Annotated in this window: 82 protein-coding genes, 4 tRNA genes, 1 pseudogene and 1 CRISPR repeat array (2 of these 88 cut by a window edge); of the genes and pseudogenes, 58 read left to right on the forward strand and 29 right to left on the reverse strand. The window is 46.0% G+C overall.

Annotated elements, in window-relative coordinates; all coding sequences use genetic code 11:
- The 9 genes from DQN70_RS03285 to DQN70_RS03325 form a co-directional block, all read left to right on the forward strand.
- On the forward strand, positions 1–824 hold the 3' portion of the coding sequence (locus DQN70_RS03285; RefSeq protein ID WP_036887340.1) for a cobyric acid synthase. Its footprint begins 658 nt before the window's first position; only the last 824 of its 1482 coding nucleotides appear in the window; the start codon falls outside the window, past its left edge; its stop codon occupies positions 822–824.
- The gene (locus DQN70_RS03290; RefSeq protein ID WP_023939314.1) at positions 821–1885 is read left to right on the forward strand and encodes an aminotransferase class I/II-fold pyridoxal phosphate-dependent enzyme; all 1065 of its coding nucleotides are present in this window, start codon (positions 821–823) and stop codon (positions 1883–1885) included. The genes DQN70_RS03285 and DQN70_RS03290 overlap by 4 nt, the downstream gene beginning before the upstream one ends.
- A gap of 53 nt (positions 1886–1938) precedes the next feature.
- A complete protein-coding gene (gene cbiB / locus DQN70_RS03295; RefSeq protein ID WP_042225603.1) occupies positions 1939–2958 on the forward strand; it encodes an adenosylcobinamide-phosphate synthase CbiB in 1020 nt (339 codons plus the stop codon).
- A 140-nt stretch (positions 2959–3098) separates the two neighbouring features.
- Positions 3099–4766, forward strand: coding sequence for an AMP-binding protein (locus tag DQN70_RS03300; protein WP_023939317.1), 1668 nt, complete (start codon positions 3099–3101; stop codon positions 4764–4766).
- Positions 4767–4987: 221 nt separating this feature from the next.
- Entirely contained in the window at positions 4988–5476 is a 489-nt protein-coding gene (locus DQN70_RS03305; RefSeq protein ID WP_023937969.1) for a TlpA family protein disulfide reductase, read from the forward strand.
- A 46-nt stretch (positions 5477–5522) separates the two neighbouring features.
- Entirely contained in the window at positions 5523–7346 is a 1824-nt protein-coding gene (locus tag DQN70_RS03310) for a DUF6029 family protein (RefSeq protein WP_052512529.1), read from the forward strand.
- Positions 7347–7365: 19 nt separating this feature from the next.
- A complete protein-coding gene (locus DQN70_RS03315; RefSeq protein ID WP_023937971.1) occupies positions 7366–8211 on the forward strand; it encodes an Omp28 family outer membrane lipoprotein in 846 nt (281 codons plus the stop codon).
- Positions 8212–8235: 24 nt separating this feature from the next.
- Positions 8236–9009: a hypothetical protein gene (locus tag DQN70_RS03320; RefSeq protein ID WP_023939318.1), complete on the forward strand. Its 774-nt coding sequence runs from the start codon at positions 8236–8238 to the stop codon at positions 9007–9009.
- A gap of 390 nt (positions 9010–9399) precedes the next feature.
- A complete protein-coding gene (locus tag DQN70_RS03325; protein ID WP_023939542.1) occupies positions 9400–10329 on the forward strand; it encodes a magnesium transporter CorA family protein in 930 nt (309 codons plus the stop codon).
- 82 nt (positions 10330–10411) lie between these two features.
- Here DQN70_RS03325 and DQN70_RS03330 read toward each other — a convergent pair whose 3' ends face one another.
- Positions 10412–11758: an MATE family efflux transporter gene (locus DQN70_RS03330; protein WP_023939038.1), complete on the reverse strand. Its 1347-nt coding sequence runs from the start codon at positions 11756–11758 to the stop codon at positions 10412–10414.
- Between the two features lie 304 nt (positions 11759–12062).
- Between DQN70_RS03330 and DQN70_RS03335 the strand changes: the two genes are divergently transcribed.
- The 5 genes from DQN70_RS03335 to DQN70_RS03360 all read left to right on the forward strand — a co-directional run bounded on the left by DQN70_RS03335 (position 12063) and on the right by DQN70_RS03360 (position 19421).
- Positions 12063–13259, forward strand: coding sequence for a T9SS type A sorting domain-containing protein (locus DQN70_RS03335; protein ID WP_023939037.1), 1197 nt, complete (start codon positions 12063–12065; stop codon positions 13257–13259).
- Positions 13260–14154: 895 nt separating this feature from the next.
- The gene (locus DQN70_RS03345) at positions 14155–14496 is read left to right on the forward strand and encodes a leucine-rich repeat domain-containing protein (RefSeq protein ID WP_143742785.1); all 342 of its coding nucleotides are present in this window, start codon (positions 14155–14157) and stop codon (positions 14494–14496) included.
- Positions 14471–14908: a T9SS type A sorting domain-containing protein gene (locus tag DQN70_RS03350; protein ID WP_023938432.1), complete on the forward strand. Its 438-nt coding sequence runs from the start codon at positions 14471–14473 to the stop codon at positions 14906–14908. The genes DQN70_RS03345 and DQN70_RS03350 overlap by 26 nt, the downstream gene beginning before the upstream one ends.
- Before the next feature lie 584 nt (positions 14909–15492).
- Complete coding sequence (locus DQN70_RS03355; RefSeq protein WP_036887352.1) at positions 15493–16083, forward strand: hypothetical protein; 591 nt, start codon at positions 15493–15495, stop codon at positions 16081–16083.
- Positions 16084–16142: 59 nt separating this feature from the next.
- A complete protein-coding gene (locus DQN70_RS03360; protein ID WP_023939537.1) occupies positions 16143–19421 on the forward strand; it encodes an esterase/lipase family protein in 3279 nt (1092 codons plus the stop codon).
- Between the two features lie 108 nt (positions 19422–19529).
- Here DQN70_RS03360 and DQN70_RS03365 read toward each other — a convergent pair whose 3' ends face one another.
- Positions 19530–20174: a CoA transferase subunit A gene (locus DQN70_RS03365; RefSeq protein ID WP_023938437.1), complete on the reverse strand. Its 645-nt coding sequence runs from the start codon at positions 20172–20174 to the stop codon at positions 19530–19532.
- Between the two features lie 101 nt (positions 20175–20275).
- Positions 20276–21022 (reverse strand): 2,3-diphosphoglycerate-dependent phosphoglycerate mutase, encoded by a 747-nt coding sequence (gene gpmA / locus DQN70_RS03370; RefSeq protein ID WP_036887356.1) that lies wholly within the window; start codon positions 21020–21022, stop codon positions 20276–20278.
- A gap of 396 nt (positions 21023–21418) precedes the next feature.
- On the opposite strand from gpmA, the gene DQN70_RS03380 reads away from it, so the two are divergent.
- The 13 genes and pseudogenes from DQN70_RS03380 (at position 21419) to DQN70_RS03445 (ending at position 34142) form a co-directional block, all read left to right on the forward strand.
- A complete protein-coding gene (locus DQN70_RS03380; RefSeq protein ID WP_036887670.1) occupies positions 21419–22009 on the forward strand; it encodes an ATP synthase subunit E in 591 nt (196 codons plus the stop codon).
- Between the two features lie 23 nt (positions 22010–22032).
- A complete protein-coding gene (locus DQN70_RS03385) occupies positions 22033–22932 on the forward strand; it encodes a DUF2764 family protein (RefSeq protein ID WP_023938443.1) in 900 nt (299 codons plus the stop codon).
- 6 nt (positions 22933–22938) lie between these two features.
- Complete coding sequence (locus tag DQN70_RS03390) at positions 22939–24696, forward strand: V-type ATP synthase subunit A (RefSeq protein ID WP_023938444.1); 1758 nt, start codon at positions 22939–22941, stop codon at positions 24694–24696.
- A gap of 31 nt (positions 24697–24727) precedes the next feature.
- Positions 24728–26053 carry a V-type ATP synthase subunit B gene (locus DQN70_RS03395; RefSeq protein ID WP_023938446.1) on the forward strand — a complete coding sequence of 442 codons (1326 nt, stop codon included), beginning with the start codon at positions 24728–24730 and terminating at the stop codon, positions 26051–26053.
- Between the two features lie 18 nt (positions 26054–26071).
- A complete protein-coding gene (locus tag DQN70_RS03400) occupies positions 26072–26692 on the forward strand; it encodes a V-type ATP synthase subunit D (RefSeq protein ID WP_023938448.1) in 621 nt (206 codons plus the stop codon).
- Positions 26693–26700: 8 nt separating this feature from the next.
- A complete protein-coding gene (locus DQN70_RS03405; RefSeq protein ID WP_394341828.1) occupies positions 26701–28512 on the forward strand; it encodes a V-type ATP synthase subunit I in 1812 nt (603 codons plus the stop codon).
- Between the two features lie 50 nt (positions 28513–28562).
- Positions 28563–29051: a V-type ATP synthase subunit K gene (locus DQN70_RS03410; protein ID WP_023938451.1), complete on the forward strand. Its 489-nt coding sequence runs from the start codon at positions 28563–28565 to the stop codon at positions 29049–29051.
- 141 nt (positions 29052–29192) lie between these two features.
- Positions 29193–30197 carry a glycosyltransferase family 2 protein gene (locus DQN70_RS03415; RefSeq protein WP_023938455.1) on the forward strand — a complete coding sequence of 335 codons (1005 nt, stop codon included), beginning with the start codon at positions 29193–29195 and terminating at the stop codon, positions 30195–30197.
- Between the two features lie 283 nt (positions 30198–30480).
- Entirely contained in the window at positions 30481–31059 is a 579-nt protein-coding gene (locus DQN70_RS03420) for a 30S ribosomal protein S16 (RefSeq protein WP_023938459.1), read from the forward strand.
- Positions 31060–31158: 99 nt separating this feature from the next.
- Positions 31159–31305: a hypothetical protein gene (locus DQN70_RS09490; protein ID WP_023939534.1), complete on the forward strand. Its 147-nt coding sequence runs from the start codon at positions 31159–31161 to the stop codon at positions 31303–31305.
- A 1023-nt stretch (positions 31306–32328) separates the two neighbouring features.
- Positions 32329–32402, forward strand: a tRNA-Arg gene (locus DQN70_RS03435).
- Between the two features lie 43 nt (positions 32403–32445).
- Positions 32446–32519: transfer RNA gene (locus tag DQN70_RS03440), tRNA-Arg, on the forward strand.
- 551 nt (positions 32520–33070) lie between these two features.
- Positions 33071–34142, forward strand: a pseudogene (locus DQN70_RS03445) (IS5 family transposase).
- Positions 34143–34445: 303 nt separating this feature from the next.
- Here the strand turns inward: DQN70_RS03445 and DQN70_RS03450 are convergent.
- The 4 genes from DQN70_RS03450 to DQN70_RS03470 form a co-directional block, all read right to left on the reverse strand.
- Positions 34446–35444 carry a hypothetical protein gene (locus DQN70_RS03450; protein ID WP_023939527.1) on the reverse strand — a complete coding sequence of 333 codons (999 nt, stop codon included), beginning with the start codon at positions 35442–35444 and terminating at the stop codon, positions 34446–34448.
- Positions 35445–35460: 16 nt separating this feature from the next.
- On the reverse strand, positions 35461–36165 hold the full coding sequence (locus tag DQN70_RS03460; protein WP_023938477.1) for a hypothetical protein: 705 nt from the start codon (positions 36163–36165) through the stop codon (positions 35461–35463).
- A 40-nt stretch (positions 36166–36205) separates the two neighbouring features.
- Entirely contained in the window at positions 36206–38632 is a 2427-nt protein-coding gene (locus DQN70_RS03465; protein ID WP_023938478.1) for a TonB-dependent receptor, read from the reverse strand.
- Between the two features lie 379 nt (positions 38633–39011).
- Complete coding sequence (locus DQN70_RS03470) at positions 39012–41903, reverse strand: T9SS type A sorting domain-containing protein (RefSeq protein ID WP_036887369.1); 2892 nt, start codon at positions 41901–41903, stop codon at positions 39012–39014.
- Between the two features lie 475 nt (positions 41904–42378).
- On the opposite strand from DQN70_RS03470, the gene mce reads away from it, so the two are divergent.
- From mce to DQN70_RS03505, 7 genes are all read left to right on the forward strand, one after another.
- Positions 42379–42792 carry a methylmalonyl-CoA epimerase gene (gene mce, locus DQN70_RS03475; protein WP_023939525.1) on the forward strand — a complete coding sequence of 138 codons (414 nt, stop codon included), beginning with the start codon at positions 42379–42381 and terminating at the stop codon, positions 42790–42792.
- 107 nt (positions 42793–42899) lie between these two features.
- A complete protein-coding gene (locus DQN70_RS03480) occupies positions 42900–44453 on the forward strand; it encodes an acyl-CoA carboxylase subunit beta (protein ID WP_023938484.1) in 1554 nt (517 codons plus the stop codon).
- Between the two features lie 39 nt (positions 44454–44492).
- The gene (locus tag DQN70_RS03485; RefSeq protein WP_036887371.1) at positions 44493–45422 is read left to right on the forward strand and encodes a lamin tail domain-containing protein; all 930 of its coding nucleotides are present in this window, start codon (positions 44493–44495) and stop codon (positions 45420–45422) included.
- A gap of 12 nt (positions 45423–45434) precedes the next feature.
- Positions 45435–45656 carry a hypothetical protein gene (locus tag DQN70_RS03490; RefSeq protein ID WP_023938487.1) on the forward strand — a complete coding sequence of 74 codons (222 nt, stop codon included), beginning with the start codon at positions 45435–45437 and terminating at the stop codon, positions 45654–45656.
- A 41-nt stretch (positions 45657–45697) separates the two neighbouring features.
- On the forward strand, positions 45698–46132 hold the full coding sequence (locus DQN70_RS03495) for a biotin/lipoyl-containing protein (RefSeq protein WP_023938489.1): 435 nt from the start codon (positions 45698–45700) through the stop codon (positions 46130–46132).
- Between the two features lie 4 nt (positions 46133–46136).
- On the forward strand, positions 46137–47297 hold the full coding sequence (locus DQN70_RS03500) for a sodium ion-translocating decarboxylase subunit beta (RefSeq protein ID WP_023938490.1): 1161 nt from the start codon (positions 46137–46139) through the stop codon (positions 47295–47297).
- Between the two features lie 231 nt (positions 47298–47528).
- Positions 47529–49151, forward strand: a complete 1623-nt coding sequence (locus DQN70_RS03505) for a hypothetical protein (RefSeq protein ID WP_023939524.1) — start codon at positions 47529–47531, stop codon at positions 49149–49151.
- Between the two features lie 25 nt (positions 49152–49176).
- Here the strand turns inward: DQN70_RS03505 and DQN70_RS03510 are convergent, their stop codons facing one another.
- Together DQN70_RS03510 and DQN70_RS03515 are read right to left on the reverse strand one after the other, a co-directional pair.
- Complete coding sequence (locus tag DQN70_RS03510; protein ID WP_023939523.1) at positions 49177–50484, reverse strand: RNA polymerase ECF-type sigma factor; 1308 nt, start codon at positions 50482–50484, stop codon at positions 49177–49179.
- A complete protein-coding gene (locus DQN70_RS03515) occupies positions 50484–51044 on the reverse strand; it encodes an RNA polymerase sigma factor (RefSeq protein ID WP_023938496.1) in 561 nt (186 codons plus the stop codon). Before DQN70_RS03515 ends, DQN70_RS03510 begins: the two co-directional genes overlap by 1 nt.
- 520 nt (positions 51045–51564) lie before the next feature.
- Here DQN70_RS03515 and DQN70_RS03520 point away from each other — a divergent pair.
- The 13 genes from DQN70_RS03520 (at position 51565) to tamL (ending at position 70838) form a co-directional block, all read left to right on the forward strand.
- On the forward strand, positions 51565–52191 hold the full coding sequence (locus tag DQN70_RS03520) for a hypothetical protein (protein ID WP_023938499.1): 627 nt from the start codon (positions 51565–51567) through the stop codon (positions 52189–52191).
- A gap of 663 nt (positions 52192–52854) precedes the next feature.
- A complete protein-coding gene (locus DQN70_RS03530; RefSeq protein ID WP_036887382.1) occupies positions 52855–53076 on the forward strand; it encodes a hypothetical protein in 222 nt (73 codons plus the stop codon).
- A 425-nt stretch (positions 53077–53501) separates the two neighbouring features.
- Positions 53502–54767, forward strand: coding sequence for an imidazolonepropionase (gene hutI, locus DQN70_RS03535; RefSeq protein WP_036887384.1), 1266 nt, complete (start codon positions 53502–53504; stop codon positions 54765–54767).
- A 39-nt stretch (positions 54768–54806) separates the two neighbouring features.
- Positions 54807–55430 carry a cyclodeaminase/cyclohydrolase family protein gene (locus DQN70_RS03540; protein WP_023938021.1) on the forward strand — a complete coding sequence of 208 codons (624 nt, stop codon included), beginning with the start codon at positions 54807–54809 and terminating at the stop codon, positions 55428–55430.
- A 5-nt stretch (positions 55431–55435) separates the two neighbouring features.
- Complete coding sequence (gene hutH, locus DQN70_RS03545; RefSeq protein WP_023938020.1) at positions 55436–56929, forward strand: histidine ammonia-lyase; 1494 nt, start codon at positions 55436–55438, stop codon at positions 56927–56929.
- Between the two features lie 450 nt (positions 56930–57379).
- Positions 57380–58348 carry an NAD(P)-dependent oxidoreductase gene (locus DQN70_RS03555; protein WP_023938018.1) on the forward strand — a complete coding sequence of 323 codons (969 nt, stop codon included), beginning with the start codon at positions 57380–57382 and terminating at the stop codon, positions 58346–58348.
- Positions 58345–59292: a GSCFA domain-containing protein gene (locus DQN70_RS03560; RefSeq protein ID WP_023939521.1), complete on the forward strand. Its 948-nt coding sequence runs from the start codon at positions 58345–58347 to the stop codon at positions 59290–59292. The genes DQN70_RS03555 and DQN70_RS03560 overlap by 4 nt, the downstream gene beginning before the upstream one ends.
- A gap of 12 nt (positions 59293–59304) precedes the next feature.
- On the forward strand, positions 59305–61779 hold the full coding sequence (locus DQN70_RS03565) for a bifunctional UDP-N-acetylmuramoyl-tripeptide:D-alanyl-D-alanine ligase/alanine racemase (protein ID WP_023939520.1): 2475 nt from the start codon (positions 59305–59307) through the stop codon (positions 61777–61779).
- 410 nt (positions 61780–62189) lie between these two features.
- Positions 62190–62777: a thymidine kinase gene (locus DQN70_RS03575; protein WP_036887396.1), complete on the forward strand. Its 588-nt coding sequence runs from the start codon at positions 62190–62192 to the stop codon at positions 62775–62777.
- 5 nt (positions 62778–62782) lie between these two features.
- Positions 62783–63607, forward strand: a complete 825-nt coding sequence (locus DQN70_RS03580; RefSeq protein WP_023938002.1) for a 5'-nucleotidase, lipoprotein e(P4) family — start codon at positions 62783–62785, stop codon at positions 63605–63607.
- Positions 63608–63640: 33 nt separating this feature from the next.
- On the forward strand, positions 63641–64831 hold the full coding sequence (locus DQN70_RS03585) for a hypothetical protein (protein ID WP_111759325.1): 1191 nt from the start codon (positions 63641–63643) through the stop codon (positions 64829–64831).
- Positions 64832–64908: 77 nt separating this feature from the next.
- On the forward strand, positions 64909–68499 hold the full coding sequence (locus DQN70_RS03590) for a translocation/assembly module TamB domain-containing protein (protein WP_111759326.1): 3591 nt from the start codon (positions 64909–64911) through the stop codon (positions 68497–68499).
- Positions 68496–70838 (forward strand): translocation and assembly module lipoprotein TamL, encoded by a 2343-nt coding sequence (tamL, locus tag DQN70_RS03595; protein WP_052521762.1) that lies wholly within the window; start codon positions 68496–68498, stop codon positions 70836–70838. Before DQN70_RS03590 ends, tamL begins: the two co-directional genes overlap by 4 nt.
- 142 nt (positions 70839–70980) lie before the next feature.
- On the opposite strand, the gene DQN70_RS03600 is transcribed toward tamL, so the two are convergent.
- The 4 genes from DQN70_RS03600 to DQN70_RS03615 form a co-directional block, all read right to left on the reverse strand.
- Positions 70981–71535 (reverse strand): NADPH-dependent FMN reductase, encoded by a 555-nt coding sequence (locus DQN70_RS03600; RefSeq protein ID WP_023937998.1) that lies wholly within the window; start codon positions 71533–71535, stop codon positions 70981–70983.
- A 21-nt stretch (positions 71536–71556) separates the two neighbouring features.
- Positions 71557–72285 carry a pirin family protein gene (locus DQN70_RS03605; protein ID WP_023937997.1) on the reverse strand — a complete coding sequence of 243 codons (729 nt, stop codon included), beginning with the start codon at positions 72283–72285 and terminating at the stop codon, positions 71557–71559.
- A gap of 112 nt (positions 72286–72397) precedes the next feature.
- Positions 72398–72796: a DoxX family protein gene (locus DQN70_RS03610; RefSeq protein ID WP_023937996.1), complete on the reverse strand. Its 399-nt coding sequence runs from the start codon at positions 72794–72796 to the stop codon at positions 72398–72400.
- A 319-nt stretch (positions 72797–73115) separates the two neighbouring features.
- A tRNA-Asp gene (locus DQN70_RS03615) sits at positions 73116–73189 on the reverse strand.
- Positions 73190–74912: 1723 nt separating this feature from the next.
- Between DQN70_RS03615 and DQN70_RS03625 the strand changes: the two genes are divergently transcribed.
- Positions 74913–77777 (forward strand): M16 family metallopeptidase, encoded by a 2865-nt coding sequence (locus DQN70_RS03625; protein WP_023939513.1) that lies wholly within the window; start codon positions 74913–74915, stop codon positions 77775–77777.
- A 149-nt stretch (positions 77778–77926) separates the two neighbouring features.
- Here the strand turns inward: DQN70_RS03625 and DQN70_RS03630 are convergent, their stop codons facing one another.
- The 6 genes from DQN70_RS03630 to DQN70_RS03655 are packed head-to-tail and all read right to left on the reverse strand — an operon-like array spanning position 77927 to position 87076.
- Positions 77927–78841 carry a ribonuclease Z gene (locus DQN70_RS03630; protein ID WP_036887407.1) on the reverse strand — a complete coding sequence of 305 codons (915 nt, stop codon included), beginning with the start codon at positions 78839–78841 and terminating at the stop codon, positions 77927–77929.
- A gap of 16 nt (positions 78842–78857) precedes the next feature.
- Positions 78858–79535 (reverse strand): DedA family protein, encoded by a 678-nt coding sequence (locus DQN70_RS03635; RefSeq protein ID WP_023936137.1) that lies wholly within the window; start codon positions 79533–79535, stop codon positions 78858–78860.
- Positions 79536–79565: 30 nt separating this feature from the next.
- Positions 79566–81269, reverse strand: coding sequence for a glutamine--tRNA ligase/YqeY domain fusion protein (locus tag DQN70_RS03640; RefSeq protein WP_023939512.1), 1704 nt, complete (start codon positions 81267–81269; stop codon positions 79566–79568).
- A 46-nt stretch (positions 81270–81315) separates the two neighbouring features.
- Entirely contained in the window at positions 81316–82242 is a 927-nt protein-coding gene (locus DQN70_RS03645; RefSeq protein ID WP_023936140.1) for an HAD hydrolase family protein, read from the reverse strand.
- The gene (locus DQN70_RS03650; protein WP_023939511.1) at positions 82242–84050 is read right to left on the reverse strand and encodes a TonB-dependent receptor; all 1809 of its coding nucleotides are present in this window, start codon (positions 84048–84050) and stop codon (positions 82242–82244) included. Before DQN70_RS03650 ends, DQN70_RS03645 begins: the two co-directional genes overlap by 1 nt.
- 14 nt (positions 84051–84064) lie before the next feature.
- On the reverse strand, positions 84065–87076 hold the full coding sequence (locus DQN70_RS03655; protein ID WP_023939510.1) for a tetratricopeptide repeat protein: 3012 nt from the start codon (positions 87074–87076) through the stop codon (positions 84065–84067).
- A 152-nt stretch (positions 87077–87228) separates the two neighbouring features.
- Between DQN70_RS03655 and DQN70_RS03660 the strand changes: the two genes are divergently transcribed.
- From DQN70_RS03660 to DQN70_RS03675, 4 genes are all read left to right on the forward strand, one after another.
- Positions 87229–88773 (forward strand): LysM peptidoglycan-binding domain-containing protein, encoded by a 1545-nt coding sequence (locus tag DQN70_RS03660; RefSeq protein WP_081711880.1) that lies wholly within the window; start codon positions 87229–87231, stop codon positions 88771–88773.
- Positions 88757–89452 (forward strand): porin family protein, encoded by a 696-nt coding sequence (locus DQN70_RS03665; protein WP_023939508.1) that lies wholly within the window; start codon positions 88757–88759, stop codon positions 89450–89452. Before DQN70_RS03660 ends, DQN70_RS03665 begins: the two co-directional genes overlap by 17 nt.
- Before the next feature lie 37 nt (positions 89453–89489).
- On the forward strand, positions 89490–90359 hold the full coding sequence (locus DQN70_RS03670) for a DUF6263 family protein (RefSeq protein ID WP_023936149.1): 870 nt from the start codon (positions 89490–89492) through the stop codon (positions 90357–90359).
- A 523-nt stretch (positions 90360–90882) separates the two neighbouring features.
- A tRNA-Pro gene (locus DQN70_RS03675) sits at positions 90883–90957 on the forward strand.
- Positions 90958–91215: 258 nt separating this feature from the next.
- Here DQN70_RS03675 and DQN70_RS03680 read toward each other — a convergent pair.
- From DQN70_RS03680 to leuS, 5 genes are all read right to left on the reverse strand, one after another.
- Positions 91216–93210, reverse strand: a complete 1995-nt coding sequence (locus DQN70_RS03680; RefSeq protein ID WP_023941245.1) for a urocanate hydratase — start codon at positions 93208–93210, stop codon at positions 91216–91218.
- A gap of 721 nt (positions 93211–93931) precedes the next feature.
- Positions 93932–94378: a ribose 5-phosphate isomerase B gene (gene rpiB / locus DQN70_RS03690; RefSeq protein ID WP_023936160.1), complete on the reverse strand. Its 447-nt coding sequence runs from the start codon at positions 94376–94378 to the stop codon at positions 93932–93934.
- Positions 94379–94391: 13 nt separating this feature from the next.
- Positions 94392–96425, reverse strand: coding sequence for a transketolase family protein (locus tag DQN70_RS03695; RefSeq protein ID WP_023936162.1), 2034 nt, complete (start codon positions 96423–96425; stop codon positions 94392–94394).
- 239 nt (positions 96426–96664) lie between these two features.
- Positions 96665–97660: a YitT family protein gene (locus DQN70_RS03700; RefSeq protein ID WP_023936164.1), complete on the reverse strand. Its 996-nt coding sequence runs from the start codon at positions 97658–97660 to the stop codon at positions 96665–96667.
- A gap of 33 nt (positions 97661–97693) precedes the next feature.
- Positions 97694–100483 (reverse strand): leucine--tRNA ligase, encoded by a 2790-nt coding sequence (leuS, locus tag DQN70_RS03705; RefSeq protein WP_042226273.1) that lies wholly within the window; start codon positions 100481–100483, stop codon positions 97694–97696.
- Positions 100484–100918: 435 nt separating this feature from the next.
- Here leuS and cas12a point away from each other — a divergent pair, with 435 nt between their 5' ends.
- Genes cas12a through cas2 form a run of 4 tightly spaced genes read left to right on the forward strand, consistent with a single transcriptional unit; the run spans position 100919 to position 106508 of the window.
- Positions 100919–104701 carry a type V CRISPR-associated protein Cas12a/Cpf1 gene (cas12a, locus tag DQN70_RS03710; RefSeq protein ID WP_023941260.1) on the forward strand — a complete coding sequence of 1261 codons (3783 nt, stop codon included), beginning with the start codon at positions 100919–100921 and terminating at the stop codon, positions 104699–104701.
- Entirely contained in the window at positions 104659–105267 is a 609-nt protein-coding gene (cas4, locus tag DQN70_RS03715) for a type V CRISPR-associated protein Cas4 (protein ID WP_231968853.1), read from the forward strand. Before cas12a ends, cas4 begins: the two co-directional genes overlap by 43 nt.
- On the forward strand, positions 105254–106234 hold the full coding sequence (gene cas1 / locus DQN70_RS03720; protein WP_023941264.1) for a type V CRISPR-associated endonuclease Cas1: 981 nt from the start codon (positions 105254–105256) through the stop codon (positions 106232–106234). Before cas4 ends, cas1 begins: the two co-directional genes overlap by 14 nt.
- A 1-nt stretch (position 106235) precedes the next feature.
- Positions 106236–106508 carry a CRISPR-associated endonuclease Cas2 gene (cas2, locus tag DQN70_RS03725; protein WP_036890107.1) on the forward strand — a complete coding sequence of 91 codons (273 nt, stop codon included), beginning with the start codon at positions 106236–106238 and terminating at the stop codon, positions 106506–106508.
- Between the two features lie 174 nt (positions 106509–106682).
- Positions 106683–107496: direct repeats of the CRISPR family, unit length 36 nt; unit sequence GTCTAGGTACTCTCTTTAATTTCTACTATTGTAGAT.
- Between the two features lie 135 nt (positions 107497–107631).
- On the opposite strand, the gene DQN70_RS03730 is transcribed toward cas2, so the two are convergent.
- The 5 genes from DQN70_RS03730 to DQN70_RS03750 form a co-directional block, all read right to left on the reverse strand.
- Positions 107632–109788, reverse strand: coding sequence for a S46 family peptidase (locus DQN70_RS03730; RefSeq protein WP_023941265.1), 2157 nt, complete (start codon positions 109786–109788; stop codon positions 107632–107634).
- A 17-nt stretch (positions 109789–109805) separates the two neighbouring features.
- On the reverse strand, positions 109806–110255 hold the full coding sequence (locus DQN70_RS03735) for a CYTH domain-containing protein (RefSeq protein ID WP_023941266.1): 450 nt from the start codon (positions 110253–110255) through the stop codon (positions 109806–109808).
- Between the two features lie 13 nt (positions 110256–110268).
- Positions 110269–111375 (reverse strand): DUF2027 domain-containing protein, encoded by a 1107-nt coding sequence (locus tag DQN70_RS03740; protein ID WP_023941267.1) that lies wholly within the window; start codon positions 111373–111375, stop codon positions 110269–110271.
- 220 nt (positions 111376–111595) lie between these two features.
- Positions 111596–112048 carry a DUF695 domain-containing protein gene (locus tag DQN70_RS03745; protein ID WP_023941268.1) on the reverse strand — a complete coding sequence of 151 codons (453 nt, stop codon included), beginning with the start codon at positions 112046–112048 and terminating at the stop codon, positions 111596–111598.
- A 47-nt stretch (positions 112049–112095) separates the two neighbouring features.
- The gene (locus tag DQN70_RS03750; protein WP_023937539.1) at positions 112096–113067 is read right to left on the reverse strand and encodes a bile acid:sodium symporter family protein; all 972 of its coding nucleotides are present in this window, start codon (positions 113065–113067) and stop codon (positions 112096–112098) included.
- Between the two features lie 343 nt (positions 113068–113410).
- Between DQN70_RS03750 and DQN70_RS03760 the strand changes: the two genes are divergently transcribed.
- Together DQN70_RS03760 and DQN70_RS03765 are read left to right on the forward strand one after the other, a co-directional pair.
- Positions 113411–115027: an ABC-F family ATP-binding cassette domain-containing protein gene (locus DQN70_RS03760; RefSeq protein WP_023937540.1), complete on the forward strand. Its 1617-nt coding sequence runs from the start codon at positions 113411–113413 to the stop codon at positions 115025–115027.
- A gap of 12 nt (positions 115028–115039) precedes the next feature.
- Positions 115040–115343: the 5' end (the start) of a hypothetical protein gene (locus DQN70_RS03765; protein ID WP_023937541.1), read on the forward strand. Its footprint extends 602 nt past the window's final position; only the first 304 of its 906 coding nucleotides appear in the window; its start codon is at positions 115040–115042; the stop codon falls past the right edge of the window.

Below are 115343 nucleotides of genomic sequence, written 5' to 3' on the forward strand. Positions count from 1 at the left end.
CGGTTTTAGGTTTGGTGCCTTATTTTCATGATATACATATTGAGGAAGAGGACTCTGTTTCGCTTGAAAAAAAACACCGACAGGCTGCTGAGGGGAAAATAAATGTAGCTGTCATACACCTCTCCCATATATCCAACTTTACCGATTTCGATTCTCTGGAGCGAGACCCACGAGTACATCTGTTTTATACTAACAACCCATCCGAAATACAACAGGCTGATATTGTGATTTTGCCAGGGAGCAAAAGCACGCTCTCCGACCTCTCCGATATTCGCAACAACGGAGTGGCCGAGGCTATTGTGAGGGCACACAAACGTGGATCCACTGTGTTGGGGATTTGCGGTGGTTATCAGATGATGGGTATGGAAGTAGCCGATCCGCTCTGTATAGAAGGAGGTGCGTCTCAGATCCCAGGTTTGGGATTGTTGCCTATCCGCACCGAAATGGAACAGGAGAAGACTACCCGACAGGTTACTTTTGAGCTGCAGGCTCCGCTCTGTGGCAAGGGTGCTGCCTATGAGATTCATCAGGGACGGAGCTTGCCTGTTGCTTCGGCTGTCCATTCGCCCTTGTGTCGTCTGGCTGATGGAAGCTATGATGGCTATGTGGCAAATCCGCGTTGTATGGGGACCTATCTGCATGGCATATTGGACAATGCCGATTTTGTAGAAATCCTGTTGCAGCCCTTTGCTTCTCGTGAGAAAACCCATGCAGTGGATTACGCGAGCTACAAGAATGAGCAGTACGATAAATTGGCCACTGCTTTGCGCTCATATCTCGATATGGATCTTTTTTACCGAATACTTAATCGGCAAGACCTATGATAGTCGGACACGGAGACGATCTATATCGTTACTGCGGTCGGATAAGAGCGAATTTTAGCAGTAATATCTATGCCCCGACCGATAATACAGCTCTCAAGGCGCATTTGTCTGAGTATATATCGCTCATAGATGCCTATCCGGAGCCACAGCCTTTTTCTCTGGAGTCTAGTTTGGCTCGGAGGCTCGGTGTGGGAGTGACGAATGTGATGGTTTGTGCTGGAGCAACCGATGCCATTTACACCATAGCCCATCATCTCCAACCGCAGTCGGTAGCTATTGTACTGGAGCCTACTTTTAGTGAATATGCGGATGCTCTCTCGGCGGTGGGGCTTGATCCGCTACATGCCTTCGACTTGTCTGCTGCTATCGAAATGGCAGATTGGGTAAGGGGGCAAAGGCAATCGGACTGCTCTATTTGGCTTTGTAACCCGAATAACCCAAACGGAAGGGTTTGGGATTTGAGAGATTTGTCTGCTTGGGTTACTCGTCGGCCCGATATTCTTTTTGTGGTCGATCAGTCTTACGATAGTTTCACGCTTTGTCCAACGCTTATGCCTTCGGCGGTTCTTGAGCGAGACAATTTGTTGATTCTTCGCTCCATGACCAAACAATACAAGTTGCCGGGACTTCGCTTGGGATATGTCTGTGCATCGGAGAATAAGATTGAGCTTCTGCGGCAGGGACGAATGCCTTGGGCTGTCAATGCACTGGCCATTGAGGCGGGACTGTTTTTGAGTGAAAAGCCATCGCAAGAGGACTCCTTTGATTTGGAAAAACTGCTGCAATCGGCCACCTGGTTGCGATCTATGTTGCTCGATTTAGGACTGGAAATCGAACCGACAGACACGCATTTCATGCTCTGCCGTTTGCCGGATCGTTTGAGACTCGATTCGAAGCAGTTCAAGCAACTTTTGGTAGAAGATTATGGCTTATTGGTGCGCGATGCTTCCAATTTTTATGGATTGAGTAACAGGTATATCCGCATAGCTGCCCAATCCGAATCGGACAATGAGAGCCTTGTGCGAGCTATTTCCGAGATTGTTTCATCTTTCAAATCCTGAGCTAAGTGGGGCGTTTTTTTGTTTTCTGGATCTATGTCTCTTTGCCCATTATCATGCCTCTTGTGTTGGGTTGGCGTATGGATCGGATATTGGGGGATCCTCCTTCCATGCCACATCTGATTGTCGGATATGGCAAGCTCATAGCTCGTTATGAAAAACAGTTGAACAAGCCGGATCTCTCTCCCGCCACTTTGAGACGGAGAGGACGTTTGATGGGATTAGGATTGACGCTGGGTAGCTTCTTGGTTGCTTTTGTCCTACTTGGATTCCTCTATTTTCTTTTCCCTTTGCTACCGGTGCTCCTGTCTGTTCCTCTCATTTTTTATTGCTTGGCAGGTACTACCCTGGCAGAGGAGGTAAAGCAGGTCTTCGCGGCAGTGGAGGTTTCATTAGACGCAGGCCGTGTGCAGGTGAGCCGTATTGTGGGTAGAGATACCAGCAAGCTATCGGCGCAAGAGATACGTATTGCAGCCTTGGAAACACAGGCCGAGAATCTCAATGATGGAGTGATAGCCCCGATTTTTTACTACTTCGTCGGAAGTGTATTCGGGATTTTCTTGGGTTGTTTTCTCGATTTGTCTCCATTGGTGGCCGTCGTTCCAGCCACGGCTCTTATGCTATGCTACAAAATGGTCAATACGCTCGACTCGATGGTGGGCTATCGTAGTGAACGCTACCTGCATTTCGGTCGATTCTCAGCTATTCAGGATGATGTATGGGGTTGGATCCCGGCACGTCTCACGGCTTTTCTCTTGCTTTTGGTCGATGGTAAACTGAGCCTTTTGCCCTTTGTACGACGCTATGGCTCGGCTCACCTGAGTCCTAATAGTGGCTATCCGGAGGCTGCTATGGCAGCTCTGCTTAATTGCCGTTTTGGTGGGCCTCATGATTATTTTGGCAAGGAGGTCTATAAACCCTACATAGGAGAGACTGAGCGCAGAGTGAGAATGGCCGATGCTCGTCGAGCGATCCGCCTGAGTTTTCGGGCAGAAAGTTTGCTGATTATTTTGCTTAGTCTGGTAGAGCTGCTGATAGGGCTCTATTGTGTCTTTTGCTATTCTTCTTTTCTCTGAGATAGAGGCTTATAGGGCAATTTGTCCCTTTGCCTCCTTTGCTGTCCTCTATTTCGTCTCTGCTTGTTTTTGGTCTTGTACAGGATAAAAGCTGTACTTTTGCACATATGCAACCATAATGTGCAATATTAGAAGTATATATGATAGAACAAAATCTAATCGCTTTATTTGCTAAGAGTTTTGCCGAGCATTGGGATCTCCCTGCCTTAACCAACTATATCGAAAAGAACACTTATAGCTATGGGGAGTTGGCCGATCGGATTGCCTATTATCACCTATTATTTGAAGAATTGGGATTGGAGCCCCAGGATCATATCGCTCTCATGGGAAAAGACACTGCCGAATGGGGTATTGTCTTTCTGTCTGTGATTACTTACGGAGCAGTCGTTGTTCCTATCTTACAAGATTTCAACCCTACGGATGCAGCTGGTATCATTACGCATTCCGATGCCAAGCTTATATTCGTCAATCGGGCCATTTGGGAAACTCTGCCTGATAGTCAACTTCCCGAGCATTTGATTGCAGCTCTGGAGATTCAGACCGGAGAGGTAGTTGCTGACCGTACACCGGAGGCTCGCTTGCAAGGTTTGGAGGGGCGTTGTGCTGGTCGCAAGGCCTCGCTTTATCCGCAAGGCTATCGTCGAGAAGATATTGCCTATCCGGAGGTGCCGAATGATCGACTTATGGTGCTCAACTATACCTCCGGAACAACCGGCTTTAGTAAAGGTGTAATGTTGAGTGGCAACAATTTGGCCGGTAATGTGACCTATGCCGCAACTCTTGATTTGATGTATTGTGGGGATCGGGAATTGTGTTTCCTTCCCTTGGCACATGCCTATAGTTGTGCATTCAATTTGTTGACCCCCATGGTGGTTGGTGCACATGTATTTCTGTTGGGTAAAATACCTTCCCCGAGGGTGGTAACACAGGCTTTCCAGGATGTTCGTCCGAATTTGATCATTACCGTTCCATTGATATTGGAGAAGATTTATCGAGAGATCATCATTCCTCGACTCAAGCAGCCGGCCTTGAAGGCCTTGCTCAGGTTGCCTTTTGTCAAGGCGATTGTCCGCCGGTCTATTCGTCGCAAGATGACCCATGGCATGGGTGGTAACTTCTGTGAAGTCATTGTGGGAGGGGCAGCTCTCAACCCCGAAGTGGAGTCTTTCCTCAAACGCATCGGCTTCCCTTTCACTGTTGGGTATGGCATGACGGAGTGTGGCCCTTTGATATGCTACGAAAATCATAAGCATTGGGCCTTACACTCTTGTGGAAAACCTCTGAAAAAGATAATGCAAGTACGTATCGATAGAGGTGAAAATCCGGAAGCAGAGGTCGGAGAGATACAGGTGCGTGGAGAAAATGTTTGTCTGGGTTACTACAAACGAGAGGCAGAGACCCAAGCTCTTTTCACCGAGGACGGATGGATGCATACCGGAGATTTGGGTACAATGGACGAGCAGGATAATGTATATATCAAAGGCCGTTCCAAGACGATGATACTCGGTGCCAATGGACAAAATATCTATCCTGAGGAGATAGAGTCGAAGATCAATTTACTGCCCTATGTGTTGGAAAGTCTGGTGGTAGAGCGTAATGGCCGTCTGGTGGCGTTGGTAGTTCCTAATGTGGAGCATATTCGCAGAGACGGGATAAGCAGAGAGGAAGCTACCCGACTGATAGAACAATCACGCAAGCAACTCAACGAAGAAGTAGGTAGCTATGAGAAGATTACCAAATTCGAGTTGCGAGGAGAGACCTTTGTCAAAACTCCCAAACAGAGTATCAAACGATTTATGTACCAGTGAACTGATTCAGAGGTCTGAGACCGGATAATAACCCCGGATTGTAGGTTGCTCAGATGCTCTCTTCTGTGTCACATCGTTCATTACTATGGAAGTATTTTGTACCTTTGAGCGTATATTCGAGCCGAATGGTTTCTGATAGTACTCTTATGAGAGTCTTGGGCTTCAATATGACGGTTGAATAATGAATATGATGTCAAACATATAAATGACAAAGAAGTAACATGAAAAAGATTGTATTCCTGCTCGTAGCTTTGGCTTTCGCTGCAACAGCTTTTGCCCAACTCCCTTCTGTAGAATTGAAGGATATAGATGGCAAGACCGTGAACACCTCTCAGCTTAGCAATGACGGTAAGCCCATGATTATTAGTTTCTTCGCCACTTGGTGTAAGCCTTGCTTGCGCGAATTGAAGGCAATACATGAAGTTTATCCTGATTGGCAGGATGAGACAGGAGTCAAGCTCGTTGCCGTATCTATCGATGATGGGCAGAATGCACAGCGAGTGAAACCTCTTGTGTCCGGTAATGGTTGGGAATACGAAGTACTACTCGATACCAATGGGGACTTCAAGCGTGCCATGAATGTAAATCAAGTGCCTCATGTATTCATTGTAGATGGAGAAGGGAAAGTGATCTACAACCATAGTGGATATACAGATGGCTCCGAACAGCACCTCATTGAAGTAGTACGTGAGCATATCGCCAAAAAATAATAAATAATAAGGAATACAGACGCACAACACCATGCAAGTATCGGTGATGAAAAGATCTTTATTATTGACTCTCGGTCTTTCGGCAGCTACTTTGGCTTATGCAGATTCTACAGAGGGTTTGCAGCCGGCCGGAGATAATGTCTCTGTCGAGAAGAATGCCTCTTCTGCCATTCAGGCACAGGGAACAAAGAAGTTCGGTTGGCAGCCATTGAAAGCGACTTTTAATGTGCAGTCGGATATGTTGCTCTCTACGGAGGAAAAGACAAAAAGACAATGGTTTGGCAATAGCTATGTGACAGCTATTCTGCAAAATAATTTTCTTGAAGCACGTGTTCGCTTCGAGGAGCTTTCTCGCCCTTTGCCCGGCAACGAAGCTAATCAGGGACGTGGAATCCCCTACATAGGACTTACCGGGCGATATGGCTCTCTCGTCGATCTGAGTGTAGGTGACTTCTATGAGCAGTTTGGCAGCGGAATCATGCTCCGCTCGTATGAAGAGCGCAATCTGGGGATAGACAACTCCATTCGTGGTGCAAGGGTAACGACGCGTCCGATAGAAGGCGTATCTATCAAAGCTCTGGCAGGGCAGCAGCGTAATTACTTCGATCGGACGATGAAGTTCTTCAGCAGTGACCGTGGTTATCTCTCTGCCTTCGATCTGGAGTTGGGTTTGGATAAATGGATTAAACCCATGCAGGAGAGTGGTACTTACCTGAGTCTTGCCGGGAGCTTTGTTTCCAAACATGAGAAAAGCGAAGTGATCCCTGTGACAGAGGGTGAGAAGAAAATGCAGCTCAACCTGCCGGAGAATGTTCCGGCTTGGGGTACGCGTCTTTCTCTGCAAAGAGGGGGAATGTCTATTTATGGCGAATATGCTTATAAATACAACGACCCTACAGCTGATAACAAGTTTATCTATCGCGATGGATCGGTGGCTATGCTGTCCGCTTCGTACTCTCGCTCTGGTATGAGTGCTTTGTTGCAGGCCAAGAGGAGTGAGAATTTCAATTATCTCTCCAAACGTACTGTGCTCGGTTTGCCTTTGCATATCAACTACCTCCCCCCTTTCTCTCAACAGCAGACCTATACGCTTGCAGCTCTTTACCCCTATGCCACACAGCCTGGCGGAGAATGGGCTTTTCAGGGAGAGTTGAGATACACTTTCAAGCGTAAGACTTTGCTGGGTGGTAAGTATGGTACCCAAATCCGTCTCAATGCTTCACATATTCGTGGTATCAAGCAGGATTGGCAAGACAGGAACGGCAAGCGGATTAATCTAAAGCCCGGTGATGAAGGCTTTGAAGAAGCTATCATAGGAGGCAATGGTTACTCTACTACTTTCTTCGGCACAGGGGACTTGTATTTCCAGGATATCAATTTTGAGATTTCTAAGAAGTTGAGCCCTTCGTACAGTTTCACTCTTACCTACATCAATCAGAGGTACAACAAAGATGTGATTGTAGGGCATAAGGATGATTACGACAAGGAGAATATTGCCAAAGGTGTTGCTCACCCCGGTATGTATCATACCAATGTGTTTATTTATGATGGCAAGCATAAGCTCAGCAATAAGTTGCAGCTTCGTACCGAGTTGCAGTATCTGACTACTAAGCAAGGTGAAGGGGATTGGATCTTTGCTTTGGCTGAGTTGTCTATCCAGCCGGGCCTGATGTTTACGATCAGTGACCAGTACAATGCAGGACTGACCAAGGAGCATTACTACATGGCTTCGGTAGCCTATGCCAAGGGAGCGCATCGCATACAACTCTCGGGAGGACGTACTAGAGAGGGTATCAACTGTAGTGGTGGTGTGTGCCGTCTGATGCCTGCAACACAGGGTGTGTATATATCTTACAACGGAAGCTTCTAATCACAAGTAAAGATCTCTTATGATGATATTCAATAAATTGACCGCAGCTTTGCTTTTAGCAGGAAGTTTCGCTTTCGTTGCTTGCGATAGGATAGAGGAGGGCAATAGGTTGAAGCCCATGAACGACCCCGAACCGGAGAACCCCACGCAAAGTCAGCATACTGTATTGCTTGAGGATTATACCGGACAGGAATGTTCCAATTGCCCAGTCTTTGCCAGTAGGTTGCATAAGGCTCTTGAAGGTGATCTCAAATCCCATGCTGGCAGGGTTGTGACCGTGGCTATACACAGCCATTTATTGCCTCACAAGGGTTCCGATTTCCCCACTGCAGATGGAGAGGCCTATGCTCGTTGGTTGGGTCTGGATGCAGTGCCTAAGGCTGTTATAGACAGAACAGGTGAGAATGGCCTTGTGTCTGCAACCGGCGACATTACCGAAACGATCGAACGTCTGAAAAAAGCTCTTGCTCAACCGGCCCAAATGGACCTTTTTGCCAAAGCCTCTTTCAATGCCGATAGGACAGCAGTGTCTGTGTCTGTAGTGGCAGTGGGAGCCAAGAAGGAAGATGCAAAGCAGTATAATGTACAGTTGTGGCTTCTGGAGAATGATATCAAGGCTTTCCAGGAATACCCTGGAGGAAAGCACAAGGAGGATCACGAGCATGACCATGTGCTGCGTGCAGCTCTAAATGGGACCTGGGGAGAGCCAATTCAGCTTGGTGGTAAGTATCTTCATACGTCGAATTTACCCCAAACGGTGCTTGAGACAGCGAAGCAAAACCCCGACAATCTTCGTGTGGTAGCTTTTGTCTATGATGCTCAAACCAAGTCGGTAATCGAAACAATAGAAGTAGGAATTAAATAAGAAAACGATAGCAAATAGAGAAAAATGAAGAAATTACTATTTATTGCTGTAGCCCTTTTGGGCACGATCTCTGGCCTTTCTGCTCAGAAAGTTGCCATTATGCACAATGGAGGAAAAGACGAGCTTCCCGAAGGAGGAACCATCACAGCATATTACGAGACGAAAGAGGGCATTACAAGTGCGGATATTCATTTTTATTTGAATCCGGATGCTGCTGCCATAGGTAAGGAATACAAGGTTACTCTTTCCAAGGTAGACCACAAAGGAGATGCCAATTGGGGAATCTCTTTGTTATGTATGGGAGAAAGCTGTCAAAAGGTAAATGCCTATGGAGATGTCCATGCAGACGGCCGTCGGATTAAGTTGGAGAAGTACGAAGAGGGAGAGTTTGGTTATCCCAATGAGGTGCATCCTACTTATGAGTTCAAAGAAGCTTTGGCTGATACGAGGGATGATTTCAAGGTCAAGATTGATGTCACACCAGTAGCGGGAGGTTCTCCAATCACTTTTTATGCGCTCCTCAGACACATTAGTAAACAGAGTACGAATGTGATAGAGTTTGCCAAGGTGGCATTGCTCAATGAAGCTGATGGACTCTGTACTTTGCAGTATACTTCCGAAGGCCGCAATCTGGAGTTGGAGGTCTTCAATATCTTGGGCAACTTGCAGTATAAGGGAATGTTGCCTGCCGGGGTATCGGCTTATCGCTTGCCAGTAAGGCTGTCTCAGGGGATTAGCATTTTCCGTATCTCTCACAACGGAAAACCTGTCTTTACGCAGAAGTTCAGGATAAAATAAGAGGCTTTCTGAGCTTTGATAGATTCTCCCTGGTTTTATGAGGGGAGAAAACAAGGGAGATGCGCTTCGCATTGCGAAGCGCATCTCTTTTTTTGTTTTATGAAGAATAAAGTTGGGCACAAAGAGTTACCTTTGCAACGATAATCGAGATTTCAAACCCAAATAAAACAAACCAGTATGGAAGATCCCTTACCGCCATCCGAGCAGAAAGGCAAGCCCCGATCGTGTAGCTGCGATATGGGGGAGGGGATGCCGAACTGGATCGATCTTGTCAGATCCTTTTGATCAGGTTTCTGATCGACAGTCATCTCCTCTTGCTATCACTCCGATGTCGTAGTCTTGTGAGTGAATGAGAAGAATCTTATGTATTTAAGCTAAGGAGATGATCTAATGAAGAGATATATCTACCCTTTTGAGGGATTTTGTGAAAAGTCTTCCATAGAGTCCGGCTGCTGGGTATCGCTGGAAAGCCCCGGGACGGCCGAACTTAGTTCTTTGGTGACCGACTTGGGTGTGCCAGAGACTTTTATCAGTGACATAGCCGATACAGATGAGCGTCCTCGCACCGAAGAGGAGGATGGTTGGCTACTCACGATCTTGCGTATACCGATAGAGATTATCCACGATGAGGACGTCACCTATTCTACTGTTCCTTTGGGTGTGATCACCTCAGAGACACAGAATATCATTGTATCTATATGCTATTTCGAGACACGCATTTTACCTGATTTTATTGGCTATTCTCGCCGCAAAAATATTTCAGTAGATACGCAGGCTAATTTCTTGCTGAGACTGCTGCATAGCTCGGCTGTGTGGTTTTTGAAATACCTCAAACAGGTAAATGTAGAGGTTACACGATCCGAAAGCGCACTTGAGCAGAGTATCAGTAATGAAGACCTTTTGCAATTGATGAAACTGCAAAAGAGCCTTGTGTACTTTAATACCTCAATTAGGGGAAATGAAGCCCTGATTGGTAAACTGCGTACTATCTATAGGTCCGAGATAGATGATGACCTCAATGAGGATGTTATGATAGAGATGCGGCAAGCCTACAACATGGTGAACATATACAGCGACATTCTTACAGGCACGATGGATGCTTTTGCGAGTATCATATCGAATAATGTGAATACGATCATGAAACGTATGACTAGTATTTCTATGTTGCTCATGATCCCTACTCTTATTGCCAGCTTGTATGGTATGAACGTAGAGTTGCCTGCTGCCGAGAAGTCGTATGCATTTTTGCTTGTCTTAGCCGTTTCTATCTTCTTGTCTGTGGTTGTCTTCTGGGTATTCAGACGACTTAAATGGCTCTGAATTTGGGAGGAGCAGACTTGTTGTGAGGAATAGGATTCCCCCCCCCCTTTTTTTTAGTGAGAGGCTTTCGATAAGGAGGCCTCTATTCTTTTATTTCAGACCATTTTTTCTCTTGCCATTTACCTGAGATAACAAAGAGATAGCTGGATAGGCCTATCAGTACATAGTAGACGATCTCTACTGTGTAGCAGATGTGTACGGGAGCTTGCAGGCCATAGGTCATTGCAGCAGAATAGCCCACATAGAATACAATAGTGGCAGCCTCGATTATAAGAGCCATTTTACTGGCTCCAGTAGCCGATACGGCAGAGAAGTACATGTTGCCGACCGAACAGATACAGAGGGCTATGCAGATTACATAGAGAGCCGGCTTGGCAGCTTCTATGAGAGATGTTTCATCCGTGAATATGTGCAGCACAGCCGAAGGGGCAATAACTGTGATCAGGCAGGCTATGAGCATTGTCCCCAAAGAGAGAAAGGCAACTTGTCTGAGGTATTGTGGTATTTGAGCTGTCAGACCGGCTCCTATCTTGGTGCTGACAGTTGTACTTACTGCTGTACTATATGCACTGATAGATATATATAGGAATATATAGATGCTACGAATAATGGATGCGATAGCCAGAGGTCTTTCTCCCAGCTGTTCTATCATGAAGAAGAACAAAGTCCAGGAAGAGAGGCTAAGCAAAGACTGTAGCATAATATAGACGGATAGGTTGAGAGTCTTTTGCATCAACCTCCAATCGAATTGCTGGAGCAACTTTTTTCTTAAGCCATAGAGCTTAAAGTCTACTACTATGTGAGTATAAATGAGGTAGAAAATCAGAGAGGATACTTCGGCCAAGACTGAGGCTATTGCAGCTCCTTCCAATCCCATTTGTGGTAATCCCAGTTTCCCGAAGATAAGACCGTAATCGAGAACTATGTTGACCACAGCCATTACAACTGCATTGTAGGTAAGCACTTTGGTTTGGGCTATTCCTACAAAAAAGGAGCGAAAAACAATCCCAACAAATGCGAAGAGAAATCCCCATATTCGCCAGTCCCAATAGGCTGTGGCTGCTGTGGCAACTCGCTGTGATGAAAGTACACTGTGGAAGAACGTTTCTCCTCCAATCAATCCTGTGCCAATAGCCAGAGTGGCGGCTATTAACAGCATCAGTAGGCTGTGCCAGAGGATATTGCCTATGGCACTGTAAGAGCCAGCTCCATATCGCCGGGCTACAATGATTTGTGTGCCTATCCCCAGCCCGAAACCTAGAGTGAAGATGCAGAAGTAAGCCATGGTAGCCATCGTAACTCCGCCGAGAGCCACTTCTCCCAAACGCCCGACAAAAGCAGTGTCGGTAATACCTATGATATTCTGTGCCATCAGAGACACGAATACGGGGGCGACAATGTGTAGGATTTGGCGTTTTTCAGATTGCATAAATCTGTAGACTACAAGGCTAAACAAAGGTAATAAATCTTGATCTTGAACAGGAAGAACGATTGTTAGTAGTTTGTTTGTTACTCTTTTGCTGCAGATCTTGTGTTTTTTATCTTAGCGAGCGTCAAGATTTTTCCTGAATAAACTCTAAATGGAAAAATCATCACTCTGTATCTGTGTATATACCTATAAAGGCCTACTTCTGCCCCCTTATTACCCCCTCTTTCAGGTATTTTGCTGAGACCGGCTTACTCTTAGGTTTGCAGGCAGTTTCTAAAACAAAGTCAGTAAAACAAATTACTCTATGAAAAAATTACTTATTACTCTCATTTCCCTTCTTTTGTTTTGTTCTTCTTTTTCTGCTTTGGCTCAGACTATGGCCCACAACGATTTTACATCTGAGGGATATAGGTATAGGTTGAAGTCTTATTCTGTTTTTGGTCAAAAGACTGAATACAGTTACGATCAAGAGGGGCGTCTGATAGAGAAACGTACGACATCGGAATCGGAAGAAGGAGAAACGAGATTGGAAACAATCGTTAAGTTCTTCTATGATGAGAAGGGTTACTTATCCAAGATTGATACTTATGGACGTCCGCGTATCTCTACCGGAGAATTTGATCTTGTGAGTGGAAGAGAACTGTTTATGCGAGATGAGAAAGGCTATTTGACCAAGTATGAGCGATACGGTCTTCTGGGGGAACATATAGATGATGAAGAGCTAACGAAAGTGGCGGGATGTGAAGTTTTCTACAATGAAGATATGCTTCCGGTAATGGGGGATGTCTATTATTTGGATCAAAGGGCAAACCAATGGCTCCTCTATCGTAAGTGTCAAATTTCTTACAATGATGATAAGAAGATTGTTTTAGTTTCTCAGAGAGCCCCAGAAGAAGGAGGTGGAGAAATTTTTCGTGAAGAGTTTGCCTATGATAATCAGAAGAGGCTCATCTCTTTGATTTTTTCTGATGAAGCCAGTGGAGGCGCTAATGGCAGGTTGGAATTTGCTTATGAGTACGATGAGGTCGGGAATTTGGTGAAGGCAGGCCGTGACAATTTTCCTTTTGTGTACGGGTATAACAATGAGTTCCCTCTGGAGGAAACTTTTATACCGACTTGTAAAACTATAGCGAATTCTATATGTGAAGAGTTTCGAAATAGTGTAGCTTTCAGGTCTTTCCCCATGGGGCTTATTGGAAGTGGCTCTAAGTTTGCCCCGATTTCTGAAAATGAAGAACAGATTGTATATGAGGCTACTCCTCCGACTTCTATTTTACAGATAAAAAAAGATGTTCACTTGCGGGCTCATGTAGAAGGAGCAATGCTTATTCTTAATTCGGATTTGGAATTGACTGGAAGCCGAATGAATATATATAGTATGGCTGGCGTTCTCGTGAAAAGTGTGTTGTTGTCGAATGACAATGCTGTCGAAATCGAAAACTTGGAGCCAGGTTGCTATATCTTGTCTTGTCAGGGTGTAAGTTGTAAGTTTTCTTTCTAAATCAAATGGACGAAAAGAGTAGTTGTCAGGTCTTTCTAAAATAGGGCAGAAGCTCTGTTCGGCGTTTTCCCAGATCCATTCTCACTCTTCTTGGAGAGTGGGAGTGGATCTGTTTTTATCTGTGTTGAAACAACGGAACGATATGCTCACGTCACCCTGAAGAAACTCTTCGATGAGTTCGAGCGATTTCTCTCTTTCAGTGAAGAATTGCCGTGCAAAGGTCTCATTAGGTGGAGGGGCGAAATATCACAGCCTTGTCGGAGGGAAGCGATACTACCTCCTTGAGTGAAGGAACTTGGAGATCAGGGGCAAGGTTCGGAGTCTCGATTGTAGTGAGATGTACATTACCTCTCTGGATGTGAGTGGAAACCCCGAATTGGAGAATCTGATTTGCTATGAAAATGCCAATCTCAAGACCATAACGATGGGGGATGTTTTCAAATATTGGTGTCCGATAAAACTTTTCGAAAGCATAAAAAGGTATAGTTAAGCCCATAAATTAGCTCCTTTGGAGTCTTTTTTGTTTCAGTAAGCCCCTTTTTTCTTACACAGAGTCAGCTGTCCGATAAAAAGCCTCTCAAAACTCATTGACGAGAACCTGTTTTGCTATTCTCTTACCTCTTGTGGTGGCAAGAGTATGAGATTGTCACCAAAAAGCTCTCCTAAGAGATTGACTATTCGGCTGTCCGATTAAATAGAATACCAATATACTTTGATGAAAAGGAGAAATTCTCTTAGAAAGAGAATAGTTGGTTATTTCTTAGAATAGTAACCGATAAAAAGAGAATGATAAGTCGCGAAAAACTTTTATCGGACACCAATAGTTTTCAAACTCAAAATCCTGCAGACTACCAACAGTTCGGTTGGTGCTATCAACATATCTCAAGCTGTGAGTTTGGAGAAGTTGTATTGCAACAATAGTAAGGTGTCGGCACTGGATCTGACTAAATACCCCCGCTTGACAGAGCTGAATTGCTCAGGTAATAAATGGTTTCGCTTAGATGTAAGTCAATGCCGTGAACTCACAAAGCTGTTTGCTGCGGGTTGTAACCTGACTAAAGTAGACCTTAGTAAGAACAAAAAACTGAGAGAGGAGGTGCAGCTGCATGTCAATTGTCTCAAAGCTCTGCAATTCTCGGCTACTGATCTTCATACACTCACCCTTTTCGACAATGAGATAGAAGGGAAGGCGATGACGGCTGTAATGCAGCTTGCCCGTATTCACAGTCAAGGATGACCCCTCTATTCCCAATCGAGCTGGATTTATCGTATTTAATACGGAGAATGAGCCGGAGCCCGATAAGAATAAGTGTTTGGATACGGATGTCCGTATTGCCAGAGAAAAGAATTGGACAGTTTTCTCTACTGATGCCGAAGGAGAAGTCCTGATTTACGAGGGTATTTCGACGCTCTCTACACAGGCCGCCTTGTCCCGGAGTTTTTTCGTTTACCCCAATCCTGCTGTGGATGAGATTTTTGTCCGCAATGTAGAAGAAGGGAGGGAGATCCTGATATTCGATACAGTCGGGGCTTGTGTTCTTCGTGCCCAATCGACCGGAGATATCACTCGTATTGCTGTTGAACAACTTGCTCCCGGTTCCTATTTCGTGTGTGTGGATGGGAAAGTGGAAACTCTTTGGATGAAATAAATCGACTATCATGTAGCTCTATTTTCGTCCATTTGAGACCTTTTTTGCCCCTCTCGAAATGTCTATGAATAGGACGTTCTGGAAGAGGCAAAAATATCTCCTGAGGGAATTTTTGCTAACACAGGAGTTAGCGATTGCTCCCTCAGGAGATATTTTTTGTTCTCCCCCCAGAGAATAGTTTTGCATTACATATCAAGACCTTTTTTCTTTACAGAAGGCTCTTCAACTTTTTATTGACCAGAGTTTCCGGAGTCGATCCTTTTTTTTGAATCCTCCCTGTAGAAGTCTTAGCCTTTATGGTGATAATTTGTGTTTTCAGATGGGATGGATTGTTTATTTGCAAATAAAACACAACTTTGCTGCGGATTGATAGTGAGAGTTTTAATTTTATCTCTTTGTTATAGCTTTCTTGAGTACTGATGTGGGGAGGTTTTTGTTCGGAGTGCTCTCTCGCTTTATTGTTCTTTTGTCGTAGTATGAAAAAGCCATTTGTTGTTGCTCTGTTTTGTTTTCTCTTGCTGGGGTTATGCTTGACCAGTTGTGATTTTTTTTAACAACCGGAGGAACCACCGGCTTTGGAAAAGATGCCACCGGTCTCTCAGTCCGGCAAAAATATTGTTGCTTTTGAGATAGAGGGGTTCGATAAGCCTTTTTATGTCAATAAATGGGGGCAATTTTGGGGTTTCCCTATCCCACGAGAAGCTTCTGTGGTGCTGAACTACAGTGAGAAGGATGACAGTTACTTCTTGTACATTTATTCTTCCAAGATGGGAGGAGATGGCCCTGTCCGTAAGTTCTCCCTTTGTTTTGAATTCCACAAGGAGGAGAATTCTTTTGTCATAGATAACGACAAGATAGCAGTGAGTTTTTATGATAGGGCCCTGCCTCGTTATATCGGACGTAATGTTACGCGCAATGGAGGAGAGATTTTTGTTGACAAGTTGGATCTGGATGTTCCAGCTATAGCCGGAAGATTTGAAATATCAGTTGAGCCTGCAACAACTATAGTTATCCCACCAAAGAGACTTGTTGTAGACTCTGTTGTTCCTCCTGGTTCTTTTAGTGTTGATCAAGAGGAACCCAAGCCTCTTGTATTAAAAGGCTTTTTTGACTTCAAAGCCCCCATATTGCAATTTAACAGACATGAGTATAAACCGGAAAATGAACAGAAATGAAACACATTAGTTGACTTAGAATCGTAGCCTTAGTATGCCTATGCTTTTCCCTGACAGATTTGTCCGGTCAAACCTCCGATTTGTCAGAGGTAAGGCGGAGCATTGATCACATTTTTTCCAGGGTAAACAAAGAGGATATTTCAACAGGGATTCTACGGGATTATGCGATAGAAGGTATCCCTTTGGAACAGTATGATGGCTGTCTGAGAGATAGTAATTATTCTGATTTTAGTGCTCAAATACTGATGCTTACCTCCTTGTTTTCGGGAGCTGTTGATGAGAGAGACACAGAAGTTGTAGCCCTTGACTCCTTTATGGAAAAATGTGAGAAAGCAAGAGCCTCTGATTTTTCTATTCTTCTGTACAAATACAATTACATTGCGGAAGATGCACTGCAAAGAGGGTTGGTAAGGGCTGAAAATGGACAGGCTGTCGTCCATGGAGATCCGGAAGATGTGTACAAAGAGGCTCATATCTTCTCTGTGGCACCCAAGACCATTGTCTGGAAGACGAGAGAAGTTGAATTTCGGATGAATCCTGAATTGCTTTTCTCGGACGATTCGGATATTCTAGCAATCTATGTTGCTTTTGAGGATGGAGATTCTTTTTCGAGGATTTATCCCTTCCGGAAGATCAAGCATTGCTACAATGAAGATGGAGTCAAGAGAGTCCGTTTCAAAGTTGTGCTTGACAGTGGAAAAGAGCTGTTGAGTCAAACGAAAATATTGGTTGATAGTTCTTCGGATCTGTTCTTGAAGAGTGGTGCAAGAAGTGTCGATATAATTCCCATCCCCGCTACTGGCGAGCATAGTGGAGGGCAGTTGACAATCCTCTACATCGGTTCTCGTAAGATTCTCAGACGGCCATTAATAATTGCTGAGGGGTATGAATTGACAAGATTATTTCCAAGTGCAAATGTGAATTTGGGTTCTTTTTCGGAGATTTTAACAAACCAGCCAATCAGTCAAAATGAGCTTCTATCTCAATTTGATTTGGTCTATTTGGATTACAATGATGGGGCAGATGATATCTGGAGAAATGCGAACCTAATGAAGGATGCTATACGTTGGGTGAACAGGCACAAAGGCTCAACTCCCAATGTCGTTATGGGGTACAGTATGGGAGGTTTGGTTGCTGCAATAGCTCTTCGGCAAATGGAGATTGCAGGGGAAGATCATCAGGCTTCTAAATACATTTCCATGGATTCTCCCCACCAAGGAGCAAATGTACCATATGGAGCTTTGTGTTTCATTGAAGATCTCTTAAACATGAAGCTGAGAAAAAACTTGGAGAGATTGTTGAAAAACAGTCGTAAAACAAAGAAGTCGGAAAAATTTACAAGCAATATGTCTCTGGATGTAATTAAAGAGATTCTTACAACCGGTGCTACCCCACAGTTGATTGCTCAAAATGTTGATCCTCAGGCACAACGCATACATGAAGAATTTATGCGTAAATACCATGAATTAGGACTCCCTCAGAAAACTGAGAATGTGGCATTCTCGAATGGAGATATGTCTGGGAAAAAGTTGCTTTTCCCCGGAGATGACATGTTTGTGGTAAAAGCCTCATTAAGACCAGGATTCGGATATTTCGTTCAGACTATTTTACGGTTTGTCATTTTTATAAGAGCTGATGACAGTCTGGTTAGTACTCTTTTGAATCTCATTCCGGGAGTTAGCTGGGTTAGTGCTAATTTGAACATCCGGGCAGTGGGAAAAAAGAAAACTTGGCCACGGTACCCTGTGTATTCATTCAAAATCGCATTTCATCGGTTGCATCTTTTTGTCTTTCCCACTGTAAAGTATTTTCACAATACAACTCGCTATTCTCCAGAGTCGTGTTTGGCTCTGGATGGAGCTCCTGGTAGCTTTTTCCCTCTCTCCAAGGACAATTTAGAACAAGAAATATCAGATGGACAGGGTTGTCTATACCATTTCTTCCTGCTTAAGTATGGAATGAAATCTCATTTGAAGCAAGACAAGTTTTCCTTTATTCCTCGAAATAGTGCCTTATATTTAGATGATTGGGGAAGTGATTTGGAAAAAGAATTGAATACCAATGAGCTACTGTGGAAGAAAAGAACACCCTTTGATAGGATATATGGCTCTTCTACCTCTCGAAGTCATATGGAGCTGTCTTCTCATGGTGAGGCTTTGAAGTTGGAATTGGAAGGAAAAACCTCTTATACCCCTACAGTTAATGGCCCTTCAGCTGTTAAAGAATATGTTGGAGATCCTTATACCTATAGCATTTCTTCTCCTTTGCCTGATTTTAATTATCAGTTCTTTGTTTCTCCAGGTTTTGAAGAACTCTCTCGTACAGAGCATTCTATCACACTCAGGTATGTAGGGGCTCGTCCGAGTCCTACTTGTCTCAGGTATTTTCATGTCTATGTGGGAGCTCGAGCCTATATCAATACTCCGAATGGAAAGGAATATGTTGGAAAAACAGGTTTTAAAGGTTCTTATGTGGGAACTCCTGATCCAATGCATATCACAGCAAAGCAACTGAAAATGAATTTTAAGCTTAGTGATAGCAATACGAAAGAATTCTTTTTGCCGGCTATTCTTCTTACTTGGAGAGGAGGGGGTGATGTATGGGATGCTGAATGGAGATGTGATGAAACAAATGAGAATTACAACACTCGGAATTACATCAGAGAATATGCAAAAAAACAGGAATTAGATTCAGATTCTCTTGATAACAGCATGGCTCTAATAGGTGCATACGAAGAGGACGCTGAATCTCATCTTTACAAGGCAAAGCCCGGTGCAGGAGTTTTTGCCACAAATGGTCTTGTTGATGAAGAACTGCCAATTGGTCCTTTCCCACCCAAGCCTTACCCTCCTTTGCCTCCTCCTATCCCTCCCTATACCCCAGAGGAAGGTCCTAAGGAAGAAGAGATGGGGACTTCATATACAGTTCCTGATTCATACTACGTTTTCGTTCCCTCTTTCATTTCAAGACTCAAAGGGAAGGCAACTCTTCAGGTTCGACTCTCAAATGAATTAGGGACTGGGGACTGGTCTTCAAAGTTTGAATATCGTCAGTATGATGGAAACGAGGAAAATACTCAACAAGAATCGGATGTACTCTTGGTTCCCTCCGTTGTCGTAGATGGGAAAGGAACGATCATGTCTAACAATGATTCTCCTTTGGTAGAAGAAGGGGCTAAGTTGTACATGGAGATTTGGACAGACCAGGGAGAAAAGGTTCGCTCTTGGTATGTCAAAACCGGAGAAACTGTAGACTTATCTTTCTTACCTTCCGGAAAATATTTTGCTCGATTTGTTTCCAGAGGAAGAGCTTTTATCCAACATTTTATGAAAGAATAAGTGAGCATTTTGTTTACAACAAAGAGAGGGGGATGTGCCTGAATTGGCATATCCCCCTCTCTTTGTTGACTAAATAGCTCCTTTCTCAGAGAGGAGCTGACGAATATATTATTGCAATATGTAGTCTACGAATATGCCACTGGTATGCACTGCATGTGGCTCTATGTCGCCCTCGGGTACGAGTTTCTCAATTTCAGCCACTACGCAATCCGCAGCCATGGCCATGAGAGGCTGGAAATTCTGAGTCGTGCCTAAGTATACCAAGTTCCCGAACTCGTCGCCTATACTTCCCTTGATGAAAGCAAAATCAGCACGTAAAGGCTTCTCCAGTAGGTATTCAACACCATCTACACTCACTTTTTGCTTACCTTCCTCGATCACAGTACCGATGCCTGTTTGAGTGAGCACCCCACCCAAACCTGCGCCTCCGGCACGTACACGCTCGGCCAAAGTTCCTTGCGGACTGAATTCGACTTCCAGCTCTCCAGCATTCATTTGTTCTCCGGTGAGTTTATTGGTCCCGATGTGGCTGGCTATTACTTTTTTTACCTGCTTAGAGGCCACCAAACGACCAAGCCCTTTGTCGGGGAAGGAAGTGTCATTGGCGATTATGGTAAGATCCTTTACGCCACTTTTAACCAACTCGTCAATGATGCGCTCGGGAGTCCCATTGGCAAGAAAACCGCCGACCATGATAGTCATACCGTCTCTAAACTTTGCCGCTAAGTCTGCGGCGCTGATAGCTTTCTTCATAGGTCTTGTTTATTTGTTTTTTGAAGTTACACTGCACACCCACACAGGCTCGAAGGGTATTCGGGCCGGTTGTGGCACAAAGTTATACCAAATAAACGGTCTCAAACACCTTTGGCTTGATTGGCTACGGCTTCCATCAAGGCTTTTATTTTATCGGGATCTCCGAGAAAGTAATCCCGGCAGAGATTGAGATCATCGTCAAACTCAAAAACGTAAGGGATAGCCGTGGGCAGATTAAGAGAGATAATGTCTTGATCCGAGATGCCTTTCAGCTCCTTGATGATAGCTCTGAGGCTGTTGCCATGTGCTGTAACCAAGATGTCCTTGGAGCGAGCCAGAGAGGGTAAAATGGTATTGGTCCAGTAGGGTAGTATACGTTCTATGGTATCTTTGAGTGATTCGGTAAGGGGGAGTAAAGCTTTGTCTACTGTTGCATAGCGTTTGTCTTGCAGAGGAGAGCGTTCATCGTCCGCTTCCAATGCTTGAGGAGGAACATCGAAGCTCCGTCTCCAAACTAAAACCTGCTCATCTCCATACTTGGCTGCTGTCTCAGCTTTGTTGAGCCCTTGCAACATCCCGTAATGTTTCTCGTTAAGCCGCCAATCTTTCTCCACCGGTATCCAATCCAAATCCATGACATCCAATACATTATTGAGCGTTTTGACAGCTCTTTTAAGGTAAGATGTAAAGGCCTTGTCGAAGAAGAAACCATTTGCCTTGAGTTGGCGACCGGCCTCTAAGGCTTCTTCCACACCTTTTTCGGTAAGATCTACATCCGTCCAACCGGTGAACCGGTTTTGTCTGTTCCATTCACTTTCTCCGTGGCGGAGCAACACGAGTCTTTTCATTTCCTGAATTTGCTTGTTTTTGTTTGTACTATTCTCTGCATTGCGAAGGTACAAAATGAGACGCAGTGTTGCTTATTGTCACAGTATGGAGTTGCTGTTCTTTTGCAGGTGTCTCCGAGGGTTATTGCCGGGCAAAACAGGATCAGGTGTTTTGTTTTGTGAAGAGAGGGTGACAAAATGTCGGTGGCAAGGCTTACAGAATGGCAGTTTTTTGCTTTTGAGCTTGAACTCCTTTCTTCGCTTATCTGTGTGGTTTAAATGTCGAAAAATGAGGGCGATAATTAGCTTCCAAAGGGCTATTCAGGCTTTCAAAAACCTTTGCCATAGACTTATTTTTTTTATCTTTGCGACCATTATAGCAATGCGACTTAAATACTACCAAACAACATATTTATGATGGACTCCAAAATCCAGGAACTGACCGATAAGATTTATCGTGAAGGTGTAGAAAAAGGCAATAGTGAAGCCGCAAAAATTGTTTCTGAGGCAGAAGCCAAGCGCGCTGAACTGATAAAGCAAGCTAAAGCAGAGGCAGAGCAGATCGTGAGCGATGCCAAGAAAAAAGCTGCCGACTTGGAAAAAAATACCCAATCTGAGCTTAAACTGTACGCAGATCAGATGCGCGAATCGCTCAAGAGCGCAATCGCTGACCAGTTGACAGGTAAGATTGTAAGCTCCAATGTAAAGGCGGCTACTGCCGATCCGGATTTTGTACGTCAATTGATCCTCACACTGGCAAAAAACTGGCAGGCAGGAGAGCAGATTGTAATCGGCACCGCTGATGCCGAAGGACTGACCAACTACTTTGCAGCCAACGCCAAAGACTTGTTGGATAAGCAAGTGAAAATAGAAGAAGTAGCAGGTAAACCAGCTGACTTTACCATTTCTCCGGCTAACGGAGCCTACAAGGTGATGTTTGGCGAGGAACAATTCATCAATCTCTTCAAGAGCTTCCTCCGTCCGAAGCTGGTGGAAATGCTATTCTAAATCGGCAAGGTTCCACATAAGCTATGGCTAAGTATTATGCTACTGCGGCCGGCCTGCCTAATATCGCTGTGGAGGATCGCAAGATCCCCTTTAGTACCAGCGAATATATAGCCGAGCTGCGCAGTGTGCTCACTCGAAAAGATGAGCAATTGCTTGATTTACTCCTGTGGGAGCGGGAGAATCGCTATCTGCTCCATTATTTGCAAGCAGGAGAGTCCGAGGCAGAGACCGAATCCGGCCCATCGCTGTTTACGTACGAAGAGATAGGGCGCATTATCGAAGCACATCAGAGCGATGAATGGGGAGTTCGTATTCCTCGATTCAAGCATCTGCCCCCATACTACTACACATTCATAGAGGAGCACCTGCAACAGCAGGAGGGCGAGAAAGAAATCTCTACTACGACCGGTATTGCAGGTGAAGACCGTTTGGCTGCCTTGTATTTTGCCCATGCTTTGGGCTGTGGAAACGATTTTCTGGAAAAATGGTTTGAGTTGAATCTCAATATGCGCAACATTCTGGCTGCTCATACAGCTAGGCGTTTGGGTTGGAATCCTGCTAAGTATGTGGTGGGAGACAATGCCGTGACAGAGAAGCTCCGCACAGAGAAGGCCAGAGATTTTGGCCTGACTGACGAGCTGGAGTATTTGCCAGAGATCATGCGTATAGCTGAGGAGGGAGATATTACCAAGCGTGAGAGAATGATAGATCTTTTCAAATGGAATTGGCTTGAGGAACAGTGTTTCCGTAATGTGTTCGATATAGAACGCCTCCTTTGCTACTATTTGCAGCTATCTATCATAGAGCGATGGGTAAGTCTGGATGAGACCACCGGCGAAGAGACTTTCCGCCGGATTGTCAGCTCTCTGAAAACTCAGAGTTCGGAATCGCTCGAGGAATTCAAACGAAATCAAAAGAAATAAATCATAATGGCTACTAAAGGAGTTGTTAAAGGCATCGTGTCCAACCTTGTGACCGTAGAGGTGGACGGCCCGGTGTCTCAGAATGAAATTTGCTTTATCACCGTGAGTGGTACTCCTCTGATGAGTGAGGTCATCAAAGTGATTGGCAAGAATGCTTATGTACAGGTATTCGAAAGCACTCGTGGCATGAGAGTTGGTGACTCGGCCGAATTCCTCGGATCGATGCTTGAGGTAACCCTCGGACCCGGTATGCTCTCCAAGAATTACGATGGTCTGCAAAACGACTTGGACAAGATGGATGGAGTCTTCCTCAAACGTGGCTCTTACACCTATGCTTTGGATGAAGGCCGGAAATGGGAGTTCAAGCCCTTGGCCAAAGAAGGCGAGACCGTGACAGCCGGTCATTGGTTGGGTGAAGTAGACGAAAACCATCAGGCCCACAAGATTATGGTGCCTTTTGTAATGACTGGGAACTATACCCTTCTTTCTCTTGCAAAGGCCGGTAGCTATACTGTAGATGATACCATTGCCGTACTGAAAGATAAGGAAGGCAATGAGCACAAGGTGACCATGGTGCAGCGTTGGCCGGTAAAGAAAGCTATTACCTGTTACCGCGAAAAACCTAGGCCTTTCAAGCTTCTTGAGACCGGAGTCCGGATCATCGATACCCTTAACCCGATTGTAGAGGGCGGTACGGGTTTTATCCCTGGCCCATTCGGTACCGGCAAGACAGTGCTCCAGCATGCAATCTCCAAGCAGGCAGAGGCTGATATCGTGATTATTGCAGCTTGTGGTGAGCGTGCCAATGAGGTGGTGGAGATCTTTAAGGAATTCCCTGAACTTATCGACTCACATACCGGACGTAAGTTGATGGAGCGCACAATCATTATCGCCAATACTTCTAACATGCCTGTGGCTTCGCGTGAGGCTTCCGTATATACAGCCATGACTATCGCCGAATATTATCGCTCTATGGGGCTTAAGGTTCTGCTCATGGCTGACTCTACTTCTCGTTGGGCACAGGCTTTGCGTGAGATGTCCAACCGCTTGGAAGAACTTCCCGGCCCGGATGCCTTCCCGATGGACCTTTCGGCTATCGTGGCAAACTTCTATGCTCGTGCGGGTTTTGTGTACCTTAATAACGGCTCTTCCGGTTCGGTTACTTTCATTGGTACCGTATCTCCGGCTGGAGGTAACCTCAAGGAGCCAGTGACAGAGAATACCAAGAAAGTGGCTCGTTGCTTCTATGCTTTGGAGCAGGAGCGTGCAGACCGCAAGCGTTATCCGGCTGTAAACCCGATAGACTCTTATTCCAAATACATCGAATATCCAGAATTCGAGGAGTATATCTCCGGTCATATCTCCCATACTTGGACGGAGATGGTACTTAATACCAAGACTCGTCTGCAGAGAGGGAAAGAGATTGCCGAGCAGATCAATATTCTTGGGGACGATGGTGTGCCGGTGGATTACCACGTAACCTTCTGGAAAGCCGAACTCATCGACTTCGTGATTTTGCAGCAGGATGCTTTCGACGATATCGACTGCAATACTCCGCTTGAACGTCAGCAGTTTATGCTCACAGAGGTAGTGAAGCTGTGTGAAGCTGAGTACGACTTTGAGGATTTCTCGCAGGTGAGTGAATACTTCAAGCGAGTTATCAACGTGTTTAAGCAGATGAACTATTCGGAATATAAGAGTGCGGACTTCGACAAGTTCTACTCTCAGCTGCAAAGTGTTGTAGCCGAACGTATCAAGAAATAATGTAGAATCCTCAATATCAGGTATAGATAGTATGGCTACTCAAGCATTCCAAAAGATATACACCAAAATCTCCAACATCACCAAAGCGACCTGTTCGCTCAAAGCCGGTGGCGTAGGCAACGAAGAGCTTGCTACGATCAATGGCCGTTTGGCACAGGTGGTGAAGATCAATGGAGACGAAGTAACGATGCAGGTATTTGCCGGTACGGAAGGTATCCCTACCAATGCAGAAGTGATTTTCATGGGTAAGTCTCCTTCATTGAAAGTGAGCGACCAGCTTGCCGGTCGTTTCTTCAATGCTTATGGCGAACCGATCGACGGTGGGCCTATGCCGGAAGGTAAAGAAATCGAGATTGGAGGCCCGTCTGTGAATCCTGTACGTCGTGAGCAACCCTCCGAGCTTATTGCAACAGGTATTGCTGGTATCGACCTTAACAATACATTGGTAACCGGTCAGAAGATTCCTTTCTTTGCCGACCCTGATCAGCCCTTCAACCAAGTAATGGCTATGGTAGCTCTGCGTGCCCAATCAGACAAGATTATCTTGGGTGGTATGGGTATGACTAATGACGACTACCTCTTCTTTAAAAATACATTTAGCAATGCAGGTGCATTGGACCGCATTATCAGCTTTATCAATACAACTGAAGACCCTTCCGTAGAGCGTATCTTGGTGCCGGACATGGCTTTGGCTGCTGCTGAGTATTTTGCAGTGGAGAAGCATCAGAAAGTGTTGGTGCTGCTCACTGACATGACAAACTATGCCGATGCTCTGGCTATTGTGTCGAACCGTATGGACCAGATCCCTTCGAAAGACTCTATGCCGGGTTCTCTCTACTCAGATTTGGCTAAAATCTACGAGAAAGCTGTGCAGTTCCCCGATGGAGGTTCTATCACCATTATCGCTGTAACGACCCTCTCGGGTGGGGATATTACCCATGCTGTGCCCGACAACACTGGTTATATCACAGAGGGGCAGTTGTATTTGCGTAGAGATACAAATGTGGGTAAGGTTATCGTAGACCCCTTCCGATCATTGTCTCGTCTGAAACAGTTGGTAATTGGCAAGAGAACACGTGAAGACCACCCGCAGGTAATGAATGCTGCTGTGCGTCTGTTCTCCGATGCGGCCAATGCCCAGACTAAGATGGAGAACGGATTTGACCTGACCGACTACGATACTCGTGCATTGGACTTTGCCAAGGACTACTCTGCACAACTCTTGGCGATTGATGTCAATCTGGATAATACCGAGATGCTTGATGTTGCTTGGGGACTCTTCTCCAAACACTTCAAACCGGCTGAGGTAAATATTAAACAGCAGTTGGTGGATAAATATTGGAAGAACGCCCAGTAATCTGCGAATAGAGAAGACATGGCAATTAAGTTTCAATACAATAAAACCTCTCTACAGCAGCAAGAGAAGCAGCTCAAGATGCGAGTGCGCACTTTGCCGACAATCAAAAGCAAAGAGAGTGCTCTGCGTCTGGAAGTTAAGCGTACGCGTGATGAGGTAGAGAGATTGGAACGCCAGCTTGAGGAGGAAATTGGGGGCTACAAATCTATGGTAGCCTTGTGGGATGAGTTTAACCCGGATCTAATCACTGTCAAGGATGTACGCCTCTCGGCTCGCAAGGTTGCAGGTGTGATCGTTCCCCAACTGGATGGTATCGACTACGAGACTCACCCATTCAGCCTCTTTAACTCGCCTTCGTGGTATGCCGAAGGGATAGCTCTTTTGGAGAGCTTGGCCACTACCGGTATTAAGGCTGAGTTTTTTGCTCTCAAGCTGGAGTTTTTGGAGTATGCCCGTAAGAAAACAACTCAAAAGGTGAATCTTTTTGAGAAGGTACAGATACCGGGATATATTGATGCTATTCGCAAGATTAAGCGATACCTCGAAGATGAGGAGAGCTTGTCCAAATCTTCGCAAAAGATCATGCGCTCGAATCTCGAAAAGCATGCTGAATCAGTAGAACAGGAGGATGCCCTATGATATACAAGATGAGTAAGTACTCTTTCTTGGTCTTTCACCAAGAGTATGAGGCCTTCCTTCGTCGCTTGCGTGACTTGGGATTGGTGCATATACAAGAGTCTCAAGATGCCGCATCGGCAGAGGAACTCACCGAGTTGTTATCTCTGCGCAAAGAAGTGGATGCTTTTCGCAGGGTGATCCTTCGCAGGCGCTCTCCGGAAGCCCCCGAATTGAATCGAATAGAGATCGAATCGGAAGAGGTTGGGCGTAAGGCCTACCAAGAAGCTGTGGCTCTCTTGGATCGTGAAAGAGAATTGGAGCAGAGCCTGACACAAAAGAAGCGTGAGGTAGAAGCAATGCAGGTGTGGGGACAGTATGAGCCTCAAGACCTTGAGCGTCTGCGTGAAGCCGGATATAATATCCGTTTCCATGTAGTCCCGACCTCTGCCTACCAAGAAGAATGGGCGGATGAATATGGGGCAGTGCTGATCAATTCGGTTCGTTCCGCCAATTACTTCGTTTCCGTACAGAAGATAGGAGCTCCTGCCATTGCAGACATTGAGGAAGTGCATCCGCAAGAAAAAAGTCTCAAGACTTTGCAGAATGAGCAGTCTGATTTGGAGAGAGAGCTGGAGAAGACGCAAGAAGATATAACTGCTTTTGCAGACAATCGTTTGCCGGAGATTTTGGCTTACGATCGTTTGTTGCAAGATCGTTTCAGTTTCGGAAATGCACTCTTGCAAGCCGATAGACAAGCAGATGAGCGTTTAATGATTCTTCAAGGCTGGATTCCTGCCCAACAGGCTTCCGAGCTGGAGGCTGCTCTCGATAAAGACGGTATTTATTATCAGCAGATGGAGATTACTGATGAGGACCAAGTGCCTATCAAGTTGAAGAATAATTTCTTCTCTCGTCTGTTTGAGCCGATAACGAAGATGTTTTCGCTGCCGAATTATAGCGAGCTCGATCCTACTCCTTTCTTTGCCCCATTTTTCATGCTTTTCTTTGCTCTTTGTTATGGAGATGGAGGCTATGGTGCAATTCTTTTTATTGGGGCTACGATACTCAAATTCAAGGCTAAACCGGATATGAAGCCAGTATGTTCGCTTTTCCAATGGCTTGGTGGAGCGGCTGCGATTGTTGGGGCACTGATGGGAACGGTGTTGGGTTTGGTGATGCCTTGGGCTGGAGATGATTTGCTTGGTGGGGTAAGTGATGACTACTTCCTGAACCAAAACAACATGATGTCCTTGGCTATCGGTATAGGTCTGTTGCAGATTATATTCGGCAAGTTTATTGCCGGGATGAAGCTAAGCAAACAGCGTGGTTTCAAGTATGGCTTGGCTACTTTTGCTTGGGGTGTCATTCTGATAGCCGGCTGCTTGTTGCTCCTTTTGCCAAGACTATTCCCAGCTTTGCCGGAGTTGGTAGAGTATATCCTGCTTGGTGTAATAGGAGTAGCAGTGCTGATTGCATTTTTCTACAACTCACCGGGTAAGAATCCTCTCTTTAACTTCGGAGCTGGACTTTGGAACACCTACAATATGGCTTCTGGCCTATTGGGGGATACACTCTCTTACATTCGTCTTTTTGCGATTGGCCTCACAGGAGGTATTCTTGGAGGGGTGTTCAACAATCTGGCCTGGAATATGACTGAGGGAAGCATCGTGATGCGTATTTTGGTGATGCCTCTGATTCTTATACTCGGGCACAGTATCAATATCGGTCTGGCTACAATCAGTTCACTGGTACACCCATTGCGTTTGACCTTTGTAGAGTTCTACAAAAACGCAGAGTTTGAGGGAGGTGGCAAAGCCTATTCTCCATTCAAGAAATCTTGAACGAACAATAACTAAAACAAATACCAACCAATCAAAAACTTTCAAGTATTATGAATCTTATTTTGGCTTACATCGGCCTTGGGCTGATGGTTGTTCTTACCGGTATCGGTAGTAGTGTTGGCGTGACAATCTGTGGTAACACCGTAGTAGGTGCCATGAAGAAGAATCCCGACGCTATGGGTACCTACATTGCCCTCTCAGCTTTGCCTTCTTCTCAGGGTCTGTATGGCTTCGTTGGTTTCTTCTTGGCAAATAGTCTTATTGGCAAGCTCGTTGCTCAGAATGTGTTCGATGGCCCGATGGGAGCTATTGCTGGCTGGGGTATCTTCGCTGCAGGTTTGGCCTTGGGTGTAGTGGGTTTGTTCTCTGCTATACGTCAGGCTCAGGTATGTGCTAATGGTGTACAAGCCATCGGTGGTGGACACAACGTGTTCGGTGCAACCATGGTGATGGCCGTATTCCCCGAGTTGTATGCTATCTTGGCTCTGCTTGTATCTATTTTGATTTTCAATGCAGTACCGGTGATGGTCGGTATGTAATGCGATTTGGAACTCAATCGTTCTAAATAGTAATAGAGAGGCTACCCGTTGCTTTTGCAAATAGGGTAGTCTCTTTTTTTTCTCCATTTCGGAGGAAATGAGGCGAAACAGCAATAGTATTTTCTTTATCTCTACTTATCGATGACAACCCTCCTCTCCATTATTTTGCCTGTTTATAACGTAACTCCCTATTTGAAGCGTTGCCTGGACAGTCTTGTCCGCATCCCTCTGGAGCGGTCTGAATACGAAATTATAGCTATCAACGATGGTAGTACTGATGATAGCGAAGAGATATTGAAGGCCTATGCACAGTCTCATCCCGAGGTTGAGATCCGTCTTTATAGCCATTCTAACAGAGGATTAGGCCCAACTCGTAACCGTGGTATTGACTTAGCCAAGGGAGAGTATGTTTGGTTTGTGGATTCGGATGACTGGATTGATCCTGAGGTGGTGCCAGGCCTGATTAAGCAGATAGAAGAGGAGCAGTCGGATCTGATTCGATTCCTTTTCGATATAGTTCCGGCTTCCGATTATGATGGACCACAGATTCTAAATACCCGGAATGAGAGACTACAGAAAAAAAGCTACAGTGGGGAGGACTTTTTTCTGCATTTCTTCAATCCTGATGAGTGCTATTCTTGTTGGACCCTGTTTCGCCGAACATTTCTCACTCAAAACAATCTTTGCTTCTACAAAGAGAAGATGTTGTTTGAGGATATTCCCTTTACGGTAGCAGTGCTTAGTTCGGCTGCCAAGGTTTCTTTTGCCCCGACCGTGGGTTATTACTACTACATCCGGAAAAACTCTCTTGTGCGAGAGAGCAGCTTGGAGATGCCACGGTTGCGAAGTAGGCTTCAAGTCTGTGCCCTCTTGCTCAAACAGGCACACGAAGTACAGCGAATATCCTTAAAGCGACGAATTACACAGATTGCCAGTGCCCATTATCGCTTTGTAATGCGCTTTGCAGCAACTCATTGTTCTCGGGATGAGATTGTAGAGCTTCGTAAACTGGCCGAAAACCTTCGGCTTTACCCCGAGGTTAGCCGATATATTTCTTTCCCGACTAAAATCCTTGTGCTTCTCTCTCAACATTCCTTTGCTCTCTACCAGTGTGTTTGCAAACGGCTCCTCCCAAAGCTGGGATAGAGACGAAAGAGAGACAACGGAGCTGAGAGAAAAGAGGCGGTAGAAAGAAAAAATAATAAGAGGAAGCTGTTGCGCAGTTTCCTCTTTTTTATTTTGAGGAGATGGAGAGAGGAAACAGGCTTATCGACAGAGGAGAAGATGTCGTATAGTTTCCTTCCGCTGCACCAGAAAGGGAGAGAGAAAGGAGACATTGTTAGTTTACAAATAATCCCTACCTTTGCGAGGCTTGGCCGAATCGTACGGTAGGCATAAAGACTTAATAAACAAATAGCTAACACGAAGTATGGCAACAAAAATCAGATTGCAGCGTCACGGCCGGAAGGATTATGCCTTCTACAAGGTTGTAGTCGCAGACAGCAGGGCTCCACGAGATGGAAAGTTTATTGAGAGGATAGGTTCTTATAATCCGAACACTAATCCTGCTACAATAGATTTGAAATTCGACCGTGCTCTGTATTGGCTCAATGTGGGTGCGCAGCCTACAGACACAGTTCGTTCAATCCTTTCTCGAGAAGGAGTCCTTATGATGAAGCACCTCCAAGGTGGTGTGAAAAAAGGAGCTTTCGATGAAGCTGAAGCACAGCGTCGTTTCGATGCTTGGTTGAAAGCGAAGAAAGACGAACTGATCAAGGTTAAGGAAGGAGATCAAAAGAAGCAGGGAGAAAAGGTTGCTGCTTTGCTCAAAGCCGAAAAGGAAACTAACGAAGCTAAGGCAAAGCTCTTGAGCGAGAAGCGTGCAGCGATAGCTAAGGCAAAGGCCGAGGCAGAAGCTGCTGCCAAAGCAGAGGCTGAACAAGCAGAGGCACCTGCCCAGGAGGAAGCACCTGCTGCCGAAGCAGAAGGAACTCCCGCTGCTGAATAATCCACACCAACAACTCCAGCGGTGCGCATGGAGAAGAGGCTGTATCGAAACTGTAGTTTTCGATGCAGCCTTTTTTTTGTTCTGCGAGAATGACGATATATGGATAGACAAGAAGTATCCGTTGTGTCTATCGCATTCTTACGCAACAGTGGTATGGATAGAATGATAGGGAAACAAGAGGTCTCCATTGTATCTGCCAACTACACAATAGCAAAGAGGACAGATAAACAAGAAGAAACCACATAATTGTGCTACCATCGACATTTGAGCTTACTCGAGTATTAAGAGGTGTGCATCCTCAAGATTTTGCGATTGCTGAATCCGTAGTTTCTGGGCAAGAGGCTATTCATGCAAACTTTTTGAGCAGCTGTATGACATTCTTAATTGATATATTTTGTAAACTTTTTGCCCCGCCAAAAGGTCAAGAGGAGAGAGGAAAAAAGACTCTACGGACAAGTTAGTATCTCCCTTTTTGTATGCTTTGTACTGACCTCTCCAAATGCCGATGAATAGGAGGTTTTGAGAGGGTCAAAATTCTCTCCTGAGGAAATTTTTGTTCTCTCCTGTGTTAGCAAAAATTCTCTCAGGAGATATTTTTTGCTCTCTCCCGTGTTAGGAAAAAACGATTCCTGTCGACATTAAAAAGAGAGGAAAATACAGCCCCAAAAGTCTTCAATTCGGGCTGAAAAGCAAATCCGAAAGTAAACGGATAGAAGCTGAAATAAATAGAAATATACATGCTGGAGTTGAATATTCAAGGGATGGATTTGGAGATTTCTGCAGATCTCTGTGCGCAACTGTTTCTCTCGGAGAGATGTTTGTATGGGGAGGGAAGCCCTCATAGTTTTGTTTTTGAATACTCGTGTAGAACACTAATAAAAGCCTCTTATAAGTAGCAGTCACGGCGTTGTTTTTCGATATTACTAATGTTTAGATTTAAGCCCTTTCTCTCATACCGTCATCCTCTTAATGCTCTATTCTACACCAAATTGATGCGAAAGGTTTCTGAGGTCGTTTTTTAGAGAGTGCTGTGCAATAGTTTCTCTTTGTGAGTTGTGCCGAGATACTGAAAATGAAGACAAGAACCGGATAACTCGGGTTTGGGTATAGTAATACTTGCTGAGAAGCCTGTTGTGCAGTAGTGACGAATTGGAAAAACTCCTACCACTCCTCTCTTGTCCTGTTCGTAATTAGAAAATATTCCTTGAAGGCTGCTTGCCATTATGCGAAAATGCTTATATTTGCAACCGCATTGGGGCTAGACAAAGCGGCCGCGTAGCTCAACTGAATAGAGCATCTGACTACGGATCAGAAGGTTACAGGTTTGAATCCTGTCGCGGTCACTCTTCTCAAGGCTGCTATGTGGAGCGTTCCGATACTTCTCTTGGCCGCGTAGCTCAACTGAATAGAGCATCTGACTACGGATCAGAAGGTTACAGGTTTGAATCCTGTCGCGGTCACTTTTCTCAGAATGGTTATTCCCTCTTTTCCTCCTCTTTTTTTCTTTTTCTTCTTCCGATATTCCCTCATGGCTTGAAAGACAGAGAGCTTGTTCCTCTTTTGTATAGTCTTTCTTTTTTTGCTTCGTTGCTGAAATATCATCACAAGGTATCATGCTCCTCATAATGAGTTTCGTGTTGCATGACGCGACACTTGCCACACATTATCTTCGACATCGGAGCTTCGTCATAATGACAAGTATACTCCCTTAGTCTCCCCTTCTCAGTGCCTTGCGATTAGTTTATTTTGCACAGCCTCCAAAATAGCACATTTTAATTACCATTTTGGAAGTTGCGAAACATCCCTGTCATAGATGTTTACAAATCGTTTCCCCTTTCCCATCCTCAGTCCTAAAGTTTAGCAATGCCTGCATCCTAAAAAGTCGAGCCACAAGCTTGCAGATACAGCTTTTGAGGAGCCCATTGCATAGCACTCTGTGCCTTTGGGGAGTTGCAACTATTGCATATATCGCTGATACTTAGCATACTTATGTGCGATTAGTAGCATCAATATGGCAACAAAACCAACAGAACAGGCTCCAAGCTTTCTTCATGTATATACGCAAGTTCGTCGCGATCGGATGAAGCACTCCTTTCTTCGCCAAATCAATGCATGCGTTGATTGGCGAGGTGTGCGCACACTGCTGAACAAGAAGTACACTAAGACACAGAATGCCGTAGGTAACCCAGCCTACGACGCCTTGCTGATGTTCAAGATTCACTTGGTATGGTTTGAGCGATTATGAGGTTGAGGAACGGATTAATGACTCACTCCTTTTCAGTGAATTCCTTGGCTTAGCTCTTGGCTTCCCTTCTCCAGACCATAGCACCATCAGCCGTTTTCGCTCGGAGCTAACTCGTCTAGGCATTATGGATAAGCTCCTTCGTGAGCTGAATAAGCAGTTCGAGAAACATGGCATTAGCCGTATTGACCAAGGCGCCATCGTGGATGCCAGCATTGTAGACAGCCCTTATTCCCCTGATGGCAGCATTATCATTGAAGTGGCAAAAGATAGAGAGGATGCTCGCTCACAGGATGCGTTGGACCAAGAGGAGGCTTATCAGTATGAACTCAGAAGAGGTAAGTCAGGCGTTGACTCTGAGGCTCGTTGGGTGCGCAAGGGCAAGCATTATCGATATGGATACAAGAAACATGTACTTACGGATGAGCAAGGTTTAGTAGAAGCGCTCATCACAACACCTGCTAATTGTGCTGATACGGTTACTTCACCCGACTTGATAGAGAAGTCCGAGTTGTCCTCCAGGGTAAGTATGCTAGCGGATAAAGGTTATTGTAGCAAAAAGAATTCGGAGAGCTTAGCTCGTCATGGATTGAAGGATGGCATTATGTTTAAGGCTAGTCGTGGGAAAGTTCTTAACGAGAGGCAGAAGCAACTCAATCGGATGATAAGCAAGACCAGATGCTTGATAGAACGCACCTTCGGTAGTATTCGCCGGTGGTTCTCGGGAGGAAGATGCCGCTACCGAGGGTTAGACAAGACACATACACAGAATATCCTTGAAGCCATGGTATACAATCTCAAGCGTATGCCAAGGCTTATTGTGCTTCAAGCTGCCAAATAAGCACAAAATCCCCGACCTTGTGGCGATTTTCCACAAGATCGGGGTAAAGGAGGAGAATATCACAGCTGAAAAACACGACCTCAAGTGGCAAAACATGGTCTGAAAGAACAAGGCTACCGACTTTCTATTGCGCAATGGTCTCTTTGAGATGATCTGTGCAACAGATTTTTCAAGAGACTTTGAAATCCTATGCTAAAATCTCCGGTGTTTCATACCAAAAAGTTTATCAAAAGAATAAGCGAGGCATCTCAACGGACACTTCGCTTATTCTTTTGAGTTTGGTAGGAGAGAGATTATTCCTCCTTATACATAGAAATTATTACTTTCGATATCTATGTCTCCATATTCCTCCCAAGCTTCTGCAACCTTTTCTTCATCTAAACCATATTCCTCAGCAATATCTTTTATATACTGACTTTCTTGGGCATCATTCCAAGGGCGCATCACTAGAATTTTTGTTGGAACTGATAGGTAGAAGAGGTATTCTTTAGCCTTGCGAGGTCCTTCAATATCAAGTCCTGGACGTACACTCCCTCCAGAAGTCTTTTCTTCGGGAGTAGCAAACTTTACAAAAGAGAGATTGAGGTTGAAAGAGAGATATTCTCTTATGATACCTCCGCCCCTATTCTCCTCAGTAGGATCTGCACTGGCTTGCAAATCTACGAAGTAACCTTTTAGTCCTACATTGCTATGCGTAAGCTTGACAGCATCACTTTTTCGCTGCAAGAGCTTGTCTTCTGGGTCTGTATCTCTATATCCAAAAGGAGCGAGAGGAACTCCAGAACTAATATTTAAGGAAGCTCCCGTTTTGAAGTTTTTGACATTGGAAGTCGAAATGAACATTTGGCACAATTTCTCATTCTCTTTTGTGAGAAATTGAGTGTTAATACGATTCCCGTTCTTATCGAATAAGTTTGCGATGATACACCAAACAGCTCCTCCCGATAGGCGGAATACATCTTCTCCATCTGTACGCTCATATTTATCTCCTTTGAGCTCTAATGTCATTCTCTGTATTTTCTTGAAAGGGAAATCTTTGCTATGAGGATTTGCGTGGAATAAGCTTCCATGCATGTGCCCCTCTGCCATAAGAAGCTCCACTTTAGTGGGCCAACTCGCTGTAGCTTTGGGGATTTCCGGCTCAGGAGTAGGTTCAGGAGTAGGTTCAGGAGTGGGATTGGGGGGAACAACTGGTCCCGGAGGAGTAGGGGGGGTAGGTTTGTTTTTGTCACACCCCCCAATAGATAAGCTCATTGTTACCACAAAAAGGCAGAGCGAAAGAAATTTGATTGTTGACTTCATGGTGATAATGTTTTTTTTATTTGACATTTACTGTCACACGAATATCGACGTCCGTAACACCTGAAACTCGCTTAGAAGGACTGTCATACTTATAGGGTTTTCCATTGTCATCAAGCTTGGAGGCAGGAGGTGTTACATGAGAGAGGGAGATGCGTAGTTCGAAACTATCTTGCCCAATTGTCGGACTTACACAAAAGTAGCCTGTAAATCCAACTGGGTATTCAAGATCTCTCCCTTTTTCATCGACATCTCCATATTTGTAATTGATAAGCTTCTTGTCAAGTTTTTTGTAACGAAGTTTTTCCTCATCATAGCCTTGATAGGAACGGAAAAAGAACTGATGCATTTTCTGTTGTACCGGTGTTAGAAATTCGTGGTTCAGTAGTACATCAGATTTGTTGTAAAAATTAACTTCTAGCTTATGCCATTTCCCTTTAGGTAGAGTTATAGGACCCGAGGTGACAAATTTGTTCTCATCATTGTACTCTCCCAAGAATCTTACAGGAGTTCCTCCGATTTCCGGGACAAAGTTGTGAGCAAAAATATTATCCTCGGATAATTCAGATTCGGGAAGAGAGCCGGGAGTGAACAGAAACTCTATTTTTACGGGCTCACTGTGTCCTTTGTCTAGAGCTTGGTTTTTGGGCTCTGGAGCTTTCCCGCAAGCTGTTACAAAAGACAGTAAAGAAAGTACTACTATTGATTTGATAAGACTTTTCATATCTTTCTATGGGTGGTGGAACTAAGGTAGTAGATAAAATTCAAAATTCGTATCGCATTCTGAGCTGTATATCACGTCCTTTCTCATGAGCATAGTAACGGAAACGATTGGTATATTCTTTGTACAACTCATTTAAGAGGTTATCTGCCATAAGGCTTATTTCCAGACGTTGCATCTTGTTGATTCGTAAGCCTAAAGACGCATTGAGACCAACCAAATGGTAAGCATCGGGAGTCACATCCACAAAGTCTATAGATGGATCAAAATTCTTTTGTTTAGTGACATATTGATGCATGACTGCTATTGAGAGCTTGTTGATCCCACTCCTGTTGTAGATCTTGCTCCATTCCAGTTTTTGGCTATACTTGTCAGAGGGGATGTAGGGAAAATAACCATGTGTGTCAAGATTTTCTGCCCTTATCCATTCTCCTTGCAGAGTGTAACTGAGATTTTCTATCGGAGGGCGAACTGTGATAACCAAGTCCCCTCCGTAAAAGAATGCCGGATTCTGTTTGTAGCGGAATACGGGGAAAAAACCATTGACGAGCTGTTGAGTTTCTGGCTTGCCATTTTTTCTGGATGGTTGAGCATAAATATAGTTCTTGATCCACTGTACAAAGCCGGATGAATTAATAGAAAGGTAAGTGCTATTAAGCTGTATTTCGTTGCTCCATTTGAGTCCTTGTTCTGGTTTGAGATTTTTGTCGCCAAGTTCGAAAGTACCAGCACCGTGGTGTAACCCGCTACTATATAGTTCACTTACCTCTGGTGCACGCCATGCCAGGCCCAAATTAGTGTGCAGACGCAGCAGGTTGCTGGGAGCATACATTGCTGAGAGTGTGAATGTTGGACTATTGTATTGTTTGGCTTTCTTTTCAATAACACTACCATAACGATTTCCGATATTGTCATAACCATCTGCATGCAGATACTTATAGTCATATCGAGCTCCTGCCTCCACTTCAAACGTCGGCTTAGCATATTTACCAATTACCCAAAGTCCAACATTTTCGGCTAAGAAGTTTGGTACGATAGGTACAAATCGGGTATTGTCGTCACTCTTATTCACTTGATAAGAACCTGAGCTCCCTACCACAAGGCGCCAATCATTTCTCTTGGATGTTTCCCAGCCGGCTTGCAGAGAATGGGTGTCGAGGGTGAGGCCAAGTACCGGCAGATTGTTGTTGTCTCCTTTTCGGATTTCAAATTCTTTTCGGACGTCTTTTTGGTAGTCGTATTGAACTTTCAAACGACTGTCATTGTCGAAGATCCATTTCCCATCTACACGACCGATCACGTGATTGACTTGCTGGCGTGGATTTTGAATTTCAAAAGAACGATCGAAGTAGCGATCTGGGCGACCAGTTTCGAATCGATCATACAAATCTTCGAGGTTACCAATGTGAGAGCCAAAGAAAACACCTAATTCAGTATGGTAGTAGCTACCAAAGGCAGATACTTCGTATTGTTTGGTTTTAAAACCAGCTGTAAAGGCTGCACTCAGTTCTCGAGAACCGGTGTTGTTCAAGACGTAAGAAGATTTTGGATATTTCGATGGATTGGCATTGTAGTCCTTAGCTTTCATGCTTGTACCACCTGTGGCGTAGTCTCCTCCATAGCCTCCTCCGAGCTGTGCTCTCCAGCGGAAATTAGAAAGAAAGTCTCCACCACCCATTAAGTCTACATTCATACCAGCACGATAGGGATTCAACCCACTGCGAATAGCTGCATTGCCGGATAGTTTGTCGCCTTTAGGTAATGAGGCCGAATTGAGCAGGATAACACCACCAATAGCTCCAGCTCCATAGCGGATAGACTCAGCTCCTTTGATGACTTCCAGCTCAGTGGCCGATGAGGCATCCACTTCTGGGGCGTGGTCGGCTCCCCACTGCTGTCCTTCCTGTCTTACTCCATTGTTGATAAGCAGGATACGACTACTGTGCATCCCCTGAATTACCGGTTTCATAATGGTTGCTCCCGTACTAATAGAGCTCAAGCCTGGTAGTTGAGAAAGAATTTCTGCCAAATTCTTTCCGGTACTTTCTTTTAGCCGTGCTTGGGACACTTGTACAGCAATGGAGGTAGCCACAGTACGTGGCTTGTTGGCTATCACTGTTACATCATCCAGCGATTCTACTTGTTCCTTTATTTGAATTCGTAGGGTTTTGCCATTGGCTTGCTCTTTCTTCACTTGTGTTTCGTATGGTTGATATCCCAGCATCTGGACAGCAAGCTTTGCTGCCTTGGAGGAAGGAAATGCAAAAGAGGCTTTTCCCTCGATATCCGTTACTTGAAAATCTTTCTTATTGAGGGAGACGACAGCACCGGGCAAAGACTCCCCGGTTTTCTCATCCACAATCAATACCACAAGTCGCCGTCCTTCGCCTTGTTTTTGAGCGAAAGCCGACGTAGAGAGGAGTAGGCCGCAAAAGAGCAATAGCCACAACTTTGCCACGATCGTTTTCATACTTCTAAGGTCGTTGTTCTATCAAAAAAAATTAGAGTTTCATAACAGAGAAACAAGCAGAAGCAAGCCAGTTGATTTCTATCTCACAAAAGCGATCTGACTTGCCCCGAGGTTATCTGCGATGTCGACAAAGGTATATGTTTATCTTGTAAATAAAAAAACACATCTATATTGAGGATAGGAAGCCTATCTCCCCTCCTTTTTTTTTGATTAAATTTTACCATACACCGGGCGATATTTTACTTTTGCAGGGTGCCTTCAACTCTATAGAAGGAAAATTTCCCGATTCATAAAAAAGACTGCCCTACGGAACTCTCTACATTGAGTAGTCCCATAGGGCAGTTGTTGCACTATTTGTTAAGCGCAAAAGAGGATTTGCTTACCGTTTGATAATTCTTACAGCGAGAGGATTGCCGGGCATATCTATGCGGAAGATGTAGCTACCGGCAGGCAATTCGGACAGATCCAGACGTTCGGCATCGGAGATCTTATCCCAAGCCTTTACGATATGACCATCCATGGAGTACAATTGTATGCGTTGAGCTTTGGATGCATTTTGCACGTTTACATAGTCTTCCACAGAGGTCGGGAAGACTTGTACAGCATCGGGATTGAGGCCTTCCACATCTACTGTATTGATAGGATCGGTATAGACAACCTCTACCGTGTATTTGGCATCGGGATTGGTGTTGGTCTTATCGGTGTAGACACAAGCAGAAGTTCTAACGATTTCCTCGCCATCACGTTTGATAACATACTGCTTGATTTTAGGGAAGGAGAAGCAGCCATTGGTGCCCCACTTGACGTCTTTGACCGGAGCTTCCAGAGGAATTTCTGAGTCTGAAAGTACTAGTCTGATACCCAGATAGTTATTGCCAAATGTTTTGACTTTGGAGTGCTCCAAGGTGTAGAATCCCCTGTCGTAGTTGTGTGTGGAGGGATTGAAGAAATATGAAGATTCGGCAACTGCAAATTCGTCAGCCGAACCGTTCAGATAACAGATTGCATTCGGTTGCTCTGTGTTGTCTGTTTGAAAACCGACAAACACAATAGAATAGGGTTTTATCTTCAACGGTTTGGGCAATTTGACAGATACCCATTCACCGGCTTTCCAATTTTCGGGTACACTAAACTCTACTACAACCGGTTGGGACTTTTTTCTGGAACCTTCTCTTATGTAAGTATAGAGTTTGCTACCGGCTTTGGTCGGCATTACATTATACTGTACAACGTATAGGGCCTCACTTTCGTTTTGCACATCGTTTAGAGAAGAGCCGATATGCCAAGTCTCACGATAAACCAGGTGCTTGAGCTGATCGGGAACCTGCGGATCTTGTTTGTAGTGTTCTACGGGTACGGGCAGGTATTCGGGGTTTTCCGTGTAGCCGATCTTAGACCATTCTGCATAGTGTGCAGGTCTTTTCCAACTTACTCTGTAGCCTTCAGTTGTTTTTTCTACCTGAGGGTCTATTGTCTTAGTCAGTTCTCCTATCAGGGCAGAGGTTTTGGGAGACCAAGCCGTCTCTACAGTGCCATTTTTGTCGGTATAGATAGCGCGGACACGGTAGGAGACAGTGCCATTGATAACATCTTCCGGGCTCACTTGGTCGATGTATTCCAGATAGGTTTTGCCGGTTTCGTGCTTAACAGAGGCGGGCAGTTGTGTATTGTTGCGCATCACCTGATACTCGATATTTGCACCGGACAAATCTGCTCCAGAGGGAGCATTCCATTTCAGGATAATCTTGTTTTGTTCACTGCTGGCAGCTGCAGCATTGAGCATATACACAGGATAGAAATACCTCATATCATTCCGGTATATCCCCTGTAGAGTCTCGGCCGTTCCATTGCCTACGGGATCGAGGAAAGTACCCATCTGGCGATCTTCTCCTTTGTCTTTGAACCAGTCCCAGTGAGCATTCATACGGCCATAAAAGTCATCCGCTTTGCGGAATTGACAGGCTTCGCCCCCCCCTGTGAGTGTCCCGATCACGAGTTTCTCTGGGTTAAATAGGGACGATCCAGAAGATCCACCTTCGGTACCAGTAGTAAAGGAGAGCTTAAAGTGAGCTTTCGATGCTCCGTAGATGCCAGAGAAAGGTTCTTTCCAGTAGGAAAGGGTCGGGGCCTCCTCGAATATAGAAATCTTCATAGCGTCTCCCATTGGGTGGTGCAAGCCTACTCCGTGAGGAGGAACTCCTCCGCGACGATCCCATCCGTTGTAGAATACTCGGTAATCGGCTGGGATCTCTTGTTTTAGTTTTAGAAGAAGACCGTCGGAGTAACTATTAGTAGGCAGGTAGGCCACTTTTGTACAGCCTACCATACTCTTGGCATAGTATCTGGCTGTGGCACTGTTGGAGCAACCCGGCTTCATATAGTGGAAAGAGAATATCCACTGGTCCAGAGACGTTTGCTTCAGAGGAAAAACTTCACCCGATCCCACACAGTGTGCAGCAGTGATGATGTAGGGAGTGAAGTCCTGCTTGGTATTGTTGAGCAGGGTGCCTGAGCAAGAAGTTGTAGAGCCATCATCGTATGTTATATATATCTGTGTGATACCGGCCTTTTGATCGTAGTAGGCTTCTCCTTCCGGGCAGTTGGCATTGATCATGCAGGATGGGTAGTCCGAATCATTTTCGCCCGGATCGACATCCAACCATTTTGCTATCTGGTCACGGAAGATATACACCAAACCATCAACGGTGATTTGTGGGGCTTCCCCGGCTACATTGCTCTCGTACTCCAGTACGATCTTGTCACCCGGTACCGGCTCTGAAGCAAATCGACCTCCTTCGGGGTTGGTGTCGTAGGTGTAAGCTCCATTGACTACGCTGCGACTTTCGTTGTAGACAAATAGTCTGCCTCCACGGGGAATAAAGAATTGGCTATAAGTGGGGTAGAGGGCTTTGGCTCCGTCGGATTGGATTGTAAGACGGTAAATGATTGTTCCGTCTTGGAGACGGATTTGTTCGCCGTCCTTGGCCATATCTAAGGAAGTGGCTATACGTTCTCCGATGTAGTAAGGGCGGGTCGATAATTCGCTGTCCCAATTCGATTGGGCCATCAAGTCATCGATGTTTTTTGTCTGTTTCAGAGTGATTAGCGGAGTAACCTCGCTGGTCGAGCGCATGCTCATCCGCTCGGGGGTACTAAAGCTCTTCGGTTGGCCTGCAAAGCTCACCTGAGCAGAAAGATCCGAGATAGACCCCAGGCTGATCGTTGCTGTTAGCATGGAGCTCAACAGCAATTTTCCAGTTAGATTTTTCATTTTTATCTGCAAAACGTATGTTGGTTGTTGGTTATTTTGTGTGGTACATTCGACGCAACTATTCTGCAATTATACGAATTTATTGGCTTCGTCTGCCTTTGTAGAAGAAAAGCTCCTATCGCTCTACACATATCCACATACTAATGTGCGACTGAGAAGCAAAAACGAACAGTATTTTCTGTGAGCTCTTTCTATCGGAGAAACTTCGTTCGGATCTATGGGGGAGGACGAAAATAATGTATCTCAATTGTTCGGTAGTAATTCCTATTTATTTTCTTTTGTTTCGAATAGTCGGTGATGTATCGAGACTGTTTAATGTTTTATGCACTTATTTTGAGCAAGGGGCTTATTGTTCTTTCTTATCTCGGATAATTCATACATTTGTGACGTTTGTGCAATGAATCCGGACTGGACCGGGTTCGATAGGCACCCGACCACAAGAATACCTCATAACTAATAAATACACTTTAGGATTATGAATCTTACTCACATCGAACACCTCGGTATCGCTGTTAAAAGTATCGAGGAACAATTGCCTTATTATGAAAATATCCTTGGTCTGAAATGTTTTGCCATAGAAGAAGTGGTGGACCAAAAGGTTAAGACTGCTTTCTTCCAGATCGGGCAAACCAAGATCGAATTGCTGGAGCCCACAAGCGAAGACAGTCCGGTAGCAAAGTTTATAGAAAAGCGTGGCGAAGGCATTCACCACATCGCCTTTGCTGTGCCTGATGCCGGAGAGGCTCTCAGTGAGATGGCTGCCAAAGGAGTCCGACTGATAGACGAAAAGCCTCGCAAGGGAGCTGAAGGTCTGAATATCGGATTTTTGCACCCCAAGAGTACTTGTGGAGTGCTTACCGAACTTTGCGACTGCAAGGGTAAGCACTAATTCTCTCGTCTGTGTGGTTGGGCCGATTGGATTTAGGAGATTGGCCTGAAGGTCGAGATTGGCACCAATATCAATGTATGAATCAATAATAGTCTTAGATATTAACTATGAGTAATCAATTAGACAAAATCCGGGAGCTGATACAGCTCCGTGAGAAAGCCCGTTTGGGTGGAGGGGAAAAGCGTATCGAAAAGCAGCACGAGAAAGGTAAGTACACTGCTCGGGAGCGTGTTGCCCTCCTGCTCGATGAGGGTAGTTTTGAGGAGATAGATATGTTTGTACAACACCGTTGTACAAACTTCGGTATAGAGAAGACCAAGTTCCTCGGTGATGCAGTGGTGACCGGTAGTGGAACGATCGATGGTCGTCTGGTCTATGTATTTGCTCAAGATTTTACCGCTTTTGGTGGAGCTCTTTCCGAGATGATGGCTTCGAAGATTTGTAAGGTAATGGATTTGGCCATGCGTATGGGTGCCCCGGTGATCGGTCTCAATGACTCGGGAGGTGCCCGTATTCAGGAGGGGGTAAATGCCTTGAAGGGATATGGCGAGATTTTCCAGCAAAACATCTTGGCCTCCGGAGTCGTACCTCAGATTTCTGCGATCTTCGGTCCCTGTGCCGGTGGAGCAGTGTATTCTCCGGCTCTCACGGACTTTACGATTATGTCTCGTGGTACCAGCTATATGTTCCTCACTGGCCCCAAAGTAGTGAAGACCGTGACCGGAGAAGATGTATCTCAAGAAGATCTGGGAGGTGCATCCGTACATACAACTAAGAGTGGTGTGGCTCACTTCGGTGTAGATAGCGAAGATGATGGTCTCCGACTCATCCGCCACTTGCTGAGCTTCTTGCCTCAAAACAACATGGAAGAGGCTCCCTTTGTAGAGTGTAAGGACCCTGTCGACAGATTAGAAGACAGTCTTAACGAAATAATTCCTGACGAGCCCAACCGTGCATACAACATGTATGATGTGATCGGAGCTATCGTAGACCATGGAGAGTTCCTCGAAGTACATCAAGATTTTGCTCGCAATATTATTGTTGGTTTTGCTCGCTTCAATGGTATGAGTGTGGGGATTGTGGCCAATCAGCCAATGGTTATGGCTGGTTGCCTTGATAGCAATGCTTCTCGCAAGGCTGCCCGCTTCGTTCGCTTCTGCGATGCTTTTAATATTCCTTTGGTAACCTTAGTCGACGTACCGGGATTCTTGCCGGGTACAGGACAGGAATACAATGGTGTGATTACCCATGGAGCCAAGTTGCTCTATGCCTATGGCGAGGCCACAGTACCCAAAATTACTGTGACACTGCGCAAGAGCTATGGAGGAGCTTATATCGTGATGAGTTCCAAACACCTGCGCGGAGACCTCAATTACGCCTGGCCTTCTGCTGAGATTGCCGTGATGGGGCCGAGCGGAGCTGTGGAGATTATTTTCGCAAAGGATGTCGCTGCAAGCGAAGATCCGGCTCGTACAGCCATGGAGAAAGAAGAGGAGTATCGTGCTGCTTTTGCCAACCCTTACAACGCTTCTTCTTATGGCTATATGGACGATGTGATAGAGCCGCGTAATACCCGTTTCAGAGTTATTCGTGCTTTGGAACAGTTGCGTACCAAGCGGATGTCCAATCCTGCCAAAAAGCACGACAACCTACCTCTGTAAACTTTAGATCGAGAGTCCCTCTGTGGGCTCGCCACACAGATGAAAAACAGATTACTACTGATAAGCGCGATTTTGGCAGTTTTTTGTCTGCCTGAGTTGTGGGGGCAAAAAGCTACTCAGCTCAGACTCAATGAGCTGTTGGTAGTCAATGAATCCAATTTCATAGACGGCTATGGCGAGCATGGTTCGTGGATAGAGATCTACAATACTTCGGCTGCGACCGTGGATATCAAAGGTTGCTATCTGACCAATGACCCCGATAATCTCAAACTTTACCCAATACCCAAGGGCGATGTGCAGACTCGCATACCGCCTCATCAGCATTTGCTCTTTTGGGCTGACGGTAGAGCCGACAGAGGGACTTTTCACCTCAACTTTACCCTGGACCAGGACAAGCCAAACTTTGTTGCTCTTGTGGATGCTGATGGGATCACCATCATAGACCGCGTAGAGGTGCCGACTTCGGCCAATACACCGGATGTCAGTTATGGGCGTTTGGTGGATGGGCACGGGAGCCTCGATGGGCAGCAGGGCTGGACGATCCTGGAAAAAGTGACACCGAGTACTAACAACGTGACACTCGACTCCAACGAGAAAATAGAGCGACTTAAACGAGAGGATACCAATGGTTTTATCATGACTGTTACAGCTATGTTGGTGGTTTTTCTTGCTTTGTTGAGTCTCTCTCTTGCCTTCAAACTCATTGGCAGACAGGCTATATCTATCTCGCGTACTCGTGCTGCGGGGAGCAAATACAGAGCTATAGCGGTCAGCCCTGAGATGGTATCTATACCGGGGGAAACTTTGGCTGCCATAGCCTTGGCCCTCAAAGCTGAGTTGGATAGCGTTCATGATGAAGAAGATACAGTAATCACTATCGACAGGGTAGAGCGTAAGTATTCGCCTTGGAGCTCCAAGGTGCATAATCTCAGGCGTATGCCCGAGAGGAGGGTAGGCTATCACAAGTAAAACAAGATGAATATGAAAACTGAAAAGAAAGCAACCGGTAAGCGTAGCTCTGCCAAAGCACAGCAGAGCAAGGACATCTCTGCGGAGGTTTACGCAGCCATTGCTATGGCTCTCCATCAAGAGGGCTATGATATACATGACGAAAATCCCAAGCTGACTATTCGGCGGGCTACAATTGCATCAGCCTGGACTCTCAAGACAGAGGTGATGCTCAAGCAGCCTCAGAGATATTAATTACTGCACTTCATTACCAACTATTTCAGTAGAATAAACCCATGAAAGAGTATAAGTATAAAATCAATGGTAACGAGTATAAGGTTACCATAAACAGTTTGGATGGAGACAAAGCCGAGTTGGAGGTAAATGGTACACCTTTCAAGGTGGATATTATTGGCGAAAAGAAGAAAGCCTCCTCTAAACCGGTAATCAAAAGACCGGCTACCACGGCTGCTCCTGCTGCGGCAAAGACTGCACCTGCAGCAGCTCCTTCTGCCGGAGGTGCCGGCATAAAGGCCCCACTGCCTGGTGTGATCATCGATATTTGCGTCAAAGTTGGCGATGAGGTGAAGCGTGGGCAAAAAGTCGCTGTCCTTGAGGCCATGAAAATGGAGAATGCGATCAATGCCGACCGTGATGGCAAGATCGTAGAGGTCAAGGTAGCTAAGGGCGACTCTATCTTGGAAGGTACGGACATCGTGATCATAGGATAAGTCGATGGGAAGCTTCGGTAGTTTCTTATTGGAGAATCTGGAGGTCTTTCTCTCCTACACGGGTTTTGTCAATGCCACCTGGGGGCATTTGGTGATGATACTCGTGGGGCTGGGATTTGTTTTTCTGGCTATCAAATATGAGTTTGAGCCTCTTTTGCTGATACCGATAGGCTTTGGTATCCTTATCGGTAATATCCCTTTCAAAGATGCCGGCTTGCAAGTCGGTATTTATGAGGAAGGGTCGGTGTTGAATATCCTGTATCAAGGGGTATCCAAAGGCTGGTATCCGCCACTCATTTTCCTTGGGATTGGGGCGATGACGGATTTTTCGGCTTTGATCTCCAACCCTAAGCTAATGCTTATTGGGGCAGCTGCTCAGTTTGGTATCTTCGGGGCTTATATCATAGCTCTACTGATGGGATTCGAGCCTAATCAGGCCGGTGCTATCGGTATCATTGGTGGGGCGGATGGTCCTACGGCTATTTTCTTGTCCTCCAAGTTAGCCCCGGATTTGATGGGAGCCATAGCCGTATCGGCCTATTCCTATATGGCTTTAGTTCCGATCATCCAGCCTCCTTTCATGAAACTGCTGACTAATAAGAAAGAGCGGCTTATACGCATGAAGCCTCCCAGAGCTGTAAGTACTACCGAGAAAATTATTTTCCCGATTGTGGGGCTTTTGCTTACCTGTTTTTTGGTTCCTTCGGGGCTCCCTTTGTTGGGAATGCTGTTTTTCGGCAATTTGCTGAAAGAATCCGGGGTGACTAAGCGACTCGCAGATACAGCCAAAGGACCATTGATTGATGCGGTGACAATCCTGCTTGGTGTGACCGTGGGGGCTTCTACACAGGCTACACAGTTTCTCACCTTTAGTTCGATTAAGATCTTTGCCTTGGGGGCTTTGAGTTTCGTGATCGCCACTTGTACGGGAGTTCTATTTGTGAAAGTGATGAATCTTTTCCTGAAAGAAGATCAGAAGGTCAATCCGCTTATCGGCAATGCCGGTGTTTCGGCTGTGCCGGATAGTGCTCGTATCTCACAAGTGGTAGGTCTTGAATATGACCCTACCAACTACTTGCTGATGCATGCCATGGGACCTAATGTGGCGGGTGTGATCGGTAGTTCGGTGGCAGCAGGGGTTTTGCTCGGATTTTTAAGTATTTGATCGCTCCCGTTTTTTTGTCGGGTTATTTTTGAGATACTCAACTCAGGAGGGGGCTGCCGTGTCGAGAAAGACGGGTGGTCCCCTCCTTTATTTTTCTCTCTCCCAAAAAATAAAAAGACTACCGCATAATGAGCATATCATGAGAAACCGAAGGAGGTGTAGCAAGAAGTCTTGCGCATAGCTCCCTTGTGTAGTTTATTGATTCTCCGATAATGCAAAAATCTCCTCCACATGAAACGGTTGAAGCATTACATAGACCAGATAGACCCTGCCGTTGGTGTAACTTTCCTTTTTACGTTTATCTATCTGCTTTTCCCCTCTGCCAATAATACTTTGGATTCGTTGGCCTATGCTCGTTATATGCGGGAGGGTTCGGAGATTTTCTCTCCTCATCACTTGTTGTACCATGTGCCAAGCCATCTGTTTGGCTGTCTCATAGGTACGGATTGGATATTAGAGTGGATGTGTGCATTCAACGCCATAGGCGCAGGCCTTTGTCTGTGGATGAGTGCCCGTATTATCTCCCGATTGCTTTCTTCCGTCGAACCTGATATACACACGGACCGAGACTTGCCTCCAAGCCTTCCTCGCTACTCTGTTGCCTTTGCGTTGTTGGGGCTTGGTAGCTGTTATGGTTTTGTACGATTCGCTACGGATGCAGAAACCTATATTTACCCGCTTTTCTGGGCTTTGTTGGCTACTGATGTCTGGCTCAAACAGCGGTTGGACAGTTCCTGTTTTTCTCGTTGGTCGGCATTGTGGGTTGCTTTGTTAATGGCAGTAGCCTGTCTGTTTCACCAGATCTATTTCTTCTGGTATTTGGGCTTGGGGGTGAGCTACTTGCTCGTTGGTACCCCGAAGGAACGGCTGCGTACCGCTTTACTGTATGCCTTGGGAGGGAGTGTAGTCCCTGTGGTTTATGCTTTCTGTTTTTGCTTAGACAGCTATACCGAAGCTCCTAACTTGTTGATCTATATTTTCTATGACTACTATTTGCACCCCGAAGTCGGTTTGTTTCTATCCCCCAAACTCTTTGTTCTTTCTTTGGCAAATCTTGCCCGGTCTTTTTACCAGCTACATGGCTATATCATCCCGTTCCTAAAGCATTATCCCTTATGGACAATCGGAGTTGCCGGAGCTTTGTGGATGCTTTTGAGTGCTTTGAGTGCTTATTTGCGTTGCCGGAAAATTCATCTTCAGTTCGTGGCACGAAGGGGACGATGTCGAGGGCGTGATTGTGCTTCTATCTTCTTGTTGATCTTTTTTCTGCAACTTGGCTTTGCTGCTTTGGCCGGAGCGAATGCTGAATTTATGACCATGCTCCCCTTCTTACTCTTTTTCTTCTCTTTTGCTCGCCGGAGTCGCTGGCTGTATGCTCTTCGCCCTTTGGCTTTCTCTCTTGTTTTGTGGAACTTCTCTCTGGCTCTCTTCCCCTCTCATTTCTATTCTTTGCAGCCGATTCGAGGGCAAGCCGAATTTGTTTTACATCACCCCGATGCCCAGTATTATTTGCAAGAAGATATTTGGGTGAGAAATTATTACCTCTATCACTTCCCTACAGCTCCGGTGCCTCAAATTCATTCGATAGACCAAATCGCAGTCGATTTTGTTAACGCAGAAGATATGCAGCAAGATTCTATAACAGGAGAGAAGAGCAATCTTCGATATAATATGGGTGATGCTTATACCGATATGTATAGCCCTCGCCTGCTGTCCCGTGCCAGTTTGCTTTCTGCTCCTGCCGAATTGTCGGCCTTTGCCGACAGGCTATCAGTTGATACGCTACGTTTCTCTGTCGGTTACACACTTATGGAGAGAATCTCCCCGAAAGGATCGTATCCGCCTTTGCCTTGAGCAACTTTCCTTTTGTGCTACTTACCTAATGTATGGCGAAGCTGATCCCGGCCGATACCGAGAAGACAAGCGGTTGTGCTTTGTATATGGTTTGGAGTTGAGATCTGCTGTCGAAATAGTAACCCAAAACGGGTTCCAGGTAGCAGGATAAAGAGTTGCTCAATCGGTAGGACAGCCCCAGTTTGCCATAGACGGAGAATTGCCAGGGGTGTTGAGATAGCGTTTCTTTTCCATATTCTGCTCGGACGGTTTTGTCTATTTGCCCTCCGATGCCCGAATAGAAATGCCACTTTGGAGAGGAAAGGAAATGCCAATTTACACCCAGAGGGAACCCTATATTGTGCAGGTGTTGCGATTCTCCTTTTGAACTCGAACTATACAAGTAAGTATAGACCAAACCGCTCTCCAGCACCAAACGAGAAGAAAGAGGGATATCCACTTTCAATCCGAAGCTGAGTGGTAAAGAATGTTGTAAGGTCTCGGTTGCAGCATCGTTGTTTGCTTGTGCCGCGGGATTTTTGTCTTCTCCCTCTCCTTCGGTCGAGTTTGAGTCCGATCCCGGAGGAGTAACACTGTTGTCCATATCGTTAGATGGATTGCTGGGATAGTCCGTAGGCGGAACATCGTACTGTCGTCTGCTTTTCGATATGGGTAGTGAGGTCGCCCCTCCTTGAGAGACATATGCTGCGAGTAGTACTTTTTGGTTGTTCTGTTTGGGGTAGTGGTATCCTCCCATATTCGATAAGGAGGGTAGAGGCTTATGGCTGCGCAAATCAGTCTTCTTGCTGTTGTTGTGAGAGGTGGATTCTTCTGAGGGTTGTTTATTTTCTTCCTCATTTTTTTTGCATCCTGTTTCTTCTTTGCTTGTCGCTTGAGGAGACTCATTGGCTGTCTCCGGCTGTGACGACTCGGTAATATGCATGCCTGTCTGCACTTCTTGATTTGCACGGCTTTTTCCCGAAATACTCCTGCTTCCTTTCGGGAGAGAAGTGAGAGATTGCATCATATCAAAGGCTTGGGCAGTGGCTTCTTGGTCGGATCCCTTATCGTTGTCCTCTCCTGTGGCATCCTCCCTCTGCATGGCGAGCGTTGTATGGAGATCGGGCTGCAGCTCAGTCCGTCTCAGCAGGATAAATACGGCCAATCCAATACCCAAGAACACCGCTGCTACAGCTCCATACCACAAACGTATGCTTCTCGATTTACGAGCTGGCAGATGTGTTTGCAACGCCTTCCATCCCTCATCCAGATCAAGAGGAGGAGGAGAGGCCTCGGAGGCTTTGTCTCTTATTCGGCTTAGCCAGTCTCGTTGATGTATATCTTTCTTAGACACTATTTTGTTGTATTGGCTTGAGTGATTTCTTTTGCAAGCAATTTGCGAGCTCGACTCAGTTGAGATGCAGAGGAGTGCTCGGCTATGCCCAATGTCTCAGCTATTTGTTTGTGGCTGTACCCTTCTATCACATAGAGAATGAATACGGCTCTGTATCCGGGGGGTAGTTTGTGGATCATAGCCAGTATTTGCTCATAACTGAGGGCGGATACTTCATCGCTGTCTGGCTCACTCTCCTCCTCTTTTTCATCGGCCAAAAGCTCTACCGGATAGTCTGCCCACTTGTTTCCCTTTCGTAGATGCATCAGGGCTTCGTTGATTGCAATTCTGCTGAGCCAAGCTTCGAGGGAACCTTCCGAGCGATAGTGAAATCCATTGATTTTGTCGAATACCTTGATGAAAGTGTCGTGTAGCAAGTCTTTGGCCGTATCCGTATCGCTTATGTACCGGCAGATCGTGCGAAGTAGAGAGGGGGCATAGTCGTAGTATAAAGTCCGGTAAGCCTCCTGCTCCCCGGCTTTGCAACGCTCTGCCAAATCTTGCTCTCCTATCTTCCTCATTATGGTCTATTGGATTCAACTTCTCAAAGATAAAGCAATATGTTAAGAAAGTTGTTGCCAAATAGCAGTTGTGTTTTTTTGTCGGTTGTTTTTGTCGATTTATTCTTTATTGCATTCGCCTTCTTGAGACCATTATACGGGCGTCCGAACCTTACTGAAACAAGCTTTCGCTCACCCTCGAGAATTCCACATGAACGCCCTCCGGCCAGTTATATCCATCTTCCGCCTCTATAATGCAATCTCCCCTTGATTACTGCATCCGGTTGTAACAAATCAATCCTTCTTATCGAACTCGAATGGCATAAATGAGCCCTTTGGGTAGGTTTCAAAACGGTAGTTATAACTTGCCATTTTGTTGACTTTGCAGAATGCGGTAACCTCGAAATTGGGATTGAGAGTGCAGAGAATATACTTGTCATATATGACCAGGCCCGAATGTCGAAAATAAGCAGCAAGAGCCGTGTTATGCAACAGTCTTATAAATACATATTTTCGCAGGTGATAGTGGCGAAGATGGGCGATGAAATGGCATTGGATTTTTAGTCTCTTACTTTACTTCCTCTCTCTAAACATGGCGGAGGCACGGATTGGAGGTTCGGGTGAAAAGGAAGCTGCGTTCGACTCCATTGGGATGAATAGGGTCGGACTCCGATTTTTTGGTTTGAGTTGGCATCCACATGGAGAGCGAGAGAATGCTTCTATCATGCCGTTGAGATTGGACAGGGATGCCTATTGGGTGCAAAACTTAGGTGCAATTATTTCTTACGAACGAATGCTTTGGGCAGACGTCCTCTCCTCCAAAGCAGCTATTGCTCTTTACTCCGACTGTGCAGCGCAGTTGGGCGGATTTGTTCATGTCGGCTTGCGGGGGCGTATCCTGAAACTGGGAAAGCATCAAGTTTGGGGAGGTATAGGTCCGACTTTGATTTTCAGGAAAAACTGGTTGAATATAGACGGATATAGAGATCAGAACTTATTCAAAGGAGTGTCCGGCGACAAGTTCCAGTACCTCTTTTTGTGGTATGCGGGAGAGTTCGACTACCGTTATTCTATTTCCTCTCATTGGGATGTGGTAGGGAGCTTCGTTCCCGGTTATCCAGACCTGATGAGTTTTTCCCTTGGGGTGAATTATAATTTTTCTCTTTGATACTTCTTTTGCATAAAACTGTCCCTTTAGAGAGCTGTTTCTTTGTGGAGGCTCCTTGTGGCCTGTTGGGGGGGCTTTTTTTATTTGCAGGGGAGAGAGTAAAAATTCGTGCGCAAGAAAATATTTTTTCGTGCGCACTCCGATAAATTTTCTTGCGGAAGAAAATATTTTTCCTTGCGGAAGAAAATATTTTTTTGTGCGGAGAGAATTTTGGCCCTCTCAGAATGCCGATGAATAGGGCTTTTTGGGAAGGTCTCAAAAAACGGCTTCTTTCATCCTCTTTGGATCTTGACCAAACTGGAAAATTTAGCAGGCAAATTAGAGGTTTTTATGGTCGAAAAACCTTGAAAAATACCAATGTATTGGGCTATCTTGGGCTCTCATTCTTTATTAATTGTATCTTTGTTCACCGGGGTGTCCCAAAGAATGAAACTTAGGGCCTTTGAGTCGATTGGTTGGTAAAAAACATAAACAGGAAAGCGAAGGACATATACGAGAATGTGAAGCTGGAGGCAGATCGTTCAGTCTCTCCACGCAAAGGGATCGAAAAACGGTTTTGTATGGGGGTGCAACAGGATGCCCGAAGAGTTCCTGCAAGGAGTAATGAGGCCTTTCGTGGTGTTGTTTGCAGAGAATAGAGAATAAAGAATAAAGAGCTTGGTGATGAAGTTGGAGAAAAAGCAGCAGGGTGCTGGTCTTAAAAAAGAAGAATGGAGTCTTGGAAAGATCCTGATAGCTATTGTCGTAGGTCTTTTTGCCTATTTGATGATTACTGATGGTTTGGATATTGCTAGAGATATAAAATCCGGCAAGACTCCCGATTTTTTAGTGGATGTGCGAGACGGTATTGTCGATGGGTATTACGGCAATCCGCCAAGGTATTGACCAATACGCTCGACTGGGCAAGGTTATATCGACGAGGTATGGAGTAACGGAAACAGAGAAAGTCGAATACCTCTGATTGGGTGTAAACTTTAGGAACTATGGGAGAGAGGCTGCTGCTTTGAGTGCCGGAATATGCACCCTTTGGCGATTTTGTAGGAGGCGTATGCCGGTCACCTATTTAGACTTATCTTTGTGGATACTTTGAAGTGGCCGTTGCACCACATACTCTCGCCGTGTTGCTTCTGATTTTGTTTGCACGCATCGGGGTATGTATTTTGGGTTCTCGATTCTCGGCCCCTTAATCTTGGGGCCTTTCTTTTCAAGTGTTGAGATCCGACTGTTTCTTGCAATGTCTCTATCAAAGTGGTAAGTCACAGGTGGCGATAGCCTTGTATGTGGCAAAAGCAAACAATATCTCACTTGATATGAGCAAGAATTTATTTGTCAAAAACATCGCTCAGTTGGTTACCTGCTCGGGTAGGGAGGCCAAGAGAGGAGCCGAAGCGATGAACGATATCGGCCTGATAGAAGGCCCCGCAGCTGTAGTGATACGAGAGGGGAAAATTGCCTATGCTGGACTTATGGACGGTGTAGACCCTGAACTGACGAAAGGCTGTGATGTCTATGATGCAGCAGGCTGTTGTGTGTTGCCTGGTTTTGTAGACAGCCATACGCATCTGGTTTTCGGCGGATTTCGCGAAGACGAGTTTCAGTGGCGTCTGCGTGGTGACAGCTATATGAGCATCATGGAGCGCGGAGGGGGGATCAACAACACGATGAAAGCCACCCGAGGCGAATCGAAGGAGCAGCTCAAAGAGTCGGCCCGTGCGCATTTGGACGCAATGCTGGCACAAGGTGTCACTACCGTGGAGGCCAAGAGTGGCTATGGTATGGAGCTGGAGGCCGAGTTGAAGCAGCTGGAAGTCGTAGCAGAGTTGCAGCAGGAGCATCCGATGACGATTTTTCCAACCTATATGGGAGCACACAGTACACCTCCCGAATATGCTGGTCGTGAGGATGAATTCATCGATTATCTCAACAGAGAAGTACTTCCGGCTGTGATGAAGCAGGGCATTGCCCGCTGTTGTGATATTTTTACGGAAAAGGGAGTCTTTGACCACGCCCAGACCCGTCGCTATCTGGCGGCAGCCAAGGAGGCTGGCCTGAAGTTGAAGATGCATGCCGATGAGATCGTTTCTTTCGCCGGTGCTGAGTTGGCTGCCGAGCTGGGTTGTCTCTCTGCCGACCACCTTTTGCAGATCTCCGATAAGGGGATAGAGGCTTTGGCCAATTCACAGACCGTTGCAACTCTTTTGCCGGCTACTGCTTTCAGCCTCAAAGAGCCTTTTGCTCCGGGGCGTAAGATGATCGACAACGGCTGTGCTGTAGCTCTTGCCAGTGACCTTAATCCGGGTTCATGCTTTAGCTGTTCCATGCCACTTTTGATAGCTTTGGCGACGATCTACATGAATATGACGGTGGAAGAAGCTATTACAGCCCTTACAATCAATGGGGCAGCTGCGCTTGGCTTGGCCGATCAGACGGGTAGTATAGACGAGGGCAAACCCGGAGATTTGTGTATCATTCGTTATCCCTCATATAAGTTCCTTTCCTATCACTTTGCTATGAATTTGGTTCGAGCAACGGTGAAAGATGGTCATGTATATGCTTGGCCGAGGACGGAGCTGTGAAATAGTAATACCACAAACTAAATACAATATCAATTACTTATGCTTACAGATCTAACTGTAAAGGGTTTTCTGGCCGAAACAGCCGGACAGGAACCGGTGCCCGGAGGTGGCAGTATTTCTGCTCTCAATGGTTCTATTGCTGCTGCGCTTGCCGAAATGGTAGCCAATCTGACTATCGGTAAGAAAAAATATGCCGAGGTAGAGGAGCAAATGAAGCGTATTGCCGGCGAAGCTGCCGCTATCCAGAAAGAATTGGTGCTGGATATTGATCGTGACAGCGATGCCTACAATTTGGTATTCGATGCATTCAAGATGCCGAAGGATACGGATGAAGAAAAGGCTGCTCGCTCGGCCAAGATCCAAGAGACAACGAAGATTGCAGCCAGTGTGCCTATGGAAGTGGCTCGTCGCACTTACTCTTTGTTGGACAATATCGAGCAGGTGGTACGTCATGGCAACCAAAATGCCATCACGGATGGCTGTGTAGCTATGATGTGCGCTCGCACAGCTATCTATGGTGCCTTGTTCAATGTGCGAATCAATCTTGGATCTATCAAGGATCAGGAGTTTGTTTCTCAGCTGCAGGCAGAGGCTGACCACATCGAGGCGGATACAACCAAGCGCGAAGCTGCTATCATCGAATACACCAAAACCCAGCTTTGATCATTATGGCTAAGAAAATATACGAAGTAGGGGCTCAAGATCTTACTCTTGACTTCTTAGAGGAGTTTCTCCACGGAGACTTCGAGTTGCGTTTGTCCGATGCTGCTGTAAAGAGAATTGAGCATTGCCGCAACTATCTCGATAATAAAGTAAAGGAGAGCGACCGACCTCTTTATGGGATTACGACTGGTTTCGGTTCGCTTTGCAATCGATCAATCAGTGCAGACGAATTGACCCGTTTGCAGGAAAATCTGGTTAAGAGTCACTCTTGCAGCTGTGGCAATGAGGTAAATCCGGACATTGTGCGCCTGATGCTTTTGCTCAAGGCTCATGCTCTGTCTATCGGCAACAGTGGTGTGCAGGTAGTGACTGTGCAGCGCATTCTTGATTTCTTGAATGCCGGAGCTTTGCCTGTTGTCTATGATCGTGGTTCTCTCGGTGCCTCCGGAGACTTGGCCCCTTTGGCCAACCTTTTCCTCCCCCTGATCGGAGAGGGAGAGATGAACTACAAGGGAAGCAAACGCCCCTCATGCGAAGTACTTGCAGAGCTGAAACTCGATACTGTGACACTGAAGAGCAAAGAAGGATTGGCCTTGCTCAACGGTACACAGTTTATGAGTTCACATGGCGTTTATGCCTTGCTCAAGGCTCGCCGCTTGATGAATATAGCCGACTATATGGGAGCTTTGTCTTTGGATGCTTTCGACGGATTGGTAGCTCCTTTCGACGACAGACTTCATACTATTCGCCCACACAAGGGGCAGCTCACTGTAGCTCGTCATATGCGTGAATTGCTGGAGGGCAGCGAACAGGTGGCCAAACCCAAGAAGCAAGTGCAAGATCCCTATAGCTTCCGTTGTATTCCGCAGGTGCACGGAGCCAGCCGCGATGCTATCGACTATGTCAGCTCGGTGGTTGTGACGGAGATCAACAGCGTGACCGATAATCCCACAGTATTCCCCGATGATGACATGGTGGTATCTGGGGGTAACTTCCATGGTCAGCCTTTGGCGTTGGTTTATGACTTCTTGGCCATCGCTTTGGCTGAGTTGGGTAATATCTCTGAGCGTCGTGTAGCTCAGCTGATATTGGGCTTGAGAGATTTGCCCGAGTTTCTCGTAGCTAATCCCGGTCTGAATAGTGGCTTTATGATCCCGCAGTACGCTGCGGCTGCTATGGTAAGCCAAAACAAGATGTATTGCCACTCTGCCGCCAGTGATAGTATTGTATCAAGCAACGGGCAGGAAGACCATGTCTCCATGGGTGCGAATGCTGCTACTAAGCTCATCCCACTGATTGAGAACATAGAGCGCATCTTTGGTATTGAGTTGCTTAACGCAGCTCAGGCTTTCGAGTTTAGAAGACCGACACGCACATCTCCCAAATTGGAGGCTATGTTGGCTGCCTTGCGTATCAACGTCCCCAGAGTAGAGGATGATGTCGTGATGTATAGACAAATACAGCTGGCTACGGACTTTATCCGGACTTACGCTTTCTGATAAGAGGAGGATCGGATCCCTCTTTGAGACAAACAATGGACTGCCCTGTCGATAGACGAGGTGGTCCATTGTCGTATTCGCTCATTCGAAACCATGGCATAGCCTCCTGTTGCTTCGTTTCGTAGACGTTGGTTTCGATACTGTTGCATGACGCAGCACTCGCTGCCTTATTATCGACATTCGGGCCTGGTCATATATGACAAGTATATTCTCTGCACTCTCAATCCCAATTTCGAGATTACCGTATTCTGCAAAGTCAACAAAATGGTAAGTAAAACTTGTCATTTTGAGACCCGCTCAAAAGGGTTTGTTTCGACAGTTAGCCTCGAGTAAAGCCTCTATCTGAACCTATTTTCCCTGCCGCCTTTTCGCTTAGGCTTGCAAGCAATTATCTCTTAACTTTGCGAAAACACAAAAAACGACATCTGTCTACTAATAGACTATAGAGATATGGCAAAGATTTTGATCGCCTTCGACACAGTTGAAGAAGGTTTTGAGGAATTGAAACGCAAGCATGAGCTTACTTTCCCTCCCAAGGGGCGAGATTTTAGTCGCGAGGAGCTTTTGGAGATGATACCTGAATATGAGGTTCTCTGTTCCGTATTTGATATACCAGTGGATAGCGAACTGATAGAGCGTGGCAGCCAGTTGCGTCTGATTGCCAACTATGCTGTTGGCTACAATAATATAGACTTGGCCGCAGCAGCACGTCGCTCGATCGTGGTGTGCAATACGCCCCATGCTGTGGTAGAGCCTACCGCAGATTTGGCTTTGGCACTGCTATTGGGCTGTACGCGCCGGATATGCGAATGGGACAAGGTCTTCCGCTGCGAACGTGAGAAAGTCGATCGAGGGCGTCTCTCCCGATTAGGTTCCAACCTCTATGGCAAGACAATAGGCATATTGGGTTTTGGTAATATCGGAGCCGCAGTAGCCAGACGCTGTAAGGCATTTGGAATGAAAGTCCTCTACAATAAACGTCATCGCCTGGATCCGTTGGATGAGGAGCGTTTGGATATCGAATACATAGACAAGGAGGAGCTGCTCAGACGCTCCGATGTCATTTCCCTGCACACACCCTATACTCCCGATACACACCATTACATAGGGCAGAAGGAGTTCGAGATGATGAAGCCCTCTGCCATTCTCATCAATACTTCTCGTGGGGCTGTGGTGGATGAGCATGCTTTGGTAGCAGCTCTTCGAACAAACCTCATTGCGGCAGCCGGTTTGGATGTCTTTGAGTTTCATGACGAACCTTTACCCGAGCTTTATGATTTGCCCAATGTTTGTCTGACTCCGCATATCGGTACTCAAACCTACGATAGCAGGGTAGAGATGGCCGTGGAGTTGTGTAACAATGTACTCGGCTTTTTGGACGGAGACCGACCTTATAGCAGGGTGCCAATGCCTCAATGATAGAACTTTCCACTCCGGTTGTACTGCCCCGTTACCCTTTTCGCATCGGCTATCGGGATTGCATCTTTTTTCTCGGCTCTTGTTTTTCTCGTCATATCGGAGATTACCTTTCGGAGCTGGCTTTCCCCACTGTGGTCAATCCTTTTGGAGTCTTGTACAATCCGCTTTCCATGGCCGGAGCTATCGACCGTCTGCGACAGCCTGATCCTTTTTTGTCTTCGGATTTGTTTTTTTATGAAGGTCGCTGGAGTAGTTATATGCACCACAGCTCTTTTTCTCATCCCAGTGTTGAGTTGGCTCTGGAAGCGATGAATACGCAGTTGTCAGAAGCTGCTCGTCTCTTGCCTTCTTGCTCGCTTTTGGCCCTTACTTTCGGTTCGGCTCGGGTGTATCATTTGCGTGAGAGCGGAGAAGTGGTGGCCAATTGTCACAAGTTGCCGGCTGATCGTTTTTTGCGTAGAGACGTACCTCTGCAGGAGCTGATTGACAAGTGGTCGGGTCTTGTACAGGAGTTGCTATCCTGTTATCCTCGGCTAAATATCCTTCTGACGGTGAGCCCTATACGTCATTTGGGTGACGGAGCTACGGCTAATGCTCTAAGTAAGGCCAAACTCCTCTTGCTTTGTAATGAGTTGCAAACAATTGCCCCTGATAGAGTGCACTATTTCCCTGCTTTTGAGATTATGATGGATGAACTGCGAGATTATCGTTTTTATGCAGACGACCTCAAGCACCCATCTGCCTTGGCCGTACGTATCATACGGGAGCGATTTACCGATGCTTTGATAGAAGAATCGGTCAGAGAAGCCATGTCTCAAGTTCGTGCACTTCGCCTGCTGCAAAATCACCGCCCTCTGCAACCATCTGCCACTGATGAATTGCAGCAAAAAATAGAAGTAAAAAGGCAACAAATTCGGGCCAAATACCCTTATATAAACATCTAACAATCTACTATCATGGTATCTGTCTCTGAAGTTACGGATGTATGCAAGGTCTTGGAATCTCGATTGCAGCACAAGGGGGATATTACGATCCTGCTTACCGATAGTCGTTCTCTGACTAATCCGCAGGGAGTTCTGTTCATAGCTCTTGTCTCCAAGCATGGAGATGGGCATAAATATATAGAGGAGTTGTATGGCCGTGGTGTGCGTAGCTTTATGATAGAGCAACCTCTCCATTTGTGGATAGATTTATTTCCGGAGGCCAATTTCTTTCGGGTGGAGAATACGCTCAAGGCTCTGCAACTATTGGCTATTGCTCATCGCAAGAAGTTTTCCTATCCAGTGATAGGGATCACGGGTAGCAATGGTAAGACAGTTGTAAAGGAGTTTTTGAACCAGCTGCTTCGCAAAGATTTCTCTATTGTCCGTTCCCCACGTAGTTATAACTCTCAGATCGGGGTCCCCTTGAGTGTCTGGAATATGGGAGAGGGGCATAACCTGGGGATATTCGAAGCCGGTATTTCTCGAGTTGGTGAGATGGCCCGATTGGCCAGGATTATCAAGCCGACTATCGGTGTCTTTACTTGTATCGGCACGGCTCATCAAGAGAATTTCAAAACCATGGAAGAGAAGTTGCAGGAGAAGTTGCTGCTCTTTCTGGATTGTAGGGTTGTGATTTATAATGCCGATAATGAACTTATTCGCAATGCAATTCGATCCTCTGGTCTGGAGGCTCGTGGCCTGGGTTGGAGCATGAGGGATCGTTCGGCCCCGCTTTTTGTGGAAGATGTGACTTCGACTGAAGAAATGACTTCCATTACAGTATGTTTCATGGGTTTGATAGAGAGCTTTGTGATTCCTTTTACCGACAAGGCCTCTATCGAGAATGTGATTCACTGTATTGCTGTGCTGCTTTACCTCAAACCAGCCATGCTGAGCAATGCCGATCCTTTCCTCAAACTGGAGCCGGTGGCTATGCGTCTTGAATTGAAAGAGGGGAACCATGGAAATATCGTAATCAATGATTCGTACAACAACGATTATGGTTCCCTCGATATAGCTTTGGACTTTCAGCAGCGCAGGGTTCGTACGCCAGGGATGAGACGGGTACTGATCTTGAGTGATATATTGGAGAGCGGAATGTTGCCCAAAACGCTCTATCGCAATGTAGCCGCCTTGATACGCGACCGCAAGGTGGATAAGTTTTTTGCTGTGGGAAGAGAGCTGGCCAAACAAAGAACGTCTTTCGAAGGGATCGATTGTTCTTTCTACGAAACAACAGCCGATTTGCTTGAATCTCAAGAACTTAAATCCATTTCTGGAGCCTGTATCTTGATCAAAGGGGCAAGGCAGTTCCGCTTTGAGCAGATTTGCGACAGATTGTCTAAGCAGGTACATGAGACAACTTTGGAGATCAACCTGCAATCTATTGCACAGAATGTGGAGCATTACAGCTCTCTTATCAAGCCCGAGACCAAAATGATTTGTATGGTCAAGGCACGTGGCTATGGTGTGGGATCCTATGAGCTTGCCAAAACATTGGAAGACTGCCATGTTGATTATTTGGCTGTTGCTGTGGCAGATGAAGGAAAAGAATTGAGGGAGAGAGGAGTGCGTATGCCTATCATTGTGATGAACCCCGAGCCGACAACATGGAGTACTTTGCTGGAATACAAACTTGAGCCGGAGATCTATAGCTTTTCCTTGCTGCGGAAGTTTATGGCGGCAACTATGGAGCACGGACTCCGGTCTTATCCTATTCACATCAAGGTAGACAGCGGGATGCATCGTTTGGGCTTTTCTCCCAATGATATGGATGAGCTTGCGCAGTTGCTTTTGCTCCATCCTGAGGTGGAGGTTGCCAGTATCTTTTCTCATTTATCAGCAGCAGATACACCGGAGTTCGACCAGTTTACTCTGCAACAGATACGAACCTTTGATCATGCAGCTCATGCACTCGCTGCCCGGTTGCCCAATAAGCCTTTGATGCATATCCTCAATACGGCTGGGATAGAACGTTTCTCTGAGTATCAGTATGATATGGTGCGCCTTGGTATCGGATTGTATGGGATCAGTCCTAACGGCAGAGAGGGACTGCAGGGTGTGGTGCGTCTGCGCTCTACTATTTTGCAAATCAAAGAAATACCTGCAGGAGAGCCCGTAGGCTATGGCTGTAAGGGGGTGTGCGATCATAATATGCGTATCGCTGTGCTTCCGATTGGTTATGCTGATGGGTATAGGCGTTGCCTTGGTTTGGGAGTTGGACAAGTATTGGTCGGAGACAAACTCTGTCCTACCGTGGGAAATATTTGCATGGATACCTGTATGATAGATGTCACTGAGGCTAATGCTTTTGAGGGGCAGCGTGTTACTCTTTTCGGTGATCCTCGTATCCCTATTGAAGAGATAGCAACCCGGCTCGATACAATCCCATATGAGCTACTCTCCTCTCTCTCTCCTAGAGTGAAACGCCTTTATTACCGCGAATAGGATAGATGCCATGTGGCAAGATTACTTCACATACCTCGTAGGGGCCGGTGTATTGATCTATATCATCTACCGGATTGTCCGTTGGTGGAGAGCTCCTGTAGCAAACGAATCGGGTTGCTGCGGATGCTCTTCTTGCCCTTCGTCCCGGAAGGAACAGAAAGAGAGGAAGAAAAAGGACCACACCCCCCCAAGCTCTTGACTCGCTCGGATGACAAGGAGTAATAGCTTCGAGCTTGGACTGTCTGAAAAACCTTGTCCTTGCCATTTTTTAGATAGGCCTTGGCTTATTTCTACACGATAGAGAAGTCCGGGTAGATGGCTGTGCAAAAGGATTTTGTGATGTGTGTCTTTTGTGCGAAGAAACCTCCCTTTTTGTATACCTTTGTGGAGCATCTATTTTCCCAAAATTCATGGACCAGACAGAAATAGAAAGCAACTGCGCAGACAGTTGCCGGCGGGGATCGATAGAGGTTATCTGTGGTTCGATGTTTAGTGGCAAGACAGAAGAGCTGCTACGTCGTTTGCGTCGGGCTGGGATTGCCAAACAAAGAGTAGAGATATTCAAGCCATCTATAGATACCAGATATGATGATGTGGAGGTTGTATCGCACGATCGCAATTCCATTGCTTCAACTCCTGTAGACAATTCGGCCAATATCCTTTTGTTGGCTTCGGATGTGGATGTTGTGGGGATAGATGAGGCGCAGTTTTTCGACGAGCAGCTTCCTGACGTTGTGTCGGCTCTGGCCGATAGCGGAGTGCGTGTCGTGATAGCCGGCTTGGATATGGATTTTATGCGCCGACCATTTGGCCCCATGCCCCACTTGCTGTCAATAGCCGACTCTGTGAGCAAGGTACACGCTATCTGTGTAGATTGTGGTCATCCGGCCAGCTATAGCTATCGTTTGGTGGAAGGGTCAGAACAAGTGATGCTCGGCGAATTGGGCGAATACAGACCTCTCTGCCGCAAATGTTATCAAAGGCATACGTCTAAATAAATACTATGAAAACAAACAACATCAAATCGAGTTTTTCCATTTTCTCTTGCGTCTTGCTGTTCTCTTTGTCGGCCTGTTCGTCGCGTAGGTCAGCCCATCAGTTACCCGATGGACACTATACTCTTGGTGGCAAACTTTATACCTCTGCCTGGATACAGCATTCGGCCGAATACAAGGCCCTTTGCTTGCAGGCCTACAATGTTGCTACCGATAGGATTGACCACTTGACTTCAGCCATGAGACCGGCCGTGGAAAAACCTATTGCCATAGTTACGGATATAGACGAGACCATATTGGACAATACACCCAACAGTGTGCATGAAGCTCTCAAAGGAAATGACTACAATAGCGAGTCATGGACGGAGTGGTGCAATCGTGCTGAAGCTGACACTCTGGCTGGGGCTGTGCGTTTCTTCCAACATGCAGCTGACAAGGGCGTAACTGTCTTTTATATCTCCAATCGCAATGCTGCCGAGCGAGATGGCACATTGAGAAATCTTCGCAAGTTCGGTTTCCCTTATGCCGATGAGGCGCATTTGCTTACTCGAGAAAATACCTCTGACAAACAGGCTCGCCGAGATGAAGTCTTACGCAATTATGAGATTGTGATGTACTTGGGAGATAATTTGGGGGATTTTCATTCGATTTTCGATTCTGCTGATCCTTCTGTGCGAGACAAGGCTTTGGACTCCTTTGCATCGGAGTTCGGACACTGCTTTATCGTTTTACCCAACCCCAACTATGGGACTTGGCACAAAGCCATGAATGGAGGATACTTTGATCTCAAGACACAAGACGAAAAGTTGCTCAAAGTCCTCAAGACGTACTAATCGATAACCTCGTATACTCGTCCTACCTCACGGATGAATTTTTTCAAGAGACACTATAGAGGTATCCTCGTCGGAATACTTCTCGCCCCACCGGCCCTGGTATTGCTGCTGGCCGTTTTGCTCTATTTGCCTCCCATACAACAGTGGGCAACCGAAATAATAGAGCGAAAGGTCTCCGAAGCCACGGGTATGGATATCTCTGTTGGAAAACTTCGTCTCGGTTTCCCTCTGAGCCTGACAGTACAAGAAGTACAAGCCATACAGTCGAATGGAGATACAATGGCAAAGGTGGGAGAGTTGAGAGTCGATGTTGCTTTGCTTCCTTTACTTCACAAGCAAGTAGAAGTCAGTGGCCTTGGCTTGTTCGATGCCTCTGTCAATTATACAGATTCGGCAGGACTGCTCAAATTGCGAGCAAAGGTGGGGGAGTTGCAGACCGGCCCTTTGGCCCTTGATCTTGATGAGCAGAAAGCCGATTTGGGTCGGTGGTTACTGCGCAATACAGACTTTTATTTTTGCTCTACGGATACTGTCCCTGATACAACACAAACGGATAAGAAGCCACTTAAGTGGTTTTTTACTCTCAGCAGTCTGGATATAGATTGCATTTCAGCCCGTATCGAATTGCCTTTTAACCAAGTATATACCTCTGCCAACATCGAGTCTGGTACGATCTCCAATGTCGAAGGGCGACTGGAGGATAATCTATATACGGTGGGGCATGCCCGTATACAAAATGCCAAGGGCTCTTATGATCGAGATTTATCCAAGCCCAAGGAGCCAGTGGTGATGGACTATGGTCACATAGAAGTTGCCGGGCTGGATGTTGAGCTTAGAGATCTACTCTCCCAAAGAACGACCCTGCGGTTAAACTTGCTTTCAGGCTCTGTCCGAGAGCGATCCGGTCTCCAGATAGAGCAACTCAAAGCTCGGTATAGCATGGACTCGCTCGGGTTGGCTGTCCGAGACATGCAGCTCCGCACACAGCATTCTTTACTTAGTGGGAGTTTTGAAATACCTTTTGATTCTTTCTCCGCAGGAAAATATAAGGATAGCCGGGTAGACCTTTCAGCCTCACTTTCGCCAAAAGACATTGCTCATATAACGGGTATAAGTCTTACCCAAAGTGTGCGAAAAGGGCAGGCCGCTGGTTATGTCGGAGGCAATATGGGGGATGAAAAATTGCCGGATATAAAGATCGTAGCTAAAGGAAGGGGGGGATAGACCGTATACAGGTAGAAAGGCTGTATGTCAATTGGCCCGGTTACGCGGATATAAGAGGAAAGGGAGAGATACTCCATTTGCAGAATCATGCCAAGCGTGGGGGCCAGATAGACTTGAACTTTCTTGCACATCGGAATGCACAGCAATTACTCGCTTTCGCCGGCCCGGAGGTGTTGCAGCGTTACAGGCTCCCGGATAAGACAAACCTCAAGGCTACCCTTTCGGCCAGAGGAAGTCGTTATGCTGTGCAGTTGCAAGTCCGAGATGAGGATCGAGGTTTGGATCTGAAAGGTTTCTACGATCTTCTTAGTCGCAAATATGAGTTGGATGCTCAAACTTCGAGTTTGAATCTAATGCGCTATATGCCTTACGATTCCATTGGATTTGTAGATGCTACAATAAGAGCAGAGGGAAAGGATTTCGACATATTCAAGAAGGGAACACAGGCCAAGTTGGAGTCCCGAATTGATAGGTTGGACTATGCCTCCTATCGTTTCGATAGTATCAGTATAGATGCTAAGCTGGAAGAAGGAGCTTTGGGGGCTTCTTTTGCCAGCCCCAATGAAGGATTATCTTTTGGAGGTATTTTGGATGTGCTTATCAGCAGGGAGGAAGTATCCGGAGGCCTCATGTTGAAAGTCGATACTATCGATTTGCAAACCATGCGGATGACCGACTCTCCATTGGCTCTATCGGCCACTCTTGCTGCGGAGTTTCGCTCTAATCTCAAGGAGACACATACCCTATCGGCTATTCTCAGAGACTTGAGAGTTTCTGTTGGGCAGGACCATTTGACTCCGCAAGAGATAAGTCTTAATCTGAAGACCTTGCCAGAGCATATCAGTGCAGAGTTGATGGCCGGAGATTTGTCTGTCGAAACAAATCTGAATCACGGCATAGACGATCTGATCAAGGTCCTCGGGCATATCAATGATTTTGTGCAGCAGGAAATTTCTTTGGCTCAGATGCCCGAGGCTTATAGCCACCACTCCTTAGATCAACTATACACGCTGTTGCCTAATGCCTCTGTAAGCCTCACAATGGGACAGAATAATCCACTTAGAGATTATTTGAGCTATAAAGGGATATACTACAAAAATGCCAGTGCAGCCATCTTTACAGGGGAACAAAAAGGCATCGAAGCTATTGTAGACTTAGTTGGATTCCAGCAGGATACGACACGCATAGACAAGATCCTATTTCTCATTGGGGCAGGTACAAGCAGAGGTTTTTTTGGCCCAATGGAGTCTCCTCTATACATGCCTGCCTACCATGGCAGCGTGGAACATTTGTCTCGTAATGGAACCGAAGATTTGTCAGATACCGTTCCAGCTTATCCAGATTTTCTCGACTTCAAACTTTTGGTCAAGAAACAGGCTTATCGCTCTCAAAAACCATTTGAATTGTCGGTTGGAGGGAGGGCTTCCCTCAATGCTTTGGCTGTGCGGGCTCAAATGTTGGATGCCAACAAGCAGCCATTGCACCAGTTAGGAATGAAAGCTTTTGTAGACAGTTTGGGGTATGGTGTGCATGTGGAACCGTATTTGGGGCAGCTGATTATCCAAAAATTTCCTCTTACGGTCAATGAGGGCAATGTACTCTACCTCTACAAAGGAGCCAAACAACTAAAGGCTGACTTGGAATTTCTTACTAAAGATAGGGCTGCTCTGCGTCTAAAGACGGGGCCAGAAGAAAGGAAAGAGCAGGAGATACGGCTCAGTATAGAGCGTTTAGGCCTTCCTCTGCTGCACTTTTTGCCAGGGATGAATACTTTGGGAGGAATGATGTTTGCCGATTTGCGTTTACAGACCGAGAATATCTCTTGGGATGATATGATTGGGACAGGAGATATTTCCATAAATCAGCTTTCTTTTGAGGGACGTGAGGTCGGAGATTTGGCAATGGCTATGTTTTATCAGCCACGTAATAAACAGTCTCACTATGTGACAGCTGATTTCAGCTACAATGGAAATACAGCTTTGCGATTTGATGGAATATACAATCTGGGAGGGGTGAAAGCTTCTTCCATTCAAGCTGATGTGAAATTTGCCGAGTTCCCTCTTACGATCGCAAATCCTATACTGGGAGCTGGTGCGACACGCCTGTTCGGAACAATCAATGGAAATTTGGATGTGGACGGGCCAACAGATAAGCCTGCCATAGGAGGTGAAGTCTTCTTTAGTTCGGCAGGAGCGCACGTTCCTCAGTTAGGTACGACTATCTATACAGACTCCACAGCTTTGCGATTCGATCACTCAACTATATTCTTCGATAACTATAAGTTCTATACCGATGCTAATAGGCGGGAACCGTTGAGTGTGGATGGTTATTTCCGTCTTTTTGGCAAGCCGGCTATGTATACTGATTTGCGTATCAAGGCTAATAATTTGCAGATTGTCAATAGTAAGGAGGCAAAGGAGGGCGATTTGCTGTATGGCAAACTGTTTATGTCTACCGATCTTAGCCTGAAAGGAGCTGTGGATAAGCTCAAAATCAGAGGAAAGGTAGATGTGCTCGGAAATACCAATTGTACATACATTTATACGGATAGCCCCCTTAAACCCAAAGACCGAATGGCCGGGCTCGTCGATTTTGTTGATTTTTCCGATTCTCTCTACAGACCCAAGGCCGAGATGCCGGAGCTTAGCTTGGGACGTCTGGATATCCTGCTGAATTTGCATATAGACCCGGCTGTACAGGTCGGAGTTGATTTGCAAGCTGGTCATTCAGACTACGTGCAGCTGACCGGAGGAGGCGACCTTACCTTTTCTTATCCTCCTTATGGTGAGATGAGTCTTACGGGTCGTTACGAAATAAGTGGGGGGGGAACAGCTCGCTACACTCTGCCCGTGGTGGGGGCTAAGCTCTTTAATGTGGCTCCGACAAGCTATATCTCCTGGAGTGGCAATGTGGCCGATCCGTATATTAATTTCCGAGCCATGCAGCGCATCCGAGCTGATGTTGTGGAAGAGGGTAGCGAGAAGGGCCGCAAGGTAAACTTTGATGTCGGAATCATAGCTAAAGAGAACTTGAGCAAGCTGAAACTGAAATTCGACTTAGACGCTCCGGAGGATCTCAATATGCAAACGGCTATCAAGTCTATGGGACCGGAAGAACGAGGGAAACAGGCTATCGGTCTGATGGCGACAGGTATGTATTTGGCCGGAGGAGGCAGCAGCTCCAATCTTACCTTTGATAGTGCAATCAGTGCTTTGATACAGTCTGAGCTGAGCAGCATGACCAACAAGTTGCTCGAAGGCTCCGATATAAGCATAGGTATGGAGAATAGAGAAGGTGCGTCTGCTGCCCCCAGCGATATTACCTACACTTATAGTTTTAGTCGGCGTTTCTTTGATGATCGTATTCGTCTGATGGTAGGTGGCAAAGTACAGACAGGGGCCAATGTGACGAATAGGGAGCAGACATTCATTGATAACGTAACATTAGAATACCGATTGGATCGTGCCGGTTCTCGCTATCTGAGCCTTTTCCATCACCGGAATAACGACAGTATGTTTGAGGGGGAGATAACGGAGACGGGGGCCAGTTATCTGATTCGTCGTAAGCTGATGCGCCTTTCCAATCTGTTTGAGTTCTTGCGGCGTAAACAGGAATCAGCCTCAACTCCTACCAAACAAAAGTCTGCCATCTCTCAGTCCGAAGAATGATGAAGTATCGTTTGTTTTTCTTTTTCTTTGCCTCTCTCCTCTTGTTGAGTAGTTGCTCGGTCTCTTCTGTCTTGAATGAGGGCGACAAACTCTATGTGGGGATGAAAAAGGCACGTATCACTTCTCAGGATCGAAGTGTTCACGGACAAAAAACACTCTCCGGGGTAGAGGCTGCTATCTCGGCTGCTCCGAATAATGCCTTTTTCGGCAGTAGTAGGCAGGTACCTTTTATCCCCCCCATTGGCCTGTGGATACACAATAAGTATTCTAACGATTCGACTCGAATTGGTAGGTGGATATACAAGAAGTTTGCTTCCAAGCCGGTTACTATTCGTTCGGTCAATCCTGAAAACCGCTGTAAGGTAGCGGTGGGTATAATGAGAGAGAATGGCTATTTCCATAGTTCGGCCAGATATGAAGTGATAGAGACCAAACGAGACTCTCTCAAAGCGCATATTCGCTATTTCATAGATATGGGGCCGGTCGTTTTGCTCGACAGTGTACATCCTTTGCCGGTTAGTCAATTCCCGGATAGTACTGTCTTTCGGGAAAGGAAATACGCATATCTGAAGAAGGAATCCCCATTCTCTCTGGAGAATTTGCTGAAGGAGCGTGAAGATATCTCTGCCACTATGCGCGATCAGGGCTATTATTTCTTTTCCCCCGATGCTATCACTTATGAGGCTGACAGTCTCAATAAGCCTGGTCGGATAGCTTTGCAGCCTCGCTTTGTCCCTGGTTTACCTCAGCAAGTTTTCAAACGTTGGCATATGAGACAGCTTACTATCTCAATCCCAGGAGAAGCGGGGCAGGCTCCTACAGACTCTATTGTCTATGAAGGTCTCAAGATCCATTTTTATGGCAAAAATCCTTTGGTACGCCCCGGCGTGTTGCGCAGGCGTATCCTATTGCAGAATGATGATATTTATTCTCAACGAGCTGAGCAGCTTAGCCGTCAGGCTCTGTCTCAGTTAGGAGCTTTCGGAGCAATGGATTTTCGTTTCAGTCCGGCCCCTCTGTCTGATAGTTTGGATGCGTCCGAGGGACGGCTGGATCTCCTCCTCTCTGTTCTGCAAGATAAGCCCTGGGATGTTTCTTTGGAAATGATGCTCAAAACCAAGAGTAATAATTTTGTAGGGCCCCGACTGAAGTATACAATGGCCAAACGTAATCTTTTCGGAGGAGGAGAGCGTCTTTCTTTTGATATTTACGGTTCTTATGAATGGCAAACAGGGAGACGTCCCGAAGGGAGCAAGGCGATCAACATCAATAGCTATGAATTTGGTTCGGGATTGAACCTCACCTTCCCCGGTTTGCTATGGCCCGGGCAAATAGACCGCTATTATCTCTTCCCTACTTCGACCACATTTGGCCTCACAGCCTCGCTGCTCAATCGGGCCGGTTTCTTTAGAATGGTCTCTTTGGGGTTGCAATCTAAATACGAGTTCCAACCAGCTGAGCCACACAGACACCAGATTGTTCCACTGAAGCTCAATTACAATTTACTACAGTACACTACACCCACATTCGATGATATTCTGAGAGAAAATCCGGCATTGGAATTGAGTTTGCGCAGCCACCTCATCCCTCAAATGGGATATATTTATACTTACAGCAATCGTTTTTCCGGTTGGGGGCGACATCATTTGTGGATGGAATATGGCTTATTTGAGTCCGGCAATCTGCTTAATACGACCTATATGCTGTTTGGCAAGGATTATAGTGAGACGAAAGATGCATTGGGAGTTCCTTTCTCTCAGTTTATCAAGCTGACTGCCGAGCTTCGCTATACTTATAGGATCAATCGTAAGCAGTCCTTGGCCACCCGTTTGGGTACTGGGCTTATTTATAGCTATGGGAATGCACGGATTGCTCCCTATAGTGAACAGTTTTACGTGGGTGGAGCCAATAGCATACGAGCTTTTACAGTGAGGAGCGTTGGCCCCGGCTATTTCATCCCTCAGGCGAATAATCGCTATGCTTTTATCGATCAGACAGGAGATGTCAAACTTGAGCTGAATGCCGAATATCGTTTTAAGCTATTGGGGAGTTTGGATGGTGCTGTTTTTCTTGATGCAGGCAATGTGTGGTTGATACGGCAGGACGAGAACAGACCTGGTGGTGCAGTTCGTGATATTGCTTCTTTTGGCTCCTTCTTGGATCAGTTGGCTTTGGGTACAGGCTTAGGGCTTCGCTATGATTTAGATTTTTTAGTCGTTCGACTAGACTGTGGCATCGGTTTGCATTTGCCTTATGATACGGGCAGATCTGGTTATTACAACATCCCCAGTTTCCGAGATGCATTGGGAGTTCATTTTGCTATTGGTTACCCTTTCTAAGTGACCTCCCTTCGGAATCTTTTTTACACGTGAGTCTCGAACTGCTTCGAAAGTCTCATTTTGAACATTCTGGTACATTTAAGAGGGGCTATGGAAAAAGTTTAGCTTTTTCCATAGCCCCTCTTGTTGTTCATCGCAAACCTTATGCTTGGTCTGCACTTTGGACCAGAGCCTTTCTCCAGAGGGTTACTTGCTCACGCAATTGTCGATCTGCTTCGGTGTCTATGATAGCTCCTTTTGTCAGATCGAATGATTGACCGAAATTGGGTAGCGAATATTTGGCGATGATGTTTGCACCGAACCAAGGAAAAGTCTCCGCAGCGAGATTTAGTACGGAGGCTCCTCCCCTTTGCCCAGGAGATGTGCTCATGAGTAGCATCGGTTTCTGTCCGAAGATATTCATGTCTATGCGCGAAGTCCAGTCGTAGAGGTTTTTGAAAGCCGTGCTAAATGCTCCATTGTGTTCTGCTAGAGAGCAGGCAATGGCATCTGCAGCATCTAATTTGCGTTTGAAATCTACGGCTTGAGCAGGGATACCTCCCTCTTGGTTGCGCTCAACAGAATAGATAGGCATTTCGTAGTCATTGAGGTCAATCCACTCGATTTCGATTCCTTCTGCGAGGCTTAATGCGTATTTGAGTAGAGATTTGTTGATTGATTGCCGAGAGTTAGATCCGGCAAATGCTAATACTTTCATTCGTTTGTGCTTTTTTATTGATTAATACAGATAATCGGGAAGTTGCATTGGTACATCCATCACCAGTACTACGGCATCTTCGGTAGCATGTACGGGGATATCGTTGGTCTCCCATACTCCAAACCCATCGCTGGGGCCGAGCTCTTGACCTGCTACTTCGAGCCGTCCGCTTATGACAAAGAAGTAGGCTCCGTTATCTTTTCGTTTGATGGTATAGGTGCAGGTCTTACCCTTGTTGAAGTCTCCCCAGCTGAACCAAGCATCCTGATGGATCCACACACCTTGATCATTGGGATAGGGGGAAAGGATCTGCTGAAACTTATTTGTCTGTACAAACTCCGTGATCTTCTTCTGCTGATATCGAGGTTTTACTCCTCTCTCTCTTGAGAAGACCCAGATCTGCAAGAAGTGTACAGGTTCGTTGGCCGAATCGTTGAATTCGCTATGGGTTACTCCAGTACCTGCTGACATGACTTGAATATCGTTACGCTGGATCACGCCTCCTCCGCCCGTGCTGTCTTTGTGCCTGAGTGCCCCTGAGAGAGGGATAGAGATGATCTCCATATCTCGATGTGGATGTGTTCCGAAGCCTTCGCTACCAGCCACACGGTCTTCGTTGATGACCCTTAGTGTACCGAAGTTCATACGTTCTGGGTTATGGTAGTCTGCAAAACTAAAGGTATGGTGGCTTTTGAGCCAGCCATGATTGGCAAAGCCACGAGTGCTTGCCCGATGCAATACTGTTTTCATATTACTTGTCTTTTGTGTTTACGGTAGCAAATGGCATGGTGTTAAGAGGTACTTATTGGTCCATTCTAAGGTCATACAACTTTGGAAACACTGTGCACAGCCTGCTTGGGAGTTAATCCCATTTGTTGTTATTGGATAATGCATACTTGCCTCCTCCCATGAAGAAGAGAGATAAGGCCCCGAATAAAAAGAGTCCTGGTAGCTCGGCTATCCATCCTCCGAATTTATTCAGACTGAGGATGGAATAGTCTCCGATCCACATGATAGCTATGCAGTTGAGGACGAGGATTAGAGCTGCCAGTCTGGTACGATATCCAACAATGAGTAGTAGAGGTGCAATTACCTCGCCCATATATACGCCGAGTGAGATAGATGAGGGTAATCCTTTGGCTATGACCATGTTTTGGATGGGTTCGATACCTTCAATGATTTTGGCAAACCCATGAAGTAGCATCATGATGCCCACAGAGAGGCGTGTGACCAAGGATCCTAAATCTTTATTTTTATTCATAACGTTTATACAATCAACTGTTATACCTGCCTTTGGGGTTCGTAAGACTACTTATTTAGTTTGTAGAATAACTTACTACCTCCGAATCGTATCCGTGGTATATTAACAAGGATATATGGCTAAGAAGTTCAATTGAAGATAAATTTTGGGCTGTTGCTCTTTTTTTGTTCAAACTAAAAGTGGAATGAGAAATGCTTCTCGAGGTTGCAAGAAACATGTGTCGTAGGGGTGCCCTTAAACTCACAAGAGCTAATTTCTCACTGGTATGCAGAAATAAAGAAGGATCCTCCAAATGAAATTGAAGGATCCTTCTTCTTTGCGGTATGGACGGGACTCGAACCCGCGACCCCCTGCGTGACAGGCAGGTATTCTAACCAGCTGAACTACCACACCAGCTTCTGTTGAGGATTTCTCCCCTTTTGCTCTGCAAAGGTAGAGCAAATATTCTAATCCTGCAATACTACAGTGATAAATTTCTGTTTTGGTGTTGTTGGCTCTTTTTTATCATGCTGATTTACAGATGGATGTATGCCTATATCCCTGTTGTAAAATTGAGACGGGATCATCTTTCCCCTACTAATAGCACTGGTCTTATACAGCCCGAGAGGCATTTTCTTGCGAAAAATCGTTTGCATGGGGTCATAAATTCTCCAGCATGAATGGTGAAATTGTGAGCAAGGGAGAGCTGTCTTATTAGATGGTTCTGCTCTCATAGATTTGCGGAATTTGGCTTCGTCTGCTTATATCCTGTCGGTAGGCGAAAAGAGCCTGCAAATAGTTCGTCGCTAAGGTTTTTAGTAAGTTATAGCTTAATATACTGGAGAGGGTGTGCTATCGAAAATCTTTCGTAGCACGCCCTCTGAGTTTTTCTGGGTAGTGTAGCGAGTGTAGCCTCGTGGAGCATATTCAAAAAGAGAGTCGATAGGGAGAGAAAAACGAAGAAAGAAGATCCTATTCCTCGCTGTCAAAGTATGCAGATTTTGTAAAAACATACTTCTCAATAAAAGCCGGAAAAACGGAGGAAAAGGAGAGCATAGAGACAAGTGAATCTATTCCCTTTTTATGGGTTTTTATTGGCCTCCCAGAATGCCGATGAATAGGGCGTTCTGGAGGGGTCGAATTTTTCTCCTGAGAGAATTTTTGCTAACACAGGAGAGAGCAAATTTTTTCTCAGGAGAGAATTTTCGTTCTCTCCCGTGTGAGTAAAAAACGACTCCCGTCAGCATCAAAAAAGGGAGGAAAAAACCAACCAAAAAGCCTCCAATCCGGACACAAAAAACAGCTTGTAGTAATAATATAAATAATGATAGTAATACATAATATAACACTGTTTGCGAGGATTAAATCAGGAGCTTAGCAAGCTATATGTGCGATGCTCCCTCTTCTGAGTTTAACACCTTTGAGAAAGAATTTTTTTCACAAGAGTGTATCCTCTTTTTCTCCAAAACGTCCACTTAGGGGAGGAATAGAGATGTGGTTACTTGATAAGCATTATCGGAATGGGTAGTATAAATAGCTCACGATGAAGGTTGCACAAACACATGAGTGTCAAATCATTACATTTTATGCCTCATGTGATAAAGACCCGATAGTTGCTCCACTGAAAAAGACTGCTTCCCCAATGGTCTGTAATAGTTTCTGCTATGCCGGGATTTATCACCAAGGTCTATTATCCAGTGCTTTCTTGTGCCTTGTCTCACAATTGTATGCTGTGAGCTCCAATTTTCCGTGGAGAGGTAAGGGTGATGGGGAGAATGTCAGAACGAGGCATCCATGAGAGTAAGAGAAAAGGAGCCAGTAATTTGGGGAGAGGCAGGTTATGAGTCTGAGGTCTGGAGAGCTAAGGCAAAATTGTGAGAAGAACCTATGTAATGCCCTTTGTTGAGAGGAGGTTTTCGGCAGTGGAGATCTGCCTTTGCAATGGGGAAAGTAGCCCCAGTTTTAATGACAAAAAGATTGCTACATTTGTGTTCGTGTAGGTTGTACTATATTAACCATACACGGGTATGCTCTGATATGGCTTGGCGTAGCTATTTGCGGGCAATAACCCGAGTCGTCCTCGGGGGATTTTTTGTTTTAGATATTATTCATTCATCCAAATTAAAAACAATAGCGTATGAATCTAAGAAAAGTATTTCTGGTATTCGCTTTGGCTCTCTCTGCTGTTTTGCCGGTATCTCTGTCGGCTCAGCAGATGCAACCACTACCCATTGATACTGCCGTTCGCCACGGTAAGCTACCCAATGGGCTTACCTATATCGTAAGGCATAATGCCAACCCCCAAAAGAGGGCTAACTACTACATCGCACAAACGGTAGGCTCTATTTTGGAGGAAGACAATCAGGCTGGTCTGGCCCACTTCCTTGAGCACATGGCGTTCAACGGAACAAAGAATTTTCCTGGGAAGAACTTGATCAGCTTCTTGGAGCGTATCGGTTGCCGCTTTGGTGCTGACCTCAATGCTTATACAGCTTTTGATGAGACTGTGTACACGATCATGGATGCTCCTACGCAGGACATCAATGTGGTAGACAGCTGCCTCTTGATCATGCACGACTGGAGTAACAATATCACACTTGATGGTAAGGAAATAGATGAAGAAAGAGGTGTGATACACGAGGAATGGCGTACCCGTGACAATGGAGATATGCGTGCCATGACTTATACTTTGGAGAAGGCATTCCCCAACAACAAGTATGGCAAGCGTATGCCTATTGGTACGATGGAGGTTGTGGATAATTTCCCCCACGAAGACCTTAGAGCTTACTACAAGAAATGGTATCGCCCAGATCAACAATGTGTGATTGTAGTAGGGGATATTGACCCTGACTACGTAGTGAAAAAACTCACAGAAATATTTGCCGACATCAAGGCTCCGGAAAATGCTGCCGAGCGTTATTATGTGGAAGTAGAAGATAATGAAGAGCCTATCTCCATTATTGCTACTGACCCCGAAGTGACCAGCACCAGAGTGCAGATCATGTATAAGAGGGATATAATGCCTCGTGAAATGAAAGCAACTGTAGCAGGCTTTATGCTCAACTATCTGAATCGTATCGCCTCCAGCATCATCAACGAACGTTTCATGGAGATGATGATGAAGCCCAACGCTCCTTTCTTGCAGGCCGGAGCTTATCAGGGGCCGTACATGACTATCGCAAAAACTAAGGACGCTCTCAACTTCATTGCTATCGCACGCGAAAATGAGGTGAAGAAGTCGCTTGATGCTTTGGTGGCAGAAATTATGCGGATTAAAAAGTTCGGTTTCACAGCAGCCGAATACGACAGAGCTCGTACTAACCTGATCAAGTCTTTTGAGAACTCATACAATGAGCGTGGTAAACGCACGAATGGTAGCTATACCGAGGAATACAAGAGTTTCTTTATTGATGGTGGCTATATCCCCGGTATCGAAACCGAGTATGAGATGATAAAGATGATGGCTCCTCAGCTGCCTCTGGAGTTGGTAAACAACGCTATTAAGGAATACATTTCCGTAGACAAGAATGTCGTACTGACTGTAACCGGCCCTAAGAAAGATGGTATCACTTATCCTACCGAAGCCGAATTGACAGAGATGTACAAGCAAGCTACCAAGCAGGATGTAGAGGCTCCCAAGGAAGAGGTGTCCGATACCAATTTGATGGAGAGAGCTCCCAAAGGCGGTAAGATAGCCAGTGTGAAAAAGAATCAGATGTATGGTGCTACCGAGGTGAAACTCAAAAATGGTGTTACAGTCTACTTGAAAACAACTGACTACAAAGATGATGAGGTACAGTTGTATGCTGTTAAGAAGGGTGGGTCTTCTCTCTATGGCGAAAAAGATGCATTGAACGTAAAGGTCGTCAATGATGTATTGGATCTTGGAGGTCTCGGTAAGTTTGATGCTATTGCTTTGCAGAAAGCCCTTACTGGACGCTCTGTGGATGTATCTGCTTCTGTAGATCTTCACGAAGATAAGATCAGTGGTTCCAGCACGGTCAAAGACTTCGAGACCATGATGCAGCTTGTCTATCTTACTTTCACTGACATGCGTGAAGACCAAGATGCCTACGAAGCTCACAAGCAACGTCAGGTAGAGCGTATCAAGAGCGTCAAGACCAACCCTCTCTATTCTCTCAGAGATACTATTGCGTATGTGTTCTACAACAATAATCCTATCATCAAACCGCTTAATGAAGAGGATTACGAGAAAATAGACTACAAGCGAGTAATGCAGATTGCCAGAGAACGCTATGCTAATGCCAATGGTATGCAATTCTTCTTCGTTGGTAATATCGATGAGGCTACGATGATCCCTCTTATCGAAAAGTATATCGGAGCTTTGCCTTCCAACAAGAAACAGACTCCTAAAACCAATGAAGACAAGAAGCTGACTTTGCGCAAAGGCAAGATGGATCTCTTCTACAAGAAAGATATGGATACTCCTATGGCTCAGATCTATGATATGATCCATGCTCAGATGCCATACAACTTGAAGAATGTATTGGTCATGGATGCTCTTGTAGCAGTGCTCGACCAATGTTACACCGCCAGCATTCGCGAAGCTGAGGGCGGTGCATACAGTGTAGGCGTAACTGGTGAGGTTCAATTTGATCCGATGAACGAAGCTTACATCTTGGTAAACTTCCCCACCGATCCTGCTCGTGCAGACGAAATGAACAAATTGGTCTATGTAGAGTTAGATAACATTGCCAACAATGGTCCGAAGAAAGAATACCTCGACAAGACCTTGGTTAATATGCGTAAGAGCTACGAAGAAAACTTGCGCAAGAATGCTTATTGGCTATACAACCTCAAGCGTTACTACACAAGAGGAGCAGATTGGGCCGGTATTTATCTCGATACACTCAACTCAATCACAACAACTGATTTGCAGAACTTTGTGAAGGAGTTTATGAAGCAAGATAACCGCTTGCAAGTAAGACTTTCTTCCACAAAGACAGAAGCAGAAAAAGCTGCTAACCAACCAGCTAAGTAAGCCTTGCCTCGGGAACCTTTCGGGTTATCCGAACTTGTAAAAAGTTTGGGCAACCCGAAAGGTATTTGAGTAATACAGAAAAAGCCCGACCCTTCTTGTTTGGAGGGTCGGGCTTCTTACTTTTTAGGTCTGCCGAAAGAGGAGGGAGCTCAGATCTCGATTGTCATACCTTCGTTGGCTGCGATTGTATTGGGGAATACGGAGCGTGCCTCTTGTAGCAAGCCACTCTCATCCGTATACCTGGCTGAATAGTGGCCTATCAGCAGCCGTTCTGCTTCGGATAGTTGTGCAATGCGTGCTGCCTCTTTGGCCGTACTGTGGCAGGTTTCTATGGCTCGCTTGCATTCACTTTCCATAAAAGTCGCTTCGTGGTACAGCAGACTGACTCCTTTTATCTGCTCTATCAGCTGGGGATGGTAGGCTGTATCGGAGCAGTATGCGTAGCTTTTCGGGGTGTTGGCAGGCTTGGTCAGACGACTATTGGGGATGAGAGTCCCATCCGGACAGGTGTAGTCAGCTCCGGCTATGATGTCTTTTCTTAGGGATACGGGGATTTTGTAGAACTCGGCCATCTCTGCAATCAGGTGGCTCTTCTGTGTTTTCTCCCTGAAGAGGAAGCCGGCACAGGGGATCCGGTGGTTCAATGGCAGGGTATGCACCTCGAGCGATCGGGTTTCTAATATGCAAGCCATCTGTTTGGTGTCGTGCGGACAAATCTTTACTTCGTAGGGTAGTCTGTCGCAGAAGAATTTGAGTATAGGCTCTAAATACAGCTCTATACCCGAGGGACCGTGAATAAAGAGAGGAGCCGTGCGTCCGAGCAACCCCATGGAGGAAATGATACCCGGCAGCCCGAAGCAATGATCTCCGTGCAGGTGCGAAATGAAAATATGCACCAAGCGAGAAAAACTCACTCGGTGCTTACGCAAAGACAGCTGCGCTCCCTCTCCGCAGTCTATCATGTAGAGTTTGCCTCTGTGCTCCAAGATTTGGCAACTGGGCAGGTGTTTGGTTGTTGGGGCAGCTGACCCACAGCCGAGGATAAGCAGTTCCATTGTTGCTATATGGCCAAAAGTTTTTTTAGTCTTCGGTCACAGTGTTTCCTGCACGAGGCTGTGCTTTCTTGCTATGCTTACGATATCGACGAATCCAGTATATCAGCCCGACAACCAATACGATCCCCAGGATGCCGAAGCCTATTTCATGGCTGTAGACCGATACCTTGTCGATCAATTGTCGTTCGGTCTCTATACCGGGTACTTGGGCTAAGCCATAGCCCAAGGCAGCCAATATACTGTTCCACAGGCCGGCTCCTATCGTGGTGTAGAGCAGAAAAGGGAGGAGTTTCATCTTGGCAAGACCGGCTGGGATACTGATCAATTGACGCACGGCTGGGATAAGACGACCGATGAGCGTGGAGATAGCCCCGTTCTTGTCGAAATAGACCTCTGCATTGTGCACTTTCTCCGAGCTTAGCATGAGAGCTTTGCCCAACTTACTTCTGGCGAAAGCGTACACTACGGGCCGGCCAAGATAGCGAGCCAAATAATAGTTGATCACTGCTCCTATGTCTGCGCCAAGTGTGGCAAACAGGACCACTAGATAAACATTGAGATCGCCCCCACCGGCTGCTTTGAAAGCAGCTGGTGGGACAACTACTTCACTTGGGAATGGGATGAAACTCGACTCTATGGCCATCAACAAAGTGATAGTCCAGTAGTTGAGATGATCCAACGCCCATTGTATGATAGCTTCCATATACAATACCTAAAGATCGTGGCTGGTGGATTATTCTTTTGCTACCACTTTCTTCCATGTATCTTTCAGCGATACAGTGCGATTGAATACCGGCTTCTCTTTGGTCGAATCGATGTCTGGAGAGAAATATCCGACTCGCTTGAATTGGTAGGAATCTCCTGCCTTGCCTTGCAACAAGAATGGCTCGGCCTTGCAGTTGTGCAAAACTTTGAGTGAATCGGGGTTGAGCAATTCGGCCAGCTCTTTTCCTTCGACAGCGGAAGGATCTTCGTCAATAAAGAGTCGATCATACAGACGCACTTCTACATCCACGGCGTCGGTACAAGAAACCCAGTGAATGGTACCCTTGCATTTGCGAGCCGAATCGCTTCTCCCACTTAAGGTCTCGGGTAGATATTCTGCATAGACTTCTGTCACATTCCCCTGATCATCTTTGGCACAACCGGTGCAGCTAACGATATAAGCCGATTGTAGGCGAACTTCTCTCCCTGGGCTGAGGCGGAAATACTTTTTCGGAGCATCTTCCATAAAGTCTTCTCGCTCAATGTACAGCTCTCGGGCAAAAGTTACTTTGTGCGTACCGGCTGCTTCGTCTTCCGGATTATTTATTGCATCGAACTGTTCGGTTTGTCCTTCGGGGTAGTTTGTTATGACGAGTTTGATCGGATCCAGTACGGCAGCCACACGTGTAGCTCTCTTGTTTAGATCTTCGCGCACTGCATGTTCCAACAAAGCTACATCGATCATACCATCGTATTTGGTGTAGCCGATCTTGTCTATAAAGTTGCGTATTGCTTCAGGTGTATAGCCACGTCTTCTGTAGCCACAAAGAGTAGGCATACGGGGGTCGTCCCATCCGGCTACCAAGCCCTGTTGTACCAGAGCTAGTAACTTACGTTTGCTCATCATGGTATAGGTGAGGTTCAGTCGGTTGAACTCGTATTGCCTGGGGCGGTAGTTGCTCTCTTGTGGCTTGAGAAGGTCTATGAAATAGTCGTAAAGCGGACGATGTGGTACAAACTCCAGTGTGCAGATAGAGTGTGTAACCCCCTCGAAATAATCGCTCTGCCCATGTGCAAAGTCGTACATGGGGTAGACATGCCAGCTTGTGCCGGTACGATGGTGAGGTGTGTGTATGATACGATAGATAATGGGGTCGCGGAAGTGCATGTTGGACGAAGCCATATCAATTTTGGCTCGCAGGGTCATCGCTCCTTCGGGGAATTCGCCTGCATTCATTCTCTGAAAGAGGTCGAGACTTTCCTCCACTGGTCTGTTGCGGTAGGGGCTGTCTGTTCCGGGAGTGGTAGGTGTCCCTTTCTGGTCAGCGATTTGTTGGCTGGTTTGTTCATCTACATAGGCATGCCCTTTTTTGATGAGGTCCACAGCAAAGTCGTACAACTGCTGGAAGTAGTCCGAAGCATAGTACTCATTGCCCCACTCAAATCCCAGCCATTTGATGTCCTCACGTATGGCATCTACATACTCGACATCTTCTTTGGTGGGATTGGTATCATCGAAGCGTAAGTTGCATACCCCGCCATATTTCTGAGCTATACCGAAATCCATACATACGGCTTTGGCGTGCCCTATATGCAGATAGCCGTTAGGCTCCGGTGGGAAGCGAGTCTGCAGGCGTCCGTCGTTGAGTTTTTCAGCCAGATTTTTCTCTACAATTTGCTCGATGAAGTTGAGGCTTTTGCGTTCTTCTGTTTTGTTTGTTTCGTCGCTCATATGGCGTATTATTGTGTTTACCGTTGTTTTCGTACTTGTTTTGCTTCTACCTGCGCTTGAGGATGCTATTCAGGACTCTTATGGTGGAGATCAATTTACCACTGCCGATAGAGTAAACCTCCACGGTCCAGACATGTGTAGACCTGCCCTGATGCATGATGCGAGCTTCTGCTCTGAGGGTATCTCCGACCAGTGCCGAAGATACGTGATTGCCACTTACCTGTATGCCGACTTGCAGCTCATCCTCTTCGCATAGTACCACAGAACCCAAGCCTGCCAAAGTCTCTGCCAGAGCCAAACTGGCTCCACCGTGGAGGATACCCAATGGCTGACAAGTACGATGATCTACCGGCATAGTAGCTTCTACATATCCACGCAGGATAGCTGTACACTCGATCCCCAACTGTCCCATCAGTGTGTTTGGAGCCAGAGAATTGACCTCCTCCGGCGTGTAGGCCACATCGTCGTATGGGTGGAATACGAACTTGTGCAGCATATGTGCCACTCCATCCTGATCGTTGGATTTGGTAATGTAGTCGGCGCAGGCTTTTACTTGTTCAGCTGCATTGGCAACAGCCACACCCAAGCCGGCCATCTGTATCATTTCGACATCGGAAGGGGAGTCACCCACTGCGATCAGTCCTTCTCGCCCGAGATCTAATTTGTCCAGCAGGTGGTTAATGGCATTGGCTTTCCCTTTGACAGGATCTTCCGAGAAATCTATTTGGGCCTTCGTTCTGCAGTTGTATAGCAAAGTCCCTCGCTCAGGCATGAGATAGCCACTGAACTCATCCAGACGGAGCTCGGCTGCCAAATCGAGCATACGCTCCAGAGGACGCGCAGAAGTGAGAGCGATACGTATCCCCAGTTCACTCTCGGCTTGTATCAGTGATTCTTTGTTGGCTGTGGACAGGCGACTTTCGTTATCCAGAAGCGTGCCGTCTACATCCAAAACAATTAGATTGTACTTCATCAGAAATTGATATTGGCACCTGCCATTACTCCGGCTCCCGGAGCGGGATAGCCATAGTGGTGACTGTAGTGCGTGAAAAAGATGTTGCGACCGATCGCATAGAGAGCAATGCGATTATTAAGATAGTAGTCCAAACGGGCGTTCATCAATTGTATGTTCGGAAGCCTGGAATCTTTCAGGCCTCCTTCCTGAGGCTGGTTGTATTCTATTCCGCCCACAAATGTGTAGTCGAAGCTCAATTTGAATGGTTTGAGCGGTTGGTAATACATAGAAATAGTAGCTTCTACTGAGGGTTTGCCGTCTACGATGTCTTTTTTGCTACTCCTGTTCCATCGTGAGTATTGAGCCTTGGCAGAGATACCCCATATACCACGGATAGAATATGAGAGGTGACCTCCGAAGCCCCACATGGAGACATTGTCGTAATAGGGTGTAAATCCGACATGCTTACGGAAAGCTTGGTTGATAAGGGCCGAGCCATTGTCCTGCATATCTGCCGGTCTGAATAGATAGTAGTGATCTATCTTTGCCAAGTCTGCATACAGGCCCAGGTTGAGTCTTTGAGTGATAGCTGCACCTGCACCCAAACGAGCCTTGTATCGTACACGAGAAGGATCTATCACATATTCTGGAAGCAGGTAGGGGTTTTCTCCACTTATTTGTCTTAGATTGTTGTGCAGCAGTCCTCCCTCAGATTCTGCATAAATACGGTAGGCATCGGCAAATGAGATAGAAGCATCGAGCAACGGATAGAGGAATATCTTGGGGCTGACTCCTCCATTGATACTTGCTCCGAAACCTCCACGGATACGGATTTCGGTGGTGCCAACGGAGGTGTCCAGATTGAGGTAATGTTTCCCACCTGCGAAGTATAGCCCTCTTTCGCTTCGTTTGACATTGGGGCGGGCATGCAGATCCAGTCTCTTTTTTGGGGAGAGATACACCACACCTGCATCGGCATCGACATGGAAAGATAGGTCTCCCACCACTCGACGACTTATCCCCAGCTCTGCCTTAGGATAGTGCTCTACCAAATCGTAGTTTTGTCCGGAAAACTGTGCAAATCGTGTATGGTAGCCATACATCAGACGTAAGCTGTAAGCCCAGTTGTCTGTGTCGTTTGCTTGGGAGCTCAACCCTGCCTTCACTCGCACCCCATGCTCCACGGCGTGGTCTTTGGAGTCGTATCGGAAATTCTTTGTTGATGGGACTATCTGATTTAGATCGGGCCAGACACCGTAGTAGTTGTAATAGCGATGACGATAGTCCGCAGTCACGCTAAGAGAGGTTTTCTCAAAGCGATGTGTGTAGAGCCCCGACACGTCGGTAAGGCTGTTTCTGTCTTTGGTCTTTACAGCTTTATCGGCATCGGTCACATCTTCCAAAGCAGAGCGATGATGAAGGTCGAAATACAGCTCATCTTTCTCAGTATTCAGTATGCGGTAACCAGCATCGGCACGGAAGCGGTAGAGAGTCCCAGCCCCCAACTCCAAATACCCACGGTGAGGAGAATGGATAAACCGCTCCGCTATGGGACTTACGTGCCCATCTATGTTGGCAGGGAGACTCGGGGCATAGTGCATCTGGAATTTCAGCGGAGTGGCTGAGAACGGACGCACCTGAGGAGCTTTCGTGCTCACCGAAACGGGAAGCCCCTTTTCAACGGGCACAGAGATAACCTTGTCAGTAACTACGGTGAGCTCTCTGCGTAAAGTATCGCTTTGCCCACCTCTCGGGTTTTGTGCATGGAGAGTGGCGGAGGCTATGGCCCAACTCAAGGCTATGTAGGTAACAGTGCTTCTATTCATTGATTTCGATAGTCTTAATTCATTTTAGATAGACGGCTATTGATCATCTCCTTGATGTCTGCTTCTTCCCCACTGTAGTTTTTCTCAAGGCTCAGCAGGTACTGCTTGGCTGTCTCGGGTTGTCCCATTTTGATGTAGATATCTGCCAACAACACAAACCCTCGGGCAAGCCAGTATTGCTGAGGTGTACTTTGCTTGATAAATTTGTCGCATAGAGACTTAGCTGTTTGCAGATCTCCCACTTCATACTTGATTTGGGCAAGAGTAACCAGAGCTTCAGCCCCAAGAGCTGTGTCTGTTTCCTTACTTATGGGGTGCAGTAAGGTAACTGCTTCGGCAGATCGACCCTTGGCATGCAGAGCCTTGGCCTCAAAAAGAGAAACTTCCTTTTCGTCCCCTAGCTTACCCGAAGACTTGACTTCTCTTGCTATAACGAGCAGGTCGTCGTGCCGTTGCAAGAGATAGGCAGCCCGTATGGCCGATACTGCATAGTTGTTATAGGCCATTTGGGAAGTTGCAGATTTGTAAGCATCGCTGTAGAGGGCGAAGGCTTGAGCATAATCCCCCTTATCCATGAGAAGCTGCCCCAACAAGCCTTGTGCCTCGGAACGGATCTCCGGCACTACATCCTGGTTGTTGAGAGTAGCCAACACTCGGGCTGCTTCGTCTATGCGAGATTCTTTTTGATAGGTCTTTGCCAAATAGAGACGAGCCCTGTTTGCTTCGGCTCCCTTGGGGTATTTCTCGAGAAATTGCTCGAACGCAACAGCAGCGTTGGCCGAGCCATTGTTGAAGCGAGTCATAGCTTGCTCGAAGAGAAGTTTGTCTGTCTGTGTCAGCTCGGCTGCATAGTCTTTTGCCCCCACTTGCTCTACGTAGCTTGCGTACTCTTCGGCTCTGTCTGCCTGTAGGTAGATTACTCTAAGATCCGAAAGAGCCTGTCTGGCCTCATCGCTTTGTGGGTATTTCTCTATTACTCCTTTGTATTGCACGATCGCACGATCGGTCTGCCCATTGTGGTGGTAGAGCATTGCCAACTCCAAGCAGGCCATTCTACCCCAGCGACTTTCCGGATAGTCACGGATCACTTTTTGCAGAGAAGTCTCGGCCGTAGAGAGTGGCATACGCCCTACTATGGCTGCACGACCTTTATTGTAGAGTAGCTCAGCTGCATTTTCTGCTGCGGGGTATTGGCTCAGATACTTGTCTATTGTAGCCATTTGCTTGTCGTACTGCTCTTTGTAGCCATAGATTTCCGACAATCGATACAGAGCTGTGGCTCCTGCTGTGGGGTGCTGCTCATAGGCCGTCCGGTACATCTCTGTGGCTTCATTCATTCTTTTTTGGGCATACAGACAGTCACCCATACGAGTGCGAGCATCGGCAATTCTCTCGGTGGAGACTCCCGGAGTGGCTACGAAATCGGCCAAGGCAGCATAAGCCCGGCCAAACTGTTTTTGATTGAAAAGGGCATAGCCCAATGTGTAGCGAGCATTGGCCAGATTGTCATTCCCACTGCGACCAAAACGTTGCACATAAGCCAATGCGTCCTCGGCTGCCGAAGGGTAGCGGTCGGATTGGTACTTGGCTTGGCTTCGTCCCAGAAGGGCTTCGGCTGCATACTGAGAGGAGGTATCAATGTCCAATGCTTGTGAGTAATAAGCCTCGGCTTCTGAGTATCGGTGCTCTCCCATAGCCAAATCTCCCAAACGAGCCAGTATATACTGCTTGGCAATGCGGATAGACTGCGTCGGCATCTCTATCCTGTTGATCGAGGCCAAGCTTGAGGCATAATCCTTGGATGTGTAGTAGGCTTCTGTAAGGAGTAGAGCAATGTCGTCTCTGTATTTAGACTGTGGAAAGTTTCTCAAGAATCGCTCCGCAGCATTGACTGCCTGTCCGAAGCTCGAGCTGCCTGACTGTCGGAGTGTTATTGCCATATTGTAGAGGGCAGCTTCGCGTATATCTGCTGTGGCCTCGGTGTTTCCCTCCACCTGTTCAAAGGCCAGTACGGCTTCCGTGAAGTTGTTCAGCTCTATTTTTGTTTGTCCCAGATAGAGAGCTGCTACTGCTGCTGTGAGGTCACTGCCAGAAGCTGCAATGGTGAGAGGCCTTTCGGCTTCGTGGTACTGCCCCATACGGTATTGGGAGATACCCAAGGCGCAAGCCAGTTCAGGCTCTATACTCTCATCGCTCGAAGCGACATACGAGCTCAGTAACCGAGCCGAATTGTCATAATCCCCAAGGTGAAAATAAGACATTCCGGCTGCCCGCTGTAATTCCTTGCGAGATCGCATATCGGGTCTGGATTGCCACAACTGCTCGAGTGTACCCACGGCTGTGCTCCATTTGCCTTCGGCAAAGTTGATCTGCCCCAAATATCCTTCGGCCTCGTCTGCCAAATCTTCCGGCCATGCAACCCCCAGCAAAGCCCGGCGCGCTGCATCGTATTGCCCTTGTTGGAAGTCCAATACAGCACCGTAGAATCGGGCTTGTTTGTGCCAAATGCTGTTGCCGTCTCCCACAGAGCCGAGTAAGTAGCGTATGTCTTCGGCTTTTCTCTGTTTGTCGGGTATTTGCATCATGGCATAGGCCTGACGGACTTTTACCTGTATCTCTTCCTCGGCACGCAGTGCATGCGGTTCTATGCGACCATAGAAATATACGGCTCGCTCATAATCTCCCTGCGTGAGGTAAATCCCCCCCAATAGAGCGTATGTCTTGGCCCGGTAGGGACTATCGGGATAGCGTTCCAGATACCGCAAAAGAAGGACATCGGCATCGGCTCTCCCCATCTGTGCTTCAGCTGCATTTCGGTAAAAAAGAGCTTCGGAAAAATCCAGCTCCTTCTCTTTTGAGGCTTCTATGTAACGATCGAGGCTTGCGATGGCAGCTGCATAATGTCCTTGTCTATAACGAGCTATACCGTCAGACAGGTCTTGTTGTTCGAGGTATTTATTGGGTTGCTGCGCAGATAGGGCGATGGCCTGAGTTGCGAGCAAGACAGTGGTGATCAGTCTCTTCATATCTCCTTCTATCGATATTATCCTTACCTACAAAGATAATCAAACGAAAGTTCGCACTAAGTAAACAGAATAAAAAATACGCAGTATGGCCTTTCTTTGTTTTCTATACCTTTGTTACGTTATAAGTATCAAGTACAAGTATTTAGACAGACGTGGTTTATAGTAAACACAGATGGTGGATTGGGGTGCTTCTTTGCTTTTGCATCCTGGGAGGATTTGTGCAGCAAGCAGAAGCACAGAGTAGTAAATACACGGTGAAACCGGAAGATACGATCTATGGTCTGGCTCGACGCTACCATACGACACAAGAAGAAATCTACCGATTGAATCCCTCTTTGGCCTCTCGTGGATTGAGGGCCGGTGAGGTGATTGTATTGCCCGATGGTAAGAATACAGCCAATTCCACCTCTTCTGCTCAGCTCTCCAATGGAGGGAAATATATCAAGCACAGAATAGCCAGAGGGGAAACGCTCACAGCTATAGCCCGGCAATATGGAGTATCCGTAGCCGATATATTAAAGATCAATCCCGAAATCAGTGCCGACCGCTATCCAGAAGGCTTCATTTTGTTGTTGCCCGGTGGTACCAGTACCTCACACAATGACCGTGTGCGAAATCAAGCCGAGAGTGTACCCGAAACGAATATATTCCATAATCCCATATCGCTGGGTCGTGGTCGGGTAGATACTCTGAGGGTATCAGTCATTCTCCCATTAGGGAAAAATGCCCCCGAGCGTTATGTCCTCTTTTTTGAGGGCTTTTTGATGGGGATAAATGATCTGAAGAAATCGGGTATCTCCACCATTCTGCATGCCTACGATGCGGATGGTTCTTCGGAGGTCGATCGTATATGCCACAGCGGAGCTCTACTGGGAGAACATTTGGTGATAGGAGGTAGCTCTGATGCCGAGATCAGCAAGCTGGCAAATTATGCTCGGCAGCACCGGCTTAATTATGTGGTCCCTTTCAACTCTCAGATAAGCGATGATGCCTCTTTCTCCTCTCTCTTTAAGCTCAATCCGAAGCAGGAGAGTCTGTATCCGATGATTTGTAAAGAGTTTGTTCGCAGATATTCCGGCTACACAGTCATTATTGCTGCAGTCTCTCCGGATGAACAGGAGGACCCCCTTATTACTCCTCTTGAGGCTGCTATTCGCCAGGCTGGAATTGCTTGTCACAGGCGTAAGGTAGAAGACCTGGGGAGCCTTGACAGTCGCACATTAGTCCTCCCACGATCTTCCTCGGGACGTGGGTTGCAAACGCTACTCTCACAGCTGGAGACAAGCCGCAGCCGTTGCAAAATATTTGGCTATCCTGAATGGCAGGCTCAAAACAAACAGACCTTGGAGAAGCTGGCCAAATACGAGACCACATTCTATTCTTCTTTCTTTTTTGACCCCTCGGATATCGAATCGAGTCTGTTCCTGAAGAAGTACAATGCATGGTACAACCACAGATTGGTGGAGTCTTTCCCGAGATACAATGTCTTGGGCTATGATGTTGCTCGATACTTTGTTCGTGCCACAGCTTCCTACGGCATGGATTTTTACAACTATTTAGCACAAATCCCCTCAGATGGTTTGCAATCGGATTTCCATTTTGTTCGTCCGAAAGGTTCGTCCCTGTTTATCAATGGCAATGTTTACTTCGTTACACTTCGTGCGGGGCAGAATCCGCTGCGTGAATCCATTTTCTGAGAGCTGGAGGAGAGCTTTCTCCTTTCGCTCTTTGCTGCTTATTACGCTGTGCGTTTTAGGCTCTTCCCCTGGCTTTGGGCAGAAGAGTAAAGATTTTACCCCGAGCTACTATGTGGGAGCCGGTGGTGGCACATCGTTCGGTGCGGTCTATTTCTTTCCTACAGTCAATCAGGATATCCATATGGGCTACATTGGAGGGCTGGTCTTCGGTGTGGATGTGGAGCCTTATGCTGGAATGCGAATGGAGATCAACTACAATCGAAGAGGTTGGGTAGAGCGTTTCGAGGCTGAGCGCAAACTGAATTATAGCAAGAGTCTCGAGTATATAGAGGTGCCCCTGATGTCGCATTTCTACTACAGGGCAGGCAGTGTAGGCTTCTTCTTAAATGTGGGCCCTCAAATCGGCTTGCGCATAGGTGAGCATACGGAGCGATCGGGTAGTGGCTTTACCGAGCAAGAACTCAGGCGTATAGATCAGGCATTGGGCGACAAATTTATGTGGGGACTTGCCGGTGGTCCGGGCTTCTTCGTTCGCTTGGGAAAGCTCGGTCAGTTGGAGTTGGATGCCCGTGCTTTTTTTAATTTCAGTACTGTCTATCCGATCGGTCGTAGCGAACCGTATGGCAGAGCAAACGAATTTGGCGGATATGTCAAACTCAATTATTTCTATCGCTTTTAGTTTTTTTAGTTCAAACCATAAAACAATCATTTAACACATGACAATCAAAAGAACCATCCTTCTATTCGTTGCTGCCATGGCAATAGCTGTGGGTGCTTCGGCACAACAGAAGTACAACTTGCGTCTCAATCTAGCTGACAAAGCAGCCTATACAGTCTCCACGGAGCACAACAACAGCTCTACTGTGAATGCAGCAGGGCAGCAGATGAAGCTCGGACAGAGGATGAAAGTCTCTACAAAAATGTCCTACGACAAGTTGTCGGACGGTAATTTCCGTTGCACAATGACGATCGGTCGAATCGACATGGAAGCCGATGCAATGGGGCAAACTATGCAAATCTCGTCGGCAGATGCCACAACGAATGAGCAAAACAAACTCTTCAAGGCTATTGTAAATAAGCCGATCTACACCACTCTTTCTCCTCAGGGACGCTCCTTGGGTAAGGAAGATGTGAGCCAGATAGAGCAGGCCGTGGAGTCGATAATGCCCAATCTTGGCAAGGCCATGGCTGAGCAAATGCGCAGTCAGGCTGTCACTAATAACTTCTATTTCCCCAATCATCCGGTAGCAGTGGGAGAGAGTTGGGTTTGCGAGCTAAGTAATAATTTGCCAACCATGGCTGGTAAAGGAGAAACCCTGACCGTGAAGCAAACAATCAAATGCACACTGAAAGAGGTAACAGACAAATTCTTCGTCCTTAATACTGTAGGGGATATTATCACAAACGAAAATGGAATAGAGCTAAAAGGGCTCCAGGAGACCAAACTGTACATAGATCGTAATACTGGTATTGTTGATCATGCCACAGTCAAGGCTAATTTGGGAGGCCATGTATCTCAGATGGGGCAGGAAATGGATGTAAAGAGCATTGTTTCTGGCAAAGTAATAGTAAAGCCTGTCAAATAAGGAGTGTCTGAATTGTCAAGACTTCTGATTTCAGAGCTTGACCAAGTTTTTTTGATAAGGTGCTGTGGGCAAAATTCGATTTTGCTCACAGCACCCATTTAGGTGCGTTAGAATGCGCAAAAAGCAAGGCCCTAAGACTGGGGCTGAAGGGAGTATACCGGAGTATGGAACCGAAGTCCAATGTTGCAAGTAACACAACAGTTTGTGTATTATGTGACACACCACCTTTTCTGATGTAAGCCCCTCGAATTTCTCTATCAAGATTGTTGCATAATTATGCTTCTCGTTGCATTATTCAGGCTACTTCGATTGAGAGGCGTGTACATGAAAGATTAAAGTCTCAGCATTCACTCCTGTATTCTGCGAAGTTCGGCCAAGAAGAGACTGTTGAAACAGTCTTTTGGAGAGATATGAGATATAGACGAGGGAGCATAGACAATCATCTCAAAAAAAGAGCTATTGTGCTGCTCACAAGCCTTGCAGAAGAAAAATATAGTTGTACCTTTGTCAGCGGTTTTACCAACGGGGTGTAGCGCAGTCCGGTTAGCGCATCTGCTTTGGGAGCAGAGGGTCGAAGGTTCGAATCCTTTCACCCCGACGATTTGAGAAAGGCCTCTGCCATTAGAAAGTCTTAGTGCTTTCCGATGGCGGAGGCTTTTTTGTGAGATCCTTGTTCCCTATCTCAACAAGAGTGGCATTTTGCAGGGTTGGGCAGAAAGGCTGTTGTACCCCCCCCCCTTTTTTTTGAGAGACTGATAGGACGTAAAAAGAAAAGCGACTACTTCGAGACAAGAAGTAGTCGCTTTTTTCGTGAGCTCCCTACCAAGAGAGAACTTGAGCCTGTCTATCTACAAAATCAGAGCACTTTGTCAAGCAGGGCTTCATCTACCAAGTAGGGTAGTGTGATGTGGTAATGGTCGCTATGCTCCTGGTTGAATTGGGCCGAGGTGGACATGGCATTGGCATTTCTTGCCCATGAGCGACGAGCAACGCCACCCATTACGTCCCAAAGCATAGCCGACTTCAATATCTCATCTACACGCTCGGAACCATCCAATACCATACCAAATCCACCATTGATAGATTTGCCGATACCTACGCCTCCTCCATTGTGCAAGGCAACCAAACTCATTCCTCTGGCTGCATTTCCGGCGTAGCATTGCACGGCCATATCGGCCATTACGTTACTACCGTCTTTGATGTTAGATGTTTCACGGAAAGGAGAGTCTGTGCCGCTTACGTCGTGGTGGTCACGACCCAGCATTACCGGTCCGATCTCTCCGTTGCGCACCATTTCGTTGAACTTAAGAGCAATTCTCAAACGACCTTCTGCATCTTGATAGAGGATGCGAGCTTGCGTGCCTACTACCAACTGGTTTTTCTCTGCATCGCGGATCCAGATATAATTGTCGAGGTCTTGACCACGTCTGTTCGGGTCAATACAGCTCATTGCTGCGTGGTCTGTCTTGAGCAGGTCTTCGTGCTTACCGCTAAGGCATACCCAACGGAAAGGCCCATAACCATAGTCAAACAGCTCCGGCCCCATGATGTCTTCTACATAGCTTGGCCAGATGAAACCGTCTTTTTCGTCTTCTCCGTTGCGTGAGATTTCTTTCACTCCGGCATCGTAGATAGATTTCATGAAGGCATTGCCATAGTCGAAGAAGTATGTCCCCTTGGCAACAAGTTTTTTCACGGCCTCGAAGTGGCGACGGAGACTGATGTTCACTTCTTCCTCAAACTTGTAACGGTCTTTCGCCAACAGAGCTGTACGCTCCTCAAAAGTGAGACTAGCCGGACAGTAACCACCTTCATAGACAGCGTGGCAACTGGTTTGGTCGCTTAGCAAGTCGATATGTATATTGTTGGCGATGGCGTATTCCAGCAGTTGCACGATGTTGCCGTGGAATGCAATGGAGCAGGCCTCTTTCTTTTCTATAGCTCGAGTTGCCATTTCAAAGGCTTCTTTCTCCGATTCGGCTATGAGCTTTACCCAGCCTTGGGAGTGGCGAGTCTCGATACGAGAGCTGTCCACTTCGGCTACGATAGATACGGCCCCGGCAATATCGGCAGCTTTGGGTTGAGCTCCACTCATACCTCCAAGACCGGACGAAACAAAGAGCTTGCCGGTCAAATTGCCATCTTGTGGAATGCCTAATTGTTGTCTACCGGCATTGAGCAGGGTATTGAATGTCCCATGCACGATCCCCTGCGGTCCGATATACATCCAGCCTCCGGCAGTCATTTGCCCATAGTTGGCAACACCCATTTGGGCTGCGATCTCCCAGTCTTTGATATTGTCGTACATCCCCACCATCATAGAGTTTGTGATGATAACGCGAGGAGCAGAGGGTTTGGATTTGAATAGACCCAATGGATGGCCACTCTCTACAACGAGGGTTTGGTCCTGAGTCATTTCCTGCAAGTATTGCATGATCAGGCGATACTGCATCCAGTTTTGACATACCTGACCCGTTTCGCCATAAGTAACCAATTCGTAAGGATAAAGAGCGACGGCGTGAGACAGATTGTTGTCTATCATCACCTGAAAAGCTTTCCCTTCCATACATTTACCTGGATACTCATCTATGGATTTTGCTTTGAGGTCTCCTTGCGGTCTGAAACGATAGCCATAGATTTTGCCTCTTGTCTTGAGCTCTTCGAGGAATTCCGGAGCGAGCTTTTCGTGCAGCTCCTTGGGGATATAGCGCAAGGCATTTTTGAGCGCAATACGTGTTTGATTGGGGTTCAACCTATAGCCTCTGTCCGGAGCTCTACGAATGCCTTCGTCAAAAGTCGGATACTCGGGCAGTTCTGCTGAAAGCGAGAATTTTTGTGAGAGTTGTTCCATAACTTCAATATGTATGTTTTATCTGAATTTGGTCTATTCATTGTACTTGGGAGGAATCCCTTCGGGGGCACTAAATTAGTCATAAATACGCTGAGTCCCAACAGAGGTCTGAATACGTGCAGCGGGAGAAGAAAAAAGGAAGATTCGGACTGTTACACAATCTTGCGCTCGTTGTGTTCGTAACCGTCTCGATAGCTCTTTTAGTCGAATTAGTAGTGTTTTATTTTGTTTATAGTTGCTTCTTTTGGTTTTCTTTTAAGGCTCATTTTTCTGCTCGGATTAGGGCCTTTTTGGTCGTGTTTTTCTTCCCTTTTTTGATGTCGACAGGAGCTGTTTTTTTCTAACACGGGAGAGAACGAAAATTCTCTCCTGAGAAAAAAAGTGTTCTCTCCTGTGTTAGCAAAATTTCTCTCAGGAGAGAAATTGACCCTTTCAAAACCCCCTATTCATCGGCCTTTTAAGAGGTCGATGCAAAGCCTATGAAAGGGAGCATGTTTGCTTGTATACGGAGCCCTCTTTTCCCCTCTTTTTTCTCATTTTTGTTGCGATCTGATTTTTACAGAATATATCAATTCTGAAAGAGGAGATCGTTGCATGAGTTCTTGCCAAACAAGAAAAAGGTGTGCCGAAATTAATTTCGACACACCTTCTCGTTAGGTTGTTTGAACAGAGCTGAAGTTCTCTAATCGGGTTGATGATTCGAGTGATTCCTCAGGCTGTCTTAATGGATCGGTATTTTGTTGATTCGCTCGATATGTCGTCCTCCTTCAAAATCTGTAGAGAAAAAGGCCTCTACGATTGCTCGGGCCTCGGCTTCGGTTACAAAGCGTGCCGGAAGGGAGAGTACGTTGGCATCATTGTGCTGTCTGGCCAGGCGAGCTATCTCGGTGCTCCAGCAGAGGGCGGCACGTATGTGGCTATACTTATTCATCACCATGGATATTCCGTTGCCGGATCCGCAAATAGAGATACCCACTTGCAGGTCTCCACTCTGGATGGCCTGGGCCATCGGGTGCGCATAGTCGGGATAGTCGCAACGGTCTTCCGACGGACAACCGAAGTCTTTTGTTGTGTAGCCCATATCCCGAAGCTGTGCAATGACTTTTTGTTTGAGGGCATAGCCTGCGTGGTCGGAGCAGAGACCGATCGTTTTTCCTTTGCCTTCCATTGTCAAGCGTTTTTTAGCGAGTCAATTGTTCTTTGATGCGGGCAGCTACCTGCTCGGGTGTGAAGCCGAGTTTTTCGTCCAGCACTTTGTAAGGAGCTGAGAACCCGAAAGAATTCAGCCCCCAAATGGCAGATTCGTCTCCAACCAAAGAGAGTAGATTGACCGGCAGACCGGCTGTGAGACCGAACTTTTTCATTGAGCGAGGCAGCACGCTCTCTCTGTAGCTCTCAGCTTGCTTGGCAAAAAGACCTTCGCTTGGTACCGACACGATTTGTAGCCTGTGTCCCTCTGCACGCAAGAGTTTGGCGGCCTCTGCCAGAGTCGATACCTCCGACCCGGAAGCCAATAGCACGATTTCGGGGTTTTCGTCTGCCTCTACAACATAAGCTCCGTAGCGAGCCTTCGTTGCATCATTGTACCGGCCTTGTGCCGAAGCTGGCAAGTCGGCAATGTCTTGTCTGGAGAGGATCAGAGCAGTGGGGGTTTTGCGATTTTCTATTGCCATCTGCCAAGCGATAGTCGTTTCTATTGCATCGGCAGGACGGAGAACCAGCATAGCATTCTCTCCACTGTGATTTTGCAATTTTTCCAGCAGTCGTATCTGGGCTTCGTGTTCCACGGGTTCGTGGGTGGGGCCATCCTCTCCAACTCGGAAAGCGTCGTGCGTCCAGATGAATTTGACAGGAAGCTCCATGAGGGCAGCCATGCGGATAGCCGGTTTCATGTAGTCGGAGAAGACAAAGAAGGTACCGGATGCAGCCGTCACTCCTCCATGTAGAGCCATCCCGATCGTTAGGCAAGCCATGGTCAATTCGGAAACTCCCATCTGCAGGAAAGCACCGCTAAAGTCTCCTTTACGCATGGCGTGAGTATGCTTCAGGAAGCCATCTGTCTTGTCTGAATTGGATAGGTCGGCCGAAGTCACAATCATATTTTCTACCGATTCCGATAGCTTGGCCAATACGGTAGCCGAAGCCGAGCGAGTAGCTTGGTTGGGTTTCTGTTCGATGCTTTCCCAATCTATTGCTGGCAGTTCATTGGCAAACCATGCATCATATTTGCAACTCAGTTCGGGGTGCTCGGCTCTCCACCTGTTTTCTTCTGTTTTGCGAGCTCTGCTCAGCTCTCTCAATTCTTCAAGTCGGGAACGATAGAGTTGCTCTACTTCGGGGAATATTACGAAAGGATTTGATGGGTCCCCACCGAGGCTCTTGATTGTCGTTTCCATACAAATGCCAGCCTTTGAAAGCGGTTGTCCATGGGTAGAAATGCGATCCTCTCCACTACCTCCATCCGAGCTGATAGCTCCTTTGCCCATGACCGTATGCCCGATAATAAGGGTCGGTTTGCCTACAATTGCTTTGGCCTCGGAAAGGGCTTTGCGAAGAGCTTCTACATCATGTCCGTCGACCTCTATAATGTGCCAGCCCCAAGCACGGTACTTCATAGCAATGTCTTCGCTGCTGACCTCCTCTACTTTTGTGGAGAGCTGTACGTTGTTCGAGTCGTAGAACATGACTAAGTTGTCCAGCCCCAAATGCCCTGCAATGCGTCCGGCTCCCTGTGAGATTTCCTCTTGGATTCCTCCGTCAGAGATATAGGCGTAGATTGTTTGACTCATCATCCAACCGAAGCGATGTGCCAAGAACTTGGCGGCAATGGCAGCTCCGACAGCGTAGGTATGCCCTTGACCCAGAGGCCCGGATGTGTTCTCCACTCCTCTCTCTACGTCTACTTCCGGGTGTCCCGGTGTACAGCTACCCCATTGGCGGAAGTTTTGCAAGTCTTCCATGCTGTACTTCCCGATCATTGCCAGTTGTGAGTACAACATCGGCGACATATGCCCGGGGTCGAGGAAGAAGCGGTCTCTACCCGGCCAACGTGGACTGTCGGGGTCGAAAATTAGAAATTCGGAAAAGAGCACATTGACAAAGTCTGCCCCACCCATGGCACCGCCGGGGTGTCCGCTCTTAGCTTTTTCTACCATAGATGCAGCAAGGATGCGGATATTGTCTGCTGCCTTGTTCATGAGCTGTCTGTCGTTCATACGGATTGTTGAATGATATAAGTTTGACTTCTGTAGCTACAAAAGTACACAAACTAAATGGGTGCGGATTCCGTCGTTGACCTTGCTTTTAATATAGTTCTCCTTGTAGCTACTACCCTCATTCTCTCACTCTCACCTTTACTCACACATACACACTCTCTCTTGATTTCGAGGAAAAGAAAGGGGAGGGCAGCCAATAACATCAGCTGCCCTCCCCCTTCTTATCCGGAAAAGCCGGATTATTTATCCAATGCGTCGAAGCCTTCTCCGTATACTCCACGTACTCGAGCTTCGGAGACAAAGGCCTTCGGATCTATTTCCCTTATGATTCGATAGATGGGGACAGACATATTTTTGCGTGCTACCACCATCAACACTTTGGCCGATTGGTGACTGTACCCTCCTTGTGCTTCTAATATCGTGCAACCTCTCTTTAGTCGGTTGGTGATAGCCTCATTGATCTCTTCGTATTTGAGACTGAAGATGAGGAACTGCACCGACTGCCGATTGCTATTCATGTAGAAGTCCAGAGTCTGTGCGACAACTAATATCTCTACCACAGAGAAGGCCAGCTTGCCCAATGCCACGCTCCACGGATACTGTGGCCCCATATAGTGGCTCACGATACAACCAGTAACGATGATCACTGTATCTACCATGATCATGGCTCGTCCGAGGGAGATATTTCTGTACTTGTTGATAATAGCCACTACAACATCGGTACCTCCTGTACTGCCATTGACAGAGAACACAAATCCCAGACCAATACCACAGAAAATGGATCCGATAAAGAGGGCGACAAAAGGCTCATTGGTTAGCAATGGTCCTACATGAGGGATGATGTCGGTGACAAAGCCTGGCAAGTTCTGATAGATCTGCAAGCCCTGAGCTGTATCTGTGGGAGTAAACAAAGCCTGACCCACAGGTATAGTGAAAGCGAGCATACCAACTCCTATTACTGTCTTGAGAGAGAATTTCCAACCCAGGAAAACAAGGGAGAGAACCAACAAGCCAACATTGATGATGTTGTAAGGGATTGTAGCCGGAATGTTCGTGGCTATCTGGATAATGGTAGTGATACCGGCGAGTCCTCCGGAAGTTACGTCTTGCGAGAGGATAAAAGCCGTCCAGCCCAAAGTGTAGGAAACTACACCCATAAACATGAAAAGGAGATCCCTCAGGATCGTCTTAACAGGGCTTTTCTTGGCTACAATAGGAGTAGAAGCTGCTGTCATAGCTTGGATCTAAATTTAGATTTTAATGATTCGTCAGATTACAATATTGATGATGCGGCCGGGGACTACAATCACCTTTTTGGGAGCTTTGCCCTCCAGCCATTTGGCTGCAGATGAAGATTGGAGAGCAGCCGACTCTATTTGTTCTTTGTTGAGATTGGCATCCAGATCGAGGTGGAAGCGGACTTTCCCATTGAAACTTACCGGATAGTGTACCGTCTGTTCCACAAGGAGGGATTCATCCAGCTCTGGCCAACAAGCTTCTACGATGCTTTCGGGCTGATCCTCGTTGGCTGTTGCCTGCCAAAGCTCTTCGGCAACATGAGGAGCAAATGGCGAGAGAAGCACGAGCATTGGGCGGAGTACCTTCCGGCTGCGACATCCCAGACGTCCCAACTCATTTACCGTGATCATAAAAGCGGGGACAGAGGTATTGAAAGAGAAGTTCTCGATGTCTTCACCGACCTTTTTGATCAGTTTGTGCAGGAGCTTCAACTCTTCCTTATTTGGCTCGCTGTCTTCGAGGCGCAAGCCTTTTTCGTCGTAGTAGAGAGCCCAAAGTTTCTTTAGGAAACGATGCACCCCGTCTATTCCATTGGTATCCCATGGCTTGCTTTGCTCCAAGGGACCGAGGAACATCTCGTAGATCCGCAGAGTGTCGGCTCCATAGCGATCTATGATATCATCGGGATTGACCACGTTGTACATCGATTTACTCATCTTCTCTACTGCCCAGCCACATACGTACTTCCCATCTTCGAGCACAAATTCGGCTGAAGCAAAATCAGGTCTCCAAGACTTGAAAGCTTCCAAGTCCAGTATGTCATTTTTGACCAGACTTATATCTACGTGGATAGGACTTACTTCGTATCGGTCTTTTAGCCCAAAACTCACGAAAGTATTGCTGTCCTTAATACGATATACGAAGTTGGACCGCCCCTGTATCATGCCCTGGTTTACCAGTTTGCGGAAAGGCTCTGCCTCACAGACTATTCCCAAATCGTAGAGGAACTTGTTCCAGAAACGACTGTATATGAGATGCCCCGTGGCGTGCTCTGTCCCTCCGACGTAGAGGTCTACATGCCGCCAATAGCGATTGGCTTCTGGACTAACCAAAGCATTGTTGTTGTGCGGATCCATGTAGCGCAGGTAATAGGCACTGCTACCGGCAAATCCAGGCATTGTGCTCAACTCCAGAGGGTAACCCTCTTCTGTGCACCAGTCTTTGGCTCGACCTAATGGTGGCTCTCCATTCTCTGTAGGGAGGAATTTGTCTACCTCTGGCAGGCACAGTGGCAGGCGATCTTCCGGGAGAGCATGAGGAACACCGTCTTTGTAATAGATAGGGAAAGGCTCTCCCCAGTAGCGTTGGCGACTGAATATGGCATCTCTGAGACGGTAGTTAGTCTTTACTTGGCCCAGTTTTCTCTCCTTTATGATCTCTTTAGCCTTGGCTATGGCTTGCAGTACGCTCAATCCGTTGAGCAAATCGGAGTTGATGAGGGTGCCAGTCTTGCTATCTTTGGAATCTGTCCATTCAGTAGGATCCGAAGGCTCTTCTCCCTCAGGTACTACAACCTGAATAATCGGTAGACCAAATTTGCGTGCAAAGGCAAAGTCCCGGCTGTCGTGAGCAGGAACGGCCATGATTGCGCCTGTGCCATATCCGGCCAATACGTAATCGCTAATCCAGATCGGTACTTTCTCTCCACTGAGTGGGCTGATGGCATAAGAACCACTAAAAACACCGCTCACTCGCTTGTCGGCAATACGTTCGCGCTCCGTCCTGCGCTTGGTTGCATCCAGATAGGCTTCTACTTCGGCCTTCTGTCCCGGAGTGGTAAACTGCTCTACCAATTTGCTTTCCGGGGCTAATACCACAAATGAAACGCCATAAACCGTGTCCGCCCGTGTGGTGAATACGGTGAATGTCCTGTCACTATCAGCCAATCTGAACTCCAATTCTGCTCCTTCGGATTTACCGATCCAGTTTCGCTGCATCTCTTTCAGAGCGGCAGTCCACTCAAGATCTTCCAGATCGTTGAGCAGCCGCTCGGCATAGGCGGAAACACGCAAGCACCATTGTTTCATTTTGCGCTGCTCCACGGGATGTCCTCCACGGACACTCAGGCCTTCGCTCACCTCATCATTGGCGAGGACGGTTCCCAATGCCGGGCACCAGTTGACCATGCTTTCGCCCAAATAGGCCAAGCGATAGTTCATTAGTATTTCGGATTGGGCTTGGAGCCCCATACTTTGCCATTCTTGGGCACTGAAAGATATTTCAGCCCCGGTATAGGCCATTACTCCATTGCTCCCGCTATTCTCAAATTGTTTGATCAGGGATGCTATTGGTTTGGCCTTTTGTTCGGCTGTATCGTAGTAAGAATTAAAAAGTTGCAGGAAAACCCATTGTGTCCAGTGGTAGTAGGATGGGTCGGAAGTCCGTATCTCTCGGCTCCAGTCGTAGCAGAAGCCGATACGGTCGAGTTGCTCTCTATATCGAGTGATATTAGTCCGGGTTGTTTTCTCGGGATGTTGGCCTGTCTGAATGGCATATTGCTCTGCCGGCAACCCGAAAGAGTCATAGCCCATAGGGTGCAGTACATTGAAACCTCTATGTCGCTTGTAGCGAGCTACGATATCGCTGGCGATATAGCCCAATGGATGTCCCACATGCAAGCCCGCCCCGGAGGGGTAAGGGAACATGTCGAGAATGTAATAGGGACTTTTGGTAGAGTCTTCGCTAACCCTGTATATCTCTTTCTCGCTCCAGTATTTGCGGACGCGAGATTCGATTTCGGCAAAATTGTATTCCTTCATATTTGTGTACTAACCGGGCATCTTATAACACAGGGGCAAAAGTACGAAATAAACGTTGCACGATAGCTGTACCCCGGTTGTTTGCCAGGGCTTTATTTGGGAAAACTCAGTGCTCCTCTTTGCTGCACTCTTTGAGCCACTATCCTCCCTATCTTCTATTTCTCTTTTTGAGGGAAAGGAGATACCAACGGTTTTGTTATCCTTTCTCTTATTTTCCAATATTCTTTCCTATGCTGTGTCGTGGATATCTCATTTGTATCCTGAAAGAATTTTACACAGCAAATATATTTTGACAAGACTCTCTTTTGTTGGCTGTAAAGAGTGGAGATTTGTGTAATTCTATGCCTGAACATTTTTTTGTCGCGATACTTTTTGTTTTATGTTTGTGATAAAGTTTATTTTAAGAAGTAAGCAATAGTCGAATATTTATATGCCATGGATAGTTTGAAAGATTTCACCAATCTGTACCCTGTCAGTAAGACATTGAGATTTGAATTAAAGCCCGTTGGAAAGACTTTAGAAAATATCGAGAAAGCAGGTATTTTGAAAGAGGATGAGCATCGTGCAGAAAGTTATCGGAGGGTGAAGAAAATAATTGATACTTATCATAAGGTATTTATCGATTCTTCTCTTGAAAATATGGCTAAAATGGGTATTGAGAATGAAATAAAAGCAATGCTCCAAAGTTTCTGCGAATTGTATAAAAAAGATCATCGCACTGAGGGTGAAGACAAGGCATTAGATAAAATTCGAGCAGTACTTCGTGGCCTGATTGTTGGGGCTTTCACTGGTGTTTGCGGAAGACGGGAAAATACAGTCCAAAACGAGAAGTACGAGAGTTTGTTCAAAGAAAAGTTGATAAAAGAAATTTTACCTGATTTTGTGCTCTCTACTGAGGCTGAAAGCTTGCCTTTCTCTGTTGAAGAAGCTACGAGGTCACTGAAGGAGTTTGATAGCTTTACATCCTACTTTGCTGGTTTTTACGAGAATAGAAAGAATATATACTCGACGAAACCTCAATCCACTGCCATTGCTTATCGTCTTATTCATGAGAACTTGCCGAAGTTCATTGATAATATTCTTGTTTTTCAGAAGATCAAAGAGCCCATAGCCAAAGAGCTGGAACATATTCGTGCGGACTTTTCTGCCGGGGGGTACATAAAAAAGGATGAGAGATTGGAGGATATTTTTTCGTTGAACTATTATATCCACGTGTTATCTCAGGCTGGGATCGAAAAATATAACGCATTGATTGGGAAGATTGTGACAGAAGGAGATGGAGAGATGAAAGGGCTCAATGAACACATCAACCTTTACAACCAACAAAGAGGCAGAGAGGATCGGCTCCCTCTTTTTAGGCCTCTTTATAAACAGATATTGAGTGACAGAGAGCAATTATCATACTTGCCTGAGAGTTTTGAAAAAGATGAGGAGCTCCTCAGGGCTCTAAAAGAGTTCTATGATCATATCGCAGAAGACATTCTCGGACGTACTCAACAGTTGATGACTTCTATTTCAGAATATGATTTATCTCGGATATACGTAAGGAACGATAGCCAATTGACTGATATATCAAAAAAAATGTTGGGAGATTGGAATGCTATCTACATGGCTAGAGAACGAGCATATGACCACGAGCAGGCTCCCAAAAGAATCACGGCGAAATACGAGAGGGACAGGATTAAAGCTCTTAAAGGAGAAGAGAGTATAAGTCTGGCAAATCTTAATAGTTGTATTGCCTTTCTGGACAATGTTAGAGATTGCCGTGTAGATACTTATCTTTCCACACTGGGCCAGAAGGAAGGACCACATGGTCTATCTAATCTCGTTGAGAACGTTTTTGCCTCATACCATGAAGCAGAGCAATTGTTGAGCTTTCCATACCCCGAAGAGAATAATCTGATTCAGGACAAGGACAATGTGGTGTTAATTAAGAATCTTCTCGACAATATCAGTGATCTGCAGAGGTTCTTGAAACCTCTTTGGGGTATGGGAGACGAACCCGATAAAGATGAAAGATTTTATGGAGAGTATAATTATATCCGAGGAGCTCTAGATCAGGTGATCCCTCTGTACAATAAGGTAAGGAACTACCTCACTCGGAAGCCTTATTCGACCAGAAAAGTAAAACTCAATTTTGGGAATTCTCAATTGCTTAGTGGTTGGGATAGAAATAAGGAAAAGGATAATAGCTGTGTGATTTTGCGTAAGGGGCAGAACTTCTATTTGGCTATTATGAACAATAGGCACAAAAGAAGTTTCGAAAACAAGGTGTTGCCCGAGTATAAGGAGGGAGAACCTTACTTCGAAAAGATGGATTATAAATTTTTGCCTGATCCTAATAAAATGCTTCCTAAGGTTTTTCTTTCGAAAAAAGGAATAGAGATATACAAACCAAGTCCGAAGCTTTTAGAACAATATGGACATGGAACTCACAAAAAGGGAGATACCTTTAGTATGGATGATTTGCACGAACTGATCGATTTCTTCAAACACTCAATCGAGGCTCATGAAGATTGGAAGCAATTCGGATTCAAATTTTCTGATACGGCTACTTATGAGAATGTATCTAGTTTCTATAGAGAAGTTGAGGATCAGGGGTATAAGCTCTCTTTCCGAAAAGTTTCGGAATCTTATGTCTATTCATTAATAGATCAAGGCAAGTTGTATTTATTTCAGATATACAACAAGGACTTTTCTCCCTGCAGCAAAGGGACACCTAATCTGCATACCTTGTATTGGAGAATGCTTTTTGACGAGCGCAATTTGGCAGATGTCATATACAAACTGGATGGGAAGGCTGAAATCTTTTTCCGAGAGAAGAGTTTGAAAAATGATCATCCCACGCATCCGGCTGGTAAGCCTATCAAAAAGAAAAGTCGACAAAAAAAAGGAGAGGAGAGTCTGTTTGAGTATGATTTAGTCAAGGATAGGCGCTATACGATGGATAAGTTCCAGTTTCATGTGCCTATTACTATGAATTTTAAATGTTCTGCAGGAAGCAAAGTCAATGATATGGTTAATGCTCATATTCGAGAGGCAAAGGATATGCATGTCATTGGAATTGATCGTGGAGAACGCAATCTGCTGTATATATGCGTGATAGATAGTCGAGGGACGATTTTGGATCAAATTTCTCTGAATACGATTAACGATATAGACTATCATGATTTATTGGAGAGTCGAGACAAAGACCGTCAGCAGGAGCGCCGAAACTGGCAAACTATCGAAGGGATCAAGGAGCTAAAACAAGGCTACCTTAGTCAGGCGGTTCATCGGATAGCCGAACTGATGGTGGCTTATAAGGCTGTAGTTGCTTTGGAGGATTTGAATATGGGGTTCAAACGTGGGCGGCAGAAAGTAGAAAGTTCTGTTTATCAGCAGTTTGAGAAACAGCTGATAGATAAGCTCAACTATCTTGTGGACAAGAAGAAAAGGCCTGAAGATATTGGAGGATTGTTGAGAGCCTATCAATTTACGGCCCCATTTAAGAGTTTTAAGGAAATGGGAAAGCAAAACGGCTTCTTGTTTTATATCCCGGCTTGGAACACGAGCAACATAGATCCGACTACTGGATTTGTTAATTTATTTCATGCCCAGTATGAAAATGTAGATAAAGCGAAGAGCTTCTTTCAAAAGTTTGATTCAATTAGTTACAACCCGAAGAAAGACTGGTTTGAGTTTGCATTCGATTATAAAAACTTTACTAAAAAGGCTGAAGGAAGTCGTTCTATGTGGATATTATGCACACATGGTTCCCGAATAAAGAATTTTAGAAATTCCCAGAAGAATGGTCAATGGGATTCCGAAGAATTCGCCTTGACGGAGGCTTTTAAGTCTCTTTTTGTGCGATATGAGATAGATTATACCGCTGATTTGAAAACAGCTATTGTGGACGAAAAGCAAAAAGACTTCTTCGTGGATCTTCTGAAGCTATTCAAATTGACAGTACAGATGCGCAACAGCTGGAAAGAGAAGGATTTGGATTATCTAATCTCTCCTGTAGCAGGGGCTGATGGCCGTTTCTTCGATACAAGAGAGGGAAATAAAAGTCTGCCTAAGGATGCAGATGCCAATGGAGCTTATAATATTGCCCTAAAAGGACTTTGGGCTCTACGCCAGATTCGGCAAACTTCAGAAGGCGGTAAACTCAAATTGGCGATTTCCAATAAGGAATGGCTACAGTTTGTGCAAGAGAGATCTTACGAGAAAGACTGATGGACGATTATATATTGATATCCACATTGAATGATTTTATCTTTTGTCCATACTCTATATACTTGCACAATGTGTATATGAGTATGGACAAGGACTTGTATCATGCAGCACCACAACTCAGAGGAACTCTTGCCCACGGAGCAACGGATGATAGATCGTCATCAACACGAAAAGATGTGATTCTAGCCCTATCTATATGTTCGGAGCGTTTTCATCTTATAGGAAAAATTGATGTCTATAGGCAAAGGGAGAAAAAACTTATTGAACGTAAGTATCAGCTCAAGCAGATTTTTCAGGGGCAGATTTACCAACTGTGGGCACAGTTTTTTTGTATGAAAGAGATGGGGTATGAAGTGGAATCTATCGCTTTTTACGAGATGTCTACCAACAAGATGAGACCCATACCTTTACCTTCCTCTGACGAAGAATTGGAATTCGAAGCATTCATTGCTCGTTTTCTGAATTATGACCCATCCGAACCAATCATTACCAATCCCAATAAATGTAAGCATTGTATTTACTGTAATTTGTGTGATAAAACAGATGTAGAGAATGTTTACTCATAAAGACATTGAATTCAGGACGATTTTTGTTGTCAACTGTGTTCGAGAGCGTAACCTCCGAGTGAGCAATGGAGAGTTGCTTTTGGAAGAAAAAGCTGATGATTCAAGCAAGGTTAAGACATTGACTAAATTACCTTTTCAGAAAATTTTAGCTCTCTTCATTGTTGGACATATAACCATTACTACTCCTCTCATAGATAAATGTCAGAAGTATGGAGTCGCTTTAATTGTGATGAAGCCCAATTTTCGTCCAGTTTTCTTCTGGAGCAATCCCGCTGAGGCAAACTATTTACTTCGGCAACGTCAATACCAGATGGATAAGGAGGATTTGACTATTGCTAGGGTTATTATCTCGAATAAAATTTGCAATCAAATAAAGACTCTCTTGGATACTCGAAGGAAAGACTCTTTAACGGAGTCGGCTGTTGAAAAGTGTAGATTACTTCTTCCTTTGGCTAATACTTGTACTGACTATTCTGAATTGATGGGCATAGAGGGAGCTGCATCACGAGAGTTTTTTGCTGCATTTTTCCAACAACAAAATTGGAAAGCTCGACGCCCACGTACCAAGTGTGATGTGATCAATGCTACTCTTGATATAGGCTACACTATCCTATTTAACTACATCGAATGTTTCCTTAGGCTATTTGGTTTTGATCTTTATGTTGGAGTTTTTCATCGGTTGTGGTTCAGGCGTAAGTCTTTAGTTTGCGATCTGATAGAGCCCTTTAGGTGCTTGATCGACAAGGCAGTCAGGACAGCATTTAATAGGAAGCAGTTTACCGAGAAAGATTTTGATTTCAAAAGAGGAGAGTATTACCTCAAACTGGAGAAGAATAAGGAATACCAAAGATTTTTCTTCGAAGTGCTTATCCCTTACAAAAGGGATGTTTTCAGCTATGTCCAAGCCTATTATCGTTGTTTCATGCAGAAGAAATCTGTGAAGAAGTACCCTCAATTCCTTATTTAATATGCTTATTATCAGTTATGACATTAGCAATGACAAACTCAGAAGTCGTTTCTCAAAGATGTTGGTGAAGAATGGAGCCATTCGTTTGCAATATTCTGTGTACGAGGTTAATAATACCAACAGAATGCTTGAGAACTTAACTATAAAAATCGATGAGCAATTCGCGAGAAAATTTGAGGGAGGTGATAGTGTGATTATTTTTGACGTCTCTTCCGTAAAGTTGAAGAAATATGGCAATGCAATCCATCGAGATGCGGATGTCGTTTTTCTCTGAATACAGACCTGGGTCTGTATGTTTTATGTCAATTTGCTGTAATTCTCTGTTTATGAGAACTATAGGGGAGCTTTTCTAGCTTTTTTCTTAGGGAGAGGGGAGAAAGAGATCTTTGATATTATTCCATAAATAATTGGTGGATACCAAATTATATGCTACTTTCGTCAGGGCAGAGTCTAGGTACTCTCTTTAATTTCTACTATTGTAGATATCCTGAATATGAAACTAATAGAAATTGTCTAGGTACTCTCTTTAATTTCTACTATTGTAGATTTGATGAGTTCTGCAAATTTCTCAAGAGAGTCTAGGTACTCTCTTTAATTTCTACTATTGTAGATAGAGAGGCGTAAGTCTTAAATCCTGAAAGTCTAGGTACTCTCTTTAATTTCTACTATTGTAGATTCGAAGACGTTGTAGCAGAATACGAAGACTGTCTAGGTACTCTCTTTAATTTCTACTATTGTAGATATAGAAACATCTGCAAAGCCAGATCGCTCGTCTAGGTACTCTCTTTAATTTCTACTATTGTAGATGCTTACGTCCTTGCCACTATTCGCCTTGAAGTCTAGGTACTCTCTTTAATTTCTACTATTGTAGATTCCAAAGCCGATCGAGTCTTGCAGCCTGAGTCTAGGTACTCTCTTTAATTTCTACTATTGTAGATAAATATGTCGTTTCAGGCGAATATGGGTCGTCTAGGTACTCTCTTTAATTTCTACTATTGTAGATATCGAACGTGGACTAACAAAGCCTGAATGGTCTAGGTACTCTCTTTAATTTCTACTATTGTAGATAGAAAAGGTTCGTGCAAGGAGATTTGCAGTCTAGGTACTCTCTTTAATTTCTACTATTGTAGATTCACTCTTACTTATGATGATGCTATGTTGGTCTAGGTACTCTCTTTAATTTCTACTATTGTAGATGATATCAAGAACGACTATTTGAAGCTAAGGTCTAGGTACTCTCTTTAATTTCTACCAATGTCAATGCAATGGAAAGCTGAAAAGAAGTGCATTTTGGAAAGTTCTTAATACACCTATTTCTTTCGAAATCATAAAAAGAGGCTGTGTCAAAATTCAATTTTGACACAGCCTCTTTGTTTATTATGTTATGGGGAAGCAGTTTATTGCAAATCCATTTCGGAGATTAATCGTTTGCACCCGGCATACTTGTCGATAACAAAGAGCAAATAGCGGATGTCGCAGATGATACTGCGTTGATACTCCGGTAGGTATTCGATATCGCCTCCTACACCTTCCCAGTTGCGGTCGAAGTTAAGTCCGATCAGCTCTCCTTTTGAGTTGAAGACTGGGCTGCCCGAATTGCCTCCCGTGGTGTGAGTTGTGGCACAGAAATTCACCGGCATACGACCATCACTCATAGCATACTGCCCAAAGTCCTTATTGGCGTAGAGCTGTTTGAGCTTGTCAGAGACATTGTATTCCCAATTGTTCGGGTCTTCTTTTTCCATTACTCCCAAGAGGGTCGTTTGTGGACCATAGTAGACATTGTCTTTTGGGTAATAGCCTTTCATCTGACCAAAGGTGAAGCGTAGCGTGAGGTTGGCATCTGGCCAGATTTGATCTTGTGGCATCATCTTTTTCATCCCTGCTATATAGATCTCTTGAGCCCGGCTCAGTGGAGCATCATAGGGGGCCAACTGTTTCTTTACATTGTCGTATTCTTGACGAACAGAAGCTGCATAGCGCAATATAGGGTCAGCCTCGAGCAAATCTGCCAATTCTCGTGGGGACAGAAGCATTGCTTTTTGGAATTTGGCTCTGTCTGCGAAGATAGAGCCGGAGAACATCTCATTTACATAGCGATCCACACTGTTGCCGTATTTGTCGGAAATCTCTTTGAGTGCCACCGGCCATTTGTCGTATGCAATGCGTTGCACATATTCATTGAGCATGGCCTTGGCTATTGCTGCATCCAATTCCGGAGAATAGTCCTTGTTGTGGAATTTTTCAAACAATTTCTTCACCTCCTCCATTGCTTCGGCCGGCTTTTTCCCTTTGTCTCTCAGATCATCTATAACTTTTTGATCCAACCGACATTTAGTTGCCTCGATGCCCATGAGAGCTGTTTCTTCGAGATACTTCTGGCGAGTCCGCAAATCTGCACGTTCCGATACAATACGTTCTATATCCCGGACGGCTTGGGCGTAGGAGGGTTCTCTCTGTTGCTCTGCCCAGTCGAGTAGTTGTTTTGTCTGTGCCTCTTTGATTGATTTAAGGTTCCGCTTGGTGATTGCCCAATTGGCCCCCTGCGCTCTCTTGTAGCCATTTTGAGAGCTGGCATATTTAGCCGCATACATGATCTTGATTTGTGGATCAGCTAACATCGCTTTAAGCATCACTTCCTGACGGATATTACGCATCCGGATACGTATATCGTTGTCGAGTGTACCCCATTCCTCTACCTCTGCAGGGGTGAAGAAATGGTAGGTAGTGCCGGGGAAGCCCATGATCATTGCATAGTCTCCTTCGGTGATGCCTTTTGTCGATATACGGAAGTAACGTTTGGGTTTGAGAGGGATGTTCTTGGGCGAATAATCAGCCGGTCTGCCATCTTTATCTGCATAGATGCGGAAGATCGAGAAGTCTCCCGAGTGTCTCGGCCAAGCCCAGTTGTCGGTGTCTTCTCCAAACTTGCCTATGGAGCTGGGAGGAGCTCCTACCAAACGGATATCACGGTAAACAAGCTGTTTGAACATCAAGTACTGATTGCCCCCATAGAATGCTTTGATCAGATATTTTACTCCCTGCTCCTTCATGGCCTTCTTGCCTACGATACCTGGTACCAGAGTGGAGAGGTAGCGTGGTGATAAGTAGTCCATACTGTTGGGGTCTTTTATCTTGGCCAGTTCTTTCTTCACTTCTGTGGTGACATCGGTGATTTGGTCGATGAAAAGCACTTCCAGACCCGGGTTGGGCAGTTCTTCGGCTTGGGTCATTGCCCAAAATCCGTCCTTGAGATAATTGTGTTCTATAGAACTGTGGCTTTGTATTTGATCGTATCCACAGTGGTGGTTGGTTAGTAGCAGTCCCTGATCGGATACAACAGCACCGGTACAACCATTGTCGAACATGATTACCGCATCCTTGAGGGATGAGCCGTCGGGATTGTAAAGGTCATAAGCCTCCAACTCCAGGCCTCGAGCTTTCATTGCTTGATACTTGGCCTGCATTTGCTGCATAAGCCACATCCCGCCATCGGCAAAGGCGGAGAGACTCACAACAAAAGACAGAGCTAAGGGGAGAAAACGTTTTTTCATTGATGATTTATTGAGAGTTAAACATGAATCAAATTGGCGTTGTAGTACTGCGGATCTCCAGTTACTTCTTTTCCGACCCAAGGGGGGAGGTTTATCTGTTGGTCGGGGTAGCTAAGCTCAATCTCTGCTATTACCAGACCCTCGTGTGGAGAGGAAAATACATCTACTTCCCAACAAAGGCCCTCATGACGGATCAGCATACGTTGCTTTTCTATTTCTCCGGGGAGACAAAGCGACATCATGGCTTTCGCATCTTCCAGAGGAATCGGATACTCGTATTCGTCCCGGCTAAGTCCGGAAGTGTCGGTAGGGCTTTTGACACAAAGGAAAGCCTGCTCATCCAAGATGCGAATACGCACAACAGCTCGGCTGTCTGCTCGCAAGTAGGCTTGCACGATGTGGCTGGTTCGTTCGGGCGTGGGCACAGCCGATAGATCGGGGACTAAGAATTTACGCTCTATCTCCATCTATTTGTTGTGCTTAATGTATGGTGACCATTGTGGCCCCAAAACCATATTCCCTGAACGATGCGTCTTGGTAGGTGTAGTTTTTGTACTTGTGCCTGAGTTCCGACTCGATAGCTTTGCGCAAAACTCCTTCTCCTTTCCCATGGATAAAAACGATACGACAGCCTTTCTGCCCCTTGTGTGCTTCGAGAGCTTGGCGGAAAGTCTTGAGTTGATAATCCAAAATGTCCTTGGGTTGAAGCCCTGCCAGAGAATCAAGCAGAGCGTGTGCATGCAAATCTATTTCGATAGGTTGATTGTCGGGCTTGGCAGAATGGCTTCGTGTGGGTTTTGCCTGTTGTATGTCGGAGTTCCGTTTGGCCTGCATCGCTTCCCTAAGATCCGTGGGGGATACGCCTATCTCGTGCCGTGGCAGATCGTCTTTGACAATATTATATAGGAGAGCTTTCTCATCGAAGAAATCGTTTTCGACAAAAGAGTGAAGCTTGAAGAACTTGCTCCCATCTATGCGCAATTCGACCGAAAGAGCCGGCTTGGGTTCAAAGCCGCTATTGACTTTATAGGCTAGTAGCTGGAGCCTTATCCGTTCCAATTCATTCACTTCGGATGGGGCTATCTCTTCGACAAAGATCTGCATATTAGGCTCTATCGTGCCGGCAGCTCTCAGGCGATGTCCTGAGCCTTCCGACAGAGAGTAGAGGAAAGAGAGTGTGTAGTTGCTGTCATTGATGAGATATAGCTCATAGGGCTTTTGTCCTAATTGTTTCTCATCCATGGGGACGAAGGCCAACAGGACGTTTAGTTTATCGTTACGCCTTATTGGAGCTATTGTACGCAGTTGCGGTCTTACAAGAGTGTCGATTTCTTCCTTCTGGGCAGGCTTGGTATCGGGAGACATTTTGCCATTCGGAGCAGTGCTTACCTCGGAAGTTTTCGGAGGCTTGTAGGACGGCATGAAACTGTCCTTTTCGTCTACGACCACACATTCCTTGAGAGGGGTAGGGATCTCAAAGCCGTCCGTGTCTTCTACGTAGGCAACCTTCCCTACAATTCGCCTTACTATCCCGCCTCCTTGGGCATTGAGAAAGCGGACTCTATCTCCTGTTCTTGCTTCTTTCATCCTTGTATATTTTCCTTAAAAGCAGCCGAGACCTGTTTGCCGATCCTTTTCGGGTAAGGTGTAAACAGACAGCCTAATCCCGGATCGGAGAACCGAAAGTTGTGTAGGTCTGCGGGTGGGGCTATCTACTCAACTGCTCGGTAAAGGTACCTCAAAAACGCTTCCTGCACCAGACAGACACAGTCTCGAAAAAGAGAGACGGACTGTCAATGCTTAGGGCTTAGTCTGTTTCACTCTCATCCTCTTCTGCAGAGTAGAGCTCCATCATATCGGTATATTCTTCCCAATCGGCATCCATACCGCATTCGATCTCCAGTGGGAGGAGATCAAATGGGGTGAGGGCTTCGTTCAGTCGCTCTTGAAATACACGTTCGGTACGTGTGTAGAAGACCCAATACTTTTTACCTCCGCCTATATGGTTACCGGTGAGGATTGCAAGTTTGTCGGCTTCCATTATTTTCCGCAGAGGTTGCTCTATTTGCTCTATCAGCTTCATGGCCGATACTGTGGGCATACCGGTGCAGTCTGCTTCGTAGGGCAGACGCAACTCTATTCGTATTTTGAACTTTTTGCTGAGACGAAACTCGTCAAGCCTCAATCGGCCATTGACAAAGACCGATTGCCCATGCTCGTCCGCACTCAAAACACTGAACCACTCATCTGTAAGTTTCATCTCATCTATTTTTTGCTTTTGTATCTGTATTACCTCAACAAGTATGTTTACTGCTGGGTTGTTGTCTGTTGTGCATCTTTTCTGCTTTTGAGCCAAAGTTGAAAAGAGTTGAAGCTGTTTTGCCAAATAATATAGCTGGCGGGGGCTATGGAGCTGATCGGGTTGAGGTACATCTGTGCCATCCATATCGCCAAAGTCGTGTTTTTCTGTCCCAGAGATTGCCCGATAGTGATCGAATCGGCCTGTCGAGTTTTTGCTCCGATCCATTTCCCCAAAGCAAACTGTATGATGCAAGCTGCGAGGCCACAGCCGGAGAGGATGAGGAGAAGGTCTGCCGGGCAATTTTTATCCACAATGAACTTGACCGTATGTGCCAATATGATAGCCAGTGAAATGACCCACAACCAAAAAGCGACCTGTGGGATAGAAGACAGACTTCGGTGTACTCGAGGACATCCGTATCTCAGTAGCCAAGCCAGAGCAAGAGGAGAGAAGACCAGAGGAGACACTCCGGAGAAAATCTGCCATACGGATTGCCAAAAGGGGACTTCTCCTCCTACGAGAAGAGAGAAAAGCAGAGGAGCAACGAAAGCGATTGTAGTATTGGTGAGAAGTACATAGGAAGCTCCCACTCCTATATTCCCTCCCATCATGGAGATGATCACTGCGGAGGCTGTGGCAGCCGGGGCTACGAAACAGATCATAGTGCCTTGTGCAGACAGATCTCCCCACGGTGTTTGTCCGTTACCAACGAATATTGTGAGGAGGTAAAACGACAGGATACCAAGCGATAATTGCAAAAGAGCCAGAAGCCAATGCACCGGTAAGAGACGTATGCCACGGGGAGAGAGCTTGAGGAAAGTGAAGAAAAGCATACCGCCGATCATGTATGGAATGACGGCCTCCAATGGGTAGAGATATTTCCAAAATATGATGCCCACGGCAATTGCTATAGGCAGACTGAAGTCTTTGATCCGGCGCAGAAAAGCCAGAGAGCGTTTCGGTTGGTGAAGGTTCATTATCGACAAAAGTCGTATTGCAAAGTCGTTTACAGGGCACGAAGCTACGAAAATAACACAGCGAATGCCGTGTTATGCAACAGTCTCCGGTATATGTACTACGCTTGGGGGATGGAAACCGGAGAAGTTTTGCTCTCCTTTTGCAAAGGGTCTTTCCTCTCGAGAAGCTCTTTCGAGCAACTATGCCTCATTTTGTAGTTCATTCCCATGAGGATATAGGAGGCAACAGCCTAAAAGCCGTACCTTTGCAGTCGATTTTAAGAAAAGTACAAACGCAAGTAAATCAAATAAATCCGAGAGTCTGTACCAAGATTTCGGTGTGTAAATAAAGAAAGTAGCAATTATGATTACAGTCGTAGACTTGGCCATGCAGTTTGGCAAACGAGTTCTTTTCCAAGATGTCAATCTGAAGTTTTTACCCGGTAACTGCTATGGTGTCATAGGGGCTAATGGGGCAGGGAAGTCCACGATGCTCAAGATTATTAGCGGAGAGTTGGATCCCACTCGCGGGCAAATATCGCTGGGCCCCGGAGAGCGTCTTTCGGTGCTTAGTCAGGATCACTTTGCCTTTGACGCATATACCGTCCTTGATACAGTTATGATGGGGCATACGATCCTTTGGCAAATCATGGAAGAGAAAAACGCTCTCTATGCCAAGCCCGATTTCAACGATGAAGATGGCAACCGTGTGGCCGAATTGGAGGAGCAGTTTGCCGAAATGGAGGGTTGGAATGCCGAAAGCGATGCTGCGATGTTGCTCAGTGGTCTGGGTATCAAGGAAGATCTGCACTACAAGATGATGAGTGAGCTGAGCGGTAAGCAAAAAGTCCGTGTTTTGCTGGCGCGTGCACTCTATGGTAAGCCCGACAATCTCTTGCTCGACGAGCCTACCAATGACCTCGATTTGGAGACTGTGAGCTGGCTGGAGAACTATCTGGCCAACTGCGAGACCACCGTACTCGTGGTGAGCCACGACCGTCACTTCCTCGACTCGGTATGCACGCATACGGTGGACATCGACTTCGGCAAGGTGCAGCAGTTTGCCGGAAACTATAGCTTCTGGTACGAGTCCAGTCAGTTGGCTCTGCGTCAGCAACAGCAGCAGAACAAGAAAGTAGAGGAGAAGCGCAAGGAATTGGAAGAGTTTATCCGTCGCTTTAGTGCCAACGTAGCCAAGAGTAAGCAGACAACGAGTCGCAAAAAGATGCTCGAGAAGCTCAATATAGATGAGATTTCTCCGTCTTCACGCCGTTATCCGGGTATTTTGTTCAATCCGGAGCGAGAGCCGGGCAACAAGGTTTTGGAGGTGAAAGGTCTCGAAGCAAGGGCCGATGATGGACAGTTGCTTTTCACGGATCTGAATTTCAACGTGGAGCGGAACGATAAGATCGTGTTTGTCAGCCGTGACCCCAGAGCTATGACAGCTCTTTTCCAAATCATCAACGGCAAACAGAAAGCAGAGAAAGGCTCTTATGAATGGGGGCAAACGATCACTTCGGCTTACTTGCCTCTGGACAACTCGGAGTACTTTAATACTGATTTGAATTTGGTGGAATGGCTTAGCCAGTTCGCCGAAGGGATCAACGAAGTCGATCTGAAAGGATTCTTGGGGCGGATGCTTTTTAGTGGAGAAGAAATACAGAAGAAAGCAAGTGTCTTGAGCGGAGGGGAGAAGATGCGTTGTATGATTTCCAAGATGATGCTCAAGAATGCCAACTGCCTGGTGCTGGATACCCCTACCAATCACTTGGACTTGGAGAGTATACAGGCTTTTAACAATACCCTCAAGACATTCAAGGGGAATATCCTCTTTTCCAGCCACGACCACGAGTTTATCCAAACCGTATCCAACAGAATTATCGAGCTTACGCCACGAGGCATTATTGACAAGATGATGGACTACGACGACTATATCACCGATCCTCTGGTGGCCGAACTCAAAGCAAAGTATTACCTATAATCGAATTTACCAATGGAAAATAATCATCCAACTTCTTCCGTGGCAGCCCGCCCGCCCAATAAGCATTGGCTCAAAGCCATAGTCTCTTTTCTGGTTGTTCTGCTCACCATGCCCCTGGGGCATGTGTTGATGATCCTTATGGAGCATCTGATCACCGACAAATCCATGCTGCACTACTCGGCTTTCTTTATGGGAGCAGTAGGTGTTGTCATGGTGATTGCAGGCGTTTTCGCCAAAGGCGATACCAAGCAAACTCTTTGGGGATTTTTTGGTGGATTGCTTTTCTGGACTGGCTGGGTAGAGTTTGTCTTTGTCT

The sequence above is a fragment of the Porphyromonas crevioricanis genome (assembly GCF_900476255.1).
Classification (GTDB): domain Bacteria; phylum Bacteroidota; class Bacteroidia; order Bacteroidales; family Porphyromonadaceae; genus Porphyromonas; species Porphyromonas crevioricanis.

Bases quoted from the DNA above. Each gene is read 5' to 3' on its own strand.
- DQN70_RS03290 (WP_023939314.1), top strand. From the start codon at position 821: ATGATAGTCGGACACGGAGACGATCTATATCGTTACTGCGGTCGGATA.
- cbiB (WP_042225603.1), top strand. From the start codon at position 1,939: ATGCCTCTTGTGTTGGGTTGGCGTATGGATCGGATATTGGGGGATCCT.
- DQN70_RS03300 (WP_023939317.1), top strand. From the start codon at position 3,099: ATGATAGAACAAAATCTAATCGCTTTATTTGCTAAGAGTTTTGCCGAG.
- DQN70_RS03305 (WP_023937969.1), top strand. From the start codon at position 4,988: ATGAAAAAGATTGTATTCCTGCTCGTAGCTTTGGCTTTCGCTGCAACA.
- DQN70_RS03310 (WP_052512529.1), top strand. From the start codon at position 5,523: ATGAAAAGATCTTTATTATTGACTCTCGGTCTTTCGGCAGCTACTTTG.
- DQN70_RS03315 (WP_023937971.1), top strand. From the start codon at position 7,366: ATGATGATATTCAATAAATTGACCGCAGCTTTGCTTTTAGCAGGAAGT.
- DQN70_RS03320 (WP_023939318.1), top strand. From the start codon at position 8,236: ATGAAGAAATTACTATTTATTGCTGTAGCCCTTTTGGGCACGATCTCT.
- DQN70_RS03325 (WP_023939542.1), top strand. From the start codon at position 9,400: ATGAAGAGATATATCTACCCTTTTGAGGGATTTTGTGAAAAGTCTTCC.
- DQN70_RS03330 (WP_023939038.1), bottom strand. From the start codon at position 11,758: ATGCAATCTGAAAAACGCCAAATCCTACACATTGTCGCCCCCGTATTC.
- DQN70_RS03335 (WP_023939037.1), top strand. From the start codon at position 12,063: ATGAAAAAATTACTTATTACTCTCATTTCCCTTCTTTTGTTTTGTTCT.
- DQN70_RS03355 (WP_036887352.1), top strand. From the start codon at position 15,493: ATGCCACCGGTCTCTCAGTCCGGCAAAAATATTGTTGCTTTTGAGATA.
- DQN70_RS03365 (WP_023938437.1), bottom strand. From the start codon at position 20,174: ATGAAGAAAGCTATCAGCGCCGCAGACTTAGCGGCAAAGTTTAGAGAC.
- gpmA (WP_036887356.1), bottom strand. From the start codon at position 21,022: ATGAAAAGACTCGTGTTGCTCCGCCACGGAGAAAGTGAATGGAACAGA.
- DQN70_RS03380 (WP_036887670.1), top strand. From the start codon at position 21,419: ATGGACTCCAAAATCCAGGAACTGACCGATAAGATTTATCGTGAAGGT.
- DQN70_RS03385 (WP_023938443.1), top strand. From the start codon at position 22,033: ATGGCTAAGTATTATGCTACTGCGGCCGGCCTGCCTAATATCGCTGTG.
- DQN70_RS03390 (WP_023938444.1), top strand. From the start codon at position 22,939: ATGGCTACTAAAGGAGTTGTTAAAGGCATCGTGTCCAACCTTGTGACC.
- DQN70_RS03395 (WP_023938446.1), top strand. From the start codon at position 24,728: ATGGCTACTCAAGCATTCCAAAAGATATACACCAAAATCTCCAACATC.
- DQN70_RS03400 (WP_023938448.1), top strand. From the start codon at position 26,072: ATGGCAATTAAGTTTCAATACAATAAAACCTCTCTACAGCAGCAAGAG.
- DQN70_RS03405 (WP_394341828.1), top strand. From the start codon at position 26,701: ATGAGTAAGTACTCTTTCTTGGTCTTTCACCAAGAGTATGAGGCCTTC.
- DQN70_RS03410 (WP_023938451.1), top strand. From the start codon at position 28,563: ATGAATCTTATTTTGGCTTACATCGGCCTTGGGCTGATGGTTGTTCTT.
- DQN70_RS03415 (WP_023938455.1), top strand. From the start codon at position 29,193: ATGACAACCCTCCTCTCCATTATTTTGCCTGTTTATAACGTAACTCCC.
- DQN70_RS03420 (WP_023938459.1), top strand. From the start codon at position 30,481: ATGGCAACAAAAATCAGATTGCAGCGTCACGGCCGGAAGGATTATGCC.
- DQN70_RS09490 (WP_023939534.1), top strand. From the start codon at position 31,159: ATGGATAGACAAGAAGTATCCGTTGTGTCTATCGCATTCTTACGCAAC.
- DQN70_RS03450 (WP_023939527.1), bottom strand. From the start codon at position 35,444: ATGAAGTCAACAATCAAATTTCTTTCGCTCTGCCTTTTTGTGGTAACA.
- DQN70_RS03460 (WP_023938477.1), bottom strand. From the start codon at position 36,165: ATGAAAAGTCTTATCAAATCAATAGTAGTACTTTCTTTACTGTCTTTT.
- DQN70_RS03465 (WP_023938478.1), bottom strand. From the start codon at position 38,632: ATGAAAACGATCGTGGCAAAGTTGTGGCTATTGCTCTTTTGCGGCCTA.
- DQN70_RS03470 (WP_036887369.1), bottom strand. From the start codon at position 41,903: ATGAAAAATCTAACTGGAAAATTGCTGTTGAGCTCCATGCTAACAGCA.
- mce (WP_023939525.1), top strand. From the start codon at position 42,379: ATGAATCTTACTCACATCGAACACCTCGGTATCGCTGTTAAAAGTATC.
- DQN70_RS03480 (WP_023938484.1), top strand. From the start codon at position 42,900: ATGAGTAATCAATTAGACAAAATCCGGGAGCTGATACAGCTCCGTGAG.
- DQN70_RS03485 (WP_036887371.1), top strand. From the start codon at position 44,493: ATGAAAAACAGATTACTACTGATAAGCGCGATTTTGGCAGTTTTTTGT.
- DQN70_RS03490 (WP_023938487.1), top strand. From the start codon at position 45,435: ATGAAAACTGAAAAGAAAGCAACCGGTAAGCGTAGCTCTGCCAAAGCA.
- DQN70_RS03495 (WP_023938489.1), top strand. From the start codon at position 45,698: ATGAAAGAGTATAAGTATAAAATCAATGGTAACGAGTATAAGGTTACC.
- DQN70_RS03500 (WP_023938490.1), top strand. From the start codon at position 46,137: ATGGGAAGCTTCGGTAGTTTCTTATTGGAGAATCTGGAGGTCTTTCTC.
- DQN70_RS03505 (WP_023939524.1), top strand. From the start codon at position 47,529: ATGAAACGGTTGAAGCATTACATAGACCAGATAGACCCTGCCGTTGGT.
- DQN70_RS03515 (WP_023938496.1), bottom strand. From the start codon at position 51,044: ATGAGGAAGATAGGAGAGCAAGATTTGGCAGAGCGTTGCAAAGCCGGG.
- DQN70_RS03520 (WP_023938499.1), top strand. From the start codon at position 51,565: ATGAAATGGCATTGGATTTTTAGTCTCTTACTTTACTTCCTCTCTCTA.
- DQN70_RS03530 (WP_036887382.1), top strand. From the start codon at position 52,855: ATGAAGTTGGAGAAAAAGCAGCAGGGTGCTGGTCTTAAAAAAGAAGAA.
- hutI (WP_036887384.1), top strand. From the start codon at position 53,502: ATGAGCAAGAATTTATTTGTCAAAAACATCGCTCAGTTGGTTACCTGC.
- DQN70_RS03540 (WP_023938021.1), top strand. From the start codon at position 54,807: ATGCTTACAGATCTAACTGTAAAGGGTTTTCTGGCCGAAACAGCCGGA.
- hutH (WP_023938020.1), top strand. From the start codon at position 55,436: ATGGCTAAGAAAATATACGAAGTAGGGGCTCAAGATCTTACTCTTGAC.
- DQN70_RS03555 (WP_023938018.1), top strand. From the start codon at position 57,380: ATGGCAAAGATTTTGATCGCCTTCGACACAGTTGAAGAAGGTTTTGAG.
- DQN70_RS03560 (WP_023939521.1), top strand. From the start codon at position 58,345: ATGATAGAACTTTCCACTCCGGTTGTACTGCCCCGTTACCCTTTTCGC.
- DQN70_RS03565 (WP_023939520.1), top strand. From the start codon at position 59,305: ATGGTATCTGTCTCTGAAGTTACGGATGTATGCAAGGTCTTGGAATCT.
- DQN70_RS03575 (WP_036887396.1), top strand. From the start codon at position 62,190: ATGGACCAGACAGAAATAGAAAGCAACTGCGCAGACAGTTGCCGGCGG.
- DQN70_RS03580 (WP_023938002.1), top strand. From the start codon at position 62,783: ATGAAAACAAACAACATCAAATCGAGTTTTTCCATTTTCTCTTGCGTC.
- DQN70_RS03585 (WP_111759325.1), top strand. From the start codon at position 63,641: ATGAATTTTTTCAAGAGACACTATAGAGGTATCCTCGTCGGAATACTT.
- tamL (WP_052521762.1), top strand. From the start codon at position 68,496: ATGATGAAGTATCGTTTGTTTTTCTTTTTCTTTGCCTCTCTCCTCTTG.
- DQN70_RS03600 (WP_023937998.1), bottom strand. From the start codon at position 71,535: ATGAAAGTATTAGCATTTGCCGGATCTAACTCTCGGCAATCAATCAAC.
- DQN70_RS03605 (WP_023937997.1), bottom strand. From the start codon at position 72,285: ATGAAAACAGTATTGCATCGGGCAAGCACTCGTGGCTTTGCCAATCAT.
- DQN70_RS03610 (WP_023937996.1), bottom strand. From the start codon at position 72,796: ATGAATAAAAATAAAGATTTAGGATCCTTGGTCACACGCCTCTCTGTG.
- DQN70_RS03625 (WP_023939513.1), top strand. From the start codon at position 74,913: ATGAATCTAAGAAAAGTATTTCTGGTATTCGCTTTGGCTCTCTCTGCT.
- DQN70_RS03635 (WP_023936137.1), bottom strand. From the start codon at position 79,535: ATGGAAGCTATCATACAATGGGCGTTGGATCATCTCAACTACTGGACT.
- DQN70_RS03640 (WP_023939512.1), bottom strand. From the start codon at position 81,269: ATGAGCGACGAAACAAACAAAACAGAAGAACGCAAAAGCCTCAACTTC.
- DQN70_RS03645 (WP_023936140.1), bottom strand. From the start codon at position 82,242: ATGAAGTACAATCTAATTGTTTTGGATGTAGACGGCACGCTTCTGGAT.
- DQN70_RS03650 (WP_023939511.1), bottom strand. From the start codon at position 84,050: ATGAATAGAAGCACTGTTACCTACATAGCCTTGAGTTGGGCCATAGCC.
- DQN70_RS03655 (WP_023939510.1), bottom strand. From the start codon at position 87,076: ATGAAGAGACTGATCACCACTGTCTTGCTCGCAACTCAGGCCATCGCC.
- DQN70_RS03670 (WP_023936149.1), top strand. From the start codon at position 89,490: ATGACAATCAAAAGAACCATCCTTCTATTCGTTGCTGCCATGGCAATA.
- DQN70_RS03680 (WP_023941245.1), bottom strand. From the start codon at position 93,210: ATGGAACAACTCTCACAAAAATTCTCGCTTTCAGCAGAACTGCCCGAG.
- rpiB (WP_023936160.1), bottom strand. From the start codon at position 94,378: ATGGAAGGCAAAGGAAAAACGATCGGTCTCTGCTCCGACCACGCAGGC.
- DQN70_RS03695 (WP_023936162.1), bottom strand. From the start codon at position 96,425: ATGAACGACAGACAGCTCATGAACAAGGCAGCAGACAATATCCGCATC.
- DQN70_RS03700 (WP_023936164.1), bottom strand. From the start codon at position 97,660: ATGACAGCAGCTTCTACTCCTATTGTAGCCAAGAAAAGCCCTGTTAAG.
- leuS (WP_042226273.1), bottom strand. From the start codon at position 100,483: ATGAAGGAATACAATTTTGCCGAAATCGAATCTCGCGTCCGCAAATAC.
- cas12a (WP_023941260.1), top strand. From the start codon at position 100,919: ATGGATAGTTTGAAAGATTTCACCAATCTGTACCCTGTCAGTAAGACA.
- cas4 (WP_231968853.1), top strand. From the start codon at position 104,659: ATGGCTACAGTTTGTGCAAGAGAGATCTTACGAGAAAGACTGATGGAC.
- cas1 (WP_023941264.1), top strand. From the start codon at position 105,254: ATGTTTACTCATAAAGACATTGAATTCAGGACGATTTTTGTTGTCAAC.
- cas2 (WP_036890107.1), top strand. From the start codon at position 106,236: ATGCTTATTATCAGTTATGACATTAGCAATGACAAACTCAGAAGTCGT.
- DQN70_RS03730 (WP_023941265.1), bottom strand. From the start codon at position 109,788: ATGAAAAAACGTTTTCTCCCCTTAGCTCTGTCTTTTGTTGTGAGTCTC.
- DQN70_RS03735 (WP_023941266.1), bottom strand. From the start codon at position 110,255: ATGGAGATAGAGCGTAAATTCTTAGTCCCCGATCTATCGGCTGTGCCC.
- DQN70_RS03740 (WP_023941267.1), bottom strand. From the start codon at position 111,375: ATGAAAGAAGCAAGAACAGGAGATAGAGTCCGCTTTCTCAATGCCCAA.
- DQN70_RS03745 (WP_023941268.1), bottom strand. From the start codon at position 112,048: ATGAAACTTACAGATGAGTGGTTCAGTGTTTTGAGTGCGGACGAGCAT.
- DQN70_RS03750 (WP_023937539.1), bottom strand. From the start codon at position 113,067: ATGAACCTTCACCAACCGAAACGCTCTCTGGCTTTTCTGCGCCGGATC.
- DQN70_RS03760 (WP_023937540.1), top strand. From the start codon at position 113,411: ATGATTACAGTCGTAGACTTGGCCATGCAGTTTGGCAAACGAGTTCTT.